This is a genomic window from Pseudomonas sp. B414 (assembly GCF_055408445.1).
Genome location: NZ_JBUZTQ010000006.1, coordinates 1 through 109,632 on the forward strand (window position 1 = coordinate 1; position 109,632 = coordinate 109,632).

117 protein-coding genes and 4 tRNA genes (1 of these 121 only partly in view) are annotated in these 109,632 nt (G+C 58.2%); 76 read left to right on the forward strand and 45 right to left on the reverse strand.

Translation table 11 applies throughout. The features are described from left to right. The first annotated feature begins 710 nt into the window (after window positions 1-710). From ACZRMH_RS07035 to ACZRMH_RS07115, 17 genes are all read left to right on the forward strand, one after another. The gene (locus tag ACZRMH_RS07035) at window positions 711-1,073 is read left to right on the forward strand and encodes a ribbon-helix-helix domain-containing protein (protein ID WP_464012799.1); all 363 of its coding nucleotides are present in this window, start codon (window positions 711-713) and stop codon (window positions 1,071-1,073) included. Window positions 1,074-1,254: 181 nt separating this feature from the next. Next, window positions 1,255-1,476: an FmdB family zinc ribbon protein gene (locus ACZRMH_RS07040; RefSeq protein WP_029611571.1), complete on the forward strand. Its 222-nt coding sequence runs from the start codon at window positions 1,255-1,257 to the stop codon at window positions 1,474-1,476. A gap of 109 nt (window positions 1,477-1,585) precedes the next feature. Further along, window positions 1,586-3,361: an aspartate--tRNA ligase gene (gene aspS / locus ACZRMH_RS07045; RefSeq protein WP_464012800.1), complete on the forward strand. Its 1,776-nt coding sequence runs from the start codon at window positions 1,586-1,588 to the stop codon at window positions 3,359-3,361. A 110-nt stretch (window positions 3,362-3,471) separates the two neighbouring features. Beyond that, window positions 3,472-4,218, forward strand: a complete 747-nt coding sequence (locus ACZRMH_RS07050; RefSeq protein ID WP_464012801.1) for a YebC/PmpR family DNA-binding transcriptional regulator — start codon at window positions 3,472-3,474, stop codon at window positions 4,216-4,218. A gap of 292 nt (window positions 4,219-4,510) precedes the next feature. After that, on the forward strand, window positions 4,511-5,035 hold the full coding sequence (ruvC, locus tag ACZRMH_RS07055) for a crossover junction endodeoxyribonuclease RuvC (protein WP_029611572.1): 525 nt from the start codon (window positions 4,511-4,513) through the stop codon (window positions 5,033-5,035). 111 nt (window positions 5,036-5,146) lie between these two features. Further along, window positions 5,147-5,755: a Holliday junction branch migration protein RuvA gene (gene ruvA / locus ACZRMH_RS07060; protein ID WP_019823258.1), complete on the forward strand. Its 609-nt coding sequence runs from the start codon at window positions 5,147-5,149 to the stop codon at window positions 5,753-5,755. Further along, on the forward strand, window positions 5,756-6,814 hold the full coding sequence (gene ruvB / locus ACZRMH_RS07065; protein ID WP_464012802.1) for a Holliday junction branch migration DNA helicase RuvB: 1,059 nt from the start codon (window positions 5,756-5,758) through the stop codon (window positions 6,812-6,814). A gap of 137 nt (window positions 6,815-6,951) precedes the next feature. Beyond that, complete coding sequence (gene ybgC / locus ACZRMH_RS07070) at window positions 6,952-7,419, forward strand: tol-pal system-associated acyl-CoA thioesterase (RefSeq protein ID WP_464012803.1); 468 nt, start codon at window positions 6,952-6,954, stop codon at window positions 7,417-7,419. Further along, window positions 7,409-8,104 (forward strand): protein TolQ, encoded by a 696-nt coding sequence (gene tolQ / locus ACZRMH_RS07075; RefSeq protein ID WP_016782231.1) that lies wholly within the window; start codon window positions 7,409-7,411, stop codon window positions 8,102-8,104. Before ybgC ends, tolQ begins: the two co-directional genes overlap by 11 nt. Before the next feature lie 23 nt (window positions 8,105-8,127). Next, window positions 8,128-8,580: a protein TolR gene (gene tolR, locus ACZRMH_RS07080; RefSeq protein WP_162200692.1), complete on the forward strand. Its 453-nt coding sequence runs from the start codon at window positions 8,128-8,130 to the stop codon at window positions 8,578-8,580. Further along, window positions 8,580-9,674 (forward strand): cell envelope integrity protein TolA, encoded by a 1,095-nt coding sequence (gene tolA, locus ACZRMH_RS07085; protein WP_464012804.1) that lies wholly within the window; start codon window positions 8,580-8,582, stop codon window positions 9,672-9,674. Before tolR ends, tolA begins: the two co-directional genes overlap by 1 nt. A gap of 47 nt (window positions 9,675-9,721) precedes the next feature. Next, entirely contained in the window at window positions 9,722-10,972 is a 1,251-nt protein-coding gene (tolB, locus tag ACZRMH_RS07090) for a Tol-Pal system beta propeller repeat protein TolB (RefSeq protein ID WP_464012973.1), read from the forward strand. A gap of 55 nt (window positions 10,973-11,027) precedes the next feature. After that, complete coding sequence (gene pal / locus ACZRMH_RS07095; protein ID WP_003441254.1) at window positions 11,028-11,528, forward strand: peptidoglycan-associated lipoprotein Pal; 501 nt, start codon at window positions 11,028-11,030, stop codon at window positions 11,526-11,528. A 6-nt stretch (window positions 11,529-11,534) separates the two neighbouring features. Then, on the forward strand, window positions 11,535-12,353 hold the full coding sequence (gene ybgF / locus ACZRMH_RS07100) for a tol-pal system protein YbgF (protein WP_464012805.1): 819 nt from the start codon (window positions 11,535-11,537) through the stop codon (window positions 12,351-12,353). 163 nt (window positions 12,354-12,516) lie between these two features. After that, complete coding sequence (gene queE / locus ACZRMH_RS07105; protein WP_235573143.1) at window positions 12,517-13,164, forward strand: 7-carboxy-7-deazaguanine synthase QueE; 648 nt, start codon at window positions 12,517-12,519, stop codon at window positions 13,162-13,164. A 1-nt stretch (window position 13,165) separates the two neighbouring features. After that, window positions 13,166-13,858 carry a 7-cyano-7-deazaguanine synthase QueC gene (queC, locus tag ACZRMH_RS07110; RefSeq protein WP_464012806.1) on the forward strand — a complete coding sequence of 231 codons (693 nt, stop codon included), beginning with the start codon at window positions 13,166-13,168 and terminating at the stop codon, window positions 13,856-13,858. Between the two features lie 74 nt (window positions 13,859-13,932). Next, a tRNA-Lys gene (locus tag ACZRMH_RS07115) sits at window positions 13,933-14,008 on the forward strand. A gap of 212 nt (window positions 14,009-14,220) precedes the next feature. On the opposite strand, the gene ACZRMH_RS07120 is transcribed toward ACZRMH_RS07115, so the two are convergent. Then, a complete protein-coding gene (locus ACZRMH_RS07120; RefSeq protein WP_464012807.1) occupies window positions 14,221-14,913 on the reverse strand; it encodes an RES family NAD+ phosphorylase in 693 nt (230 codons plus the stop codon). After that, on the reverse strand, window positions 14,907-15,311 hold the full coding sequence (locus ACZRMH_RS07125; RefSeq protein WP_464012808.1) for a hypothetical protein: 405 nt from the start codon (window positions 15,309-15,311) through the stop codon (window positions 14,907-14,909). Before ACZRMH_RS07125 ends, ACZRMH_RS07120 begins: the two co-directional genes overlap by 7 nt. 385 nt (window positions 15,312-15,696) lie before the next feature. Between ACZRMH_RS07125 and ACZRMH_RS07130 the strand changes: the two genes are divergently transcribed. Next, entirely contained in the window at window positions 15,697-15,882 is a 186-nt protein-coding gene (locus ACZRMH_RS07130) for a hypothetical protein (protein ID WP_464012809.1), read from the forward strand. A gap of 6 nt (window positions 15,883-15,888) precedes the next feature. Here ACZRMH_RS07130 and ACZRMH_RS07135 read toward each other — a convergent pair whose 3' ends face one another. After that, complete coding sequence (locus ACZRMH_RS07135) at window positions 15,889-16,410, reverse strand: hypothetical protein (protein ID WP_464012810.1); 522 nt, start codon at window positions 16,408-16,410, stop codon at window positions 15,889-15,891. 204 nt (window positions 16,411-16,614) lie between these two features. On the opposite strand from ACZRMH_RS07135, the gene ACZRMH_RS07140 reads away from it, so the two are divergent. Both ACZRMH_RS07140 and ACZRMH_RS07145 read left to right on the forward strand, forming a co-directional pair. Next, window positions 16,615-18,840: a TonB-dependent receptor gene (locus tag ACZRMH_RS07140; RefSeq protein WP_464012811.1), complete on the forward strand. Its 2,226-nt coding sequence runs from the start codon at window positions 16,615-16,617 to the stop codon at window positions 18,838-18,840. Window positions 18,841-18,905: 65 nt separating this feature from the next. Next, complete coding sequence (locus ACZRMH_RS07145; RefSeq protein WP_464012812.1) at window positions 18,906-19,589, forward strand: Fe2+-dependent dioxygenase; 684 nt, start codon at window positions 18,906-18,908, stop codon at window positions 19,587-19,589. Window positions 19,590-19,681: 92 nt separating this feature from the next. Here the strand turns inward: ACZRMH_RS07145 and ACZRMH_RS07150 are convergent, their stop codons facing one another. Beyond that, on the reverse strand, window positions 19,682-20,701 hold the full coding sequence (locus ACZRMH_RS07150) for an alpha/beta hydrolase (protein WP_464012813.1): 1,020 nt from the start codon (window positions 20,699-20,701) through the stop codon (window positions 19,682-19,684). Between the two features lie 357 nt (window positions 20,702-21,058). Between ACZRMH_RS07150 and ACZRMH_RS07155 the strand changes: the two genes are divergently transcribed. Then, window positions 21,059-21,508, forward strand: coding sequence for a hypothetical protein (locus ACZRMH_RS07155; protein ID WP_464012814.1), 450 nt, complete (start codon window positions 21,059-21,061; stop codon window positions 21,506-21,508). Between the two features lie 19 nt (window positions 21,509-21,527). Here the strand turns inward: ACZRMH_RS07155 and ACZRMH_RS07160 are convergent, their stop codons facing one another. After that, window positions 21,528-22,766: an acyl-CoA dehydrogenase family protein gene (locus ACZRMH_RS07160; protein ID WP_464012815.1), complete on the reverse strand. Its 1,239-nt coding sequence runs from the start codon at window positions 22,764-22,766 to the stop codon at window positions 21,528-21,530. A gap of 313 nt (window positions 22,767-23,079) precedes the next feature. Here ACZRMH_RS07160 and ACZRMH_RS07165 point away from each other — a divergent pair, with 313 nt between their 5' ends. Beyond that, on the forward strand, window positions 23,080-24,003 hold the full coding sequence (locus ACZRMH_RS07165; RefSeq protein ID WP_464012816.1) for an ABC transporter substrate-binding protein: 924 nt from the start codon (window positions 23,080-23,082) through the stop codon (window positions 24,001-24,003). 17 nt (window positions 24,004-24,020) lie between these two features. Next, window positions 24,021-25,340 carry an LLM class flavin-dependent oxidoreductase gene (locus ACZRMH_RS07170; RefSeq protein WP_464012817.1) on the forward strand — a complete coding sequence of 440 codons (1,320 nt, stop codon included), beginning with the start codon at window positions 24,021-24,023 and terminating at the stop codon, window positions 25,338-25,340. Window positions 25,341-25,449: 109 nt separating this feature from the next. Here ACZRMH_RS07170 and ACZRMH_RS07175 read toward each other — a convergent pair whose 3' ends face one another. The 20 genes from ACZRMH_RS07175 to baeS all read right to left on the reverse strand — a co-directional run bounded on the left by ACZRMH_RS07175 (window position 25,450) and on the right by baeS (window position 45,785). Further along, a complete protein-coding gene (locus ACZRMH_RS07175) occupies window positions 25,450-25,950 on the reverse strand; it encodes a C40 family peptidase (protein ID WP_464012818.1) in 501 nt (166 codons plus the stop codon). A 178-nt stretch (window positions 25,951-26,128) separates the two neighbouring features. Continuing rightward, window positions 26,129-27,346 carry a hypothetical protein gene (locus ACZRMH_RS07180; RefSeq protein WP_464012819.1) on the reverse strand — a complete coding sequence of 406 codons (1,218 nt, stop codon included), beginning with the start codon at window positions 27,344-27,346 and terminating at the stop codon, window positions 26,129-26,131. 475 nt (window positions 27,347-27,821) lie between these two features. Beyond that, window positions 27,822-28,775: a PDR/VanB family oxidoreductase gene (locus tag ACZRMH_RS07185; protein ID WP_464012820.1), complete on the reverse strand. Its 954-nt coding sequence runs from the start codon at window positions 28,773-28,775 to the stop codon at window positions 27,822-27,824. Further along, window positions 28,772-29,806, reverse strand: coding sequence for a Rieske 2Fe-2S domain-containing protein (locus ACZRMH_RS07190; protein ID WP_464012821.1), 1,035 nt, complete (start codon window positions 29,804-29,806; stop codon window positions 28,772-28,774). The genes ACZRMH_RS07185 and ACZRMH_RS07190 overlap by 4 nt, the downstream gene beginning before the upstream one ends. 21 nt (window positions 29,807-29,827) lie before the next feature. Continuing rightward, window positions 29,828-30,055: a recombinase-like helix-turn-helix domain-containing protein gene (locus ACZRMH_RS07195; protein ID WP_464012822.1), complete on the reverse strand. Its 228-nt coding sequence runs from the start codon at window positions 30,053-30,055 to the stop codon at window positions 29,828-29,830. Window positions 30,056-30,088: 33 nt separating this feature from the next. Continuing rightward, entirely contained in the window at window positions 30,089-31,231 is a 1,143-nt protein-coding gene (locus ACZRMH_RS07200; protein ID WP_464012823.1) for an FAD-dependent monooxygenase, read from the reverse strand. Between the two features lie 13 nt (window positions 31,232-31,244). Further along, window positions 31,245-32,210, reverse strand: coding sequence for a VOC family protein (locus tag ACZRMH_RS07205; RefSeq protein WP_464012824.1), 966 nt, complete (start codon window positions 32,208-32,210; stop codon window positions 31,245-31,247). Continuing rightward, entirely contained in the window at window positions 32,207-33,703 is a 1,497-nt protein-coding gene (locus ACZRMH_RS07210; protein ID WP_464012825.1) for an aldehyde dehydrogenase, read from the reverse strand. The genes ACZRMH_RS07205 and ACZRMH_RS07210 overlap by 4 nt, the downstream gene beginning before the upstream one ends. Before the next feature lie 67 nt (window positions 33,704-33,770). Next, window positions 33,771-34,574: an aspartate dehydrogenase gene (locus tag ACZRMH_RS07215; RefSeq protein WP_464012826.1), complete on the reverse strand. Its 804-nt coding sequence runs from the start codon at window positions 34,572-34,574 to the stop codon at window positions 33,771-33,773. A 10-nt stretch (window positions 34,575-34,584) separates the two neighbouring features. Next, the gene (locus ACZRMH_RS07220) at window positions 34,585-36,267 is read right to left on the reverse strand and encodes a thiamine pyrophosphate-binding protein (protein ID WP_464012827.1); all 1,683 of its coding nucleotides are present in this window, start codon (window positions 36,265-36,267) and stop codon (window positions 34,585-34,587) included. Next, window positions 36,260-37,057, reverse strand: a complete 798-nt coding sequence (locus tag ACZRMH_RS07225) for an SDR family oxidoreductase (protein ID WP_464012828.1) — start codon at window positions 37,055-37,057, stop codon at window positions 36,260-36,262. The genes ACZRMH_RS07220 and ACZRMH_RS07225 overlap by 8 nt, the downstream gene beginning before the upstream one ends. Before the next feature lies 1 nt (window position 37,058). After that, window positions 37,059-37,895 (reverse strand): IclR family transcriptional regulator, encoded by an 837-nt coding sequence (locus ACZRMH_RS07230; protein WP_464012829.1) that lies wholly within the window; start codon window positions 37,893-37,895, stop codon window positions 37,059-37,061. Continuing rightward, window positions 37,892-38,767 carry an alpha/beta fold hydrolase gene (locus ACZRMH_RS07235; protein ID WP_464012830.1) on the reverse strand — a complete coding sequence of 292 codons (876 nt, stop codon included), beginning with the start codon at window positions 38,765-38,767 and terminating at the stop codon, window positions 37,892-37,894. The genes ACZRMH_RS07230 and ACZRMH_RS07235 overlap by 4 nt, the downstream gene beginning before the upstream one ends. Before the next feature lie 4 nt (window positions 38,768-38,771). After that, a complete protein-coding gene (locus tag ACZRMH_RS07240) occupies window positions 38,772-39,311 on the reverse strand; it encodes a cupin domain-containing protein (protein ID WP_464012831.1) in 540 nt (179 codons plus the stop codon). Window positions 39,312-39,324: 13 nt separating this feature from the next. Beyond that, entirely contained in the window at window positions 39,325-40,089 is a 765-nt protein-coding gene (locus ACZRMH_RS07245; RefSeq protein ID WP_464012974.1) for an SDR family oxidoreductase, read from the reverse strand. Then, on the reverse strand, window positions 40,089-40,865 hold the full coding sequence (locus ACZRMH_RS07250; protein ID WP_464012832.1) for an ABC transporter permease: 777 nt from the start codon (window positions 40,863-40,865) through the stop codon (window positions 40,089-40,091). The genes ACZRMH_RS07245 and ACZRMH_RS07250 overlap by 1 nt, the downstream gene beginning before the upstream one ends. Window positions 40,866-40,883: 18 nt before the next feature. After that, window positions 40,884-41,894: an ABC transporter substrate-binding protein gene (locus tag ACZRMH_RS07255; protein WP_464012833.1), complete on the reverse strand. Its 1,011-nt coding sequence runs from the start codon at window positions 41,892-41,894 to the stop codon at window positions 40,884-40,886. Window positions 41,895-41,932: 38 nt separating this feature from the next. Next, a complete protein-coding gene (locus tag ACZRMH_RS07260) occupies window positions 41,933-42,769 on the reverse strand; it encodes an ABC transporter ATP-binding protein (RefSeq protein WP_464012975.1) in 837 nt (278 codons plus the stop codon). Window positions 42,770-43,730: 961 nt separating this feature from the next. Next, entirely contained in the window at window positions 43,731-44,396 is a 666-nt protein-coding gene (locus ACZRMH_RS07265) for a response regulator (RefSeq protein ID WP_464012834.1), read from the reverse strand. Window positions 44,397-44,399: 3 nt separating this feature from the next. Next, on the reverse strand, window positions 44,400-45,785 hold the full coding sequence (gene baeS / locus ACZRMH_RS07270) for a sensor histidine kinase efflux regulator BaeS (RefSeq protein ID WP_464012835.1): 1,386 nt from the start codon (window positions 45,783-45,785) through the stop codon (window positions 44,400-44,402). A 138-nt stretch (window positions 45,786-45,923) separates the two neighbouring features. Between baeS and ACZRMH_RS07275 the strand changes: the two genes are divergently transcribed. Genes ACZRMH_RS07275 through ACZRMH_RS07285 form a run of 3 tightly spaced genes read left to right on the forward strand, consistent with a single transcriptional unit; the run spans window position 45,924 to window position 51,639 of the window. After that, entirely contained in the window at window positions 45,924-47,120 is a 1,197-nt protein-coding gene (locus ACZRMH_RS07275) for an efflux RND transporter periplasmic adaptor subunit (protein WP_464012836.1), read from the forward strand. Between the two features lie 2 nt (window positions 47,121-47,122). After that, the gene (locus tag ACZRMH_RS07280) at window positions 47,123-50,269 is read left to right on the forward strand and encodes an efflux RND transporter permease subunit (protein WP_464012837.1); all 3,147 of its coding nucleotides are present in this window, start codon (window positions 47,123-47,125) and stop codon (window positions 50,267-50,269) included. Next, window positions 50,266-51,639, forward strand: a complete 1,374-nt coding sequence (locus tag ACZRMH_RS07285; RefSeq protein WP_464012838.1) for an efflux transporter outer membrane subunit — start codon at window positions 50,266-50,268, stop codon at window positions 51,637-51,639. Before ACZRMH_RS07280 ends, ACZRMH_RS07285 begins: the two co-directional genes overlap by 4 nt. Before the next feature lie 141 nt (window positions 51,640-51,780). On the opposite strand, the gene ACZRMH_RS07290 is transcribed toward ACZRMH_RS07285, so the two are convergent. Further along, window positions 51,781-52,644, reverse strand: coding sequence for a response regulator transcription factor (locus ACZRMH_RS07290; RefSeq protein WP_464012839.1), 864 nt, complete (start codon window positions 52,642-52,644; stop codon window positions 51,781-51,783). A gap of 242 nt (window positions 52,645-52,886) precedes the next feature. On the opposite strand from ACZRMH_RS07290, the gene ACZRMH_RS07295 reads away from it, so the two are divergent. The 12 genes from ACZRMH_RS07295 to ACZRMH_RS07350 all read left to right on the forward strand — a co-directional run bounded on the left by ACZRMH_RS07295 (window position 52,887) and on the right by ACZRMH_RS07350 (window position 63,368). Then, a complete protein-coding gene (locus tag ACZRMH_RS07295) occupies window positions 52,887-53,078 on the forward strand; it encodes a Flp family type IVb pilin (RefSeq protein ID WP_464012840.1) in 192 nt (63 codons plus the stop codon). Window positions 53,079-53,482: 404 nt separating this feature from the next. Continuing rightward, window positions 53,483-53,674, forward strand: a complete 192-nt coding sequence (locus ACZRMH_RS07300; RefSeq protein WP_464012841.1) for a Flp family type IVb pilin — start codon at window positions 53,483-53,485, stop codon at window positions 53,672-53,674. A 28-nt stretch (window positions 53,675-53,702) separates the two neighbouring features. Next, window positions 53,703-54,221, forward strand: a complete 519-nt coding sequence (locus ACZRMH_RS07305; RefSeq protein ID WP_464012842.1) for an A24 family peptidase — start codon at window positions 53,703-53,705, stop codon at window positions 54,219-54,221. Between the two features lie 14 nt (window positions 54,222-54,235). Next, the gene (locus tag ACZRMH_RS07310) at window positions 54,236-55,558 is read left to right on the forward strand and encodes an AAA family ATPase (RefSeq protein WP_464012843.1); all 1,323 of its coding nucleotides are present in this window, start codon (window positions 54,236-54,238) and stop codon (window positions 55,556-55,558) included. 12 nt (window positions 55,559-55,570) lie between these two features. Then, window positions 55,571-56,377: a Flp pilus assembly protein CpaB gene (gene cpaB, locus ACZRMH_RS07315; RefSeq protein ID WP_464012844.1), complete on the forward strand. Its 807-nt coding sequence runs from the start codon at window positions 55,571-55,573 to the stop codon at window positions 56,375-56,377. 41 nt (window positions 56,378-56,418) lie between these two features. After that, window positions 56,419-57,759, forward strand: a complete 1,341-nt coding sequence (locus ACZRMH_RS07320; protein WP_464012976.1) for a TadE/TadG family type IV pilus assembly protein — start codon at window positions 56,419-56,421, stop codon at window positions 57,757-57,759. A gap of 8 nt (window positions 57,760-57,767) precedes the next feature. Next, a complete protein-coding gene (locus ACZRMH_RS07325) occupies window positions 57,768-58,238 on the forward strand; it encodes a TadE/TadG family type IV pilus assembly protein (protein ID WP_464012845.1) in 471 nt (156 codons plus the stop codon). Beyond that, the gene (locus ACZRMH_RS07330; protein ID WP_464012846.1) at window positions 58,238-58,741 is read left to right on the forward strand and encodes a TadE/TadG family type IV pilus assembly protein; all 504 of its coding nucleotides are present in this window, start codon (window positions 58,238-58,240) and stop codon (window positions 58,739-58,741) included. Before ACZRMH_RS07325 ends, ACZRMH_RS07330 begins: the two co-directional genes overlap by 1 nt. Beyond that, entirely contained in the window at window positions 58,735-59,952 is a 1,218-nt protein-coding gene (locus tag ACZRMH_RS07335) for an AAA family ATPase (RefSeq protein ID WP_464012847.1), read from the forward strand. The genes ACZRMH_RS07330 and ACZRMH_RS07335 overlap by 7 nt, the downstream gene beginning before the upstream one ends. A gap of 3 nt (window positions 59,953-59,955) precedes the next feature. Continuing rightward, complete coding sequence (locus ACZRMH_RS07340) at window positions 59,956-61,395, forward strand: CpaF family protein (protein WP_464012848.1); 1,440 nt, start codon at window positions 59,956-59,958, stop codon at window positions 61,393-61,395. Continuing rightward, window positions 61,392-62,378 (forward strand): type II secretion system F family protein, encoded by a 987-nt coding sequence (locus ACZRMH_RS07345; protein ID WP_464012849.1) that lies wholly within the window; start codon window positions 61,392-61,394, stop codon window positions 62,376-62,378. The genes ACZRMH_RS07340 and ACZRMH_RS07345 overlap by 4 nt, the downstream gene beginning before the upstream one ends. 27 nt (window positions 62,379-62,405) lie before the next feature. Then, window positions 62,406-63,368 carry a type II secretion system F family protein gene (locus ACZRMH_RS07350; protein ID WP_464012850.1) on the forward strand — a complete coding sequence of 321 codons (963 nt, stop codon included), beginning with the start codon at window positions 62,406-62,408 and terminating at the stop codon, window positions 63,366-63,368. A 54-nt stretch (window positions 63,369-63,422) separates the two neighbouring features. Here ACZRMH_RS07350 and ACZRMH_RS07355 read toward each other — a convergent pair whose 3' ends face one another. Beyond that, window positions 63,423-64,679 carry a nucleoside deaminase gene (locus tag ACZRMH_RS07355; protein WP_464012851.1) on the reverse strand — a complete coding sequence of 419 codons (1,257 nt, stop codon included), beginning with the start codon at window positions 64,677-64,679 and terminating at the stop codon, window positions 63,423-63,425. Between the two features lie 291 nt (window positions 64,680-64,970). Between ACZRMH_RS07355 and nadA the strand changes: the two genes are divergently transcribed. Beyond that, window positions 64,971-66,029: a quinolinate synthase NadA gene (nadA, locus tag ACZRMH_RS07360; RefSeq protein ID WP_464012852.1), complete on the forward strand. Its 1,059-nt coding sequence runs from the start codon at window positions 64,971-64,973 to the stop codon at window positions 66,027-66,029. 124 nt (window positions 66,030-66,153) lie between these two features. On the opposite strand, the gene ACZRMH_RS07365 is transcribed toward nadA, so the two are convergent. Further along, a complete protein-coding gene (locus ACZRMH_RS07365) occupies window positions 66,154-67,584 on the reverse strand; it encodes a M48 family metalloprotease (protein WP_464012853.1) in 1,431 nt (476 codons plus the stop codon). Window positions 67,585-67,703: 119 nt separating this feature from the next. On the opposite strand from ACZRMH_RS07365, the gene ACZRMH_RS07370 reads away from it, so the two are divergent. Both ACZRMH_RS07370 and ACZRMH_RS07375 read left to right on the forward strand, forming a co-directional pair. Beyond that, window positions 67,704-67,943 (forward strand): sulfurtransferase TusA family protein, encoded by a 240-nt coding sequence (locus ACZRMH_RS07370; RefSeq protein WP_464012854.1) that lies wholly within the window; start codon window positions 67,704-67,706, stop codon window positions 67,941-67,943. Window positions 67,944-68,064: 121 nt separating this feature from the next. Continuing rightward, window positions 68,065-69,138, forward strand: coding sequence for an AI-2E family transporter (locus ACZRMH_RS07375; RefSeq protein ID WP_464012855.1), 1,074 nt, complete (start codon window positions 68,065-68,067; stop codon window positions 69,136-69,138). Window positions 69,139-69,207: 69 nt separating this feature from the next. On the opposite strand, the gene acnB is transcribed toward ACZRMH_RS07375, so the two are convergent. Continuing rightward, entirely contained in the window at window positions 69,208-71,808 is a 2,601-nt protein-coding gene (gene acnB, locus ACZRMH_RS07380; RefSeq protein WP_464012977.1) for a bifunctional aconitate hydratase 2/2-methylisocitrate dehydratase, read from the reverse strand. Between the two features lie 406 nt (window positions 71,809-72,214). Between acnB and ACZRMH_RS07385 the strand changes: the two genes are divergently transcribed. Next, a complete protein-coding gene (locus tag ACZRMH_RS07385; protein ID WP_464012856.1) occupies window positions 72,215-72,685 on the forward strand; it encodes a DUF1289 domain-containing protein in 471 nt (156 codons plus the stop codon). A gap of 5 nt (window positions 72,686-72,690) precedes the next feature. Here the strand turns inward: ACZRMH_RS07385 and ACZRMH_RS07390 are convergent, their stop codons facing one another. Beyond that, window positions 72,691-73,554, reverse strand: coding sequence for a universal stress protein (locus ACZRMH_RS07390; RefSeq protein WP_464012857.1), 864 nt, complete (start codon window positions 73,552-73,554; stop codon window positions 72,691-72,693). A gap of 220 nt (window positions 73,555-73,774) precedes the next feature. Between ACZRMH_RS07390 and ACZRMH_RS07395 the strand changes: the two genes are divergently transcribed. From ACZRMH_RS07395 to ACZRMH_RS07415, 5 genes are all read left to right on the forward strand, one after another. Further along, window positions 73,775-74,383, forward strand: coding sequence for a MiaE family protein (locus tag ACZRMH_RS07395; RefSeq protein WP_464012858.1), 609 nt, complete (start codon window positions 73,775-73,777; stop codon window positions 74,381-74,383). Window positions 74,384-74,606: 223 nt separating this feature from the next. Next, entirely contained in the window at window positions 74,607-75,080 is a 474-nt protein-coding gene (locus tag ACZRMH_RS07400; RefSeq protein ID WP_464012859.1) for a MarR family winged helix-turn-helix transcriptional regulator, read from the forward strand. Further along, window positions 75,077-76,552 (forward strand): efflux transporter outer membrane subunit, encoded by a 1,476-nt coding sequence (locus ACZRMH_RS07405; protein WP_464012860.1) that lies wholly within the window; start codon window positions 75,077-75,079, stop codon window positions 76,550-76,552. The genes ACZRMH_RS07400 and ACZRMH_RS07405 overlap by 4 nt, the downstream gene beginning before the upstream one ends. Before the next feature lie 9 nt (window positions 76,553-76,561). Then, on the forward strand, window positions 76,562-77,767 hold the full coding sequence (locus tag ACZRMH_RS07410) for an EmrA/EmrK family multidrug efflux transporter periplasmic adaptor subunit (protein WP_464012861.1): 1,206 nt from the start codon (window positions 76,562-76,564) through the stop codon (window positions 77,765-77,767). A gap of 63 nt (window positions 77,768-77,830) precedes the next feature. Continuing rightward, window positions 77,831-79,360, forward strand: a complete 1,530-nt coding sequence (locus ACZRMH_RS07415; RefSeq protein ID WP_464012862.1) for a DHA2 family efflux MFS transporter permease subunit — start codon at window positions 77,831-77,833, stop codon at window positions 79,358-79,360. Between the two features lie 123 nt (window positions 79,361-79,483). Here the strand turns inward: ACZRMH_RS07415 and lpxH are convergent, their stop codons facing one another. Further along, complete coding sequence (lpxH, locus tag ACZRMH_RS07420; RefSeq protein ID WP_464012863.1) at window positions 79,484-80,221, reverse strand: UDP-2,3-diacylglucosamine diphosphatase; 738 nt, start codon at window positions 80,219-80,221, stop codon at window positions 79,484-79,486. After that, the gene (locus ACZRMH_RS07425) at window positions 80,218-80,721 is read right to left on the reverse strand and encodes a peptidylprolyl isomerase (protein WP_464012864.1); all 504 of its coding nucleotides are present in this window, start codon (window positions 80,719-80,721) and stop codon (window positions 80,218-80,220) included. The genes lpxH and ACZRMH_RS07425 overlap by 4 nt, the downstream gene beginning before the upstream one ends. A 278-nt stretch (window positions 80,722-80,999) precedes the next feature. On the opposite strand from ACZRMH_RS07425, the gene ACZRMH_RS07430 reads away from it, so the two are divergent. Both ACZRMH_RS07430 and cysS read left to right on the forward strand, forming a co-directional pair. Continuing rightward, complete coding sequence (locus tag ACZRMH_RS07430) at window positions 81,000-82,697, forward strand: glutamine--tRNA ligase/YqeY domain fusion protein (RefSeq protein WP_464012865.1); 1,698 nt, start codon at window positions 81,000-81,002, stop codon at window positions 82,695-82,697. Between the two features lie 22 nt (window positions 82,698-82,719). Beyond that, entirely contained in the window at window positions 82,720-84,102 is a 1,383-nt protein-coding gene (gene cysS / locus ACZRMH_RS07435) for a cysteine--tRNA ligase (protein WP_464012866.1), read from the forward strand. A gap of 269 nt (window positions 84,103-84,371) precedes the next feature. Here the strand turns inward: cysS and folD are convergent, their stop codons facing one another. Continuing rightward, window positions 84,372-85,226, reverse strand: a complete 855-nt coding sequence (gene folD, locus ACZRMH_RS07440; RefSeq protein ID WP_464012867.1) for a bifunctional methylenetetrahydrofolate dehydrogenase/methenyltetrahydrofolate cyclohydrolase FolD — start codon at window positions 85,224-85,226, stop codon at window positions 84,372-84,374. Between the two features lie 280 nt (window positions 85,227-85,506). Here folD and ACZRMH_RS07445 point away from each other — a divergent pair. The 4 genes from ACZRMH_RS07445 to ACZRMH_RS07460 all read left to right on the forward strand — a co-directional run bounded on the left by ACZRMH_RS07445 (window position 85,507) and on the right by ACZRMH_RS07460 (window position 87,235). Next, window positions 85,507-85,583 (forward strand) — tRNA-Arg (locus ACZRMH_RS07445). A 41-nt stretch (window positions 85,584-85,624) separates the two neighbouring features. Beyond that, window positions 85,625-85,700: transfer RNA gene (locus ACZRMH_RS07450), tRNA-His, on the forward strand. Between the two features lie 56 nt (window positions 85,701-85,756). Next, window positions 85,757-85,841, forward strand: a tRNA-Leu gene (locus ACZRMH_RS07455). 164 nt (window positions 85,842-86,005) lie between these two features. Then, entirely contained in the window at window positions 86,006-87,235 is a 1,230-nt protein-coding gene (locus ACZRMH_RS07460) for a tyrosine-type recombinase/integrase (RefSeq protein WP_464012868.1), read from the forward strand. On the opposite strand, the gene ACZRMH_RS07465 is transcribed toward ACZRMH_RS07460, so the two are convergent. From ACZRMH_RS07465 to ACZRMH_RS07515, 11 genes are all read right to left on the reverse strand, one after another. Further along, on the reverse strand, window positions 87,232-87,444 hold the full coding sequence (locus tag ACZRMH_RS07465; RefSeq protein ID WP_047276666.1) for a helix-turn-helix transcriptional regulator: 213 nt from the start codon (window positions 87,442-87,444) through the stop codon (window positions 87,232-87,234). The two genes, ACZRMH_RS07460 and ACZRMH_RS07465, sit on opposite strands and share 4 nt — an antisense overlap. A 76-nt stretch (window positions 87,445-87,520) precedes the next feature. Then, the gene (locus tag ACZRMH_RS07470; RefSeq protein ID WP_203321026.1) at window positions 87,521-88,153 is read right to left on the reverse strand and encodes a hypothetical protein; all 633 of its coding nucleotides are present in this window, start codon (window positions 88,151-88,153) and stop codon (window positions 87,521-87,523) included. Window positions 88,154-88,355: 202 nt separating this feature from the next. Then, a complete protein-coding gene (locus tag ACZRMH_RS07475) occupies window positions 88,356-89,516 on the reverse strand; it encodes an RNA-directed DNA polymerase (RefSeq protein ID WP_193077179.1) in 1,161 nt (386 codons plus the stop codon). Window positions 89,517-89,728: 212 nt separating this feature from the next. Further along, window positions 89,729-90,085, reverse strand: a complete 357-nt coding sequence (locus ACZRMH_RS07480) for a four helix bundle protein (protein WP_169880703.1) — start codon at window positions 90,083-90,085, stop codon at window positions 89,729-89,731. A gap of 54 nt (window positions 90,086-90,139) precedes the next feature. Continuing rightward, window positions 90,140-90,757: an Lcl C-terminal domain-containing protein gene (locus ACZRMH_RS07485; RefSeq protein WP_464012869.1), complete on the reverse strand. Its 618-nt coding sequence runs from the start codon at window positions 90,755-90,757 to the stop codon at window positions 90,140-90,142. Window positions 90,758-90,834: 77 nt separating this feature from the next. Continuing rightward, window positions 90,835-91,431, reverse strand: coding sequence for an Lcl C-terminal domain-containing protein (locus tag ACZRMH_RS07490; RefSeq protein WP_464012870.1), 597 nt, complete (start codon window positions 91,429-91,431; stop codon window positions 90,835-90,837). Window positions 91,432-91,455: 24 nt separating this feature from the next. Continuing rightward, window positions 91,456-92,271: a DUF2303 family protein gene (locus ACZRMH_RS07495; RefSeq protein ID WP_464012871.1), complete on the reverse strand. Its 816-nt coding sequence runs from the start codon at window positions 92,269-92,271 to the stop codon at window positions 91,456-91,458. Between the two features lie 24 nt (window positions 92,272-92,295). Then, window positions 92,296-92,643 (reverse strand): hypothetical protein, encoded by a 348-nt coding sequence (locus tag ACZRMH_RS07500; protein WP_048366060.1) that lies wholly within the window; start codon window positions 92,641-92,643, stop codon window positions 92,296-92,298. A 91-nt stretch (window positions 92,644-92,734) separates the two neighbouring features. Beyond that, window positions 92,735-93,082, reverse strand: coding sequence for a hypothetical protein (locus ACZRMH_RS07505; RefSeq protein WP_083333366.1), 348 nt, complete (start codon window positions 93,080-93,082; stop codon window positions 92,735-92,737). Between the two features lie 394 nt (window positions 93,083-93,476). Further along, window positions 93,477-93,860 (reverse strand): LuxR C-terminal-related transcriptional regulator, encoded by a 384-nt coding sequence (locus ACZRMH_RS07510; protein WP_409355100.1) that lies wholly within the window; start codon window positions 93,858-93,860, stop codon window positions 93,477-93,479. A 579-nt stretch (window positions 93,861-94,439) separates the two neighbouring features. Beyond that, the gene (locus ACZRMH_RS07515; RefSeq protein ID WP_409354751.1) at window positions 94,440-95,102 is read right to left on the reverse strand and encodes a LexA family protein; all 663 of its coding nucleotides are present in this window, start codon (window positions 95,100-95,102) and stop codon (window positions 94,440-94,442) included. Between the two features lie 59 nt (window positions 95,103-95,161). On the opposite strand from ACZRMH_RS07515, the gene ACZRMH_RS07520 reads away from it, so the two are divergent. Next, window positions 95,162-95,392 (forward strand): hypothetical protein, encoded by a 231-nt coding sequence (locus ACZRMH_RS07520; RefSeq protein ID WP_240477740.1) that lies wholly within the window; start codon window positions 95,162-95,164, stop codon window positions 95,390-95,392. Between the two features lie 211 nt (window positions 95,393-95,603). On the opposite strand, the gene ACZRMH_RS07525 is transcribed toward ACZRMH_RS07520, so the two are convergent. Then, window positions 95,604-95,849, reverse strand: coding sequence for a hypothetical protein (locus ACZRMH_RS07525; protein WP_464012872.1), 246 nt, complete (start codon window positions 95,847-95,849; stop codon window positions 95,604-95,606). A gap of 247 nt (window positions 95,850-96,096) precedes the next feature. On the opposite strand from ACZRMH_RS07525, the gene ACZRMH_RS07530 reads away from it, so the two are divergent. From ACZRMH_RS07530 to ACZRMH_RS07635, 22 genes are all read left to right on the forward strand, one after another. Beyond that, window positions 96,097-97,062, forward strand: a complete 966-nt coding sequence (locus tag ACZRMH_RS07530) for a DnaT-like ssDNA-binding domain-containing protein (protein WP_047276653.1) — start codon at window positions 96,097-96,099, stop codon at window positions 97,060-97,062. After that, complete coding sequence (locus tag ACZRMH_RS07535) at window positions 97,059-97,754, forward strand: replication protein P (protein WP_464012873.1); 696 nt, start codon at window positions 97,059-97,061, stop codon at window positions 97,752-97,754. Before ACZRMH_RS07530 ends, ACZRMH_RS07535 begins: the two co-directional genes overlap by 4 nt. Continuing rightward, window positions 97,747-97,956 (forward strand): hypothetical protein, encoded by a 210-nt coding sequence (locus ACZRMH_RS07540; protein ID WP_415915088.1) that lies wholly within the window; start codon window positions 97,747-97,749, stop codon window positions 97,954-97,956. The genes ACZRMH_RS07535 and ACZRMH_RS07540 overlap by 8 nt, the downstream gene beginning before the upstream one ends. Continuing rightward, window positions 97,953-99,248 carry a tyrosine-type recombinase/integrase gene (locus ACZRMH_RS07545; RefSeq protein ID WP_464012874.1) on the forward strand — a complete coding sequence of 432 codons (1,296 nt, stop codon included), beginning with the start codon at window positions 97,953-97,955 and terminating at the stop codon, window positions 99,246-99,248. The genes ACZRMH_RS07540 and ACZRMH_RS07545 overlap by 4 nt, the downstream gene beginning before the upstream one ends. Before the next feature lie 2 nt (window positions 99,249-99,250). Beyond that, window positions 99,251-99,634 carry an antiterminator Q family protein gene (locus ACZRMH_RS07550; RefSeq protein WP_464012875.1) on the forward strand — a complete coding sequence of 128 codons (384 nt, stop codon included), beginning with the start codon at window positions 99,251-99,253 and terminating at the stop codon, window positions 99,632-99,634. Window positions 99,635-99,806: 172 nt separating this feature from the next. Next, window positions 99,807-100,724 (forward strand): hypothetical protein, encoded by a 918-nt coding sequence (locus ACZRMH_RS07555; protein ID WP_464012876.1) that lies wholly within the window; start codon window positions 99,807-99,809, stop codon window positions 100,722-100,724. Between the two features lie 157 nt (window positions 100,725-100,881). Beyond that, entirely contained in the window at window positions 100,882-101,220 is a 339-nt protein-coding gene (locus ACZRMH_RS07560; RefSeq protein ID WP_083333375.1) for a phage holin family protein, read from the forward strand. Then, on the forward strand, window positions 101,204-101,386 hold the full coding sequence (locus ACZRMH_RS07565) for a hypothetical protein (protein ID WP_083333376.1): 183 nt from the start codon (window positions 101,204-101,206) through the stop codon (window positions 101,384-101,386). The genes ACZRMH_RS07560 and ACZRMH_RS07565 overlap by 17 nt, the downstream gene beginning before the upstream one ends. A gap of 5 nt (window positions 101,387-101,391) precedes the next feature. Continuing rightward, window positions 101,392-101,727, forward strand: a complete 336-nt coding sequence (locus ACZRMH_RS07570) for an HNH endonuclease (protein ID WP_169880693.1) — start codon at window positions 101,392-101,394, stop codon at window positions 101,725-101,727. Window positions 101,728-101,869: 142 nt separating this feature from the next. After that, window positions 101,870-102,295: a hypothetical protein gene (locus ACZRMH_RS07575; RefSeq protein ID WP_083333378.1), complete on the forward strand. Its 426-nt coding sequence runs from the start codon at window positions 101,870-101,872 to the stop codon at window positions 102,293-102,295. Next, window positions 102,274-103,806: a terminase large subunit gene (locus ACZRMH_RS07580; protein ID WP_083333379.1), complete on the forward strand. Its 1,533-nt coding sequence runs from the start codon at window positions 102,274-102,276 to the stop codon at window positions 103,804-103,806. Before ACZRMH_RS07575 ends, ACZRMH_RS07580 begins: the two co-directional genes overlap by 22 nt. Next, window positions 103,806-105,074: a phage portal protein gene (locus ACZRMH_RS07585; protein ID WP_464012877.1), complete on the forward strand. Its 1,269-nt coding sequence runs from the start codon at window positions 103,806-103,808 to the stop codon at window positions 105,072-105,074. Before ACZRMH_RS07580 ends, ACZRMH_RS07585 begins: the two co-directional genes overlap by 1 nt. Window positions 105,075-105,092: 18 nt before the next feature. Further along, on the forward strand, window positions 105,093-105,761 hold the full coding sequence (locus tag ACZRMH_RS07590; RefSeq protein ID WP_083333381.1) for an HK97 family phage prohead protease: 669 nt from the start codon (window positions 105,093-105,095) through the stop codon (window positions 105,759-105,761). After that, window positions 105,758-106,921 (forward strand): phage major capsid protein, encoded by a 1,164-nt coding sequence (locus ACZRMH_RS07595; protein WP_169880691.1) that lies wholly within the window; start codon window positions 105,758-105,760, stop codon window positions 106,919-106,921. The genes ACZRMH_RS07590 and ACZRMH_RS07595 overlap by 4 nt, the downstream gene beginning before the upstream one ends. Window positions 106,922-106,959: 38 nt before the next feature. After that, window positions 106,960-107,136, forward strand: a complete 177-nt coding sequence (locus ACZRMH_RS07600; RefSeq protein ID WP_273416622.1) for a hypothetical protein — start codon at window positions 106,960-106,962, stop codon at window positions 107,134-107,136. Further along, a complete protein-coding gene (locus tag ACZRMH_RS07605; RefSeq protein ID WP_083333383.1) occupies window positions 107,137-107,433 on the forward strand; it encodes a head-tail connector protein in 297 nt (98 codons plus the stop codon). It abuts the gene before it with no gap. Further along, window positions 107,433-107,753 (forward strand): phage head closure protein, encoded by a 321-nt coding sequence (locus tag ACZRMH_RS07610; RefSeq protein ID WP_464012878.1) that lies wholly within the window; start codon window positions 107,433-107,435, stop codon window positions 107,751-107,753. Before ACZRMH_RS07605 ends, ACZRMH_RS07610 begins: the two co-directional genes overlap by 1 nt. Window positions 107,754-107,763: 10 nt before the next feature. Beyond that, window positions 107,764-107,949 carry a hypothetical protein gene (locus ACZRMH_RS07615; RefSeq protein ID WP_143007121.1) on the forward strand — a complete coding sequence of 62 codons (186 nt, stop codon included), beginning with the start codon at window positions 107,764-107,766 and terminating at the stop codon, window positions 107,947-107,949. Between the two features lie 2 nt (window positions 107,950-107,951). Further along, window positions 107,952-108,377 carry an HK97-gp10 family putative phage morphogenesis protein gene (locus ACZRMH_RS07620; protein ID WP_169880688.1) on the forward strand — a complete coding sequence of 142 codons (426 nt, stop codon included), beginning with the start codon at window positions 107,952-107,954 and terminating at the stop codon, window positions 108,375-108,377. After that, window positions 108,374-108,772: a DUF3168 domain-containing protein gene (locus ACZRMH_RS07625; RefSeq protein WP_169880687.1), complete on the forward strand. Its 399-nt coding sequence runs from the start codon at window positions 108,374-108,376 to the stop codon at window positions 108,770-108,772. Before ACZRMH_RS07620 ends, ACZRMH_RS07625 begins: the two co-directional genes overlap by 4 nt. A 56-nt stretch (window positions 108,773-108,828) precedes the next feature. After that, window positions 108,829-109,302 carry a phage tail tube protein gene (locus tag ACZRMH_RS07630; RefSeq protein WP_169880686.1) on the forward strand — a complete coding sequence of 158 codons (474 nt, stop codon included), beginning with the start codon at window positions 108,829-108,831 and terminating at the stop codon, window positions 109,300-109,302. A gap of 72 nt (window positions 109,303-109,374) precedes the next feature. After that, window positions 109,375-109,632: the 5' portion of a hypothetical protein gene (locus ACZRMH_RS07635; protein ID WP_060766231.1), read on the forward strand. 102 nt of this gene lie beyond the right edge of the window; only the first 258 of its 360 coding nucleotides appear in the window; the start codon lies at window positions 109,375-109,377; its stop codon lies off the right edge, out of view.

Consider the following 109,632-nt stretch of genomic DNA (forward strand, 5'->3'; position numbering starts at 1 on the left):
CGAAGTCATGGGAGAGGTGATGCAGGAAGCCTTGGCTATGCGGCATGATGCTCCGGCTTCAATTCAATAACCGTGTTGCACTCAGCTCCTGCAACCGCCTTGCTTATTCCGAGAGCCTTGTTTTAGACGTGTGTAGTCCTCCTGTCGGGGTGTTGAGGGAACGGTGCAATGAGCGTCGGGGCTTGGTTGGCTCGTTGTGGTGGGAGCCGTTCATCGTCAAAACCGTTATTTTTTGTTCAAGGGGGAATGAATGACCTGAGTGTTCCTGTTTTGAGGGGCAGTTTTGCATGGGTGGATATATTGTGCTGGGTCGTAAGAATGTTGTATTGCTCAGGAATTACTGAAGTTTAGTAGTGACCTGATTAATGGATGAGAGAGTGTATGTAATGGCTGATTATTTTTAATGTGTTTTCTGTGCCAGGCAGACGTACTGCATGGTGTTGGTATGCGGATTGTCCGTTGCTTTTTGAATTCTGCATGCTGGTCGGGATGTGTTGTTTGATTGTTCCTGCAGGCGCTTGTGCCGCTGCCTGTCAGGGCTTGTCGCGCAGCTTTCGAAGGTGTCCAGATTCTCCGCTCGTACCGAGAGCGCTCCTACAGATTTGCGGGTTTGATCCGCTGGATAAGAATTTTTACATGTCGTTTTATGAAGTGAGGGCTTTGAAAAAAGCCCCATCATATCCAGTGACGCGCAATGGAGTGCTTTAACAATGGGAAGATTGATTCAGCAGGAAAGTGGCGGGCGCAGATTGTTGCAGAGAGTCAGGATTGATCCGGTGGTTCTGGATTTTGGCATGACCCTGGCTCGGCCATTGTCGCGGTCAGTGCGGTTAAATGGCTTTGCGACTTGCTTGCGGCTTGAGGAAGTGTACTGGGAGGTATTGTCCGATATCTCACGTATCAACAATTGTTCAATAAATACGCTGCTGTCTTATATCGATCTGGAGGTGCACTTGCGCCATGGCGGGGTGAAAAACTTCAGTGGGCTCATTCGGGTGGTCTGTGTAATGCATTTGTTGAAAATGAGTCGCAACCCTGAGGAGGTGACGCAGCATCAGGTGTTTGCGGGGTGAGTGGGGGTGATCGGCTGGAGGAGGGTGTTCCACGGCTTGTAATCGTTGCATATTTATGATGCATTTAGGGGCTTCTGGCTGTTCATGCGGCTGCAATGGCTCGATTTACCAGATATAATCTCGCCCTTTGCTGTGTGGCCCTCTTCAAGGGTTGCCGCTAACGGATTGTCGAGACACGCCAATGCCCATGTACGATTACCAGTGTGCTTCCTGTGGTCATCAGCTGGAAGCCATTCAAAAGATCAGCGCTGCACCGCTGGTTGATTGTCCAGCCTGTCAGGCCCCGGAACTGAAGAAGATGCTGTCCATGCCGGGTTTCCGCCTTAGCGGTACAGGCTGGTATGAAACCGACTTCAAGACAGGCTCGAAAAAGAATCTGGCAGGCGGCGATAAATCCGACTGAGGTCGAGCGAAAGCAGTCAGAACACAAGCGGGCTCTTGCAGGGTTACCAGCACCGACGGTGCGCAAGACCTCCACCGAATTTCGAATTACGAGAAGTGAAACCACTACCATGATGCGCAGCCATTATTGCGGCCAACTGAACGAAAGCCTGGAAGGCCAGGAAATTACCCTTTGCGGATGGGTTCATCGTCGCCGTGACCACGGTGGGGTGATTTTCCTCGATATCCGTGATCGTGATGGTCTGGCCCAGGTGGTGTTTGACCCGGATCGCGCCGAGACTTTCGCTGCTGCCGACCGTGTGCGCAGTGAATATGTGGTCAAGATCACCGGCAAGGTGCGCTTGCGCCCGGCCGGTGCCGGCAACACCAACATGGCTTCGGGCATGATCGAAGTGCTGGGTTACGAACTGGAAGTGCTGAACGAAGCGGAAACCCCGCCGTTCCCGCTCAACGAGTTCTCCGACGTTGGTGAAGAAACCCGCCTGCGCTATCGCTTTATCGACCTGCGTCGTCCGGAAATGCTCGAGAAGCTGCGTCTGCGTTCGCGCATGACCACCAGTATTCGTCGCTACCTGGACGAGAACGGTTTCCTGGACGTTGAAACACCTATCCTGACCCGTGCCACGCCAGAAGGCGCACGTGACTATCTGGTGCCAAGCCGTACCCACGCCGGTTCGTTCTTTGCCCTGCCGCAATCGCCGCAACTGTTCAAGCAGTTGCTGATGGTTGCCGGTTTTGACCGTTACTACCAGATCGCCAAGTGCTTCCGCGACGAAGACCTGCGTGCCGACCGTCAGCCTGAGTTCACTCAGATCGACATCGAAACCAGCTTCCTCGATGAAAAAGACATCATGGGCCTGACCGAAGGCATGATCCGCAACCTGTTCAAGGAAGTGCTGGATCTGGAATTCGGCGAGTTCCCGCACATGACTTTCGAAGAAGCCATGCGCCGTTACGGTTCCGACAAGCCGGACCTGCGTAACCCGCTGGAACTGGTAGACGTTGCCGATCAGCTGAAAGATGTCGACTTCAAGGTGTTCAGCGGCCCGGCCAACGACCCTAAATGCCGTATTGCTGCCCTGCGTGTGCCGGGTGCTGCGAGCATGCCGCGCAAGCAGATCGACGATTACACCAAGTTTGTTGGCATCTACGGTGCCAAGGGCCTGGCGTACATCAAGGTCAACGAGCGCGCCAAGGGTGTTGAAGGTCTGCAGTCGCCGATCGTCAAGAACATCCCTGAGGCCAACCTGAACGTGATCCTGGATCGCGTTGGCGCCGTCGATGGTGACATCGTGTTCTTCGGTGCCGACAAGGCCAAGATCGTTAGCGAAGCCCTGGGCGCGCTGCGTATCAAGGTCGGCAACGACCTGAACCTGCTGACTTGCCAGTGGGCACCGATGTGGGTTGTCGATTTCCCGATGTTCGAAGAGAACGACGACGGCAGCTTCAGTGCCTTGCACCACCCGTTCACTGCGCCGAAGTGCTCGCCAGAAGAGCTGGAAGCCAACCCGGCAACCGCGATCTCCCGTGCCTACGACATGGTATTGAACGGCACCGAGCTGGGCGGCGGTTCGATCCGTATCCACCGCAAGGAAATGCAGCAAGCTGTATTCCGCCTGCTGGGTATCGAAGAAGCCGAACAGGAAGAGAAATTCGGCTTCCTGCTGGACGCCCTGAAATACGGCGCACCGCCTCACGGTGGTCTGGCCTTCGGCCTGGATCGTCTGGTCATGCTGATGACCGGCGCCCAGTCGATTCGTGAAGTGATTGCTTTCCCGAAAACCCAGAGCGCTGCCTGTGTGATGACACAAGCGCCTGGCGTTGTAGATGCCAAAGCGTTGCGTGAACTGCACATTCGTGTGCGCGAACAAGCCAAGGCCGAGTAAGTCTGACCTGCAAAGGCGCATCTTCGGGTGCGCCTTTGTTTTTTGGGTCGAGAATTTTTATTGTCAGGCCAAGGCCTGGCAAGGTTTTATCAAGGGATTCGGAGTGCGTTATGGCAGGTCATTCTAAGTGGGCGAACATCAAGCACCGCAAAGAGCGTCAGGATGCCAAAAAAGGCAAGATTTTCACCAAGTGGATTCGTGAGCTGACTGTTGCTGCCCGTCAGGGTGGCGGTGATCCGAGCTCCAACCCGCGCTTGCGTCTGGCGCTGGACAAGGCCCTTGGTGCGAACATGAGCCGCGATATCATCGATCGTGCGGTTGCCCGTGGTGCCGGTGCGGCTGATACCGACGATATGGTCGAGTTGAGCTACGAAGGCTACGGCCCCGGTGGCGTTGCTGTGATGGTCGAGTGCATGACCGATAACCGTAACCGTACAGCTGCGGCTGTACGTCATGCGTTCAGCAAGTGCGGCGGCAACCTGGGTACTGACGGTTCTGTGGCCTATCTGTTCGAGCGCAAGGGCCAGATCTCCTATGCGGCCGGCGTTGATGAAGATGCCCTGATGGAAGCTGCGATGGAGGCTGATGCCGACGACGTGGTGACCAATGAAGACGGCTCCATTGACGTGTTTACGTCGTTCTCGAGTTTCTATGCTGTTCGCAATGCGCTGGAAGCGGCCGGGTTTGTTCCTGCGGATGCTGAAATCGTCATGCTGCCCACCACCAGTGCTGAACTGGATCTGGAGGGCGCTGAAAAAGTGCTCAAGCTGATCGACATGCTCGAAGACCTGGATGACGTACAAAACGTATATTCCAACGCTGAAATCCCTGACGCTGTTCTGGAACAGCTTGCCTGATACCTTAGTGTCCTGCCTCGCAAATATTGATCCTTTTTGACGGCGTTTGTTGTTGCCATGCTGCGTTGCCGCTCCTCCCCATAGCCAGCTATGAGTCGTCGCGGCGCCTTGTCTGACAACAACAGCCACTCGTCAAAAAAGGATCATATTTGTGAGGCAGGACACTGGTTGCGTCAATCAAGAGGCCGGAGGTGCTCCGTCGCGACGATCGCGGCGCTGGGCACCTCCGGCTTCTGCCTTTAAGCTGTCCGGGTACTTGCCGGTGGGCGTCACTTCATAAGCTGCAGGCGTTATGACTCTTATTCTTGGTATCGATCCGGGGTCGCGAATCACCGGTTATGGCGTAGTGCGAGACACTGGGCGTGGCTGTGTGTACGTGGCTTCGGGGTGTATTCGTACAGGTAGTGGCGAACTGCATGAGCGGTTGCAGATCGTCTATCGCGGGGTGCGTGAGGTTATTCAGACGTACGGTCCTGTCACCATGGGCATCGAAAAGGTGTTTATGGCTCGCAATGCCGACTCGGCACTCAAGCTGGGGCAGGCCCGAGGCGCGGCCATTGTTGCGGGTGCCGAAGAAAACCTGGAAATCGCCGAGTATTCGGCAACCCAGGTCAAGCAGGCTGTGGCAGGCACAGGGGGGGCCAACAAGGAGCAGGTGATGATGATGGTCATGCACTTGCTCAAGTTGACCAGTAAACCGCAAATCGATGCATCGGATGCGCTGGCAATTGCTTTGTGCCATGCCCATACGCGTTCAAGCCTGCTGCCCCATGGTTTGGGCGCTGCGCGCAGCCGTGGCGGGCGTTTGCGTCTCTGAGACGCGATTTTTAACCTAATTAAGCTTGCTGGCAGGGTTTCATCTGTAATGATGCTGCTCTGTCGTTCTACTTGTCAGCCATTGATCTGGCCAGAGAAAAGGATCTGAAACGTGATTGGACGCTTGCGCGGCACTCTGGCTGAAAAACAGCCGCCGCACCTGATTCTCGATGTAAACGGCCTGGGCTATGAGCTGGAAGTGCCGATGACGACCCTCTATCGGTTGCCGTCTATCGGTGAGCCATTAACCCTGCATACCCATCTGGTCGTTCGCGAAGATGCCCAATTGCTCTATGGTTTCATAGGCAAACGTGAGCGCGATTTCTTTCGTGAACTGATCCGCCTCAATGGCGTCGGTCCCAAGTTGGCCCTGGCATTGATGTCCAGCCTTGAGGTCGATGAGCTGGTTCGTTGCGTCCAGGCCCAGGATACCTCGGCCTTGACCAAGGTGCCGGGGGTCGGCAAGAAAACAGCCGAGCGCCTGCTGGTTGAGTTGAAAGACCGCTTCAAGGCGTGGGAACAAGTACCGAGCATGTTTGCCCTGGTGCCCAATCAGCCGGATGCTCCGGTGCAAGTGGCCAGCGCTGAAAGTGACGCGGTCAGTGCCTTGATTTCCCTGGGCTACAAACCTCAGGAAGCCAGCAAGGCGGTTTCCGCGATCAAGGATAAAACGTTGAGCAGTGAAGACATGATTCGTCGCGCCCTCAAGGGGATGATTTAAGTGATTGAAGCCGATCGTTTGATAACTGCCTCCAGCGGGCGGGATCGAGAAGAAGTTCAGGATCGGGCGATTCGCCCTTTGAGCCTGGCCGACTATATTGGTCAGCCAACGGTGCGTGAGCAGATGGAACTGTTTATCCAGGCTGCGCGCGGGCGCTCGGAGTCACTGGATCACACGTTGATCTTTGGCCCTCCCGGGCTGGGTAAAACCACACTGGCCAATATCATCGCCCAGGAAATGGGGGTGTCGATAAAAAGCACCTCGGGCCCGGTGCTGGAGCGCCCGGGTGATCTGGCTGCGTTGCTGACCAATCTAGAACCCCATGATGTGCTGTTTATTGATGAAATCCATCGTCTGTCACCGATTGTCGAAGAAGTGCTGTACCCGGCAATGGAAGACTTTCAGCTCGATATCATGATCGGCGAGGGGCCTGCTGCGCGCTCGATCAAGCTCGACCTGCCGCCTTTCACCCTGGTAGGTGCCACGACCCGCGCCGGCATGCTGACCAACCCATTGCGCGATCGTTTCGGCATTGTTCAGCGACTGGAGTTCTATAGTACTGACGACCTGGCAACGATTGTCAGTCGCTCGGCCGGGATTTTCGGCCTGCCGCTTGATCCAGAGGGGGCATACGAAATTGCCCGCCGGGCTCGCGGCACGCCGCGGATCGCCAACCGTTTGTTGCGTCGGGTGCGGGATTTTGCCGAGGTTCGGGCCAAGGGCCATATCACCAAGCCGGTGGCTGATCTGGCATTGAACCTGCTGGATGTTGATGAGCATGGTTTTGATCATCAGGATCGGCGTTTGCTGCTGACCATGATCGAGAAATTCGATGGTGGCCCGGTGGGTGTCGACAGCCTGGCGGCTGCAATCAGCGAGGAGCGTCATACGATTGAAGATGTGCTGGAGCCGTATCTGATTCAGCAGGGTTACATCATGCGTACGCCCCGTGGTCGTGTTGTGACCCGGCATGCGTATCTGCACTTCGGTTTAAACATTCCGTCACGATTGGGTGAGATGCCTGTGGTAGACGAATTTTTGAACGCTTTGGATGATTAATAAGCGGTTGGCAGCCGATTTTTTCAAGGTTTTTGCTGTCTCAAGGACTGGCGCTGAAAATCTTCGCTGATAAAGCTCAAGAAGCGCAAAAAACAGTGGTTTGGCGGATTGGCAACCTGAGGAGTAAGCACTAGAGTATGCGCGCGCAAAACAGGCTTGAGCCGTTCGCACATCGCTGTCGCGTTTATTACGAGGACACCGATGCGGGTGGCGTCGTGTATTACGTAAATTATCTAAAGTTTATGGAGCGGGCTCGAACCGAAAGGCTGCGGGAGATGGGGTTTTCCCAATCCGCGCTGGCAGGCGAGAACCTGTTATTTGTCGTGCATTCCAGCGAGGCGCGTTATCACGCACCGGCGCGACTGGACGACGAACTGTTGGTAAGTGCGCAAGTGATGGAACTCAACCGTGCCAGCCTGCGTTTCAAACAGCAGGTCTGGCGGGCTGCAGATGCAACGCTGCTCTGTGAAGGGCAGTTTTTGGTGGCCTGTGTGCGCGCCGATAGTTTCAAACCCCGAGCCATTCCCGAAGCTTTACGTACGGCCTTTGCCGACGTGAGCGGCGCGGGTAAACATTTAGAGCAGGAGATAAAGCGTGGAAGCTAACGTCGTCGACCATTCCTCCATGTGGAGCTTGGTCAGCAATGCCAGCATTGTTGTGCAGTTGGTAATGTTGACCCTGCTGGCCGCATCGGTTACCTCGTGGGTCATGATTTTTCAGCGCAGCACCATGCTGCGCGCCGGTCGACGTGCCCTGGAAAGCTTTGAAGAGCGTTTCTGGTCGGGTATCGACCTGTCGAAGCTGTATCGTCAGGCCGGCAGTAACCCGGATCCGGACTCCGGCGTTGAACAAATTTTCCGTGCCGGTTTCAAAGAGTTCTCGCGTCTGCGTCAGCAGCCGGGTGTTGACCCTGAAGCAGTGATGGAAGGTGTCGCGCGTGCCATGCGCGTAGCCATCTCCCGTGAAGAGGAAAAGCTTGAGCAAAGCCTGCCGTTCCTTGCCACTGTAGGTTCTGTAAGCCCGTATATCGGTCTGTTCGGTACCGTGTGGGGCATCATGAACTCCTTCCGTGGTCTGGCAACTGCCCAGCAGGCAACGCTGGCCACCGTGGCACCAGGTATTGCCGAGGCACTGATTGCAACGGCCATTGGCTTGTTTGCGGCCATCCCGGCAGTTATTGCTTACAACCGTTTTGCTGCGCGTAGCGAAACCTTGATCAGCCGCTACTACACCTTCGCCGACGAATTCCAGGCGATCCTGCACCGTAAAGTGCACACCAGCGAAGAATAAGCAGGTAATTTCCAATGGCTTTAATCGCTCGAGCTCGCAAAAAGCGCAAGCCGGTCGCCGAGATGAACGTAGTGCCCTACATCGACGTGATGTTGGTACTGCTGGTCATCTTCATGGTGACCGCGCCGATGCTCAATCAGGGTGTGAAGGTTGATTTGCCGAAGGTCTCCAGCGAGGCCTTGCCGCAAGACAACAACACCCAGGTCCTGACCATTTCGATCAAGGCTGACAAGACCTATTTCTGGAACCTTGGCAGCGAAGTCGATACCGACAAGCAGATGGACAAGGCAATGACCTTGCCCCAGATGACTGACGCGGTGACCAAGATCATTCGCGCAGGCAACGAAGGCGGCAAACACACCCAGGTCTTTATTCGCGGTGACAAGACCGTGGATTACGGTGCGGTAATGGGTGCTATGGGTGGCCTGCAGAAGGCCGGGGTCGGTAACGTTGGCTTGATAACCGAGGCTCCCTGATGCGCGAACAGCGGGAGCCGTCCGCCTCTGAAAACTATTTTTGGCCTGCAGTCTGGGCGGTAGGGTTGCACGTCCTGATTTTTGGCATGTTGTTTGTCAGCTTTGCCATGACTCCGGAGCTGCCGCCTTCCAAACCGATTGTCCAGGCGACTTTGTATCAGCTGAAGTCCAAAAGTCAGGCGACCACCCAAACCAATCAAAAGATTGCGGGTGAGGCGAAGAAATCCGCCGCGCGTCAGACCGAAGTCGAGCAGATGGAACAGAAGAAGGTTGAGCAGGAAGCTGTAAAAGCTGCGGAACAAAAGAAAGAAGAGGCTGCCGAAAAAGCTGCAGAAGCCAAAAAGGCTGACGAAGCCAAGGCGAGTGAAGCGAAAAAGGCAGACGAGGCGAAAAAGGCTGATGAAGCCAAGAAGGCCGACGACGCCAAAAAGGCCACTGAAGCCAAAAAAGCCGAAGAGAAAAAGCTGGCTGACATAGCCAAGAAAAAATCCGAGGAAGAGGCCAAGAAGGCGGCAGAAGAAGAGGCCAAGAAAAAGGCCGCGGAAGACGCCAAGAAAAAAGCGGCTGAAGATGCGAAGAAGAAAGCCGCTGAAGACGCCAAGAAAAAGGCCGTAGCAGACGAGGCAAAGAAGAAGACTGCCGAAGATGCGAAGAAAAAGGCCGCTGCCGATGCCGCCAAGAAAAAGGCCGTAGAAGCAGCACGTAAATCGACCGAAGAGAAAAAGGCGCAAGCCTTGGCTGATTTGCTTTCCGATACGCCGCAACGCCAGCAGGCGCTGGCAGATGAGCAGGGTGATGAGGTCGCCGGCAGTTTCGATGACCTGATTCGTGCTCGGGCAGCAGAAGGGTGGGCTCGTCCGCCGTCGGCGCGCAAGAACATGACAGTGGTGCTGCAAATTGGCATGTTGCCAGATGGCACGGTGACGTCTGTGACGGTTGCCAAGTCCAGTGGTGACGGCCCGTTCGACAGTTCGGCTGTGGCGGCGGTCAAGAATATTGGCCGTTTAACGGAAATGCAGGGTATGAAGCCCAGCGATTTTAATCCTTATCGATCGTTCAAGATGACATTCACACCTGAGGATCTAGCCTTGTGATTAAACTTTTTCGAGGACTGCTGGTCGTCGTCTGCTGCCTGGCAGGGATGGCTGTAGCAGATGAAAAGAACATCCTGGTCACCAGTGGCAGCGACCGGGCGACACCTATTGCCGTAGTGCCTTTTGGCTGGCAGGGCGGCACTGTGCTGCCGGATGACATGGCTGAAATCATCGGCAATGACCTGCGCAACTCGGGTTATTACGCGCCGATTCCAAAGCAGAACATGATTGGCTTGCCGACTCAGGCCAGCGAAGTCATTTTCCGTGACTGGAAAGCCCTGGGCGCTCAATACGTAATGGTTGGTAATATCGTGCCGGCAGGCGGTCGCCTGCAGGTGCAATATGCCCTGTTCAACGTTGCCACCGAGCAGCCAGTGTTGACCGGCAGTGTGTCGGGTACTGCTGAGCAGCTGCGGGATATGGCGCACTACATCTCCGATCAGTCGTTTGAAAAACTGACCGGTATTAAAGGTGCATTCTCAACCCGTCTGCTTTACGTGACGGCTGAACGTGCCAGTGCAACCAACACCCGTTACACCCTGCAGCGTTCGGACTACGACGGTGCTCGTGCAGTGACCCTGCTGCAATCGCGCGAGCCGATCCTGTCGCCGCGTTTTGCACCGGATGGCAAGCGTATCGCCTATGTGTCGTTCGAGCAGAAACGTCCGCGTATCTTTATGCAGAATATCGATACTGGTCGCCGTGAGCAGATCACTAACTTCGAAGGTCTGAACGGTGCGCCTGCATGGTCGCCAGATGGCTCCAAGCTGGCGTTCGTATTGTCCAAAGACGGCAATGCCGAGATCTACGTGATGGATCTGGCTTCCCGCGGGCTGACTCGCGTCACCAACAACCCGGCAATTGATACCGAACCGTTCTGGGGTAAAGATGGTTCCACCATCTATTTCACCTCTGACCGTGGCGGCAAGCCGCAGATTTACAAAACCAATGTGGGTAGCGGTAATGCAGAGCGCGTGACCTTTATCGGGAACTACAACGCCAGTCCGAAGCTTTCGGCTGACGAAAAGACCCTGGTAATGATCCATCGTCAGGACGGTTTCACCAATTTCCGTGTTGCAGCGCAAGATTTGCAGCGTGGAAGCGTAAAAATCCTTACAGATACCAACCTTGATGAGTCTGCTACTGTTGCGCCCAACGGCACCATGGTAATCTACGCCACCCGCCAGCAGGGCCGGGGAGTCTTGATGCTCGTGTCCATCAACGGACGCGTAAGGCTCCCTCTTCCTACCGCTCAAGGCGAAGTCAGAGAACCTTCCTGGTCCCCTTACCTGAACTGACGTGGTGATAGCTTTACGTTGCACATAACACTTGGGGTTCATTAGGAGTTTTACGATGGAAATGCTGAAGTTTGGTAAATTTGCTGCGCTGGCACTGGCCATGGCTGTAGCTGTAGGTTGCTCGTCCAAAGGCGGCGACAATGCCGGTGAAGGCGCTGCTGTTGATCCAAACGCTGGTTACGGCGCAAACACTGGCGCTGTTGATGGTTCCCTGAGCGAAGAAGCTGCTCTGCGCGCTATCACTGTTTTCTACTTCGAATACGATTCTTCGGACCTGAAACCAGAAGCAATGCGCGCTCTGGACGTTCACGCTAAAGACCTGAAAGCTAACGGCGCTCGCGTTGTTCTGGAAGGTAACACTGACGCCCGTGGTACTCGTGAGTACAACATGGCACTGGGCGAGCGTCGTGCGAAAGCCGTTCAACGCTACCTGGTACTGCAAGGCGTTTCTCCAGCACAGCTGGAGCTGGTGTCCTACGGTAAAGAGCGTCCAATCGCTACTGGCAACGACGAACAGTCGTGGGCTCAAAACCGTCGCGTCGAACTGCGTAAGTAATTCGTCATGCGAACGTGCCGCCGTGCTGTAACTATTCTGACTCTCAGCCTCATGCCGCTCGCGGCATGGGCTGCGGTTCCTGTGGTCGATGACAACTCTGGCTATAACAATAGCGGGGGGAGTTATCCGTCACCGGGTTATGGTGCGAGCGGCGCCTATGCCGGGGGAGGGGTTTCGGCCCCTGTCTCGGCACAGGGCGAGCTGTTCAACCAGCTGCAACAAATGCAGGAGCAGATTGCCCGCCAACAGGGTGTGATCGAAGTTCTGCAAAATGATATCTCGCGCATGAAGCAAGAAAGCCTGGAGCGATACCAGGAACTTGATCGGCGTATTGGTGCTGGCATTGCTCCTGCTGCCGCTCCTGATAATTCTTCTGCTGGTGGTGCGAATGCCGCCGGTAATACAGCAGCGCCTGCACCTCAGGCAGCTGCCAGTTCGGAACCTGCTGATCCGGCGAAAGAGAAGCTCTATTACGATGCTGCTTTCGACCTGATCAAAGCCAAGGATTTCGACAAAGCCAGTCAGGCATTTACCGCCTTTCTGCGTAAATACCCAAACAGCCAGTATGCGGGCAACGCTCAATACTGGTTGGGCGAAGTGAACCTGGCCAAGGGCGATTTGCAAGCCGCAGGTCAAGCCTTTGCCAAGGTCAGCCAGTTGTATCCAAAGCACGCCAAAGTGCCGGATTCACTGTATAAGCTTGCTGATGTAGAGCGTCGCCTGGGTCATACCGACAAGGTCAAAGGCATTCTGCAACAGGTTGTAGCCCAGTATCCGGGTACTTCGGCTGCACAGTTGGCGCAACGCGATCTGCAACGCATGTAATACATACGATGCTTTTATCGAGAAACCCGCGCCTGTCGCGGGTTTTTTCGTTAGAATCCACGCCCTTTTATGAAATACGCTCTTTTGAGTCCTGCGTAAGCAGATTCCCTGGAGTGCCTGACGGAGGCGGACAGCCTGTTTAGCTGTTACGCCCGTGGCGGATATGCAAGACACATTGAGAATTACCGAAGTTTTTTACTCGTTACAGGGTGAAACGCGAACGGCTGGCCTGCCTACCGTTTTTGTACGCCTGACCGGCTGCCCTTTGCGCTGCGGTTACTGTGACAGCGCCTACGCCTTCAGCGGCGGGACAGTGCGCCCTCTGGATGACATCCTTGAGCAAGTTGCCGGCTTTCGTCCGCGCTACGTGTGCGTGACCGGTGGTGAGCCACTGGCCCAGCCCAATGCCATTCCTCTGCTCAAGCAGCTCTGCGATGCGGGCTACGAAGTCTCGATCGAGACCAGTGGTGCGCTGGATATTTCGGCAGTCGACCCACGCGTAAGCCGCGTACTCGATCTGAAAACTCCGGGCTCCAAAGAGTCCCATCGCAACCTCTACGAAAACATCGCCTTGTTGACACCCAACGATCAGGTCAAGTTCGTGATCTGTTCGCGGGAAGATTACGACTGGGCGGTGTCCAAGTTGATCGAGTATGGTTTGGAGCGACGCGCGGGCGAAGTACTGTTCTCGCCTAGCCACCATGACTTGCCAGCCCGTGATCTGGCTGACTGGATCGTGGCCGATAACTTGCCAGTACGCTTGCAGATGCAACTGCACAAATACCTATGGAACGACGAGCCGGGGCGCTGAAATGACTGAACAAAGTGTTGTCACCGAAAAAAGAGCAGTGATCCTGTTGTCTGGCGGCCTGGACTCGGCGACTGTCGTGGCCATGGCCCGCGCTGAAGGCTACAGCTGCTACACCATGAGCTTTGATTACGGCCAGCGCCATCGTGCCGAACTTGACGCCGCTGCCCGTGTTGCGCGTGATCTGGGGGCTGTAGAGCACAAGGTGATTGGCCTGAACCTGGATGGTATTGGCGGCTCGGCCCTGACCGACAGCTCCATTGACGTGCCAGAGGCACCGAGTGAAGGCATTCCGGTCACTTACGTGCCGGCACGCAACACTGTATTCCTGTCTTTGGCACTGGGCTGGGCTGAAGTGCTGCAGGCGCGGGACATCTTTATCGGCGTCAACGCTGTGGATTACTCGGGCTACCCGGATTGCCGCCCTGAGTTTGTAGAAGCCTTTGAAGTCATGGCCAACCTGGCGACCAAGGCCGGGGTAGAGGGGAATGGCTTCCGGATCCAGGCGCCGCTGCAAAACCTGAGCAAGGCACAAATCGTCCAGGCGGGCGTTAAACTGGGCGTGGACTACTCACTGACGGTTTCCTGCTACCAGGCAGACGTCCAGGGTCGAGCTTGCGGCAAATGCGATAGCTGCCGTCTGCGTGCAGAAGGCTTTGCAGCGGCCGGAATTGCTGACCCTACCCGTTATTTTTGAGTTATTTCAGCTTTATTTCTAACCAGGTGTTGAATTCTCGTTAGAAATCAGTATTATACGCACCACAACGAAGCGGGTCGTTAGCTCAGTTGGTAGAGCAGTTGGCTTTTAACCAATTGGTCGTAGGTTCGAATCCCACACGACCCACCATATCGCTACTCCAAAACAGCCGGTTTAATCCTCAGGGATGACCGGCTTTTTTGTGCCTGCGAATTGGCGAGGCGGGAGGGCTGAAAGGTGGTCAAAGCACAACACACACTTTGCGGACATGCAGCCGTCTGAGGCGAACAGTAAGGTTGAAGGAGTATTCTTGCAGTTCTGAACAGGGTTTCTGATGATCTTTTGCTTCGGCTGACAAACCGTCAGGCTTCGCTGATTTTGTTCACGCCGGTGATATGCCCATTCCAGATCATCTCGTAGTGAGCTGTTTGAACAATGGATGAGACTGACTTCGGGGACATAAGCGCCCAGCAGTAGCTGCCTTGCATGCGCACGGAGTTGTACCGAATCCCCCTATGTCCTGCATCTTTGACGATCTTGCCCAGAGAGCGAGAGTGCGTGTAATCATCAGGATCGTAGATGCAATCGCTCATGGGTAGCGATGTTGCGTCTTTCATTGAGTGATCAATGAAGGAGCAGGATAGCCCTCGAAACACAAAGCGCTCGTAGTTGAGGTTCTGCACGTTCGACCAGTACTTGTCCTGATGATGATGTACCTCCGCCAGCGCAGCCTCCATTGTGGCCGCCAGGTACAGCACCCCAAAACTGCCATCACTGAAACGCGAGCCCTCCGGGTTGACGTGCGTGAAGGGTGCGGTCGCATAGGTGCAGCCCGGGATGCCAAATGGAATCTCTGAGCGCGGTATCAATTCAATACGGCCGACTTCATTTTGTAGCCTGGGATTGGTCAATGCCTGGATCTGATAGAGGGCTTCAAATTCATCCGGATTGGCGACATCGTCAAACAAGGCAATCGGCGGAAATTTGGAATTGACCAGTCGATATGCCTGTAGCAGTTCGTTGTTCAGATCTGCCAATTGGCTTAAATTCACCATTGTGCTCCGCGCAATACATCGATCCGGCGAAAGGTTTCATACAGCGAGATCATGTCCCCCTGTGACATGACTTCCAGTGGCGTGCGGCCATTGAAGAAATCGTTGTCGTTCACCATCGTCGGGAAGCCATAAACGTTTTCGGGATTATCGAAAACCAGGCGAAGCGCTGCGTGAATGTTCAGGACGAAACTGATCCGTTGCATCTGATCCGAGTCCAGCCCCACGGACCATTCAACGTCACGCTGCTTGGCCCGGGTATACGTGCTTCGCGAGATACGCAAGATACGGCAGGCCTGATCACTCGATGCATGCCATTTTTCGAGGATGCCCACAGCCACTCGAAGACCGGTCACGCACTGATCTTTGGTAAAGGTCTGTGCTTGCGGGGCTACTCTCATTGTTCTCACTCAATAATTAGTCTGTGGACTCAAATATAGACAAAATGAATCTGTGGATCAACAGCGTTGAAGGCAATCCCCACCTCCGAGTTGCTCATTTGAGATTTCGTAATAGTGGGATTGTCTGTACAGCGGTTGGCGACTCGATTGCGTTTCTCATTGCCTGTCAGGCTAGCAGCCGTTTTACTGTCGAAGCATTATCAGCACTCGGCTGGAGCTGAGGTGGTGGCCTATATTGATCCGATGGGGTGGGGAATACGCAGGACAACATACTTCGTGTGCAGATCTGGTCGTTTTTGTTGATACCCCTGCAGCTCTCAGGCTGGAGCGGCTCAAGACCCGTGAATCACGGCTGTTTGGCGAGCGGATTCTTCCCGGCGGCGACATGCATGCCAAGCATATGGCGTTTCTTTCCTGGGCTGAAAGCTATGAGGACGGCACCTGCAATGGCCGCAGCCGGACCCGACATGAGCGTTGGCTCAAGCAACTGCCCTTGCCCTGGTTGCGTGTACGCGGCGATGGACCTGCTCAGGGGTTGATTGAGCAGGTCATGGCTGCAGTCGCGGATTAAGGTTTTTTAAATTTTCGGCGCTATGCACACTTTCGCAGCTACGGGATCATCCGGGACAAACGAATCCGGCGCGCCGGGTTTCAAGACTACATACCCACGGCGCCACGGCTGGTCGTCGACCATGTTCCAGCGATGTCCCGAGCCGGTATTGTCTTCGGCGACCAGTACTTCGCCCGGATGCAGGGTAAATTTCTCGCCGTTGCGGGTAGCAAATGCCAGGGTGCCGGACAGTGTCATCACATACTGGGGCTCCGGGTCGTTATGCCAGCTGTATGAAGCATGGGCCGGGCTTTGCTTGAAGTGGATGGCAGTTACATCGTTGCGCAGGGTCTGGTCGATGGTGCCTTCCAGTACATGGGAGGCGTTGTCCGCGCCGGTGCACAGTTTGTATGCCTTGATAGTATTAGCGCCGGTTGTGGCAGCCTGCGCGCCGTTCAGGGTTGCCAGGGTGATTGCCATAACTGCGGCGGTGCGCACGCTCAGTGTGAAGAGTGCGATATGCCGTGACGAGTGTTTTTTTTGACGCATAAAGCCGGTTTCCCTTGTGCAGAGTTGTCGTATTTAACGACCATGTTCTGCGGGAGACGGAGTGGGAACAATTAACAATTTTTTCATTGGTTATGGTTTGGAAGGGATCTCGCTAATTAATGGCAAATCGCCAATCTTGTAAGCTTTAATGTAATTACTGTTTCTGGCACTGATTCTCAAATAGGATTAATTCTCATATTAGCTATGGGAGTCAGTCCTGTGAAATCCATCATCCCCTCGGTTAAACCTCAGCGTCATCTTCTGGCCGTTGCCATCAGTCTTGCCATCGCCTCGACTTGCGGTTTTGTTGCTGCTGCCGAGAGCCAGCAACCCTTGCAGTTGGACCGTATCAAGGTCGAAGGTCAAAGTCCCAAGAACTCCAGAGTTGAACATTCGGCTTCGCCCAAGTATGTAACCCCGCTATTGGATACGCCGCAGACCATCACGGTGGTGCCGCCCAAACTGATTCAGGAGCAACAGGCCCTGAGCCTGCGTCAGGTGCTATCCAACGTGTCGGGTATCACCTTCAATGCCGGAGAAGGCGGTGGCGGCTCGGGAGACAGCATCAACATCCGCGGTTTTTCAGCCAATACCAATATCCAGATCGACGGCCTGCGCGACAGTGCGCAAACCAGCCGCACCGACACCTTCAATATCGAGCAAGTGGAGGTGATCAAGGGCCCGAACTCGGTGTTTGGCGGTGCCGGTACAACGGGTGGCACTATCAATATCATCAGCAAGCAGCCTAAGGATCAGGCTTTTACCCGCCTTGGCGGCAGCATTGGCACCGATGACTATTACCGCCTGACACTGGACACGAACCAGCCGCTTGCAGCTGTTGGCGACAACAGTGCCGTGCGCTTGAACCTTATGGGGCATCAGAACGATGTCCCCGGTCGCGACCAGATCGACCGGGAACGCTGGGGGATTGCGCCGTCGTTGCGCCTGGGTTTTAACGATGCCACCCGCTTGACCCTCAGTGCGTTTCACCAGGTCGATGACAACCTGCCGGATTATGGCGTACCAGCGCTCGACGGCAAGCGCTTGCCCGGGGTGGACCGCGACGCTTACTTCGGCTGGAAGAACCTCGACAAGGAGAGGGTCGAGCTGAGCAGTTTCACTGCCAACTTCGAGCATGACTTCAATGACAACCTTGGCCTGCAAAACCTTACGCGTTACAGCCGTACGGGTCGTGACACCATTGTTTCAGCCTCGCACGTCAACACCGCGGGTGTGCCCACGGGCAACTACCGGCCGGCCGGGCCACAAGCTTATGGGCGTGATGCAACCACCGAAATGTGGATTAACCAGACCAACCTGATCAGCAATTTCCAGGTAGCGGGGATGCACCACGAACTGGTGGCTGGGGTTGAAATTTCTCGCGAGACTCTGGATTTGAAAACCTACAGCCACGGTCTGGGTAATGCTTTGTACCCCACAGACGGTTACCCACTGGGCAATCCGCCCGGCTACTGGAGCGGCCCGGTCGATAAAAGCATCAGGGATTACCGCGATACCCAACTGACCGACCAAGCCTTGTATCTGTTCGACGCTATCGCGCTGCACAAGCAATGGGATCTCAACCTGGGGCTGCGTTACGAAAAGGTGCAAGGGCGGGCCAACGCTTACTCAAATACCCATATGAAAACCTCCAGCCTGTCGTCCATCGACGAGGAGCTGAGTGCCCGCGCCGGTTTGGTGTTCAAGCCGACCGAAAACGGTCGCTTCTATGTTGCCTGGGGCAACTCTTTCAACCCCTCGGCTGAAAACCTCGCGTCCAATGGTAGTGGCTTGACCCTTTCGACTGCTGCCCTGGCGCCAGAAAAGAACCAGAGCTGGGAGCTGGGCACTAAATGGGAGTTGCTGGACAAACGTCTGGAGCTGGATGCCGCGCTGTTCCGGGTCGAGAAAAGCAACGCCCGGGAAACCATGTCCGACGGTTCCACCCAATTAGCCGGTAAACAACGAGTGCAAGGCCTGGAACTGGGCATGACCGGCCACATCACCGAACAATGGGATGTGTTCGCCAATTACACCTACCTCGACAGTAAAACCCTTGATGCTGCGGATACGCCGGCAGGCAATGAGCGCAAAGGTCAGGCCCTTGGCAACACGCCACCGCACTCGTTCAACCTGTGGACGACCTATGAGCTGCCGGCTGGCTGGTCTGTTGGCTATGGCGCACGCTATGTCAGCAAGCGCAATGTGACTTCCAGTACCACTGCCAAGCTGGATGCTTACTGGTTGCACAACGCGATGGTCGGCTATCAGGTCAATGATGATCTGGAGCTGCAACTGAATGTTAATAATCTGTTCAACAAGGAGTATGTCGAGCGGGTCCGTCAGCGTAACGGCGATAGCGCACGCTCTTCGGCCGTTGAGTATGGGGATGCACGTTCCGCCATTGTTTCGGCTACCTACTCGTTCTGATCAGGCCCGACCATAACCTGAAGCCCCGCGTATGCGGGGTTTCGGTCTACAGCGAGTATTTGCTCATGATGCTACAGATACCCGGTGTGCTGAGCCCCGAGCAGCTGACTGAATGTCGCAAGCTGCTGCAGCAGGCCCGATGGGGGGACGGCAAAGCCACTGCGGGGTTCCAGTCAGCCCTGGCCAAGAACAATCTGCAATTGCCCCATGATTCCCCGCAAGGGCGGCAGATGGGCGAACTGATTCTTCAGGCTCTGGGCCGCAATCCGCTGTTTATGTCAGCGGCACTGCCGAAAAAAGTCTTCCCGCCCCTGTTCAACTGTTATCAGGAAGGCCAGTCATTTGGCCTGCATGTGGATAACGCGGTGCGCGAAGTGACACACACCGGCGAACGGTTTCGTACTGATCTGTCGGCGACTCTGTTTTTTACGCAACCGGACGAGTATGACGGTGGCGAGTTATTGATCGAAGATACGTACGGTGCCCACAGCGTCAAGCTGCCTGCCGGGGATCTGGTGCTTTACCCTTCGACCAGCCTGCACCGGGTAACGGCGGTCACCCGTGGCGTACGAGTCTGTGCTTTCTTCTGGTTGCAGAGCATGGTCCGTGACGATGGCCAGCGTAGCCTGCTGTTTGATCTGGATTCGAGCATCCAGCGCCTGCATCGAGAGTTGGGTGCAGGGCATGCCAGCAGCGTGCAACTGACCGGGGTGTATCACAACCTGTTGCGGCGTTGGGCGGATGTTTAGTTTGCTCTGACACTCCAGTCAGCCAGCTGTATTGGCCCATAACTGCAACTGGGGGAGCGAGACTGCTCGCTCCCCCAGTTAAGTGATCAGCGTTACTTCAAATGCTGCTTGAGTTCTTGCGAGGCTTGCAGCATGGCAGAGCGCACTGCTGGCACCTGGCCGACTACGTTCAAAAGCCCGAAGTCGTGAATCATGCCGTTATAGCGAACCGCAGTCACCGCCACACCTGCCTGATCCAGCTTGCGTGCGTAGGCTTCGCCTTCGTCACGCAGTACGTCGGCGCTGGCAGTCTGTACCAGTGCAGGCGGCAGGCCCTTTAGCTGATCCACTGATGCACGCAGCGGCGAAGCGTAGATCTCGGCACGTTGCTTGGGGTCGGTGGTGTAGTTGTCCCAGAACCACTTCATCATGTTGCGGGTGAGGAAGTAGCCTTCGGCAAACTGCTTGTAGGATCCGGTATCAAAGTTGGCATCGGTCACTGGCCATAGCAGCACCTGATACTTGATCTCCGGTGTGCCTTTGTCTTTGGCCATCAGGCTGACCACCGCCGCCATGTTGCCACCTACGCTATTGCCTGCGACGGCCAGGCGCTTGCCGTCGACATTGATTTCGCTGCCGTGCTCGGCCACCCATTGGGTAGCGGCGTAGGCCTGGTTGATCGCGGTCGGGTACTTCGCTTCAGGGGAGGGGGTGTAGTCGACATACACCGCCACCGCCCCGGAGCCCTCTACCAGGTCGCGTATCAGGCGCTCGTGGGTCGGGTAGTCGCCCAGCACCCAGCCGCCGCCGTGGAAGTACATGAAGACCGGCAGGATGCCTTTGACGCCTGCCGGGCGCACGATGGTCAGGTTGATGTCCTGGCCATCGACCGAAATGGTCTTTTGGCTGATATCGACCTTGGGCAGGCTCACGTTGGCCCCGGCCTGGGCACCGACCAATACTGCGCGCGCATCCTTGGGCGAGAGCTTCTCGATAGGCGTGCCGCCACTGGAGTTCAATGCATTGAGGAAGGCCTGGGTGTGGTGTTCGATACCGGTTTCAGTTGCTGCGAGCGCGTTGCTTATTGATACAGCGAGGAGTGAGCCAACAAGGGTTTTAATAAATAGGTTCATGTTTTTATCTTCTTGACAGTAAGTTCAATAGTTGCGAACAGGTCTAAATGGCTGCGAGCAGTTGCGAAGTAATGCAAGGTTTGGTTGTCAGCGTCAACTTGAAGACTGTTAGAGGATTTGTGCCTGGGTATGATCTTTCGAACATCTATTTTTTTATGGGAGGTATTTGGCTTGAGTGTTCGGAAGACTCGTAAGATATTTCTTATACATAAGAAGGAATGGTCTTTTATTTTAGTGTGTGTTGCGTATTTGTTTTGCAGGAAGCTTATTCAATGAGAGCTTGAAAGTTGTTCAGGATTGATCCTGGCAAGCACTCAATGACAGTAAAGCCAAACTGCACACATAGAGAGGGAAAGGATGAGCACTATCACATGCCCCAATTGCGGTAATGAAGCCAGCGCGTATGGCACAGTCATGAACTGCTGGTGCGACAAGATGTACTGTGACCACACCAGTGGCATGTATGCGAGTTTCAACTGTGCCTGTGGCGCCAGTGGTGAAACTCCGCAGGCCAGGCAGCATCGCGAGCACCAGCAGGCCAAGTTCCTGGCTGAAATGGACAGGGATGTTGCGGATCTGCTTTCTGACCTGGCGGCAAAGATCAGGCAAACCTTCCACACGCAAAGCGTGAGCGCCAGTTCCTCCGAGGTCCTGGTGACTTTCAGCAACGGTTGCACAGCGGGTGTCACCGTCACCGGCGTGTACTCGACGCCCAAGGACTTTCAGCTGTCGAGCGCAGGGCAGGTTATTGCCGTCAAGGGCGGCAGTAACCTGAAAGCGGCGTTGGCAAAAATAGCTAATGCATGAAGCCGCTGCCCCGCAATAATCAGCCCTTGGCCACTCCCACCCGCCACTGCGAAGGCGGCACCAGGCCGTTGACCAGGTAGTTGCCGACGATGCGCGACTTGTACACTCTGGGGTTGTGGTTGGCCAGGGTGCGGGCGTTGCGCCACAGCCGGTCCAGTGCCTTGTTGGTTGCCGTGGCGCTGGCGCCCAAAGCATCGAACAGCGCCGTGGTGGCTGCCAGGGTGGCGTCTACCACGGGGTTGACCGCCAGGCACACTTCCAGCTCGGCCTGGGCCACTTGCGGGTCTTCGTGGGTAAGCGGGTGTTCGCTGGCGATGGTGTGCTGTGCAGTGCTCTCCAGACGCTGCGCGGCCAGCCGGGTAATCGCCTGGGCGGCGTAGGCCTGGCTGGCCACTTCACCGATCACTTGTAGCAGTTGTACGTCGTGCGCGGCGCTGTCGGCATTGCCGGTGGAGAAGGTCCGGGAGCGACTGGCCAGTTCTTGCGCGCCACTCAAGGCGGCGCGGCGGGCGATGCCGGCCAGGGTGCTCAGGTGATAGATCTGAAAAAACGATTGCCCATAGGCAAACCGCTGATCCGTGGGGCGCGGTTCATCATCTACCCGCACATGGTCAAAGATGCAGGTGCCGCTGGCAGTCAGGCGCTGGCCAAAGCCGTTCCAGTCATCAATGATCTCAACGCCCGGGGCTTTAAGGTCGACGGCGACTGTGTACAGGGTGCCGTCTTCACCGGTGCCGATGGTGTTGATCAGGTCGCTGTAAAGGGCGCCAGTGGTGTAATACTTTTTACCGCTGATACGCAGCGAGCCGTCTTCCGCCCGATAGATGCGAGTACCGAACTCACCCCGGGTCTGGCTGCCCACCTCGGTACTGCCCGGTGAGAGCAGTACGCCCTGGCTGAGCTTGTCCAGCCATTTTGCCTGCCAGTCGCGGTCCTTGGAGACCAGCACTTCTTCGCAAAAACCGAAATGCCCGCGCAGGGCCTGGGTGATATTGGAGTCGGCGGCGGACAACTCGGTCAGCAGGGTCAGCAACTCGACCAGGGTGGCGTCGTGCCCGCCATAACGTGTTGGCAAGCGCCAGCGCGGCAAGCCCAGTGCATTTAATTGCTGGATTACGCTGGCCAGGCTACTGCGCGATGCGTCAGCCTCTGCGGCTTGCGCGCTGATATGCGCAAACAGCGGGCGAAAGGGTGCGGCCAGTTGTTCGTAACGGGCGGTCGGGGCGGTGCCCCAAATATTCAATTCTGCAGTAGGCATGCAATCTGACCTTGCCGGGCCTGCGCTCAAAGGCGCGCTGGCGCTGTAATGAGTGGAGTAAATGCGAGTAGGCCCAGTGGTCTGGTGACGCCACCCTAATACCAGATGAGGAAATTTCTTAATACCAAAAACAGCTAACCAAATACCCGGACAGGGTTCTATGGATATGACTTAAAAGTATTAACTGCTTATGTCTTTATTGCGCTAGCTTCTAAAAACGCCACGCTTGGCGACCCCCAAAGCCTCTTTTCTCAATGCCAGACTGCATGCCTACAGATGGTTGAGTTAGCTGTTAACTCTGTAGGAATCCTCAATGACAACTCGTCGAAAATTGCTAGCCCTGCTGGGTGTAGCCTCTCTGGCGCTGCATGGCGCACCGACCTTCGCCGCTGCGCCGCCGACCCTGGTAGTGGGTGATCAGTTCTTTTCCAATCGCATTGTTCTGGAACTCTCGGGTGAGCTTAAAGACCTGCCCTATACCATCGACTTCAAGCGCTTCAATACCGGCTCTCCGGTGGCTTCAGCGGTTGCCAGCGGTGCGCTGGATATAGGTGTGGTAGGCGACACCCCGGTGATCAGCCTGGCGGCCAACGGTGCCCCGGTTAAAGTGGTGGCCAGTACCCAGACCAGCCTGAACGGTGTAGGCATTGTTGCCCGCCCGGGAATTCATTCTGTGGCCGACCTCAAGGGCAAAACCGTCGCCATCTGGAATGGCTCATGGAGCCAGCAGATGATGTTCAAGGCTCTGGATGAAGCCGGTGTACCGCGCGACAGCGTGAACTACAAATTCCTGCTGCCCGCTGAAGCGAGCATGGCCCTGAGCCAGGGCGATATCGATGCGTTTGGCACCTGGGAACCCTACGTTTCCCTGCAGGAGAAAGAGGGCAGCACCCTGATCCGCAACGCCAAGGGTCTGATGAGCGCGCCGACTTATGTGGTCGCCTATGAACCTGTACTGGCGCAAAAGGGCGAGATCATCAAAGACTTTGTTGCGCGTCTGACCCGTGCCCGGGTGTGGAGCCAAAGTCATGTCGACGAATATGCGGTTGCCTGGTCCAAAGCCAACCAGTCTTCCCCGGAAATCGCCAAGGCCTGGTTCAAGCGCGATGCGATCACGGTCTTGCCGATCTCGCCGACCATCGTCAGCGAAGCCCAGGCCACCTCGGATTTCCTCTACGACGCCAAGCTGCTGAAAAAGCCGTATGACGTCACTCCCATGTTTGACCGCGCACTCTGATCAACAAGGAAATCCTTATGGCCAAGCAAATGGCATTGGCGGGCTTCATGCTTTCGGGCCCCGTGGTACATAGTCACGCGGTGTGGCGGCACCCGCAAACCCATAGCCACTTTCTCGACCCCGACTACTACATCGAAATTGCCAAGACCCTTGAGAATGGCTGCTTCGATCTGCTGTTTTTTGCCGATCGGTTGGCAGTTGGCGATCAGGCCGGGCAATCCCGTGCGCGCTCCTTTGAGCTGGGTGCGCAGGACGCGGCACGCCTCGACCCGCTGCCGATCCTCAGCCTGCTGGCCGGGCACACCCAGCATATCGGCCTGGGGCTGACACGCTCCACCACCTATTACCAGCCGCCCCATGTGGCACGGGCGATTGCTTCCCTTGACCATATTTCCAAAGGCCGCAGCGCCTGGAATATTGTCACCTCGATGAACGACAGTGAGGCGCGTCTGTTCGGTCATGCCCAACACCTGGCCCATGCCCAGCGTTACGCCCGGGCCGACGAGTTTGTCGAGCTGGTGCTCAAACTGTGGAACAGCTGGCAGCCCGATGCGCTGGTGCTGGACAAGGTCCGCGGGATCCTTGCAGACCCGGGCAAGATCGATGCATTCAAGCATCGCGGTACTTACTTTGACTGTGACGGGCCGCTCAATATCCCGCGCGTACCGCAAGGTCAGCCGGTGTTGATCCAGGCCGGTGCTTCGGGCCGTGGCCGGCAGTTTGGGGCGCGCTGGGCAGAGGTTATTTTCAGCATCAACAGCCGGGTGGAGCGCATGCTCGAATTCCGCCAGGACATCCACCAGCAAATGCGTGCCATTGGCCGCAACCCGGACGACTGCAAAATCCTCACCGCGGTCATGCCCTTTATTGGCGGCAGCGAAGCCGAGGCGATCAAAAAGCGCGATGAGCACAATGCCCTGGCCAACCCGGAGCTGGGGGTTATTACCCTGTCGACCCAGTCGAACTTCGACTTCACCCAGTTCCCGCTGGAGACCCGCCTGCTCGATATTGCCCGGCACTCGGCGACGCCGGACGTGATCGCGCAAAAGCTGCGCCTGGAGCGCGATATAACCTTGGGTGAATATGGCGCGATCATGGCCGCCAGCATCCGCGTGCCGCAACTGGCGGGCACTGCAGAGAGTGTGGCGCAGCAACTGATCGACTGGCTGGAATTGGGCGCGTGCGACGGTTATGTGGTTTCACCAGCGTATCTGCCGGGCACCTTTACCGAGTTCACCGAATCGGTGGTGCCGATCCTGCAACGTCGCGGCTATTTGCGTACGGCCTATGAACACCCGACATTGCGTGGGCATCTGGGTTTGCAGCAGTTCAGTTAATAACTATAAAGCGAGGGGCTTACCCCTAAACCCCTCGCTGATACCTCATGACGCCTTAGATCCATCAATCCGTCCGCTTCTGTGAGCGGTTATGTCCTTGTGCCCAGGCTTAGAAGCGGCGGGCGGTGGTGTAGTTTCTTTTCCAGTACGAATTGTTCATCGAGTCGATACGAATGTTTTTGCCCGTGCGCGGTGCATGGATAAAACGGTTATCGCCGATATACAGGCCGACGTGATTGCTGCGGGTGCCACCCTGGGTGCGGAAGAACACCGCATCGCCAGGTTGCAGTTCATGCTTGGCAACTTTTTGCAGTTTCGCGTTGAGCATTGCAGCAGTGGTTCTTGGCACGTGGATACCGGCTTCGTGCTTGAACAGGAACACCAGCATACCGCTGCAATCGAAGCCTTTTTCCAGGGACATGCCGCCCCACAGGTAAGGGATGCCCAGTAAGGTGTGGGCGCGGTTGATGACTTTTTTGACATGGCCAGGTGCAGAGGTTTGATGAGCCGTTTGAATGGTCCAAGGGTAAGGTTTGTGAACCTCGTTGGCTGAAACAAGGGTGGAACCGGCAAGAGTGAAAAGTAAGAACAAAGAGATGAATTTAGACACAAGCAACCTTCCGTTTGATGGGGGTGCGTGAAGTCTAAAAGTGCGGTTAAAGCGAGTATGTGGGGCGCTTCCTACATGAATTACGGTATTAATCTGAAGGCGACGAAAGGTAGTAGCTGTATTTAAAAATACATTTCAGGGTCATCCCTCTCCTGCAGAAGAGGGCGGGCCTGGTGTTTTAGAAGTAGTAGCCAATATTGACGTTGGTGCGGTAGTACCACTGGTTACTGCCGATTGAGCTGGTGTTGGTAAAGCCGCTGCCGTTTTCGGCACCGCCGTAGGGGTTGGCGTTTTTCGCCCAGGTCAGGTCGATCCAGGCCATGACTGGCAGGGCAAAGAACTGCGCGCCGACGGTGTACATCTGCGAGTCGTCCCAGCCACTTTTGTCTTTCATCAGGCGACTGTAGTCGTTGTACAGCTTGACCTTTTTCAGCGGGCCCAGGTTTGGCGTGAGGATGTCATAGCTTACGTTCAGCGCTGCAAGACTTGCCTTGGAAGCAATCAGATACGCAGGCGTCAGGCCGTTGCCGCCCATCAGCACTGAATCCTTGCTGACCCCGGCCGGGTTTTTCGGGTCGAACTCATAGCGGATGCCTTGCCCGGTCACTGTCCATTGCCCGGCATTGATAATGGCGTGAATGCCGCCCGCCCAGTAGTCGCCGTCATCTTTGGTAGTGGCGTTGTACAGTTGGGCGGTGGCGGCCGATGCGCCAACCTCTGCTTTCCAGCCATCATTGTTGAAGGTCCGTGCGACTCGGGCGTTGAGCTGGTTGCGCTTCTCGTTGTCCTGACGCGACTGGATGGCCGCGATTGCATTGTCTTTCAAGTCGGCATAGCGCCCGACTTCAGGAGCAAAGCGGATATCGGTCGGCAACATGCGCGGGAAAAACGCCAGTTGCACATTCCACTCCGGATTCTTGTAGCTGTATTTCAAACCTGAACCCGTGCTTGAGCCGTAACCCATAAAGAACGGCAGGTGATAGCTCCAGCCAAATTGCGGGTAGGGCTCCAGGCCGAAAGGCTTGAAGGTGGCACCCAGTTGCAGGTTGGATTTTTCGTTCAGGTGATAGCCGATATAACCACGGTCGACGGCGCGCTTGCCGTCATCCTGGAACCAGTAGCCGACATCGCTAAACATGTTCTTGTAGGTCGCTTGCACATCGAGGCGGAAGGTGTCGAAGAGAAAGCGGTTGCTGTTTTCGCTGGTGTCCCAGTGTTCGTCGCGAAAGTTGGTACGCAGGGCGCCGCCTATATCCAGGCTGCTCTGGCCGTCATCACTGCGCCAGGCGATATGCGGAAACGGCTTTTTGACCACGGTAGCGGTCGGGGCAGGTTCGGCGGCAAAACTGATGCCACTGCTCAGCATCAGCCCCAGGCATATAACGGACTTGTTCATAGTTGACTCCCCGTAAGGTCGCGTTTTTAAAAGTGACAGGCAACACTTTCCCGCTTGCCTTGAATGGGGCAGTTGGCGAAGTGGCTTTTAATAAGTCTGTGTAGTGTTTTATAGGTGGTACAGCGTCTACTCTGTAAACCTGATAGAGATAGAGCAGGAACTGTGCCAAGTGTTTTTATGATGCTTTAAATTGTAAAAAATACATATAAAACAATAGTTTATATATAAAACGCCTGGTTGCGTATTGCCTGTGAAACAGTGCGGGGAGGGAGTAACAAAACTGCACATTTTCTGTGCGTATATATGTCACGCGCACAAAAAAACCGACGTTGAAGTCGGCTTTTTAATAGCTTTATCTTGGCACTCCTAATGGTGGGGGCAGGGTGCTCGCGATGCAGGCAACTGGGTGTGTCTGAATCACCGGGGTGCTGCAATCGCGAGCAAGCCCGCTCCCACAGTTAGTTTTATATCGCTCTTACAAATCCAGCACCAATCGCTGGCTCTTGCAGCCCGATACACAGACCATCATCGATTTGTTGGCCGCACGCTCGGCTTTGGTCAGCACGCCGTCGCGATGGTCGATATCACCTTCCACCACCCGTGTTTCGCACGAACCACAGACCCCTTCGCGACAGCTGTATTCGATATCACAGCCCGCTTCGAGCAACACATCGAGCAAACTTAAACCCGGTTCGACGGAGAGTGTCTTGCCGGTTTTTTTCAGCTCTACGCTGTAACGGCTTTGCGCGTCGGTGGACGGCGGTAGTTCGGCCGCTGCGAAGCGCTCGATATGGGCATGGGGGTAGCCGAGGCTTTCGCAGGTGCTCTCGAACGCATCGAGCATCGGAGTAGGGCCACAGCAGTAGAAGTGCGTGTCAGCGGGCTGGTCTGCCAGGTAGGCCGCCAGGTTCGGCGGCACGCCTTTTTCATCGTTGAAGTGGTACACCACCTTGGCGCCCAGCCCGGCGAGTTCTTCCACCAGCGCCGCTTCCTGGCGCGAGCGGGCGCAGTAGATCAGCTCGGCAGATTTACCCAGCGCCAGCAGTTGGCGAAACATGCAGTAGATCGGTGTAATGCCGATCCCGCCTGCCACCAGCACGCTGTGTTTGGCGCTGGTATCGAGGGCAAAGTTATTGCGCGGCGACGAGATCGACAGCTGCATGCCGACGCGCAATTGCCCGTGCATATATTCCGAGCCGCCACGGCTGTTGCGATCGCGCAGGATGCCGATCACATAACGGCCCTGGTCGCTCGGAGAATTGAGCAACGAGTAGCTGCGCACTAAACCATTGGGCAGGTGCAGGTCAATATGGGAACCAGCGTCGAATGGCGCGAATACGGTGTCACCGTAAGGGCGCAGCTCGACACTGATAATACCTTCGGCCTCGTAGCGCAGGGTATGCACACGGGCAGTGATGGCGGCGTTCATGGCAATTGCTTCGCGTCGATCAGCTCCAGTTGAGCCTTGGCCGCGTTTTTCAGGTAACGGCGCAGGCGCACTACACCCAAGTCATGCTGGTAGAGGTTTTCGCGCTGGTTGGCGTTCGGCTCCATAAATTCGAGCAGCACCCGGTCCTGTTCCAGCACGGCCCAGTGGCGTGCTTCCAGGCGGTTTTTGTAGAGGAAGCGCCAGGTGTCGCGCTGCCAGCCGGTCAGCGGCCGGCAACGCCAGTGGAACACCGCCGACAGCGAACGGCTGCTGGGGGTGTAGCTGCCGATAATGGTGAAGTTGCCGCCCGGGCCGCCGGTTTTCGGGTACGGGATTTCCAGGCGCAGCCAGTGGCAGCTGTCGTCCATAAATTCGGTCCAGTCGAAGTTGACTCCGCGCTGACCTTCCTTCTCGAAGAAGAAACCCTTGTCGGTATCTCGGGTGACGAACTTGGCCGTGGCTTCGCCTTCGCTCATGGAGTGCGACATCTTGTGCAGATAGGTGCCGTGCATCGGGTCCATGACGTTGTCGATCACGTAGCGGTAATCGCCTTGCCACTCGGCGTAGCACACAAAGCTGCTCCACTCGGGCGAGGTCAGTTGCTCTGGCAGCACCAGTTCCGGCGGGGTGTCGACATGGGGTTCGGCGGCGTTGTAGAGGAAGATCGCGCCAGCGGCCTCGCGGGTATGGAACATGCGTGTCGGGCGGCTGCCTTCGAGCTTGCAACCGGGGCTGCCCGGCACCTTGGTCACGGTACCGTCGCTGCGCACTTCGACGCCGTGATACGGGCACTGCAGGCGGTCACCCAGCACCGGCCCCTGGGACAACGGCGCGCCGCGATGGGGGCAGTGGTCTTCCAGGGCGTGGACGCTGCCATCGTTGTCGCGCCACAGGGCGATCTTGTAGCCCAGGCGGCGGATTGAGACGGGTTTTTCACCCAACTGGTCGCTGGGCAATACCGGGAACCAGAGGTTTTTCAAGCCATTGGCCAGGAGATTTTCAACAGGGTCGACGGTTATGTTCATGCTCATTTTTCTTCTACCTTCAGCGACTTATTCGCCCAGCCGGGCCATCAGGTTTTGATAAGCGTCAGGTGTCCACTCGCCCGTGGTCAGGGGGCAGGGCGGGCCCGCCCGGTTGAGGTGGGCGAGCAGGTCGGGCAGCTCGGTAACACCATTGCCGAAGGCGCGTTCGATGGAGTCGCCAAGCAGCTCTTCGAACGGCGTGTTGGGGCGTTTACGAGCTTGATGCGGCTCGATATAGGGTTGTGCAGTACTCATGTCATTAACTTCCTTGAAGACCTGTAGGCGGGTTCAGGCTGCGCTTGGCGTTGGCACGGTCCAGGCGTCATAGGCATACACCCAGTCGGCATTGCCGCCGTCCTTGAGCCATTGATTGCCCCGCGAACCGATCTGGATCTGGCTGGTGCGTTGCAGGCGGGCGTTTTGATAGGCGAGCAGGGCATCGGCAATTTGTGCCGTACCCGGCAGGTCTTGCAGATGGCGGGCGAGCACCACCGCATCCTCGATGGCCTGGCCAGCACCCTGGGCCATAAACGGCATCATCGGATGGCAGGCGTCGCCCAGCAGGGTCATAGCGCCCTGGGACCAGAACGGCAGCGGATCGCGCTCGTACAGCGCGGTCTTGAGCACCTCGCTGCAGGCATCGAGCAGGGCGCGGGCATCGGGGTGGAAGTCCTGATAGTGGCTGCGCAACTCGTCGGCATCGCCAGCGCTGGTCCAGGACTCTTCATGCCAGCTGTCTTGTGCGGTGGTGGCGAAGATAAAAATGTCGCGACCCTGATTCAGCGGGAAGGTTACGATCTGGCTTTGCGGGTTGGGGCCCCACCATTTGGTGAAGGCTTGAATATTCGGCACATGGGCCACGCTTTCGACGGGTACCACGGCGCGATAAGCGACCACGCCGGTAAAGCGCGGCTGCTCATCACCGAACAATGCCTTGCGCACCACTGAGTGGATACCATCGGCGCCGATCAGCAGGTCGGTGACATGAGTGCTGCCATCCTTGAAATGCAGTTCGATACCTTGCCCGGTCTGCACCACTTGCTCGGCACGTTTGCCGAACTGCACGTTTTCAGTGGGGAACACATCGGCCAGTGCCGCCAGCAAATCGGCGCGGTGGATGGTCAATTGCGGCGCGCCGTATTTCTGTTCGGCGGTATCGGCCATTTCCAGGCGCGAGGTTTCTTCGCCGCTGTCCCACATACGGCTGATACGGTGGGTGGGGCGGGCAGCAGGGATGCGCACTGCCGCGCCGACACCGAGGCCGTCGAGGGCACGCACGGCATTGGGGGTCAGGTTGATATCGGCACCGACGCGCAAAAAGGCTTTGGACTGCTCGAATACGGTGACGTTGTGACCGGCGCGCTGCAAGGCAATGGCGGCGGTCAGGCCGCCGATCCCGGCACCGGCAATGGCGATATTCAATGAAGACATGGGCGACTCCTGTTCAGGGTTTCGGTTTGTCGGTGAGGAACTTGCCTTGCGGCGCTTCTACATGTTGCTGGCGGCGGGTATGGCCATCGATGCCCCCCGCGATGGCCCATTCGGCAAACATTGTGGGCCCGGGCTCGAAGGCTCGTGGCTGCCACTCGCCTGTGAGCTGGTCTTCGTCGGCGTAGTACTCCACCAGCGCACCCGCCGGGTTTTTGAAGTACCAGAAGAACGCCGAAGACACCGGGTGGCGACCCGGGCCAATTTCGGTGGCCCAGCCGCTGCGTGAGATATGCATGCCGCCGCCGAACACTTCGTGCACGTCACGTACGGTGAACGCAACGTGGTTCAAACCGGCGCGCGGCGCGGGCAGTTGCAGCATAAACAGGTCGTGGTGACCGCCTTCTTCAGCGGTGCGCAAAAACGCCCCGCGATCCGGGTAGCGGTCCGAGGCCTGGAAGCCAAAGCGATCGTGGTAGAAGGCTTCGCAGGCATTGACGTCCTTGACGAAAAACACCACATGGCCGACTTCAATCGGCGTGGCGCGCTCGTAGATCGGTGCAGCCTTGTTGATCCGGCCCTTGGTCTGCCAGGTGTTGTGGCCGCTGCACTCGATCTCCAGTTCGCGCTTGCGGGTCACTTGCAGGCGGATGGCCAGGCCATTGGGGTCGGTGCAGCCGATGCGGCCATTGCTTTCGACAAAACCGGGGTCGTTGGCGATGCGCTGGCTGTACAGCGCCAGGTCTGCAGCGCTGGCCACGCCCCATACCACTTCGCGCACGGTCGAGCCGGCTTCGATGGCAGGCGGCAGGCCAGCCTTGTTGATATCGGCCAGCACCACACGGCAGCCGTTGAGGGTTTCAAAGATCACCTCATCGGCCTGTTCGCTGACTTTGCTCAGGCCCCAGTCGCTGAAAAAACGTGCACAGGTGTCCAGATCCTCGACACCGTAGGTGACTTCATCAATGCCTAAAACGCTCATAACCCACCTTCATTTGCCGTACCGGCCCAGGCCAGCGGTTGTTCATTCATGCCCCAGTAGAGGCTTTTCTGTTCCATGTACTGCAGGATGCCGAGGCGGCCTTTTTCCCGGCCCAGGCCGCTGTCACGCCAGCCGCCGAACGGGGTGGAAATCGAGAACTGCTTGTAGGTGTTGATCCACACCGTACCGGCCTGGATTTTTCGTCCCAGCGCCCAGGCGCGCTTGTAGTCGCGGGTCCAGATACCGGCAGCGAGGGCGTACAGGCTGTCGTTGGCCTGCTCCAGCAATTGCGCTTCGTCATCGAACGGGATGGCCACCAGCACCGGGCCGAAAATCTCTTCCTGACAGACTTGCTGGTGGTTGCCCAGGCCTTCGAGAATGGTCGGCGGGTAGAAGTAACCCTGGTCATAAACGCCGCCTTGCAAGCGCTTGCCCCCCAGCAGCAGGCGGCCCCCTTCGGCCAGCCCGAGGGCGACGTAGCGCTCAACCGATTCGCGGTGCGCGGCGCTGATCAGCGGTCCCATTTGCGTGCGCTCATCGGCAGGATCACCGACCCGCAATTGGGCGGCGGCTGCCACCAGCCGCGCCATAAACGGCTGGTACAGGGCACGGGCAACAAACAGGCGTGACCCGGCAATACAGGCTTCGCCCGAAGAGCTGAAAATACCGTACAGCACCCCGGCCACAGCGTGATCGAGGTCGGCGTCATCGAGCACGATGGTCGGCGACTTGCCACCCAGCTCCAGCGACACCGGCATCATCTTGTCAGCGGCGATATGGGCAATATGTTTGCCGGTTTTGGTCCCGCCGGTAAACGACACGCGCTTGACCAGCGGGTGGCGGGTGAGCGCATCACCCAGCAGCGAACCCTTGCCCGGCAGCACGCTGAGCAGGCCTTTGGGCAGGCCCGCTTCTTCGCAGATGCGGGCCAGTTGCAGGGCCATCAGCGGGGTGATTTCCGCCGGCTTGATCACCACCGCATTACCGGCGGCCAGGGCTGGCGCGACCTTTTGCGCTTCGCTGGCAATCGGCGAGTTCCATGGCGTGATTGCGGCGATTACACCCATGGGCTCGTAGACGCTCATGGTGACGAAATCACCGCGCGACGGGGTGATGGTTTCTTCGAGGGTTTCGCAGGCTGAGGCAAAAAACTGGAAGGTACCGGCTGCGCTGGCGACCAGTGCGCGGGTTTCGCTGATCGGTTTGCCGTTGTCCTGGCGCTGCAACTGTGCCAGTTCTTCGCTGCGTTCGCGGATCAGCTGGGCAATGCGATACAGCACAGTGGCCCGCTCGTGGGGTTTGCGCTGCGCCCAGCCGCTGTGCAGGAATGCCTGGTGGGCGCCTTGCACGGCGTCTTCCACGTCTTCGACGCTGGCTGCATTGAGCCAGGCAACTGCTGCGCCAGTGGCCGGGTAGCAGGTGGCGTAGCGCTCACCGCGGCCGCTGCGCCATTGGCCGGCAATGCAGATGGGTAGAGTTTGTTCGAGCGTCATAAATGCCTCAGCTGTAAGTCGTTAGCGGCAAGCCCGCTCCCACAGGTGTTCTGGTGCCCATAAAGGCTCATATCGAAATCACATGCGCGTGGTTGCCCAGGGCGCGCACTACGCTGTAAACGGTCAGCGCCGAGGTTTTCGGGTTGGCCAGCAGCGGTTTGCCGCGCAGGCTCATTTCAAAACCGCCAAAGGCTCCACGGGCTTCGAAGTGATGCACGTTCTCTTCGCTGCACGGGTCGGCAATCAGGGTCACCAGGGTGCGGTCAAGCCCCAGCCCGGCCAGGGACAGGGTGGCGGCGACGTTGGCGTTTTTTGGATAAAGCCGCGCGGCCTCGCGGGCACTGCCCTGAAAAATCACCGTAGCTTCGCTGATACTGTCCAGGTCGCAGACCTGCTCGGCCGGGGTGTTTTTCCAGGCTTGCGCCGGTTTGCGCCCGGTGTAGCTGACCGCATCCAGCCCGCCGACCTTGGCTGCCGACAGGGCGTCAATGCCGCCGATGGCGCCAGGCAGCAACTGGATATAGGTCTGGCCACGCTCGGCCGCCGCTTCCAGGCGCTCCACCAGGCCGACTTCGGACAACGCCCCCACCGAGACAATCAGGCACGGGATGCCACGCTCCAGCGCTGGCAGCACATGCTCTTCGATGGCGCGGTGGCCGGCGCACTCGACCAGCAGGTCGGGGCGCGCATCGGCCGGCAATGCGTTCAGCACCCGGGGTGGTTGCTTGAACCCCGCCAGACGCTGGCGCACCAGATCTTCGGAACCGCTTGAGGCGATCACGCAGTCAACCCGCATCTGTGCATCGTTCTGCAGCAGTTCGAGTACGCCGACGCCAATCGCGCCGCAGCCAACCATGGTGATATGCAACATGAGTCAATCCTCAGGCCGTGGCTTTTTGCGCTTTGGTTTCGCTGTTGGGCGGACCGGCGAACTGGGTGGCAAAGCTGCCGACGCTGAGCATGTCGACTTCCAGCAGGAACGGCCCGGGCTGCGCCAGGGCAGCCTCGACCACGCCGCCGAAATCCTTCAGATCGGTGACCAGCCCGTGGCGCAGGTTCAGCGACTCGGCGAGCATGGAGTAGTCCGGGGTATGCAGGTCAACGTAGCAGTGGCGGCTGCCATACACCGCGTCCTGGATATTGCGGATCACGCCATAACGCTGGTCATTCATCAGCAGGATCACCACATTGGCCTTTTCCTGCACCAGGGTCGCCAGCTCACCCAGGTTAAGGATGAAGCCGCCGTCACCGGCCAGGGCGAAGACCTTGCGCGAAGGGTCGGTTTCGGCCGCCGCAACCGCCGCGCCAATGGCCATCGGCATGCCCTGGCCAATACCACCACCCAGTGCATGCACCCCCGAACGCGGGTGGAACAGGGTCAGCAGGCGGTTGCCCCAGATGCTGTTGGACAGGGTCACGTCGCGGACCCAGGAAAAGTTGCGCCCGGTCATGCCCTGCAACTGCTCGACCATCGCCGAGTACGGTCCCAGATCAGCGATCAACTGAGTGCGCGACTGTTCGCGCACGGCCTTGAGGTCGGCGAGGAAGGTCGGGTCTATCTGCAGGCGGCCTTGCAAGCGATCGGCCAGACCATCGAGGGCCAGCGCCGCATCACCGCAGATAAACAGTTCGCTGTTGTAGCTGCGCCCTTCGATGGCCGGGTTGGCATCGATACGCAGGGTGTTGCGTGGCAGCTTCAGCGCGTATTTGAACGTTTCGTTGCTGCGCAAACGGGAACCGGCAATCAGCAGCGCGTCGCAGCTTTGCAGAAACTGCTCGACCCGTTTGTTTTGCGAAAAGGCACCCAGGCAGCGTTCGTCGTTTTCGTTGACCACACCACGGCCCTGGGTCGACGTGATCACCCCCACGCCCATCTCCAGCAGGCGTTTGACTTGCGCCCCGGCATGTCGCGCCCCGCCGCCGAGCCACAGCAGCGGACGGGTGGCGCTGGCCAGTCGCTCGGCCACCAGGTCCAGCGCTTCGGGCGACGGCACGGCCACCGCAATCGGCAATGGCGACAGGTCGGTGGGCATGGGGATAAAGGTCGACTGGATATCGATCGGAATCTCGACGCTGACCGGCCCGGTAGGGGCAGTGAGGGCGGTTTGCACGGCCAGTTTCAGGGTGCTGATCGCGGTCTCGACGCTGCGCACGCGGAACGCAGCCTTGGACACGGCCTTGAGCATGGTCAACTGGTCGCGGGCTTCGTGGATATAGGCGAAGTCCTGGTCCAGATACGGCGTTTCGATCTGCCCGGTGATATGCAGCAGCGGCGTGCCCGCAGTCAGCGCTTCGACCATGGCCCCTGCGGCATTGCCCGCTGCGGTGCCGGTGGAGGTCAGGCACACACCCAGGCCGCCGGTAGTGCGGGCATAGGCATCGGCCATATTGGTGGCCCCGGCTTCACCCCGGGCCATGACAAAGCGGATATTGCCCCGTGCGGCGAAGGCATCGAGGATCGGCATGTTGTGGATGGAGATCACGCCGAACGCGGCCTTGACCTCGCACTGCTCCAGAAACGCGGTGATGGCGGCGCCAACGGTGACGGTATTTTCATTACGCATGGCGGGACAGACCTCCAGAAACATCGATATGGCTGCCTGTGGTGTACGAGGACAGAGGCGAGGCCAAAAACAGGATCGCGCGGGCCGCTTCAAGCGGCAGGCCCAGGCGCCCCAAGGGAATGTGTTTGTGTTGCGCCAGCCGGGCAGTCCACTGTGACCAGTCCAGCTCGCGCTCTTCGCGGGCTTCGAAGCGGCGCCGCCATTGCCCGGACTCGACCAGGCCAATCAGGATGCCGTTGACCCGAATGCCCTTGGGGGCAAACTCGGTGGCCATTGAACGCACCAGGTTCATCACCCCGGCGCGTGCCGCCGAGGTGGCGACCATATGCGGCTCCGGCTGGCTGGCCAGCAGCGAGTTGACGCAGACGATGGCGGCGTCGGGCTGGCTTTGCAGTTGGCTCATAAAGGCGTGGACCGGGTTGATCACCGAGAAAAACTTCAGGTTCAACTCTTCGGTCCAGGCGCTGTCGGTGGTGTCGGCAAAGGTCGACACCCGGCCCTGACCGGCGTTGTTGATCAGGCTGGTGGCCGGGCCAAGCGCTGCCAGGCTTGCGGCGGCAAAGGCCTTTACCGATTCGGTATCCAGCACATTGCACACATGGGCCAGCAGGCGTGCATCGGGGAAGCGTTGGCGCAAGGCGCTTTCAGCGTTACGCAGGCGCTCTTCGTTACGTCCGCACAAGGCCACGGCGGCACCGGCTTCAAGCAGCAGTTCGACACAGGCCAGGCCAATGCCCGAAGAACCGCCCGTGACAATCGCGGTGCTACCTTGCAGTTGATAAAGGCTCATCTCAATCCCTCATCAAGGCGGTGACACGGTTGTGGCCGTCGTTGGCCGCACCGCTGTTGTAGTTGAGCAACCGCGACAGCTCGTCGGCGCTGCGACGCACTTGCAGGAGCAACTCGTTGAAGTTGACGTGGGCAATCTGCGCGGTGGGCACGGTCACCCCCAGGGCGGCGACAATCTTGCTCGACCCGTCGCGCACCGGAGCGGCCACGGTGGAGATCGACGATTCGAAAAAGCCTTCGCCGCTGACAAAGCCGCGCTGGCGGTCGGCCTGCACCATGTCGAACAGCTCCAGGGCGTTTTTCGGCGTGCAGGGCGAGTGCTGCTCAAGGTGATCTTCGGGGAACAGCTCGCGCAGTTCGCTCAGCGACAGGTCTTCGAGCAGGATGCGCCCCAGCACGGTGGCGTGGGCGGGCAGGCGGGTGCCGACGTTGACGGCGCTGGAGAACACCGACGGTGGCGAGACCTTGGCCACATACACGATCGAGCGACCATCGCGTACCACCAGATTGCTCGGGTAGTTGACCCGGTCGCACAAGCGCGCCAGCAGCGGTTGGCCCAGCTCGGTCAGCTCCAGCGAGGCCAGGTACTCGAAGCCCAGGCGCAGCACTGACATGCCGAGGCGGTATTCATTACCGCTGCGGGTGACGAAACCCATGGTTTCGAGGGTGGTCAGCAGGCGGAAAATCGTCGAGCGCGGCAGGGCCAGACGGCGAGCCAGCTCCGGCGCGGTCAGGGTGCGGTTGCTGCGCGTGAACTCGCACAGCAACAGCAGGCCACGCTCCAGGCCCGGCACGATGTATTTGTCCTGAGCGTCCTTGGGCAGTTCTGTATCTGTCATAGCGATGCACCTGTCAGGGGTTGTTTGATGGCAATGCCCAGTCGGCCTGCCACCGCATAAGGTTGTTCGATAGGGCTGGCATGGCCGGCGCCGTCAATCAGGCTGAAGCTGGCGCCTAACGTCCGGGCCAGCATCCGGCAGCTGTCGGGCGGGGTGATGCCGTCGGCGTCGCCGCAATGCACCTCGCAGGGCATCGACAGCGGCGGGTGGCGCAGCAGGTCATCACCGCACAGCAGCTCGATTGCCTGGCGATAACCCTCGGGGTCAAGCCGCGCCATGTTCCAGCGCACCCAGGCGTGATCCCTTGGGCTGGCGCCGGGTGAAAGCATGTAGGCACTGCGTTGTTCGGCCATGGCCTGAATGCCGGGATGCTCAATGTCGGCCAGGCGTTTTTTGCGCACGGCCTGGCCTTGAATCTGCCGGGATGGATGGCCATAGCCTTGCGCCGGGCTGATCAACACCAGGCGGCTGACGCGCTGTTGCTGTGCGCCGCTGGCGAAGGCCGTGGCGGTGATTGCACCTAGCGAGTGGCCCACCAGCACACAGCGGCGCACCTGCAGTGCATCGAGCATCTGGCACAGGCGCTCGGCGTAGTCCGAGGCATCCGGGGCCAATGAGCGCAGTGGTGTGGACTCTCCATAGCCGGGGGCATCCCAGGCAATCACCCGCACGCGCTGGCCGAGCAACTGCGCCACCGCCAGCCACGACGCAGAGCCCGAGCCAATGCCGTGCAACAGCACAATGGCCGGTCCGCTGCCGCATTCACGCAGGGCCTGACGCCCGCCTGCGACGTCCAGCGTGCGCAGGGGGAAGTTTTTCGCCAGGCGTGCCTCAAGGTCAGTGACGAGTGGGTCGGTGGTGGCGAGCAGCATGGCGTTATCCGCGCTTGATCGAGGCCAGAGGGTGCTCTGGCGGGTAAGTCGGGGTCAGCGGCTTTTTCGCGCCGAGCATCACGCACATCAGCGCATCTTCATCGCCGATATTGATCTCTTCGCGGTACACGCCCGGCGGCACGGAAATCACGTCGCGGTCGGTGAGGATGGTTTCGAAGCGCTCGCCGTCCTTTTCGATTACCACCTTGAGGGTGCCGCGCAGTACGAAAAACACCTCTTCAACGTCGGTGTGCAGATGCGGCGGGCCTTCGTGACCGGCGGGAATCACCATGGTCGAAAAGGTGAAGTTCTCCGACGGGATGGTGTTCATGTCGGTGCTGATGCCGGTGCCGCCAGTGCCGATATAGCGCATTTGTGCCCGGCGGAACTTGGGGTCGTAGTCAGCCTGGAACTTCAGCGCGTTCCAGTCGTACTGGCGCGTTTCGTAGCGGGCAATACGGGTTTTCATCCAACTGGCGAGGTCGCTGCCGGCAGGTTGTTCCCAGCTTTTTGGCGTGTCTTGTTGTGCAGATAGATCGGTCATGGCTGTCTCCGGTTCAAGGCATGACGAACCCGCCGTTGACCGGCAGGGTTTGTCCAGTGATAAAGCGGGCAAGGTCGGACAGCGCGAACAGCACGGCGCCGCTGACGTCCTCGGGCAATTGCGGGCGCTGGATGGCCCGACGGTCGTTGTACAAACGGTGGCGTGCTTCGGGTACATAGGCCGTGGCTTCGACCAGCACCAGGCCGGGGGCGATGGCGTTGACCGTGATGTTGTCGGTGCCCAGTTCGCGAGCCAGGCTGCGGGTCATGGCGATGATTGCGCCCTTGCTGGCGACATAGGCCAGCAGGTTTGGCGCGCCCCACAGCGGGGTGTCCGAGGCCAGGTTGACCACCGCGCCCTGGCCGCTGTTGCGCAGGGCGGGCAGGCAGGCTTTGGTCATCAGCCAGGTGCCGCGCACGTTGACCTGCATGACCTGATCCCAGGTATCGATATGCAGCTCTTCGCACGTCTTGCCGCCGGAATTGGTGATCGAAGCGTTGTTCACCAGCCCGTCCAGGCCTCCCAGCAAACGCACGGTTTCAGCTACGCAGGCATCGATCGAAGCGGGCTGCGCCAGATCTACCGTCACGCCATAAACGCTGAGGCCTTCGGCGCTTAGTTCAGCCGCCGATTGCTGCACGCGCTCAGCGAGAATATCGGCGATCACCACCCGAGCCCCGGCCTGGCCGATGGCCCGGGCAAAGGCCAGGCCCAGCCCACGGGCACCGCCGGTGACCAGCACCCGGCGCCCTTCAAGTAACGACTTGTGCGCGTTCATCATTGGGTACTCAGCATGGCTTTAGGCATGTAATGCAGCACCCGTTTCTCGGCCCAGACCACGGCGCCGTAAGCCAGCACGCCGATCACGGTGAGCATGACGATGGCGACGAAAACCCCCGCGGTATTGCCCTGGCCCTCGGCGTCCACCAGCAGGAAACCCAGGCCCTGGTTACCACCCACCAGTTCACCGACGGTGACGCCGATCACGGCCAGGGTCGAAGCAATGCGCAGGCCGGAGAACAGTGCGGCCATGGCCGACGGAAATTCCACCAGGCGGAAGATCTGCCAGCGGCTGGCGCTCATGGTGCGCACCAGGTTGATCATGTCCGGGTCAACGGTGCGGATGGCCGACAGCACGTTGATCATCACCGGGAAAAACACGATCAGGATCGCGATCAGAATCTTTGGGTAAATGGTGTAGCCCAGCCACATCACGAACAGCGGGGCGAAGGCCACTTTCGGGGCGATTTGCAGCGCCAGGATGTACGGCGAGAGCATGGCTTCGGCGCTGGGCGACAACCCCAGCGACACTCCGATGGCCACGCCGAGCAGTGCGCCCAGAGCGAAGCCGACGACGATCTCGAAAGCAGTGATCAGGGTGTGCTGCAGCAGGCCGCCGGTCTGCCACATCAGCACGCCTTCCTGGGCTACGCGGCTGAGCTTGGGCATAACGAATTCGGGCATGCCCAGCAGGCCCGGGCCCCATTGCCAGAGCAGCAGAAACAGGAGCAGCAGGGCGACGCTGCCGAACACGGAGTGGTTAAGGTTTTTCATCGTATCGGTACCTTGTTGTCACTGGCCGTCATTGCGCGGCGGTTGGCTGTCGATGAACTGGTTGGTGTACAGCTCGTCGAGCGCGGGTTCGCGGGTGACGATGCCTTCGCTGACATAGAACTGGCGCACCGTTTCCAGTCGCGCCGGGTCGATGCGGCCCAGGACGGGCTGGTTGGCATACACGTGCTCGACATACAGCTTGAAGATTTTCTCCAGCTCGTCTTGCTTGCCTGCGTAGGCCGGAACGGCTTTGGCGAAGGTCACGGCCGCGCCGCGCGGGTCCTGGATAATGTCGCGCATGCCTTGCAGGGTGGCCTGCACCGTGCCACGCACAATCTGCGGGTGGTTTTTGATGGCGTCATCGGATGCGATGATCGACTGGGCCATGCTTTCGAAGATCTGTTCTTGCGGGATCAGCTTGACCTTCAAACCAGCCTCTTGGGCCTGCACCACCCAGTCCGGCACACCGGCCATGGCCTGGGCCTTGTTGGCGGTGAACAACTGCCAGACCCCGGCCGGGCCTGCGGCCTGAATATTGACATCGGTCTTGCTCAGGCCGGCTTTGCGCAGTGTGGCGAGCAGGGCGTAGTAGGTGGTGTCCGAGTAGGACATCACGGTCATGGTCTTGCCCTTGAGGTCGGCCACCGAATTGATGTTGTCCGCGGCATTGGTTGCGATCATTGTCACCCCGCCTGCGCCCAGCACGGCCACGGCGCGCACGGGGATACCGTTGGCCCGCACCACGATCGGGGTATCGCCGATGGCGCCGCCGAGCATGGCGTTACCGGCGCCAATCTGCTTGGCCACATCCACACCGCCTTTGGCAGCGATGAACTTCATGTTCAGATTCTGGGCGGCGTAGTAGCCCTTTTCCTTGGCGATGATCCAGGGTGCGAACGCTGGCAGGTTCGGCGGCGCGGGCAACAGATAGGTCACGTCGGTGGGCTGCGCCTGGGCGGCGAAGGCCAGGCCAAGGCCCAGGGCAAGTGCGCTGGCCTGGCTAAAACGATGGAACACAGACTTGAACATGCGGACTCCTCAAGCAGGTGGGGGACGGCAGGGCGTGATCAATGCAGTTCGGTGTCGGCGCCGACCTGCAGCAACTCCATCAGGCGGCCTACCAGCGGGCCGATTTGCGGCAGTTTGCGGCGCTCCAGCGGGTTGTCGCGAAACGGCAGGTCGATGCTGATTTCTTCGATAATGGTGCCGGGGCGGGCGCTCATGACCAGCAGGCGATCGGACATGGCGATGGCTTCGATCAGGTCATGGGTGATGAACAGGGCGGTTTTCTTTTCATCGAACAACATGCGCGCCATGTCCTGTTGCAGGATCATCTTGGTTTGCGCATCCAGCGCCGAAAACGGCTCATCGAGAAACAGCACCTGCGGGTCGACGGCCAGGGTGCGGGCCAGGGCTGCACGTTGGCGCATGCCACCCGACAGCTGGAAGGGGTAGTGGTCGGCAAAGCCGTGCAAATGGCAGCGATCGAGCAGATCCTTGGCCACCGCCTGGCGTTTGGCCGCCGCTACACCCTGGATTTCCAGGCCCAGCTCGACATTGCGGCGGATACTGCGCCACGGCATCAACAGGTCTTTTTGCAGCATAAAGGCCACCTGACGCACCGGGCCGGTGACTGCCTCACCGCCGACGAAGACTTCGCCTTCGGTGGGGCGATAGAGGCCGGAGCCCATATTCAGGATGGTGCTTTTACCGCAGCCGGAGGGGCCGATGATCGACACCACTTCGCCACGGCGAATCTTGAAATTGACCTCGCGGATTGCGAAGGGGGCCTCGGTCTTTCCCTTGGCCGGGAAGCACTTTCCGACATTGCGGAATTCAATTTCGGTGGGCTCCAAATCTTCCTTGGGAGCGGAGTTATTCCATTGCGGCGTCACGGCGTACATCTCTTTCACAGCCATTGGGAAGGGTCTCTGGTCTGTTTTATAGGTGATACGGCGTTTAGTGCATGAACAATGCCAAAGTGTTACGGAATGGATTTTGTGTTTTAAAATGTTTATTAATCAGAGAGTTGTATATTTGCTGAGTTTTTAGGCGTGTTTTATATGTGAAACAACGTTTCCGGTCTGGCACAAAATTGCCCATTTTCAGAGCCGTGAAGAGGAATTTGTCAGAAAGTGGTGCTTCGGGAAGTAACGGAAAAACGCCCAAATTCGGCGATTTGTTTTAAGAGTGAAACAAGGCTTTTTTAAATCTCAGTACTGTTCGCCTAAGTGAGCGCTAGCTCTTGTGTTTCTGTGGGCGCGGGCAGATCAAAAGCACTGCGCCCCGAGGTGGCCCACCTGGGGGCTATTTGGTAATCATGCAGTTGCGAAAACGGTAGTCGTTGACTCGCTCCGCGAGGCTGCGATCGGCTGCGCAGCAGTCGTAAAGCCATTTAATCCGGTCATTCAGGTACAACCCCGATCTCTGGAAGGTCGCGCTTACCGGGTTTGCGACCGCTCCGCGCTCGATCGCAGCCTCGTTCCACTCGTCAACGACTACAACCGGTGCATGTAAAGTTCGGTAAACCTTCGCTTCACTCCCGCCAGACGCTGCTATAAGGGCGGCGTTTTTTCCCCTTGAAGTTGAGCGTCCGGTCATGAAGTTGAAGTCTGTTGTCAAAGCAGTTGTCGTAGCAGTCGTAGTGTCGGCCTTGTCCGGTTGCTGGATGTTTATGCCTCCTGGCGGCGGGGGTGGTGGTTACGGCGGTGGAGGTGGGCATGGCGGTGGCCAGCACGGCGGTCCGCGCTGATCGGATAAGTCGCTTTATTGTGGGAGCGGGCTTGCCCGCGATGGCATCGACGCGGTTTAACTCAAACACTGCATCGCTTGTATCGCAGGCAAGCCGGCTCCCACAGGATGGCATTACAGCTCCAGCTTGTACCCCACGCCATACAGCGACTGGATCGGGTCTTGTCCGGGGCTGGCCTGGGCCAGTTTGCGACGCAGGTTGCGGATATGGCTGTCGACCGTGCGGTCGGTGACCACGCGGTGGTCGGAGTAGAGTTTGTCCAGCAACTGGTCACGGGAAAATACTCGCCCCGGGGCGCGGGCGAAGGTGTTGAGCAGGCGCAGCTCTACGGGCGTCAGGTCCAGCGCCACGCCGTCGAATGAGGCGCGATACTGCGCTTCGTCGATCTGCAGGCGGGCCTGGGCCACCTGCTCGAACTGCGTGCTGCGGCGCAGGATGGCCTTGACCCGGGCCACCACTTCACGCGGGCTGAACGGCTTGCAGATATAGTCGTCAGCACCCAGGTCCAGCCCTAGCAGGCGGTCCACTTCTTCAACCCGGGCGGTGATCATGATCACCGGCACCGCGCTGAAACTGCGCAGTTCCCTGCAGATGTCCAGGCCGTCGCGCCCCGGCAGCATCAGGTCCAGCAGGATCAACCTCGGCGCATGGCTGCGCACCCACGGCACCACGTCCAGGCCGTTGTCCAGGCAATGCACGGCGTACCCGGCGAGGCTCAGGTAGTCGTGCATCAACGCGGCCAGTTTGGGTTCATCTTCAACGATCAGAATGGTGTCCATGGTTTACACCTTGCGCGGCAGGCGCAGGCTGAGCCACAGGCCGCCCATGGGTGAGTGGTCGGCCGTCAGGTTGCCGCCGTGGGCCAGTACGATGCTGTGACAGATCGCCAGTCCCAGGCCGGCTCCACCACTGGCGCGATTGCGCGAGGCCTCACCGCGATAGAAGCGCTCGAACAGACGGGGCAATTGCTGGGGATCGACGCCAGGGCTGGAGTCCATAAAGTTGACCCGTATGTGTTCATCTTCAAGGGCGGCGCTGATCAGCAGCATGCCGCCGGCATCGGTGTAGCGCACGGCGTTTTCCAGCAGGTTGCCAAACAGCTGTTGCAGGCGCTTGGCATCGGCCTCCAGCAGCAGCGGTGAGGATGGCAGGCGCAGTTCAACCCGCAAGCCGGCCGCATTGCAGCGTTCCTGGTACATGGCCACCGAGGTCTGCAGCAGGTCGTTGAGGTCGCATTGGCTTTTGCGGTAGGTCAGGGCACCCACATCGGCCAGTGACAGCTCATACAGGTCGTCCACCAGTTTGCTGAGCATGCCGACTTCGCCTTGCAGTGACTTCATCGAGCTGTGATCAAGGGTGCGCACGCCGTCCTCGATGGCTTCCAGTTCACCGCGCAGAATCGACAGCGGCGTGCGCAGTTCGTGGGAGACATCGGCCATGAATTCACGGCGCATTTTTTCGTTGCGCTCAAGGGTGTAGGCCAGCTGATTGAAGTCGCGGGCCAGCTGGCCGACTTCGTCATTGGACGATACGGCTACCCGGTTGCTGTATTCCCCGGTGGCCAGTTTGTGGGTGGCGGCAGCCACGCGCTTGACCGGGTCGAGCAGGGTGCGGGCAATCCACCAGGCAATCAGCATGGCCAGCAGCAGCGAGAGAACCCCCATGCCTAGGCTGGTTTGCAATTGATATTGCTGGAACCGCTCGCCACCGGCCTCGGTCACGCTCTGGAACGGGGTCACGGCCAGCCAGCCGACGGTTTTGCCATTGACGTCAATCGGCCGCAGCAGGGCGTCATCGCCAATCGAGGGATAGCCGGTAACGCGTTTTTTGTCCTGGTCGAGCAGGGCGATGCGAAATAGCGCGCCGGTCAGGTCCGATGGCAGCGGGTTTTTAAGATCGCCGCGTTTGGGTTCGTCCCCTGCGTCTGGCCGCATCAGCTGAAACCAGCGCTCCGGGTTGTGGCGCAAGAATTCCCAACTGCCTTCGCGCTGCCAGGCACTGACCATGCGCGGTTGCACAGACTCCATGCGCTCCAGCGCCTGTTCATTGAGATAGCCGAGAAACCCCCTGGTGAAGCTCCAACTGGTGGCCAGGCCCATGCTCAGGATCACGAACAGCACGCTGGCCAGAACGGCGATAAACAGTTTGGTGGAGATACTCAGTTTCATCGGCTCGGCTTACTGGCGAAATGGCCCGTTCATTTAGGCCCTGCGCCGGGGAAGATTCAAGGCTTGCGGGCAATCTTCAATTTTCCTGCACATTTGCCTCGCACCATGACATCAGCCAACTGTCTTGTAGAGGCCGCCATGTCGATCAAACTGTTTACCAAATCCCTGGTAACCGCCGCTGTTGTTGTGTCCTTGCTGGTTCTTTTTGTGCTGAGCGGCTGCTCGGCAGGGGACTCCGCTCCTGTCGCCGAAAAACCCAAGGTGTCAGTGCTGACGGTGCAACCGCAGCGTCAGGCTTTGACCACCGAGCTGGCCGGTCGCACCCAGGCCTTTATGGTTGCCCAGATCCGCCCGCAGGTGGGGGGCATCGTGCAGCAGCGTCTGTTTGTCGAAGGTGCTGAGGTCAAGGCCGGGCAGGCGCTGTATCAAATTGACGCGGCGCCGTACAAGGCTGCCCTGGCGCAGATGCAGGCCACCGCCGCCAAGGCCCGCGCTACCCTCAAGTCCGCGCAGTCCACCGCCCGGCGCGATGCGCAGCTGGCGAAGATTGATGCCATCAGCCAGCAAGACAACGAAGACGCCCAGGTTGCGCTGCAAACGGCCCAGGCCGATGTGCAAGTGGCGTTGGCCGATGTCGAGACGGCACGCATCAATCTGGCTTATACGCGGATCAGTTCGCCGCTCAGTGGCCGCATTGAAACGTCGACGGTGACCCCCGGCGCGCTGGTGGTCGCCAGCCAGGACACCGCGCTGACCACCGTGCAGCAACTGGACCCGATCTATGTCGACGTGACGCAATCGACCACCGAGCTGCTGCGTCTCAAGCGCGACCTGGCCAGCGGAGCCCTGCAGGGCAGCAGCGCGATTGAGGCGCCGGTGCTGCTCAAACTGGATGATGGCAGCACCTATAACCACGCCGGCAGCCTCAAGGTCAGTGGCGTAACGGTCACTGAAGGGACCGGCACCGTCACCTTGCGTGCCGTGTTCCCCAACCCCGATCACCTGTTGTTGCCGGGCATGTACGTGCGTGCCGTGCTGGACCAGGCCACCGATGACAAGGCCATCCTGATCCCGCAAAAAGCCGTGACCCGCAGCGCCAGTGGCGTGACCTCGGTGCTGGTGGTGGTCGATGGCAAGGTCGAGCAGCGTGTGGTGAGCATTGACCGTGCCGTGGGCAATCAGTGGTGGGTGACCGCCGGCCTGAATGCCGGTGACCAGGTGATTGTCGAAGGCGGGCAAAAAGTGCGAGTGGGCAACGAAGTACTGGCGCAGAACAGTCAAACCCGGCCGTTGCCGACCCGTGCCGCACCCACTGCCATTGCGCAGGAGGGTTGAGCATGGCGCGTTTCTTTATTGATCGACCGATTTTCGCGTGGGTGATCGCCATCGTGATCATGCTGGCCGGGGCCATGTCGATTACCCAATTGCCCCTTGAGCAGTACCCGGATATCGCGCCGCCCACGGTGAAAATCGCCGCCACCTACACCGGCGCATCGGCCAAGACGGTGGAGGACTCGGTGACCCAGGTGATCGAGCAGCAGATGACCGGCATCGACAAACTGACCTATATGTCGGCCTCCAGCAGCTCGGCAGGCAGCGCCAGTATCAACCTCACCTTTGAGGCTGGCACTGATCCCGACGTGGCGCAGATGCAGGTGCAGAACAAACTCCAGCAGGTGGAGTCGCGCCTGCCGGCATCGGTGCAAAGTGAAGGCCTGACCGTGACCAAGGGCGGCTCGGACTTCTTGATGATTGCGGCCCTGGCGTCGGATAACCCGAGCGTTACCGGCACCCAGATCGGTGACTATATCTCCAGCACCTTGCTCGACTCGATCAGCCGTATCGACGGCGTGGGCGAGGTCAAGACGCTCGGCTCGGGTTATGCCATGCGCATTTGGCTGGACCCGGCGCTGCTGCAAAAATATTCGCTGATGCCATCGGATGTGACCACCGCCCTGGAGGCGCAAAACACCGAAGTGTCGGCCGGGCAGTTGGGTGCCTTGCCCGCCGTGGCCAGCCAGCAACTCAATGCCACCATCAGTGCGCGCAGCAAACTGCAGACCGCCGAAGAGTTTCGCAATGTGGTGGTCAAGTCCACCAGCACCGGCGCCGTCGTGTTGCTCGGTGATGTGGCCACGGTCGAGCTGGGCAGTGACAGTTATGACGTCAACTCGGCCCTCAACGGCAAGCCGGCAGCGGCCATGGGCGTACAACTGGCCACGGGCGCCAATGCGCTGCAGGTCGGTGAAGCGGTCAAGGCCAAGCTTGCCGAACTGGAGCCTTACTACCCCAGTGAAATGCAGCTCAAGAACGTGATCGCCTACGACACCACGCCCTTTGTCAGCCTGTCCATCGAAGAGGTGGTCAAGTCACTGGGCGAGGCCATCGTGCTGGTGGTGCTGATCATGTTTTTGTTCCTGCAGAATTTTCGCGCCACGCTGATCCCCGCGATTACCGTGCCGGTGGTGTTGCTGGGCACCTTCGGGGTGCTGGCCATATTCGGCTATTCGATCAACACCCTGACCATGTTTGCGATGGTCCTGGCCATCGGTCTGTTGGTGGATGACGCCATTGTGGTGGTGGAAAACGTCGAGCGGGTGATGAGCGAGAAGGGCTTGTCGCCGCTGGAAGCCACGCGCCAATCAATGGATGAGATCACCAGCGCCCTGATCGGCATCGCCCTGGTGCTGAGCGCAGTGTTTATTCCCATGGCGTTTTTCAGCGGTTCAACGGGGATTATCTACCGGCAGTTTTCCGTGACCATTGTCTCGGCCATGGTGCTGTCGGTGCTGGTGGCCATGACCCTGACTCCGGCCTTGTGCGCAACGTTGCTCAAACCGGTTGACGGTAAGGGCCATGGCCCGCAGAGCGGTTTTTTTGGCTGGTTCAACCGTAGTTTCGAGCGCAGTGCCGCGGCTTATGAAAAGCGGGTGGGCGGCATTTTGCGCCGGGGCGGGCGCAGCCTGGTGATCTATGCGCTGGTGGTTGCGGCCATGGCGGTGGGCTACGCCAAGTTGCCCACCTCGTTTTTGCCCGATGAAGATCAGGGCATTCTTATGGCGCAGGTGCAATTGCCGGTAGGCGCCACTGACGATCGCACCCAGGCGGTGCTCAAGCAGTTCGAGAGCTACATGCTTGAGCAACCAGAGGTTGAGGCGATGATCAGTATTTCCGGGCTGGGCATGGGCGGTAACAGCCAGAACTCGGCGCGGGCCTTTATCCGCCTCAAGGACTGGAGCGAACGCAGCGGTGCCGGGCAGGATTCGGCCGCAATCGCCCAGCGTGCCACCCGTGCGCTGTCGAGCATCGGCGATGCCAATGTGTTTGTCATGCAACCGCCTGCCGTGCGCGGACTGGGGCAGAGTTCGGGGTTTGACCTGCAACTCAAGGATCTCGCCGGGCTAGGGCACGAAGCCCTGGTGGCTGCCCGCGAACAGTTTATCCAGTTGGCCAGCCAGGACCCGCGCCTGCAGGGCGTTCGCAGCAACGGCCTGGACGACACGCCGCAACTCAAGGTCAGCATCGATGACCGCAAGGCCGGGGCACTGAGCCTGACCACCAGCGATATCAACGCCACCTTGTCCACGGCCCTGGGCGGTACTTACGTCAATGACTTCCTCAATCAGGGCCGGGTGAAAAAGGTCTATGTGCAGGGCGAGGCGTCGGCGCGCATGCAGGCGGCCGATCTGGATCACTGGTTTGTGCGCAACAGCAACGATGAAATGGTGCCGTTCTCGTCGTTCGCCAGCAGTTCGTGGAGCTACGGCTCGCCGCTGCTGGAACGCTACAACGGTAGTTCCTCACTGGAGGTGGTGGGCGATCCGGCACCGGGGGTGAGTTCCGGGGTGGCGATGGACGCCGTAGAGTCGATCATCAAGCAATTGCCCGAGGGCATCAGCTACGAGTGGACCGGGCAATCGTATCAACTGCGTCTGTCGGGCTCGCAGGCGCCGCTGCTGTACGGGATTTCGGTGCTGTTTGTGTTCCTGTGCCTGGCGGCGCTCTACGAGAGCTGGTCGGTGCCGTTCTCGGTGATGCTGGTGGTACCGCTGGGCGTGGTGGGCGCGGTGCTGGCCACCCGTTTCACCGGCTTGAGCAATGACGTGTACTTCCAGGTGGGGCTGTTGACCACCGTGGGGCTGGCGGCGAAAAACGCAATTCTGATCGTCGAATTCGCCAAGCACCTGCAAGAGCAGGGCAACAGCCTGGTTGACGCCACCCTGATCGCCGTGCGCCAGCGGTTGCGGCCGATTTTGATGACATCCCTGGCCTTCATGTTCGGTGTGCTGCCCCTGGCCCTGAGCACGGGTGCGGGGTCTGCCGGGCGACAGGCCATCGGTACCGGGGTGCTGGGCGGCATGTTCAGCGCCACCGTGCTGGGGATCTTCTTTGTTCCGCTGTTTTTCGTGATGATCCGCCGCCGTTTCAGTCGTGTACCGCAGGCGCATGCATCTACCACCACTGACCGTACAGGTGAAGCATGATGGGTTTTCGTTGGCCATTGCTGGCCGCTTTCGTGCTGCTGGGCGGCTGTATCAATCTGGCGCCTGAATACCAGCGCCCGCAAGCACCGGTGGCCGCACAATGGCTGCCGGGCACCGCTACGCCCAAAGGGCAGGTGGCGGCTGATATTCAGTGGCAGCAGTTTTTCACCGACTCGCGCCTGGCGCAGTTGCAAACCCTGGCACTGGCCAACAACCGCGATCTGCGGGTGGCCAGCCTGAATATCGAAAAGGCCCAGGCGCAATACCGTATCCAGCGGGCGGCGTCGTTTCCGGGAATCGACGCCAGTGTCAGCGGCAGTTCCAGCCGGACCAACAGCAGCACCAGTCACAGCTACAGCGCCGAACTGGGACTGAGTAGCTACGAAGTGGATGTGTTCGGGCGGGTCAAAAACCTTCAGGACGAAGCACTGCAATCGTATCTGGCGCTGACCGAAACCCGGCGCAGTACGCAGATCAGCCTGGTCGCCGAAGTGGGCACCGCGTGGCTGACGTTGGCGGCGGACAACGAACGCCTCAAGCTGGCGCAGGAAACCCTGGCCAGCCAGCAGTCCACCTACGAACTGACCCAGCGCAGCCATGGTTTGGGCGGTTCATCGGGGCTGGCGGTGTCTGAAGCGCAAACCACCGTAGAGTCGGCACGGGTCGATGTGGCCGAGTACGCCAGCCAGGTGCTGCAAGATCAGAATGCCCTGACCCTGCTGGTGGGCAGCGAGATCCCGGACAACCTGCTGCCGGGTGAAAGCCTGGAATCGGCGGCGATGCTGGTGCAAGTGCCCGCCGAGTTGCCGTCAACGTTGTTGCAGCGCCGCCCGGACGTACTCGCCGCCGAGCACACGCTGCAGTCGGCCAATATCGATATCGGCGCGGCGCGAGCGGCGTTTTTCCCCAGCATTACCCTGACTGCCGGTGCCGGTTCGGCCAGCACCAGCCTGTCGAGCCTGTTCAAGGCCGGCAGTGGCGCGTGGAGCTTTGCCCCGAGCATCAGCCTGCCAATCTTCGACGCCGGCAGTAATCGGGCTACGCTGGACTCAGCCAAAAGGGAGCGCGAGATCCAAGTGCAGACTTACCAACTGACCTTGCAGACCGCGTTCAAGGAAGTGGCCGATGCACTGGCGGTACGCAGCACCCTGGACCAGCGCCTGACGGCGCAGCAGGCATTGACCGATGCCAGCCGCAAGAGCTACGAGCTGTCGGATGCGCTGTACCGGGGCGGCTCGCAGAGCTTCCTCGAAGCCCTGGTGTCGCAGCGTTCGCTGTACAGCGCCGAGCAGGACCTGATTACCCTGCGCCTGGCCGAGCAGAGCAACCGGGTGACCTTGTACAAGGTGTTGGGTGGTGGCTGGAACTGAGCGCAGGAATGCAAAAACCTGTAGATACTCTGTTGCAGGTCAAGCCCTATCGTGGGGGCGAGCCTGCTCGCGAACGACCTTCACGAGCAGGCTCGTTCCCACGGCTACAGGTTTTTCACACCCTATGTAACGCTGAGGGCTTTAGCCTTCGGCGCTGCGCGCCAGGCTATCGATAACCTGGGTGAGCACGTCATCGGCGACGGGCACTTCATTGCGACGTATCTGGCGATACTCGCTAGGGGTGCAGCCTGCGTACTGCTTGAACGCGCGGGCGAAGTAGGAGGGGTCTTTGAACCCGACCTCGTAGCCGATGCTGGTAATGGGCATCTGGCTGTTGTCGAGCAGGTCCTTGGCGCTGTCCATGCGCTTGCCCAGTACGTAGTCCATAAAACCCAGCCCGTAGACTTCCTTGAACAGGCGGCTGAAGCGGAAGGTGGTCATGCCGCAGCGCTTGGCCAGGTCTTTCTGGTCGATGCTTTCGCAGTAATGCTGGTCGATGTACTGCAGTACATTGTGCAGCGCGTTGTGTTTCTGGTGGTCGGTGGTCAGGCGGATGCTGTCGGGCAGGGCTGGGCCATGCTCGATCGGCAACGTCTTGTTGCTGTTCCCGGCGGCGTTTCGCAGTTCGCACAACTGCTCCAGGGCGTTCAGGTAACGGTTGATTTCGGTCGCGCTCAGGGGCAGCACCACGTATTCCCATACCCGCGAACGCATGGCCCAGACCGCGAGTTCTTCGGAGTGCTGCACGGTAAACATGGTGATCGGGATGGAGGGTGATTTGAATTTGATCTCCTGCAACAGATTGAGCCCCGACAGGTCGGGGCAGTCAAAATGCATGCAGATCATGTCTGGCACCGGTTCGCGGTGTTTGCTGGCCCAGCCCCGGGGGGTATCCAGCTGGCAGTGGCAGGCCGAGCGGAAGGGCAGTATCAGCTCTTCAGTCGATTGGTTGCGCGTAAGGTCGAACCATAAAAGATGGGGTTTTTTGACAGCTTCGGATTTCATTCACTTAATCCTTTCTTGTGTAATGTGCTGTCTGGTTAAAAGATAGAATCATTATCGTTGCGTGGTTGTAAGTGTGCGGTTAATTGGATCCGATACTGATGTTTTTTTTATTTGGTTAGTGCAAAAAAATCCTGCTGTTCGACAATAATCTCCTAACGGCTCTGGCCGCCTCTGGCTAGCCTTCAAATAGGCGGTGCATTAAGTAATCGCTTTGGGTAAGCCACTCGAATGAGGTGAACAAAATGAACTTGCAAACCATTAAAACTTCCGTCCTGGCTTTCATTAATGATGAAGATGGCCTGACCATTGTCGAGTACGCCGTGGCCGGTGGCCTGGTAACCCTGGGGGCGGTAGCAGCATTTGTCACCCTGGGCGGCAACGTCAAGGACGCCATCACCAGTCTGGGCTGTGCAATCAAGGGTACTACCTGCTGACGCAAGGCTAATGATCACTGGGCCTGGCTCCTGTTAGCTGTGGTGGCTGCCTGGGCGCAGCACCCATGATACGAACCTGTACACAAGTATTGACGTTGCTTTACGGCTGTGAAGATTAAATCCTGCTAAGAAACCCCCGGCTTAGTCTGTTGCGCTATACGTCCCCTCTAGCGCGGCACCCTTAAGCCGGTTTTTTTGCGTGTAAGTTAGTTGTAGTACGGCTTGCATATAATGACAGTTGTCTGCGCCGGTCCTGTTGTTTTTAACTATCTACAGCCCCGGCAATAAAGTCCTAACAGTCAGCAAAAATCTCCTAACCCTCAAATAATGCACTGGCTAAGATTCAATCAAGCAGCGCAAACAGCCCTGCTTCTTGATATCAAACATTGAGTGAGGTGGACGAAATGAGCCTGCAATCAATCAAGACTTCCGTAGTGAAGTTTATCAACGACGAAGACGGCCTGACCATTGTGGAATATGCAGTGGCAGGCGGGCTGATAACCCTGGGCGCTGTCGCCGCATTTATCACCCTGGGCGGCAATGTGAAAACAGCGATCACCAGTCTGGGATGCGCTGTCAAGGGTACAACCTGCTAACACCATGTCTCCTGTTGAGGGTGCAGCCATGAGCGAGGTACAGATTGTTGCTGTTGCGTTGCTATCAGGGCTGCTGGGAGTTGCGGTGGTGAGCGATCTTCGCAATCACCGCATTCCCAACCTTCTGGTTTTGCTGGGGCTGGTGCTGGGAGTGGTTGGCCAGACCTGGGCCGCAGGCTTTATCGGGTTGGGTCATTCACTGCTGGGCATGCTGATCGGTTTCGGGATTTTCCTGCCCATGTACGCGGTAGGCGGCATGGCGGCCGGGGACGTCAAGTTAATGGCCATGGTCGGCGCTTTTCTCACACCCCACGACGCCCTTTGGGCTGCGTTTTTCAGCCTGATCGCCGGCGGTGCATGCGGATTGTTGATTGTGCTGGTGCGTGGCCAAGTCCAGCAAACCCTGGGTCGCTACTGGTTGATGCTCAGAGCCCGGGCCTATTTTTCACCCGCGGCGGATGAAGTGGCCGGCAAACCTTTCCCTTATTCGGTCGCAGTTTTGCTCGGCACCTTGGCCAGTGTCTTTTGGCTGCCCTTGGGCCACTAGTTCAGGAGAACACCATGTACGCCATCAGCAGCAACCGTGTTTCTCTCGACGAACGCGAAGCAGTACAGAAACTGGCTCCACAGCCACGCACAATCCTGGAAACCGGATTGGCAGACAATTTTCTCGGTGATCTGGTGTGCAAGCATTTATATGATGCGGGCGTGCTGGACATGGTGCAGCTGGTAGCGCGACTGGCGCTTACCGGTGCGGTAATGGAAGAAATCCTCACTTTTCTGCGCAAGGACCGCCGCGTCGAAGTCCTTGGCCAGGCAGGGGGTCAGGCCATGCGCTATGGTCTGACCGAGCGCGGCCGCAACAGTGCCCGCGATGCCCTGGCCCGCAGTGGCTATATCGGTGCAGCGCCTTATCCGGTGAGTGCTTACCGCTCGCTGCTCAAGCTACAGACCATTCACCACGGCCGTATCAGCGCCCATGACATGCACCATTGCTTTGGGTCGATGGTGCTGGCGCAAAGCATGCTCGATCAGTTGGGTGTGGCCCTGAACTCCGGCCGCGCCATCATGATTTACGGGCCTGCGGGTACCGGCAAGACCTACGTCAGCAGTCGCTTGATCCGGTTATTTGCCGAGGCAATCTGGGTGCCCCATGCGATTGCGATCAACGAATCAGTCATCGAGATTTTTGACCCTCAAGTGCACCGGCGTCTGGGCGATGACGAGCATCAGAACGTCCTTATGCTCAACGAAGGCATAGACCGTCGCCTGCTGTGTTGCGAACGCCCCATCGTGATCACTGGCGGTGAACTGACAATGGAGCAGCTGGACGTCCGTTATGACCCGTACACCCGTCAGTACCAGGCGCCTTTGCAACTCAAGGCCAGTAACGGCCTGCTGATCATCGACGACCTGGGCCGCCAGCGCATGACCCCGGGCGAATTGTTGAACCGCTGGATTGTGCCCATGGAAGAGAGACGCGACTTCCTCAACCTGGGCGGTGGCCGCCATTGCGAGCTGCCGTTCGACCTGATCCTGGTGTTCTCCACCAACCTCAATCCGCTGGAACTGGCCGACGAAGCGTTTTTGCGACGCATTGGCTACAAGCTGCAATTCGGCTACCTCAAGCCCGGCGAATACGAACGAATCTGGATTCAAGAGACGCAGCGACTGGGCATCCCCTATGACCCGATGTTGCTCAGTTTTGTGCTGCGAGACCTGTATGGCGCCGAAAACATGCCCCTGGTGCCATGTCATCCCCGGGATCTTTTGAATATGGCGTGCGATCGCCAGCGTTATCTGGAGGGGGCGGGGCCACTGACTACTCAGGAACTTGAGTGGGCATGGCGCAACTATTTCGTCCAACTCGATTTTCTTGGGTAAGGAGTGACTGTCATGAACTCGCGCACGCTGACTTTGATTGTCCTGTCCGTGATTCTCGGGCTGGGCGCCACATGGATGGCCAACAACTGGCTCACGGCACGGCTCAACACCAGCCCTGACGATAATCAGCAAAACGTGGTGATCGCCACGGTGGAAATCGCTTTCGGGCAGATGATCGAGCCTCAGCAGGTGACCGTGGTGCGCATGCCCAAGGACGCAGCCCCCGAAGACGCCTTCGATGCCACTGAAAAAGTGGTCGGCAAGATCGCCACCTTCTCCATGCTGCGCGGCGACATCCTGCGCGGTGCAAGGGTTGCCGAGCACATGGGCGGCAGCACCCTGGCCTCGCTGATCGAACCGAGCAAACGCGCCATCTCGGTGCGGGTGGATGATGTGGTCGGCGTCGGCGGCTTCCTGCTGCCGGGCAATCGGGTCGACGTGCTGGCCACCCGGCAGGTCGGCAGCGAGGGTAACGCCGAGTCCAAAACCATCCTTGAAGATCTGCGCGTACTGGCAGTCGATCAGACCGCCAGCACTGACAAGACCCAACCGGTGGTGGTGCGTGCCGTCACCCTGGAGATGACCCCGTCTCAAGCCGAAGTGCTGGTCAAGGGCATGACCGCCGGCAAGGTGCAACTGGCCTTGCGCAACCCGCTGGATAACACCAAGACCCCGGTGGTGGCCGAACCCGTGGCAATGGCGGCGCCAGTACTGCCGCCGGTGATGGCCAAACCGATAGTACGTCGCCGCGCACCTGCCAACGACGGTGGCGTGATTGTGATTCGCGGTGTCGCGGCCACAGTAGAAAAAGCGATGTAGAGGGCCGGGTAGCGGCATCGCAACACTTATGAAGGTGGAACATCATGAACGCGCGCATCCAACAGCCCCACACCGCGTTTCCCCAGCAACAGCGCGGCGCCATGCTCGTCCTGGTGGTGATTGCCATGGCCTCGCTCCTGCTGATGGGCGCCCTGGCGCTGGACGGCAGCCATATGCTGCTGAACAAGACTCGCCTGCAAAATGCAGTGGATGCGGCGGCACTGAGCGGGGCCAAGACCCTGAGCATGGTGGTGGGCGCGACCGGCTCTGCCAGCCTGACGCAAACCGCTGCCCTCAATACCCTGAGCCTGAATGCCAATGCCACAGGTAACGAGGAGCTGGGCAAGGCCATCACCGCCAACCCCTCAGGCTTTGCCTCGGTGGAACTGGCAACCAGTGTCTATGGGCCGTTTTCTTTCCCGGGGCCTGCCAATGCGACCTTTGTTCGGGTAACGGTAAACAACTATCCCCTGAGCAGTTTTTTCTGGGGGGTATTCCAGGCCCTGGACAATGGCAACGCCACAAGCAAAGCCGTGGCGGCAGTGGCCACTGCCGGGCCGAGCCCGAGCAGCGGCCCTTGCGACCTGACCCCGCTGCTGGTGTGCGGCGACCCTGCGCAAAACAACCCGGCCGCCGGGATGTTCTGGGGCTTCAAGTTCGGTGATCTGCAGGTATTGAAAACTGCCGCCAACAACGGTTCTGCCATTGGCCCGGGGAATTTCCAGCTGCTGGACTTCGGCGCGGGTGGCAAGACGGTCAGGGAAGGGCTGGCAGGCGGTATTGATCAGTGCAATATCGTCGGTGCCACCGCCCAGACCAAACCGGGCAATACCGTGGGCCCGGCCTCCCAGGGCCTCAATACGCGCTTTAACGAATACAAGGGTGGCCTCAGCGCTTCGGACTATCCGCCGGATCTGGTGGTTACAGTTAACCCCAAGTCGTTTACCTACGCCGGGTCGCCCGCGCCGATTCTGTATGACGGCAATACGGTCACTTCCAGCAGCGGCAACCTGTCCACCACCGGCGGTGCCCTATACGACTACAACAACTGGAAGCAGGATGAGGCTGCCTGTGTGGGTGGCGGCGCCGGTTGCCAGGGCAATGGCGTTTTTGAACGGCGCATCCTGAAGATCGTGATCGGCGATTGCTCAGGCAAAAACGACGGTGCCTCGGCGATTCCGGTACTGGGCTTCGGTTGCTATTTCGTGATGCAGCCAGCCGCCCAGCAGGGTAACGAGGCGCAGATTTTCGGCCAGTTTGTCAGTGTGTGCGAAGGCGACAATGTGCCGGGCCCGGATCCCGCAGCTAACGTCGGGCCACAAATCATCCAGCTGTACAAAACCTATATCGACAACAACCAGACGCCGAGCACCGACTCCTAGGAGGTCTCATGAGACGCTGTGGATTCAAGTCGGCCCGCGCCCAGCGGGGCCTGGCAATGGTCGAGCTGGCCCTGACCCTGCCGTTGCTGGTGTTGCTGATGCTGGCCTTCGCCGAGTTCGGCCGCATGCTGTTCCAGTACAACAGCCTGCAACAGGCCAGTCGTGACGCCGGGCGTTATGTGGCCAGCCAGGCATGGAATGCGACCCTGGGCACGGTGGATTTGAACGCGGCGCTTGTGTCGCAAACCAAGAACGTGGCCGTTTATGGTCTGCCGGCCAACCCCAACGGCTACCCGGCGGCGGCCCCGGGCCTGACTACCGGCAATGTCACGGTGAGTGCGGTGGGCACCAACCATGTGCGGGTCAGCATTGCCTATACCTTTGTTCCGGCGCTCGGCAGCGCCATCCCGGCGTTGTATGGCAGCAGCGTGCCGCTGGGCCTGCTGCTGACTTCAACGGTCGTAATGAGGGCCTTGTGATGAATCGCAAACATATGGGCGGCGTGTATATCGTCGAGTTCGCCATCACGGCTCTGGTGCTGTTCACCTTGCTGTTTGGCGCACTGGAAATGGGCCGGCTGTATTTCACGGTCAATGTGCTGAGCGAGTCGGTGCGTCGTGGCGCGCGGCTGGCAGCGGTGTGCAATATCCAGGACCCGATCATCCTGCGCCGCGCCATGTTCAACACGGCGGGCAATGCCGGCCCGAGCAGCCTGATTGCCAGCCTGACCAGCGCCAATCTGAATCTGATCTATCTGGACGCCAATGGCGCGGTGGTCGCCAGCCCCAATGATCTGGTGGGGGCCACTGGTTTTGCCGCCATTCGTTATGTGCAACTGCAGGTGACCAACTTCAGTTTCAACCTGTTGATCCCGGGATTCAGAGGGGTCTTCATTCTGCCCACGTTCAGGTCGACCGTGCCTCGTGAAAGCCTTGGCCGCCAGCCTGACCCGACGGTTACACCGGGGATTACGCCATGTTAAGTGTCCGAGAAGTGACGGCGGCTGCGTCATCAGACCGCCAGGGAATGCGCCTGCTGATCAGTGGCCGTGACGCCGCGGCCTTGAACCATCTCAAAACCTTGAGCTTGGGCGTACCCCATTTGCAGGTGAGTACGCGGCTGGTGAGCAATGGCCATACCGACCCGCTCTATGGCCTGGAACAGATGCCTGATTTTCTCCTGTTGCGCGTCAGCCATTTATGGCGCGAGGAGCTGGCGGCGCTGTTACAGCACTCGCTCAAGGAGCGTCCGCCGCTGCTGGTGTGCGGGCCGCTGGATGAGCGTGAAGGCATGCGCCTGGCCATGCAGGCCGGGGCCCGCGACTTTTTGCCGGAGCCGGTGTCGGCCGAGGACTTGCAGGCCGCCCTGGACCGCATGCAGATGGAGTTGCATACCGATAATGGGGCCAGAGGCAAGCTGGTGGCGGTAATGAATGCCAAGGGCGGCTCGGGGGCCTCGATGCTGGCCTGCAATCTGGCCCATCAGTTGAGTGTGCAGGGTGGCAGAACCCTGCTGCTGGATCTGGACCTGCAATTCGGCAGTCTGGCCCACAGCCTGGATGTGTTGCCCACCCACAGCCATACCGATGTGCTGCAACAGATAGACACCCTGGACAGTGTGGCGCTGCGCGGTTTTTGCAGCCATTTCAGTCCCAGCCTGCATTTGCTCGGCGGGCGCACCGACGAGCTGTGCCTGTCCCAGGAAATCCGCCTGGAGCAACTGGACAGTTTGCTCAAGCTGGCGCGCAGCACCTATGACTGGGTGGTGGTGGATTTGCCGCGGCATATTGATCACCTCACCGGCATCACCCTGGAACAGTCGGACCGGGTCTATATCGTGCTGCAACAGAGCCTCAGCCATCTGCAGGACGCCAACCGCCTGGTGCGCATTTTGCGTGACGACCTCGGTGTGCAGAGCAATCGCCTGCACGTGGTGGTCAATCGCTATGACAAGGCGTCACCGTTCAAACCCAAAGACATCAGCGATGCGCTGCGTTGCGCAGACCTGCAAAAACTGCCCAACGACTATGCCGTGGTCAGCGAAAGCCAGAACACCGGGGTACCCCTGGAGCTGCATGCTCCCCGTGCCGGTATCACCTTGAGCCTGCGCGAGTTGAGCCAGAGCCTGATCGGCATCGAGGCCACTGAAGCGGGTTTGCTCAAACGTACATTCAACCGTCTGTTTGGAGGATAAGCCATGCTCAGCGACTTTCGTAATCGTCTGCGTCAGCAAGCCGGCAAGCTGGCCTCGGCAGATGTGGTGGCCTTGCCCGTCGAGGGCGCTGACTGCGCCACGGTACTAATGGCCTGGGAAGCCAGTGTGCCGGATGTGGTGTATGAAACCCGCACCAAGCTCAGCACCATGGAGGCCGAATGGCGGGAGAAGATCTACCAGCAATTGCTCAAGGTCATGGACCTGTCCTTGCTCGACACCCTGGAGCTGGCCGACGCCGGGCGCCAGATCCGCGAGATCAGCCTGCGCCTGCTTGACGAGTACTCGGCACCGGTGAGTACCAGCAGCCGCCAGTTGATCATCAAGCAAATTACCGACGAAGTGCTGGGTCTCGGCCCGCTGGAGCCATTGCTGGGTGACAGCAGCGTGTCGGATATTCTGGTCAATGGTTATGACTCGGTGTATGTCGAGCGTTTTGGCAAGTTGCAGAGAACCGATGTGCACTTTCGCGACAATCACCATCTGCTCAATATTATCGACCGCATCGTCTCCAGCCTGGGGCGGCGTATTGATGAGTCCTCACCGCTGGTGGATGCGCGGCTCAAGGATGGTTCGCGGGTCAACGCGATCATCCCGCCGCTGGCCATCGACGGGCCAAGCATGTCGATCCGCCGCTTTGCCGTGGATTTGCTCAATACCCAGAGCCTGGTGCAGATGGGCACCCTGACCCCGGCCATTGCCCTGATGCTCAAGGCCATCGTGCGCGGGCGGCTCAATGTGCTGATCTCCGGTGGTACCGGCAGCGGCAAGACCACCATGCTCAATGTGCTGTCCAGTTTTATTCCGCATAACGAGCGCATCGTCACCATCGAAGACTCCGCCGAACTGCAATTGCAGCAACCCCACGTGGTGCGTCTGGAAACCCGGCCCTCGAATATCGAGGGGCGTGGCGAGGTGGGCCAGCGTGAACTGGTGCGCAACAGCCTGCGGATGCGCCCTGACCGCATTGTGATCGGCGAAGTGCGGGGTGCCGAAGCGCTGGATATGTTGACGGCCATGAACACCGGCCACGACGGTTCACTGACCACTATCCACGCCAACACCGCCCGCGATGCCCTGGGGCGGATCGAGAATATGGTGTCGATGAGCGGCGCCACCTTTCCGATCAAGGCCATGCGTCAGCAAATCGCTTCGGCCATCGGCGTGGTTATCCAGCTGGAGCGTCAGGAGGATGGCACCCGGCGTTTGGTCAGCGTGCAGGAAATCAACGGCATGGAAGGCGACATAATCACCATGACCGAGATATTCGCCTTTGTGCGCAGCGGTATGGGCGAAAAAGGGGAAGTGCTGGGCGAGTTTCGCGCAACCGGCATGGTGCCGGCATTTCGTGATGTGCTGGCCAAACGGGGCATAGAGCTGCCGCTCAGCCTGTTCCGGCCGGAATGGATGGAGGGGCAGTCATGAATCAGGTTCCTGGCGAGTTTATCCTGGCGTTCCTGGGCATGGTGTTCACTGCCATGTTCCTGCTTAGCCAGGGCTTGACGATTCCGGTGTTCGGCGAGGCCAATCAGGTACGCAAGCGTATTCGCGGGCGCCTTAACCTGCTGGAGCGGGCAAGCAATCTGCCCAATATGCAGTCGATTCTGCGCCAGAAATACCTGCGCCGCCTGCCGCCACTCGAGGCCCGCCTTGAGCAATTGCCGATGATGGAAACCCTGGCCCAGATGATCGAGCAGGCCGGGCATGAGTATCGAGCCTATCGCGTGCTGTTGCTGGGGCTGGTGCTGGCCACGGCGGTGGGGTTGGTGCTGTGGTCATTCTTGCAACTGTGGTGGGTGGCGCTGCCGGCTGCGTTTGTGTGTTTCTGGATACCCGTGTGGAAGATTTCCCACGACCGTATCAAGCGTTTCGCCCAGTTCGAAGAGGGCTTGCCCGATGCGCTGGATGCCATGTGCCGGGCCTTGCGCGCAGGGCATCCCTTCAACGAAACCCTGCAACTGGTTGCCGAGGAGCATCACGGACCGGTGGCTTACGAGTTTGGTCTGGCCTTTGCCGATATCAACTATGGTAACGATGTGCGCCGGGCCATGCTTGGCCTGCTGGAGCGGGTGCCGAGCATGACGGTGATGATGCTGGTGACCACGGTGTTGATCCACCGTGAAACCGGCGGCAATCTGACGGAAGTGTTGACCCGTCTGAGCAGCCTGATTCGTGGTCGCTTCCGCTTCCATCGCAAGGTCAAGACCCTCTCGGCCGAAGGGCGGATGTCAGGCTGGATCCTGGTGTCGATGCCCTTTGTCCTGGCCTTGGCCATCTTGATTTCGAGCCCGACCTATATGCCCTTGCTGTTCAAGGAACCCATGGGGCAGAAGCTGATCATGGGGGCTTTTGTGGCCATGATCATCGGGATTTTCTGGATCCGCAAAATCATCCGGATTCAGGTTTGAACGCGGCTCGTCCTGGAGGATATGGACATGAACTATGTACTGGGTCTTATTAATCGGATGGTGGGTGACGAGCAACTGACCCGCATGCTCTTTGCCGCGCTTATCGGCTTGAGTGTGGTGCTGGTGGTGGTAACCATGGCGGTGCTGGTCAAGGGCCTGCAAAGCCCGGTGCAGCGTCGTTTGATGCTGATCAAGCGCGGTCATGGGGCAGACCACAGGGCGCCGCCGAGCAACCTGCAAATGATGCTGGAGCAGGTCGGTCAGCGTTTCAGCTCCGGCGAGACGGGGCAGGCCTCGGCGACCCGGACCCTGCTGATCCATGCCGGTTATCGCTCGCCGTCGGCGGTGCAGGTGTACTGGGCCGTGCGCCTCTTGCTGCCACTGCTGCTGATGGGCATTACCCTGCTGGCATTACCGTTTATTCCCAATATGTCGTTGCTGCTGGGGGGCGGGATATTGGCCGTAGCGCTGGGTGTGGGCTGGCTGCTACCGGCGGTGTATGTCAGCTCTCGCAAGGAGTCGCGCATGTCGCGGCTGCTGATCGCCTTCCCCGATGCCCTGGACCTGATGGTGGTGTGCGTGGAATCTGGTCTTGCCTTGCCCCAGGCCATTGAGCGGGTGGCCGAGGAAATGGCCGTCAGCCAGCCTGATCTGGCGATGGAGCTGGCGCTGGTCAACGCCGAGGTGCGTGCCGGGGTACCCAGCACCGAAGCGCTCAAACACCTGGCCGAGCGTACCGGCCTGGAAGATATCCGCGGGCTGGTGAGCTTGCTGGCGCAAAGCATCCGTTTTGGTACCAGCGTGGGTACCACCCTGCGAATTTATGCCGAAGAGTTTCGCGACCGGCGTACGCAAATGGCTGAAGAAAAGGCCGCCAAGGTGGGCACCAAGCTGGTGTTTCCGTTGATCTTTTGCCTGTGGCCAAGCTTTTTCCTGGTGGCTATCGGGCCTGCGATCATCAGTGTGTTCAAAGTCTTCGGGAAAATATAAGAAAGAGGTGAGGGGGGCGCGCAAGGTGCCTCACCCCCCAAGCCTCGCCAAAGGCTACAAGAGTAGCTGTTTGGCGTTATCGATCAGGCGTTGGTTCAACACCTGCGCTGGCCCCACTTGCACACTTTGGGTGTAAAACGGCGGCAGCTTCTGTGCCAGCTCAGACACTGCCTGGGCACTGGTCGCACCGGGCAGCAGCACGTATTGCAGGTTTGACGGGTAGCTTTGCGGCACCGGGCCTTCCATCGTCGAACCATAGGCACCGAAGGTCATTACCGCCTGCGATGTGGTGGGGTCCGGGATGTAAAGGAACACAAAAGTGCCGTATTTTGGGTGCGTAAGGTACTGCTCGGCTTGAGCGCGAACGGCGGCGTCCTCGTCGTTCATCAGCTTCCAGCGCAGTTCTGCATAACCACGGGTGGTTTTCATAAAGGCAGTGCTGATCGGCGACAGCTGTTCGTCACCGCCCAGGCACACTAGCAGGTTGCCAAACGGATCGAGCAGCGCGACGGCATTCAAGGCGCCGCCGTTTGCCTGAGCCTTGCGCGCCACGCCAACCAATGGTTTGCACAGTTCATCACCGGGGCTGCGGGGGTTGGGCGATACCGTCGTCAGTGCTTCATCACTGAGATTTTTTAACGCCTTGTACACGGGGCTGGTGATCGGCAGGGTGGCGGGGTTTTTCAGGTGTGCCGGTTCGATGCCGCTGTTGTTACTCGAATCACGCACCGTATTGACGCTGGCTTCAAAGATCGTTGACGTCAGGTAGTAGGTCTGCGAGTCGACACTCTGCTCGGCAAACACCGGCGCAGTAGAGCCCACGTAGGCGCGATTGACGGGGTTTCCCACGGCGTAGTAAGCCCAACTCTGTTGCGCTTGCAGGCGAACTTTCGGCGGCAGCGAGGGGAAGTCGAATGCGCTGTTGTAGTTGACGCCAGCATAGGTGTCGATAGCGCTGACAGCCACATTGAAGCCAGCGGTGAGCAAGGCGCCCGCGCACATGGCACAAGGGTCGAGGGTGGTGACGACAGTCAGTTGGCTGGGGGGCGGCAATTTCAGTTCGGCGGCATTTTTGTAGTACCAGTCAACCAGTTGTCGCTCGCCGTGGGCGGTCGGGTCGTGGGGCAGGAAGTAGGTTTTGTTGGTAAACGGATAAGGCATCAGCACATTGTTGTGCATGGCGACGATGAGTTCTTGAGTGGCGTTGTTGATAATCGCGCCGCCTACGGCGAAGGTCTTTTGCTGTGCAGCGGCGATGGACTCCTGTGCGACGATGCTGACAGCTTCTTGTGCACTTTTGACGATGGTCATGCGTTCAACTCCTGTTGATGGAACAGCTATCCGTGCTCCGGGTTTGGATCTGTGTTTCAGAGCATGAACTTCAGTCTAGTCATCGTTGCGGCTGCGGGCTGCGCCCTTCGTCTGCTTGCATACCGTCGCAAGAACAACATTAAACTTTTGAATCCCAAGCATATTCTGTAGCCTTGGCGCCCGGAATAGCTTGTCCGTGCCTGATACATACATTCTCCCAGCGGGACTTGACGGTCCAGAGCTGGTGGTACACTCGACTTTCGCGCAGCAGCGCTTGCAGGTCTTGCGAACATGACGCAAATTTCTGAACGACTTCTGGTTCAAGCCCACCTTGATGCCAAGCAGCCCAAGCCGTTGACTGAGGCCCAAGCCCTCAGCCTGCGTGCGCAGATCGCGGCTGAACTGAAAGCCCGCGACGCGGTGCTGGTGGCACACTTTTACTGTGATCCGGTGATTCAGGCGTTGGCCGAAGAAACCGGGGGCTGTGTGTCCGACTCCCTGGAAATGGCCCGCTTTGGTGCGGCCCATCCGGCCAAGACCATTCTGGTGGCCGGTGTGCGCTTTATGGGTGAGACTGCAAAAATCCTTACCCCGGAAAAGCGCGTGCTGATGCCTACGCTGGAGGCCACCTGTTCCCTGGACCTGGGGTGTCCGGTGGAAGAGTTCTCGGCGTTTTGCGACAAACACCCCGAGCGCACGGTGGTGGTGTATGCCAACACCTCGGCGGCGGTCAAGGCCCGGGCTGACTGGGTGGTGACGTCAAGTTGCGCGCTGGAAATCGTCGAAAGCCTGATGGATAACGGCGAAACCATTATCTGGGGGCCGGACAAGCATCTGGGCCGCTATATTCAGCGCCAGACCGGTGCCGACATGCTGCTGTGGGACGGTGCCTGCATCGTTCACGAAGAATTCAAGTCCAAGCAGCTTGAAGACATGAAGGCGCTGTACCCGGATGCGGCAATCCTGGTTCACCCGGAGTCGCCGGAGGCGGTGATCGATCTGGCGGACGCCGTGGGTTCTACCAGCCAACTGATTGCAGCGGCGCAAAACCTGCCGAACAAGACCTTTATCGTGGCCACCGATCGCGGCATTTTTTACAAGATGCAGCAGCTATGCCCGGACAAGGTGTTTATTGAGGCACCGACGGCGGGTAACGGCGCGTCGTGCCGCAGTTGCGCGCATTGCCCGTGGATGGCCATGAACACCCTGGAACGCACGCTGGAGTGCCTGCAGCAAGGTACTAACGAAATCTTTGTTGATCCTGCGCTGGTGCCACAGGCCATTCGCCCGCTCAAGCGCATGCTGGATTTCACCCAGGCGGCGCGTTTGAAACTGGCGGGGAATGCCTGATTAGCCAGCACTGTTCTTTGTGGGAGCGGGCTTGCTCGCGATGGGGTCAATCAGGTCAAACTGACATACCGAGTTGCCTGAATCGCGAGCAAGCCCGCTCCCATAGGTACTGAGCCAGTCAGGCTCAGTTCATCATATCCTTGAGCGCCCGCTCCTGATCCATCAACTCGCGCTTGCGCGCATCCAGGCGCGATGACAGCTGGAAGTTGTTGGTCAGCTTCTGGGCAAAATCCAGCTGCTGGATGGCCTGACGGTAATCACCCACCAACGCAAAGTATTCGGCACGGGCCTGATGCAGGCCGATGATATTGCCCGACAAGCCTCGTGTTTCAGCTACCGAGTACCAGACATCCGGGTCATCAGGCCGGCTTTTGAGCAGGGCCTCCAGCGCTGTGTCGGCTTCCTTCGGTTTATTCTGCTTGAGCAGCAAATCAACCCGGGCCTGATTAAGCGGGTAATTACCCGGATACAGCGTGCGCATTCTGTCGATACGCTGCTGGGCTTCGGCCAGGCGGTTGCTGTCCATATCCAGCTCGATTTGCGCCAGGTTGTAGGTAATATCGTTCGGCGCCTTGTCCAGCAACGGCTTGAGGGTATCGCGGGCTTCGTTGAACTGGCTGCCCTTGATATAGGCAATTGCCAGGCCATAACGGGCTACGTCATTTTTCGGGTTTTCATCCAGTTGCTGGCGAAAACGCTTGGCAGCCAAACCCGGAGTTTCTTCGTAATTGAGCTGCACCCGCGCGCGGATCAGTTGATAGCGCAGGCTGTCTTCGGTACCGCCCACTCGGGCCTGTTCGGCGCGGTTGCGGGTGTCGGCGATACGCGATTCGGTGACCGGGTGAGTCAGCAGGAACTCCGGTGGCCTGCCGTCAAAACGGTACTGGCGCATCAGTCGCTCGAACATGGTGGGCATGGAGCGCGGGTCATAACCGGCTTTTTCCAGATTGAGGATGCCGATGCGGTCCGCTTCCTGCTCATTCTGGCGTGAGAAGCGCCGCTGCTCTTGCAGCGCCGCCGCCTGTGTACCGGCAATCGCGGCAATGCCGGCGTCGCCCGCACCAGAGGCCGCAACAATGATCCCGGCGAGCAGGGCGGCCATCATCGGCAACTGCATGCGTTGCTGGGCTTCTACACCGCGGGCGAAGTGGCGTTGCGACAGGTGGGCCAGTTCGTGGGCCATGACCGAGGCGTATTCACCTTCGGTCTGGGCATTGAGGAACAGGCCGCCGTTGACCCCGATAATTCCGCCGGGAGCAGCAAAGGCGTTGAGCTGCGGGCTGTTGATCAGGATAAATTCCAGGCGCCGGTCCTGTACCTGGCTGGTTTCGACCAGTTTGTAGACGCTGGTTTCGACGTAATCCTTAAGCTGCGGGTCATTGAGTTGTGACACCTGGCCTCGCAGCATGCCCAGCCAGGCACGGCCCAGCTGATACTCTTGTTGCGGCGAGACTATGGACGAACTGGCATCACCCAGAGACGGTAAATCGTCGGCGAAGCTCGGTGATGCGAGCAGGCAAGCGAGCGTCAACAGGGTAGGGCGCAGAAAAGTCATGCACAAGGCTCTGGTCGGTAAAGCGCTTACTGTAGCTCGGCACTCGGCTGGCGACCAGTGGCGGGTCTGCTTGAGGTATTCTAAGCGGCATAAAAATGACCTCTGCGGAGAAGTACACAATGACTGAAGTGCTGGCCCATGATGCCGAACTGGACGCTGCGGGCCTCAATTGCCCGTTGCCGTTGCTCAAGGCAAAAATGGCGCTGAACAAGATGAGCAGCGGCCAGACCCTCAAGGTGATCGCCACCGATGCGGGCTCACAACGGGACATTCGTACCTTCGCCCGCCTGGCAGGTCATGAGCTGCTGCGCGAAGAAGTGGATGCCGGCACCTATCGCTACTGGTTACGCAAGGCCTGAATCCTGCAAAACCTCAAGTGTGGGAACGAGCCTGCTCGCGAAGGGCCCCTGCATCTATTGCGAGCTTTCGCGAGCAGGCTCGCTCCCACAGAAGCGCCGCTCTTTTCTCTAAGGAATATCGATGTTCAAAGTGTTACGTGGTTGGGTCCAGCGCTATTTCTCCGATGAAGAGGCCGTGGTGCTGGCAGTGTTACTGGTGCTGGCGTTTACTGCCGTACTGACGTTGGGCGGCATGTTGGCTCCGGTACTGGCGGGCATGGTGCTGGCGTATCTGATGCAAGGCCTGGTGGTGACCCTGGAACGGATGCGGGTACCGGCCGCGGCGGCAGTCGGGCTGGTATTTGCGCTGTTTATGGGGCTGTTGCTGGTGTTTCTCGTGGTAGTGGTGCCTTTGCTGTGGCATCAGTTGATCACGTTGTTCAACGAACTGCCGGGCATGCTCGCCAAGTGGCAATCGCTGTTGCTGCTATTGCCCGAGCGTTATCCGCATCTGGTGTCAGATGAGCAGGTGCTGCAAGCCATCGAAGTGGCCCGCAGTGAGATCGGCAAGTTCGGGCAACTGGCCCTGACCTTTTCGTTGTCCAGCTTGCCACTGCTGGTCAATATCATGATCTATCTGGTGCTGGTGCCGATTCTGGTGTTTTTCTTTCTCAAGGACCGGGCGCTGATCGGTCGTTGGGTGCGTGGCTACCTGCCCCGCGAGCGGGCGCTGATTACCCGGGTGGCCGAGGAAATGAACCGCCAGATCGCCAACTACATTCGTGGCAAGGTCATCGAGATCATCATTTGTGGCGGCGTGACCTATATCGCTTTCGTCACCATGGGCCTTAACTACGCGGCCCTGCTGGCGCTGCTGGTAGGGGTTTCGGTGGTGGTGCCCTATGTAGGGGCCGTGGTGGTGACGGTGCCGGTGCTGTTGATTGCCCTGTTCCAGTGGGGCTGGAGCGATCAGTTTATCTATTTGATGGCGGTCTACGGGATCATCCAGACCCTGGATGGCAACGTGCTGGTGCCGTTGTTGTTCTCCGAGGCGGTGAGTCTGCACCCGGTGGCGATCATTTGCGCAGTGCTGTTGTTTGGCGGCTTGTGGGGCTTCTGGGGGATATTCTTTGCCATCCCGCTGGCGACCCTGTTCAAGGCCGTGCTCGACGCCTGGCCCCGTGAGCAGCAGCAAGGAGTGGCCCCGCTGTTGTAAATCACGCAACGCCAGACATGAAAAAGCCCCGGCTCTCACGAGTCGGGGCTTTTTCGTTACTGCATCAGCTTACGCTTGAATTACCGGGATATTGGCATTGGCAGCCGCTTCACGGAATTCGGCGATCTGATCAAAGCTCAGGTAGCGGTACACGTCCGCTGCCATGGTGTTGATCTCTGCCGCGTAGGCCATGTATTCCTCAACGGAAGGCAGGCGACCCAGGATCGAGGCAACCGACGCCAACTCGGCCGAGGCCAGGTAAACGTTCGCGCCGTCACCCAGACGGTTCGGGAAGTTACGGGTCGAAGTCGACACAACAGTCGAGTTCGGCTCTACACGTGCCTGGTTACCCATGCACAGCGAGCAGCCCGGCATTTCCATGCGCGCGCCAGCTTTGCCGTAGATGCCGTAGTAGCCTTCTTCGGTCAACTGGTGAGCGTCCATCTTGGTCGGCGGCGACAGCCACAGACGGGTTGGCAACTGGCCTTTGACCTTGTCCAGCAACTTGCCCGCAGCGCGGAAGTGGCCGATGTTGGTCATGCACGAACCGATAAACACTTCGTCGATTTTCTCACCGGCAACGGTGGACAGCAGACGGGCGTCATCCGGGTCGTTTGGCGCGCAGAGCACAGGCTCATTGATGTCGGCCAGATCGATTTCGATGATGTGCGCGTATTCGGCGTCAGCATCGGCTTCCATCAGCTCAGGGTTGGCTACCCAGGCTTCCATCGCTTGAGCACGACGCTCAAGGGTACGTGCATCGCCGTAACCTTCACCGATCATCCAGCGCAGCAGGGTGATGTTGGAGTTCAGGTATTCGGTGATCGATTGTTTCGACAGCTTGATGGTGCAGCCAGCCGCCGAACGCTCTGCCGAGGCGTCGGACAGTTCGAAGGCCTGCTCGATGCTCAGGTTGTCCAGACCTTCGATTTCCAGGATGCGACCCGAGAATTCGTTGATCTTGCCTTTCTTCTCTACCGTCAGCAGGCCTTTCTGGATGGCGACGTAAGGAATGGCGTGAACCAGGTCACGCAGGGTGATGCCCGGCTGCATTTCACCTTTGAAGCGAACCAGAACCGATTCCGGCATGTCCAGTGGCATTACGCCAGTGGCTGCGGCGAACGCGACCAGACCAGAACCGGCCGGGAACGAAATGCCCATCGGGAAACGGGTGTGGGAGTCGCCGCCGGTGCCGACGGTATCCGGCAGCAGCATACGGTTCAGCCAGCTGTGGATGATGCCGTCGCCCGGACGCAGGGACACGCCGCCACGGGTCATGATGAAGTCAGGCAGGGTGTGGTGGGTGGTCACGTCGATCGGCTTTGGGTAAGCCGCGGTATGGCAGAACGACTGCATTACCAGATCAGCGGAGAAGCCCAGGCACGCCAGGTCTTTCAGTTCGTCACGGGTCATGGGACCTGTGGTGTCCTGAGAGCCTACGGTGGTCATCTTCGGTTCGCAGTAAGTGCCCGGGCGAACGCCGGTTACGCCGCAAGCCTTGCCGACCATTTTCTGCGCCAGGGTGAAACCCTTGGTGCTTTCGATGGGTGCTTCAGGCTTCTTGAACAGGTCGGTAGGGCCCAGACCCAGTTCAGCACGAGCCTTCTCGGTCAGGCCACGGCCGATGATCAGAGGGATACGGCCGCCAGCGCGAACTTCGTCCAACAGCACCGGGGTCTTCATTTCGAAGGTGGTGATGACTTCGTCGGTACCGTGCTTGCAGACTTTGCCAGCGTGCGGGTACAGGTCGATCACGTCGCCCATGTTGATGTTGGAAACATCGAATTCGATTGGCAGTGCGCCAGCATCTTCCATGGTGTTGTAGAAGATCGGAGCGATTTTGCTGCCGAAGCAGAAACCACCGGCACGCTTGTTCGGTACATAAGGAACGTCGTCGCCGAAGAACCACAGTACGGAGTTGGTCGCCGATTTACGCGACGAACCGGTACCGACCACGTCACCGACGTAGGCAATCGGGAAGCCGGCGTTGCGCATTTCTTCGATCTGCTTCATCGGGCCGATGGAGCCTTGAACGTCCGGCACGATACCTTCACGAGCCATTTTCAGCATGGCCAGGGCGTGCAGCGGGATGTCAGGGCGCGACCAGGCGTCCGGAGCAGGTGACAGGTCGTCGGTGTTGGTTTCGCCGGTGACCTTGAACACGCGCAGGCTGATTTTGTCAGCCAGGACAGGGCGGTTCTTGAACCACTCGCCGTCAGCCCAGGATTGCACCACGGCTTTGGCGTGGACATTACCGTTTTTGGCTTTTTCAGCGACGTCGTGGAAGGCGTCGAACATCAGCAGGGTGTGCTTGAGTTGCTCGGCGGCAACCGGTGCCAGCTCTGCGTCGTCCAGCAGGTCAACCAGAGTCACGATGTTGTAGCCGCCTTGCATGGTGCCAAGCAGTTCAACAGCGCGTTTTTTGCTGATCAGGGGGGAAGTGGCGTCGCCCTTGGCGATAGCGGCCAGGAAGCCGGCTTTTACATAGGCTGCTTCATCAACACCCGGCGGAATGCGGTTGGTGATCAGGTCGACGAGGAATTCTTCTTCGCCGGCAGGCGGGTTTTTCAGCAGCTCAACCAGGCCTGCAGTTTGTTCGGCGTTAAGCGGCTGGGGAACGATACCCAGTGCTGCGCGCTCTTCGATATGTTTGCGGTAGGCTTCAAGCACAGTTATTACCCTCATCATTGGTCCCAAATGGGTGTCCGGGACGCTCATCCAGGAATGCCAGGCACTCATGCGCTGCGGGGCTTTTTGAGCCGCTTAGCCAGAATTGCAAGGATTCCCAACAGAAGCTGTTTTCAAAGTTTTACGCCTTCCGAACGGGGGGCATGATGAATGTTGGTGCGGGTATCTGCAGTGCAAACACTCCTCACCAACACCGTTCTTCGGGATCAACTGTGCTCGTGACGCTTTGAAAACAGCTTCTAACGGACATTGGCGCCTTAAAAGGCAGACCGATTCTACGGTAAAAACTTGTTAAAGGTAAGTTAGCCCCCGAAGGTTGAGGGGTGATATGCGTTAGACAAAGGGCTAACATGGCCACCTGTTTCGTTCGCCAGTGCTCTATTTCGCCATGTCCAATCACACCATCAAGACCCCCTGCATAGGCCTTTGCTCAACGGTTTACGGCGACCTCGTGTGCCGTGGTTGCAAGCGTTTCCATCATGAAGTGATCAACTGGAACGGTTACAACGAGGAAGAAAAGCGCGCTGTATGGCGCAGGCTGGAGCAGTTGTTGGTGCAGGTGATGGCGGGCAAGGTGGAAGTGTTTGATCGCGCCACCCTGCGTGACCAACTGGTGGCGCGCAAAATCCGCTTTGTGCCCGCCCAGTCCGAGTATTGCTGGGCCTACCAGCTGATTGCCCGCGGTGCGCGGGTGATCAATCAGCTGGAGCTATACGGCATGGTGCTATTGCCGGAGTTTCGCGGCTGGGCGTTGACTGAGTTGCGTGATGCCATTGATCGGGAATTTTTCCTGCTGTCGGAAGCGCACTATCAACGCTATATCGCTCCGGGCTTTCTGCAGGAAGCCTTTGGCGAATAGGCCGATCAGCCTTTACTCGCCAGTTCTTCCAGGTGCTCGGCCATATCATCGGGCTTGAGCACCAGGATGTCGCTTTCCAGCTTGTCGATCACCACTTCTGCGGTATTGCCGATCAGTGCCCCTGAAAGGCCGGTGCGCGCCACTGTCCCCATCACGGTCACGACAGCCCCCAGGGCTTTGGCGACCCGCGGGATGATCACGTCAGCGGGGCCTTCCTCGATATGCAGGCGACTGTCATCGATTTCGCACTGCTGCTGGAACACTTTGCACTCGGCCCGGTAGGTTTCCTGCAATTGGGTGTCCAGCGGGTAGGCGGCGTCAACCGCTGCGAGCATCGGTGCCGGGTGCGCACTGACCACATGAAATTGCGCCCGGGCCATGCTGGCAATGCGAAAACCGTGGTCAACGATGCTTGAGTGCAGGGCCATATGCTCGGGGTCGTTGTTACCCACATCCACGGCGGCCAGAATCACCCCGTTCTCCCAGGTTTCAGCGGTTTTAACCAGCAGCACAGGGCTTGGGCAGTAGCGCAGCAGCTTCCAGTCTTCGGGGGTGAGCAGCACTTTTTTCAGCGGGTTGTCGGGTACGTGCTGTTTGATTACCAGCCCGCAATTGTGATCCTGCTGCACCTTGATGATGGTGGTGTGCTGGCTTTCATGCCAAGCCTGCTCGCTGGTCACGTTGTAGGCCTCACTTTTCAAGCTGCTTTCAAGCACACTGAGCAGGGCCGAATGGTCATGCTTTTTATCGCAGATCAACAGGTGCAAATGCGCCTTGGTGTGGCTGGCGATGTGTTTGGCACGCTTGAGGGCGAGGCTTTCCATCAGATGGGGCTCGATAACGACCAACAGGCTGTTGATGCTGTGCATGACCGGTAACTCCACAAGTAATAAAAGCGGCGTGTAATCACTATAGATGCTCGGCAGTTGCTCCTGTGTTGATGCATATCAAGTTACGCCGTTGGTGCTGCGCTCCGTGGCCCGTATAATCCCCGGCTCGCCTCAATTCAGCCTTTGTGAGCCCCATGTCAGCAATTGTTCAAATCACTGCCGGTCTGCCGTGCAATTCCCGATGCTCGGGAGCGTGCGCATGAATCTTCCTGAAATTCATGAGTTCCTCGGTTGCCGCACGCCTGACGGCTGGATCGCAGCGGCACTGGCTGATCAGGAAACCCTGCTGATCGATCACAAAAACTGTGAGTTCAAGGCCGCCAGCACGGCGTTGAGCCTGATCGCCAAGTACCATTCCCATGTTGACCTGATCAACATGATGTCGCGTCTGGCCCGTGAAGAGCTGGTGCACCACGAGCAGGTCATGCGCCTGATGAAAAAGCGCAAGATCGAGCTGCGCCAATTGTCGGCCGGGCGCTATGCCTCGGCGCTGCGCAAGGTGGTGCGTAACCACGAACCGGTCAAGCTGGTCGACACCCTGGTGGTGGGTGCCTTTATTGAAGCCCGCAGTTGCGAGCGTTTCGAAGCGCTGGTGCCGCATCTGGATGAAGAACTTGGCAAGTTCTACTTTGGCCTGCTCAAAAGCGAGGCGCGGCATTTTCAGGGCTACCTGAAACTGGCCTATCAATATGGCGACGCCAAGGATATTGCCCAGGTGATCGAGCGGGTCAGGGCGGCGGAGCAAGAGCTGATTGAGTCGCCGGATGTCGAATTCCGCTTTCATAGCGGTGTGCCAGCACTTTCTTGAAACCTCTTTAAATTCCCCGTGGGAGCGGGCTTGCTCGCGATGGTATCGCCTCGGTTTGTCTGGCAGACCGCAGTGCCTGCATCGCGAGCAAGCCCGCTCCCGCAGTCGTTTCTTATTCCATCAAATAGCCATATAGATAGCCTGCTAATAATCGGCTTGACATTAGCTGCCTAGGCAGTAATATTTCGTAACATTACTGCCTAGGCAGCTTCCTGGTGCCCTGATGAAACACTTCCACCCTGATAACTTTCAAAACTGCACCCTGGGTTTGCTCCTGGGGCGTACGGCCATGCTCAAGGACAAGATCATCGACCGCCATATGGAGCCTTACGGCATCACGGCGGCGCAGTTCAAGGTACTGATCATCATGGCCCAGTTCGATGTCGACACCCCGGCTGAACTCTGCCGCCACTTGTGTCTGGACAGCGGCTCGATGACCCGCATGCTCGATCGTCTTGAGCAAAAAAACCTGCTGGTGCGCCAGCGCTCCGAGGCCGATCGGCGGCAAATCCGCCTGGTGCTGACTGATGACGGCCAGGCACTGGCCAGCCAGTTGCCCAAGATTGGTGCCGATGCCATGAATCAGCTGGCTGGCGCCATCAGCCCGCAAGAGCTGCAAAGCCTGGAACAGATCCTGAAGAAAATACTGTTGGCAGCGGGTGATCCCATCACTGTCATGCGCTTAGGTGAAAAATGAGCCACAAGACACTGCGTACAGGCCTGAGCCTGGTTTTTACGTCAATGGTACTGGCCGGTTGTGCCAGTTACAGCGGGCTGAACACCGTGGGCGTGAGTCAGGACGGGAAAAACCTTGAAGCGGCCCAAACGCTGGCAGGCATCACCGTCAGCCCGGCGGCCTGGCCTGAGAAGGACTGGTGGAAACGCCTGGGCGACGCTCAGTTGGACGGCTTGATCGAGCAAGCACTGCGCGACAGCCCGGATATGCAGATAGCCAGTGCCCGCGCCCATCAGGCCGCTGCTGCGGCCGGTGCCGCGGATGCTGCGCGCATGCCGACCCTGAATGCCGAAGCCGATGTTTCCCGTTCGCGCCTGTCGCGCTCCCAGGACCCGACCGGGCAGGGTGGCCGCTATGACACGCTGCGCGACGCCAGCCTGACCTTCAATTACACCTTCGATCTGTGGGGCGGCCAGCGTGCGGCCTGGGAAGCGGCATTGGGCCAGGCGCGTGCCGCCGAAGTCGACAGCCAGGCCGCGAGCCTGACCCTGGCCGCCGATGTGGCGCGGGGCTACAGCCGTCTGGGGCATGCCTTTATTGTGCGGGATCTGGCCAAGGATGATCTTGAGCGCACCGGCAAACTGCTCGATCTGAGCAAGCGCCGTCTGCAAGCCGGGATCGACAGCCACTATCAGTTCCAGCAAACCGAAAGTCTTGAGGCCAGTTCTCAGGAACAGCTGATCAATGCTGAAAAACAACTCAAAAGCGCACGCATCGCGCTGGCGGTGTTGTTGGGCAAAGGGCCGGATCGTGGAATCGACATCGCCCGACCGAAGATTCTGGCTCCGGGTGCAGTCGCTTTGCCGAGCACTTTGCCAGCCGAACTCCTTGGCCGTCGCCCCGATCTGGTCGCCGCGCGCTGGCGGGTTGAGGCAGCGAGCAAGAACATTGCCGCAGCCAAGACGCGCTTTTATCCCAACCTCAATTTGAGCGCGGCGGCGGGAACTCAGTCGTTGCTGGGTGATGCCCTGTTTGGCTCTGTCAGTCGCTTTATGAATATTGCCCCGGCGATTTCGCTGCCCATCTTCGACGGCGGGCGCCTGCGTGCAGGGCTGGATGCCGAGGACGCCAATTACGACCTGGCGGTGGCGCAGTACAACAAAATTCTGGTGGGCGCCCTGGGCGACGTCAGTGACACCCTGGCGCAGTTAAGTGCCGTGGGGCAGCAGATCACGACCCAGCAGCGGGCCACCGATATCGCCCAGGAGTCGTTCAGCACCGTACTGCAACGCTACGGTTCGGGCGTTGGCAACTATCTGGATGTGCTCAGCATTGAGCAGCAATTGCTTCAGGCTCAGCGCCAACTGGCGGACCTGAATGCCGAGCAGATCGATCTTTCGATTCAACTGATGCAAGCCCTGGGCGGTGGATTTCAGCCCGGCAACCCGGCTGCGGCCGTTCCCACTGAAGTCCTCGCTGGCAGAATTATTTAGGTACCCGTTATGGCCACTGTGCAAACACCGAATGAAACGCAACAACCCCAGGACGCAAGCAACCAGCGCAAACGCAAGCTCTGGCTGAGCGGCCTGGCGATTCTGGTCATCCTCCTCGGGCTGGGCGTCTGGGCCTGGGAAGAACTCTATGGTCGCTGGAATGAAAGCACCGACGATGCCTATGTAAATGGCAACGTGGTTGAGATCACACCGCTGGTCACCGGTACGGTGGTGAGTATCGGTGCCGATGATGGCGATCTGGTGCATGAAGGTCAGGTGCTGCTTAATTTCGACCCGAGCGACGCGCAGGTGGGGCTGCAAAGCGCCGAGGCCAATCTGGCCCGTACCGTGCGTCAGGTTCGCGGCCTGTTCAGTGATGTGAAGGGCATGAAGGCCCAGGTTGCTGCGCAGAAAGTCGAAGTGCAGAAAAACCAGGACAACTACAACCGCCGTAAAAGTCTGGCGGCGGGTGGGGCTATTTCCCAGGAAGAGCTGTCCCATGCCCGGGATGATCTGTCGTCGGCGCAAAGTGCCCTGCGCACTGCCGAGCAAAAACTCGATACCACCAGCGCGCTGGTCGATAACACCTCGGTGGCCAACCACCCGGATGTGAAAGCCGCGGCCGCGCAACTGCGTCAGGCGTATCTGGCCAATGCCCGCTCCACCTTGATCGCGCCGGTAACCGGTTATGTGGCCAAGCGTACGGTGCAATTGGGTCAGCGCGTTCAGCCAGGCACTGCGTTGATGGCGGTCATTCCCCTGAACCAGCTGTGGATCGATGCCAACTTCAAGGAAACCCAACTGCACAAGATGCGCATTGGTCAGCCGGTGGACATTGAATCGGATATCTATGGCAGCGGCGTGAAATACAGCGGCACCATCGACAGTATCGGCGCCGGTACCGGCAGCGCGTTTGCCTTGCTGCCTGCGCAGAATGCCACAGGCAACTGGATCAAGATCGTACAGCGGGTGCCGGTGCGTATTCATATCAACGCTGATCAGTTGGCCGAGCATCCGCTGCGGGTCGGTTTGTCGACCACTGTGGATGTGAATCTGCGTGACCAAAGTGGCCCGGTACTGGCCCAGCAACCGCCACAAAAAGCCTCGTTCACCACCACTGTGTATGCACAGCAATTGGCCGATGCCGAAGCCCTGATTGCGCGTTTGATTGACAGCAACAGTGCGGGTAATAGCGATATGTCTGCCCAACGCTGATTCGCCAATCCATAAGCCCCGCCGCAAAGGCGGGGCTGCATTCCCGGTTTTAAAGGATTTGCGATGAGTACAAACGCGTCTTTTACCCCTCCCAGCCTGGTACTGGCCACCATTGGCCTGTCACTGGCGACCTTTATGCAGGTGCTCGACACCACCATCGCCAACGTTGCCTTGCCCACCATCTCCGGCAACCTTGGGGTGAGTTCGGAGCAGGGTACGTGGGTGATTACTTCATTTGCGGTAAGTAACGCGATTGCATTGCCCCTGACCGGCTGGTTGAGCCGGCGTTTTGGCGAAGTGAAGCTGTTTTTGTGGGCCACCATCCTGTTTGTACTGGCCTCATTCTTGTGTGGTATTTCCACCTCGATGCCTGAGCTGGTCGGCTTTCGCGTGCTGCAAGGGCTGGTGGCCGGGCCGCTGTATCCCATGACCCAAACCTTGCTGATTGCGGTGTACCCCCCGGCGAAACGGGGGATGGCATTGGCATTGCTGGCGATGGTCACGGTGGTCGCGCCGATTGCCGGGCCCATTCTGGGCGGCTGGATCACGGACAGTTACAGCTGGCCGTGGATCTTCTTCATTAATATTCCGATCGGCATTTTTGCGGTGATGGTGGTTCGCCAGCAACTTAAGGCGCGCCCGGTGGTGATCAGCCGCCAGCCAATGGATTATGTGGGGTTGATAACCCTGATTATCGGGGTGGGTGCGCTGCAGATTGTGCTCGACAAGGGCAATGATCTGGACTGGTTCGAGTCCAACTTTATCCTGCTGGGTACGGCATTGTCGGTGGTGGCGCTGGCGGCCTTTATCATCTGGGAAATGACCGACAAGCATCCGATCGTCAATCTGCGCCTGTTTGCCCATCGCAACTTTCGCATCGGCACCATTGTGCTGGTACTGGGTTATGCCGGGTTCTTCGGCATCAACCTGATCCTGCCGCAGTGGCTGCAGACGCAAATGGGCTATACCGCCACCTGGGCCGGGCTGGCAGTGGCGCCAATCGGGATCTTGCCGGTATTGATGTCGCCCTTTGTGGGCAAGTACGCGAATAAATTCGACTTGCGCCTGCTGGCCGGGCTGGCGTTTTTGGCCATTGGCCTGAGCTGCTTTATGCGTGCCGAGTTCACCAACGAGGTGGATTTCCAGCATATCGCCATGGTGCAGCTATTTATGGGGATTGGTGTGGCACTGTTCTTTATGCCGACCCTGACCATATTGATGTCTGATTTGCCGCCGCATCAGATCGCTGATGGCGCGGGGCTAGCGACCTTCCTGCGCACTCTGGGGGGCAGCTTTGCGGCGTCCCTGACCACCTGGATCTGGATTCGCCGGGCGGATCAGCATCATGCCTATATGAGTGAAAGCATCAGTGCCTATGACCCGGTCACCCGGCATGCCCTGGAAAATCTGGGGGGTGCCAGTACACCGGCCTACGCCCAGCTGGATCAGGTTCTGACCAGTCAGGCGTATATGTTCTCCACGGTGGATTACTTCACCATGATGGGCTGGCTGTTTATGGGCTTGATCTTGCTGGTATGGCTGGCCAAACCGCCGTTTGCAGCAAAGGCGGGGCCGGCGACTAGCGGGCATTAAAAAAACGGTGGGGCTGGAGCCCTGAAAATCCCTTGTGGGAGCGAGCCCGCTCGCGAAAGTTGCCATGGGTTTTATCTGTGATACTGCGCAGAAACCTTCGCGAGCAGGCTCGCTCCCACGGGTTTATTGTGAGGGAGTCGGCGCGAAATCAAACGGCGCCAGTTGCATGCCTTGCTCATCCACTTGCAGCACCCAGCCCTGACGGTCCCAGTCTCCCAGCACAATGCGTTTTGCGGCCTGTTCACCGATCTGCAGCTTGTGGATCGCCGGACGATGGGTGTGGCCGTGAATCAGGGTATGCACACCAAAGTGGGCCATGATCCGCGGCACTTCCTCGGGGGTCACGTCAACAATGTCATTGGCTTTCATGCGGGTCTGGGCGCGGCTTTCGCTGCGCAGCTTGCGCGCCAGCTTGTGTCGAGTGCTCAGTGGCAGGTGGCGCAAAACCCATAAAGTGACGGGGTTGCGCAGGTAGCGTCGCAGGCGCATATAGGCTTCGTCGCGGGTGCACAGGCTGTCGCCGTGCATCAGCAAAACCGGCTCGCCATAAAAGTCGACAACGCTGGGGTCTTTGATCAGGGTGCAGCCAGCCGCTTTACAAAAGGTCTGGCCAAGCAAAAAGTCGCGGTTGCCGTGCATCAGAAAAATCTGCGTGCCGGTATCGCTCAGGGTGCGCAGCGCTTCACAGATTGAGCGCTGGTAGGGGGTCATCGCATCGTCGCCAATCCAGGCTTCGAAAAAGTCGCCCAAAATGTAGAGCGCCTGAGCCGAGCGCGCGCGCCCGGTCAGGAAATCCAGAAACGCCCGGGTTATGTCCGGGCGCTCCTCTTCCAGATGCAAATCTGAAATCAGCAGTATCACTCAATGATCTCTGCTTTCTCGACGATCACGTCTTCTTTTGGCACGTCCTGGTGGCCGGCTTTGGAAGTGGTGGCAACGCCTTTGATCTTGTCTACAACGTCCTGGCCTTCAACCACTTTACCGAATACGGCATAGCCCCAGCCCTGAGCGGTTTTGCCGCTGTGGTTGAGGAAGCTGTTGTCAGCCACGTTGATGAAGAACTGGGCGGAAGCCGAATGCGGCTCCATGGTGCGAGCCATGGCCACGGTGTACTTCTCGTTTGGCAGACCGTTGTCAGCTTCGTTCTGGATGCTTGGACGCTTGTCTTTCTTTTCTTTCATGCCAGGCTCGAAACCGCCGCCCTGGACCATGAAGTTGCCGATTACACGGTGGAAAACAGTGTTTTCGTAGTGGCCGGCTTTAACGTATTCGATGAAGTTGGCAACGGTGATCGGTGCTTTTTCAGCGTTCAGCTCGATCACGATGTCGCCGTGGTTGGTGCTCAGTTTTACTTGGGTCATGGTCGTTATCGCTCTATCAGGGAATTCGTCGGGCCAGGGGGCGGGGTGAACACACCTTAATCCCCCTGGCTGGCTGGGTAGATACAGCCGCGGGCGGAGTTTAGCGTGCTCGCACGGCATTTCGATGCTGTTTTTCCCATATGGGGACTAAAAGCCGGCATTTCAATCGCTTTGATTGAGCACCTGCTCTGTCAGGGACTTGACGGCATCGGCTATGATAGGCGCTTTGATTTAGTCGGCCGACCCAGGCCGCGCACCCTGTTACGTTCAAGGATCCTATGAGCAAGCCCACTGTCGACCCCACTCTGAATCCAAAGGCTGGCCCTGCTGTCCCGGCTAACTTCCTGCGTCCAATCGTTCAGGCGGACCTAGACTCGGGTAAATACACGCAGATCGTGACCCGCTTCCCGCCGGAGCCCAATGGCTACCTGCACATCGGTCACGCCAAATCCATTTGTGTGAACTTCGGGCTGGCTCAGGAATTCGGCGGCGTAACGCATTTGCGTTTTGACGACACCAACCCGGCCAAAGAAGACCAGGAATATATCGACGCGATCGAAAGCGACGTGAAATGGCTGGGCTTCGAATGGTCTGGCGAAGTGCGCTATGCCTCGCAATATTTCGACCAGTTGCACGAGTGGGCGATTTACCTGATTAAAGAAGGCAAGGCCTACGTCTGCGACCTGACCCCCGAGCAAGCCAAGGAATACCGCGGCAGCTTGACCGAGCCTGGCAAGAACAGCCCGTTCCGCGACCGCAGCGTCGAAGAGAACCTGGACCTGTTCGCCCGCATGACGGCCGGTGAGTTCGAAGACGGCAAGTGTGTGCTGCGCGCCAAGATCGACATGGCATCGCCGAACATGAACCTGCGCGATCCGATCATGTATCGCATCCGCCATGCCCATCACCACCAGACCGGTGACAAGTGGTGCATCTACCCGAACTATGACTTCACCCATGGTCAGTCGGATGCGATCGAAGGTATCACCCATTCGATCTGCACCCTGGAGTTCGAAAGCCATCGTCCACTGTACGAATGGTTCCTTGACAGCCTGCCAGTACCGGCGCGCCCGCGTCAGTACGAATTCAGCCGTCTGAACCTGAACTACACCATCACCAGCAAGCGCAAGCTCAAGCAACTGGTTGATGAAAAGCACGTCAATGGCTGGGATGACCCGCGCATGTCCACGTTGTCGGGTTTCCGTCGCCGTGGCTACACGCCAAAATCGATCCGCAACTTCTGCGACATGGTCGGCACCAACCGTTCCGACGGCGTGGTTGACTTCGGCATGCTGGAATTCAGCATCCGTGACGATCTGGACCACAGCGCGCCGCGTGCCATGTGCGTACTGCGTCCGTTGAAAGTGATCATCACCAACTATCCAGAAGACAAGGTCGAAAACCTTGAGCTGCCTTGCCACCCGAAAGAAGACATGGGTGTACGGGTTCTGCCATTCGCCCGTGAGATCTATATCGATCGTGACGATTTCATGGAAGAGCCGCCAAAAGGCTACAAGCGTCTTGAGCCTGCGGGCGAAGTGCGTTTGCGTGGCAGCTATGTGATCCGTGCCGACGAAGCAATCAAGGACGCCGATGGCAATATCGTCGAACTGCATTGCTCGTACGACCCTGAAACCCTGGGTAAAAACCCTGAAGGTCGCAAGGTCAAGGGTGTAGTGCACTGGGTGCCGGCGGCTGCCAGCGTCGAGTGCGAAGTGCGTTTGTATGATCGACTGTTCCGTTCGCCGAACCCGGAAAAGGCCGAAGACGGCGCGGGCTTCCTGGAAAACATCAACCCTGACTCGCTGCAGGTACTGACCGGTTGTCGTGCTGAACCCTCGCTGGGCAATGCACAGCCGGAAGACCGTTTCCAGTTCGAGCGCGAAGGCTACTTCTGCGCGGATATCAAGGACTCGAAACCCGGTCACCCGGTCTTCAACCGTACCGTGACCCTGCGCGATTCGTGGGGCCAGTGATCAAGTTTTGAAGGAACAAGCCGTGCTTACGATCTACAACACGCTCACCAAGAGCAAAGAAGTTTTCAAGCCGCTGGACGGCAACAATGTGCGCATGTACGTGTGCGGCATGACCGTGTACGACTACTGCCACATTGGCCATGGCCGCAGCATGATCGCCTTCGATCTGGTGACCCGCTGGTTGCGTTTCAGCGGTTATAACCTGACCTATGTGCGCAACATCACGGATATTGAAGACAAGATCATCAATCGTGCCCGTGAAAACGGCGAGCCTTTCGAAGCGCTGACCGAGCGCATGATCGCGGCGATGCATGAAGATGAAGCGCGGCTCAATATCCTCAAGCCGGATATGGAGCCGCGTGCCACGGATCATATCCTTGGCATGCACGCGATGATCCAGACCTTGATCGACAAGGGCTACGCCTACGCCCCGGGCAATGGTGACGTGTATTACCGCGTCGCCAAGTTCATGGGCTACGGCAAGCTGTCGCGTAAAAAGATCGAAGATCTGCGCATCGGTGCGCGTATCGAGGTTGACGAGGCCAAGGACGATCCGCTGGACTTCGTGCTGTGGAAAGGCGTCAAGCCGGGCGAGCCGAGCTGGGAATCGCCGTGGGGCCCGGGTCGTCCGGGCTGGCATATCGAGTGCTCGGTGATGTCCACCTGCTGCCTGGGTGAGACCTTCGATATTCACGGTGGCGGCAGCGATCTCGAGTTCCCGCACCATGAGAACGAAATCGCCCAAAGCGAGGCGGCCACGGGTAAAACCTACGCCAATGCCTGGATGCACTGCGGGATGATTCGCATCAATGGCGAGAAGATGTCCAAGTCCTTGAACAACTTCTTCACCATTCGCGACGTTCTGGCGAAATATCACCCGGAAGTGGTGCGTTATCTGCTGGTGTCGAGCCACTACCGTAGCTCGATCAACTACTCGGAAGACAACCTCAAGGACGCGAAAGCCGCCCTTGATCGTTTCTACAACGCACTTAAAGGCTTGCCGAAGGTTGCTGCGGCCGGTGGCGAGGCGTTTGTCGAGCGCTTTACCCAAGTAATGAACGACGACTTCGGTACACCGGAAGCCTGTGCCGTACTGTTCGAGATGGTTCGCGAGATCAACCGTTTGCGCGAAACTGATCTGCAGGCCGCTGCTGGCCTGGCCGCGCGTCTCAAGCAACTGGCTGATGTGCTGGGTGTGTTGCAGCTTGAGGCCGACGACTTCCTGCAGGCCGGTGCTGAAGGCAAGGTCGATGCTGCTCAGGTGCAAGCCTTGATCGATGCGCGTCTGGCTGCCCGTGCCGGCAAGGACTGGGCTGAGTCGGATCGTATTCGCGATCAGCTCACGGCAATGGGTGTTGTGCTGGAAGACAGTAAGGGCGGGACAACCTGGCGTCTGGCTGACTAGGTTGCTCGTTGCAAGAGCAAAAGCCCGTGCCGGGGTAGTCTAGTCAGTTAAGGGGGAGCTGTGGGAGCGGGCTTGCTCGCGATGCAGGCGACGCGGTTGATAGTTAAACCGCGTCGCCTGCATCGCGAGCAAGCCCGCTCCCACAAGGGTTGAGCATCCTCACTTAACTGGCGGACCTTACCCCGGCGCGGGCTTTTGTTTGCCTGCCTTTTGTCGGCACCAATAAAAACGGCACCCGAAGGTGCCGTTATTTGCAGCGCTTTGCACAATCAGCCGTGCAAGGTTTCAGCTGCGTACAAGGTGTTTTCCAGCAGGCAGGCGCGAGTCATCGGGCCTACGCCGCCCGGCACCGGGGTGATCCAGCCGGCGCGGGGCAGGGCGGTCTCGTAAACCACGTCGCCCACCAGCTTGCCGTCAGCCTGGCGGTTGATACCTACGTCGATCACGATGGCGCCTTCCTTGATCCACTCGCCCTTGACCAGGCCCGGCTTGCCGGCAGCGACCACCACCAGATCAGCACGGCCAACGTGGCCGGCCAGATCCTTGGTGAAGCGGTGGGTCACGGTCACGGTGCAGCCAGCTAGTAGCAATTCCATGGCCATCGGGCGGCCAACAATGTTGGAAGCGCCGACAATCACTGCGTCCATCCCGTACAGGTCCTGGCCGGTGCTTTCCAGCAGGGCCATGATGCCTTTAGGGGTGCATGGACGCAGCAGCGGGATACGCTGGGCCAGGCGGCCGACGTTATAAGGGTGGAAACCGTCGACGTCTTTGTCCGGGCGAATGCGTTCCAGCAGTTTGGAGGCGTCCAGATGGGCGGGTAATGGCAGTTGCAGCAGGATGCCGTCGATGTTCGCGTCGTCGTTAAGACGGTCGATCAGGTCGGTCAGGTCCTGTTGGGTAGTGTCAGAAGACAGGTCATAGGCTTGGGAAATAAAGCCTACCTCTTCGCAGTCTTTACGCTTGTGCGAAACATAAACCTGGGAAGCAGGATCGCTGCCGACCAGAATCACGGCCAGACCAGGGGTGCGCAGGCCTTGCTCGTGACGCTCGGCGACACGTTTGGCAATCTGCTTGCGCAGGCTGGCGGCGATCGCTTTACCGTCGATTAGTTGTGCAGTCATTACGCGTGATTAACCATCGTAAAGGGTGGAAAAAGGACGTGCATTCTCGCATGTCGTGACGCGAGGGCAAAGGCGCCTGGTCTGTTTATTGCCCTAACTCCTTTATATTTCTAAACTTTTTTTAAAAAACAGTTGACGACTTCCGGGCTCACCTATAACATTCGTCGCACTTGTCGGGCACAGCCTAGCACTGGTTAAGAAGGTAGAGCGAAGTTGTTGTCCAGCTTGGTGATACTGAAAGCACTTGGTTTGTAGTCGTCAAAGAATACAGGCTAACAATGCGCCCGTAGCTCAGCTGGATAGAGCATCCGCCTTCTAAGCGGATGGTCGCAGGTTCGAGTCCTGCCGGGTGCGCCATTAGGCAGCTTTGGCACAAGTAAAGCAGTACAGGCAATATGGTGGGCGTAGCTCAGTTGGTAGAGCACGGGATTGTGACTCCCGTTGTCGAGGGTTCGATCCCCTTCGTCCACCCCATATTTAGAAAGCCGCCAGATTAAACATCTGGCGTCTTTGCTTCAAAAGTTTGAAATGCGGATGTGGTGGAATTGGTAGACACACTGGATTTAGGTTCCAGCGCCGAAAGGTGTGAGAGTTCGAGTCTCTCCGTCCGCACCAAACATGGTTTCGCACAGTCTCGCTGACTTTCGCGAAACCCTTGAAATAGCCCGCCTTGAGCGGGTTTTTTCTTTTGTGGCGTTTCGCTTTCTTTCGCCACCTTCCCAATATTTTTAGTACATTAGCCAGTCCATCGGTAATTCGAGCACTATGGTGATGTACTAATGCCCCTCACTGACACCGCTGTCAGGCAAGCCAAGCCCCGTGACAAAGACTTTACGCTGAGTGATCTCGACGGCCTTTCGCTGTTCGTGGCTGCCAACGGCAAGAAGTCCTGGCACTTCCGATTTAGCTGGCATGGCAAACAACCGCGCATCTCCCTTGGCACATATCCCGAAATTACCCTCCGTGAAGCCCGCGAACTGCGGGATCAGGCGCGTGCGCTCGTTGCAAAAGGCATTGATCCGCGGCTAGAGCGCAAGCAGGCCCGGCACGCTGCTGGTGCCGAGGTCGAGAACACCTTCGAAGTTGTGGCCAACAAATGGTACGACTTCAAGTCTCCACGCCTGGTGGCTGCTGTGAAGGGTGGAGCGGCGCAATCGCGTAGGTATTTGGACAAAGACCTGATACCGATGCTGGGCAAAATCCCCATCAGCCAAATCAAGCGTGCCGATGTACTAGCGGCAGTACATCGCGTTGAAAAGCGTGGCGCGCTGAATGTGGCTGAGAAGTGCCGCACCTGGCTGAATCAGATTTTTCGCTACGCCATAGCGCAGGGCCTGATCGAGACCAACCCTGCGGCAGATATCGATATTGTTGCCGCCGTGCAGCCGCCAGCGAAACACAACCCTTTCCTGAAACGCTCGGAACTCAAACCGTTCCTACTGGACCTGCGCAATTTCAAAGGTTCGGTATTCACTATGCATGCGATCCGGCTGTTGCTGCTGACAGGCGTTCGGACGGGTGAGCTGAGAGCGGCAACGCCAGATCAGTTCGATCTGGACGCCGCGCTGTGGACAGTGCCGGCTGACAACGTTAAGCAGTTGCGCAGCCGGGTTAGAACAGAGGGGGATGTTATACCGCCGTATCTGGTGCCACTGTCGCGGCAGGCGGTAGAGGTGGTGCGTGCATTGAAAGGCATGACCGGTGAGCACTGTCGGTTGTTGTTGCCCGGGAGGAATCACCCGAACACACCGATGAGCGAGAACACGGTAAATAGCGCTATCAAAAAAATTGGATATGAAGGCCGACTGACCGGGCACGGAATACGCGCCACGCTTTCAACGGCCTTAAATGAGATGGGATACAAAGAGGACTGGATCGAGGCTCAGCTGTCCCACGCGGGAGATAACAAAGTGCGCAAGACGTACAACCATGCGGAGTACGTGGAACAGCGGAGAGTGATGATGCAGGAGTGGGCTGACTTTCTCGATGCGACCGAGGCCGCCGATTAAGCGCGGTGCTCACGTGCCGCCATTTGGTCATTGGCCCACTGCAACACCTCGGCTTTAACCCAGCGCACTGAGCGTGTGCCGAGGTGCACCTTTTTCGGGAAGGCGCCTTTATTCACCATGTCGTAGATCTTCGTGGTCTTGAAGCCGGTAATCTTGATCACCTCGGGCAGCGCGATCAGTTCGGTTGGTTGGGTGTTTTGAGTGTTCATAGAGTTACCTCGCCGTGCCGGTTACGGCTGGTGCGTTTGAAATTAGGGGGGGGATACTGCGGGGTCTTGAAGCTGGTTACAGCGGTTTGTTAATTTTGGCTAGACCAGCTACGGCCTGGCTATAAATGTCCTTGATCTGATCCCACGGTATGATGTGCCGCTGCTCATACTCGCCTTCGCCGTCGCAGAACTCACAGCCTTCCAAAGGATCTTCCAGATCGCGGCACTCAGGGCACTCGGTCGTGACCTCAAGCTGGAACTCACCAAGCAGCAGCGCCTTGGCGCCATTCTCCGCAGTCAGCCTTCTAGGCATTATGCAGTACCCCTCCGGCACCTCCGCTACCTGCGCGGGCTGCTCGGCAGGCCTGTTTCGCATGCACGCAGCACGCCAGCCAGCGTGATACCCGCGCAACTCAATGGTGCTCATATGGCTGAATTCTTCACTACCAGGCATAACCGGCTCGCCCTGGTGCTGTGCGGCTGGCTTATCGAATGCTCCCGACTGCATCAGCTCCAGCAAGCGATCAGCGCCGATTTCATCGGTGTCACCCCAGCAATGATCGTCGCCAACTGGCTGAAGGCATTGAGCGTCGTCTTCTGTTAGCTCGCCCGAACTGCCAATCCAGCCGCACTTGATGCACTCGGAGACGTAGTACATGCCCACAAGCGGCTCAGTGCCCAGCTTGCGGTGCTTGATTTGATTGTTCATATTTTCTCCCGTGCGCGCCGCTCAACCGCTTCGGCTTGGCGCAACTTGCTGCATTTAGTGTGGTTGCCGTGGGCGCGTGACTTGTCGCATTTGTCGCATATGGTTTGCAGATCCAGCCTCTGGATCGGGATGCCGCGCTTTTGGACGGTTCGGCGGAGGGCGGTCATAAGTGATCCTTTATCGGGTCATGCCCGGCGGGCAGTTAGCGTTTTAGGTAAGTTTTGGTCAGCTTGCCGTTGACGGCATGACCACGCTTGAGCACGACACGCCCCAGTGTGGCCCGGTCTTTTTCGCTATGGCTGGCTTGGCTCAGCAGGCCGAAGTAACTGTTGGCGGTCTCGCGCAGATCCTCGGCAGGCGCATTAGCTGTCCGCTTGAGTGCCTGAGCCACTGCCCGCTTGCGAGTGGTGCGCCGCCACGGCTTGATCACATGCCCGACAAAATCGACGCCGCGATCAACCGGCTGCAGGATGGTTTTCGTTGGATTGAGTCGAGCCCCTAGCGTTAATAGGAACTTCTCGACTTCTGCGTGCCAGACATTGAGCTGCTGCGGTGACTCGTGCAGAAACACAAAGTCATCAACGTAGCGGATGTAATGCCTTGCCCTCAGGCGATGCTTGGCGAATTGATCCAAAGCGTCCAGGTACACATTGGCGAAGAACTGAGAGGACAGGTTGCCAATGGGCAGCCCGAGGTGCGCAGGCTGCGCGGTCAGGCGCTTGTGTTGCGGCACCCTGCCAAACAGGTGGCTTGGGCTTCTTGTTTCAAAGTTCTCTCGCGGGTCGTGCATTAAAATCTGCTCAGCCAAGGCAAGCCACCAAGGCTCATTTATCTTTTCGGCCAGTTGTCGGCGCAGCACCTGCTTGTCGATGGCCACAAAGAAGTTGGCCAAGTCGCACTTTAGGTAGAAAAGCGGTTTTGACCAGTTCTCACTGGCGCCCCTGATCTTTGATTCAAGACGCTTTGCAGCGTAAAGCGTGCCGCGTCCCGGAATGCACGCGCAACTATCAGCGATGAAGCTGGCATAGAAGCGGGGAGCAACATGGTTGTACAGCAGGTGATGTACGACTCGATCCCGAAAGGCTGCTGCCCATACTTCGCGGGCTTTCGGGCGGGTGACTACAAAACATATCGAGCGGCCAGGCTGGTATGTGCCAGCGATCAGGTCGTCGTGTAGCTGGATCAGGTTTTGTTCCAGGTTCACTTCGAAAGCCAAAGCGCTGTCGCTGTTGCGCTTTGATCGTCGGCAGTCGTAATAAGCCTGCACCAGATCCTCGAACTGGTAGGGACCAACAGTCGAATCTGCGGACGGGGCGGACACGGAGCTCGTTGTTCTTGTCGTTGTTGTTCTGATTGCCATCATCGAAGTTCATGTTGAATGCGTTGTTGGCGGAGCGCTGCGACCTATCGTGCTATCTAAGTCGCCAAGCCGAAGGCAATGCCGATCAGCGAGGAAACAGCGCGAGACCAGCCCGGACGCTTTAGACCGGCGGTATCTCCGATGCGCATGGCGGTGACCCAGAGGTCAGCGGCACGACCAGATTCAAAATCGCACAGACCTGAAAGCCGTAACTCTCAGATGGCGGGCGCGGTTGGGGTAGAGCGTTTCCAAGCATTGGCTTGTTTGCCAATGGAGGAGGTGAGCAGGATAGTTTTTGATTGCTGCTCTGGGCTGATGAACCGGCTTTCGGTGCATAGCCTCATGACCAGATCTACCTGGTGCACTTTCTCCAGAAGTAGCTCCAGATGAGGCCGCTTATCTCTATTTGAGTTTGCCCTGCCAATCAGCGTCAGGATCTCCATGCAATCATCCATAACGCGTTTGCTGATCACTTGCTTTAGGTCTCTTGGGATATTCCGAGTGAGGCCCGTTGCAAGTTTGAACAGGTCCATCGACACTTTGTAGATCTGCAAGTCCGTGTGCATCGCCATGGGCAGAAGCTCCTAACAGCAACCGGCCGCAAGCGGCCGGATTAAATAAGCGAATTAATCAATCAGCAACTCTCTGCGGACGGGGCGGACACGGAGCTCGTAGCTCTTGCCGAAGGTGTCCTGAATGCCATCATCGAAGTACATGAAGAATGCGAGGTTGGCGGAGCGCTGCGAGCTCGACCGGTACCAGGAGCCCATGAAGGCTTCTTCGCCATCGTCCCGGAATGCCGGGATCGCCGTCTGTGCCGGAAACTCTGCGGTGTACAGCAGGCCTACCGGCAAGCTGTTGGGGTTGTCGCCATCGCGGTTCCAGCAGTAGTTTTCCTCGCTGGTTGGCTTGAGGTGGCGATATTGCAGTTCCTGCACGTCGCGGGCCGGGATAGCCCAGTCGGTGTACCCGCTAATCTCAAGCGCCAAAACCTTCTGTGCCAGCTCACTACCGGCGCCGGCCATTGATTCGGTATTGCTGCGGCTGTCGGTAAAACTGCCGGCGCCCTCGATGATCACGCCACGAGCACCCCAGGTGCCTTTCAGTTCGTGAGCCGCACCGGCGGTGATGTTCAGATAGCGCTGGCCGTTCTCAACGGTCACACCTGAGAAGAACCCACCGCCGAAGGCTTGTCCGATGGCAGGGAGAGCAATTACAGGCAATGCTTGAGCTATTGCTGACATGGTGTTTCCTCTTTTTTCAGGCAACAAAAAAGGCGCTTATGCGCCCGGTAGCCGGTCAAGAACGAATGATCAAAGGATTAAATAAACAATCTGCGGACGGGGCGGACACGGAGCTCGCTGAACTTGACGGTGATGACCTGATAGCCATCATCGAAGCCCATGCCGAATGCGATGTTGGCGCAGCGCTGCGAGCTTGACCAGTACCAAGTGTCTTTGGCGAACAGGTCTGGCACGTTCAGCCAGCAGTGGTATAGCTCGGCAGCGGCTGGCAGGTAGAAGTTGTCGTGCCCGTCTGCGGTGTAGGCTGTGGCTGTCTTGGCGGCGGGGTGGTCGTCTTCCATCAGGATCATGGTATTGGCAAAGCCATCACGCTTGCTGTTGGCTTGAGACTCACGCCTACGGCCGCCCCATTCATGGCTGCCAGCATCTTTTGCCGCGACAATCAGGTAGTGCGCGGGCACATCACCGTGAGCGGCTACCAGTCCGCCGTTGAAACCACCCTGGCCGGGCCAGATGGCGCCAAGTTCAGGAACTGTGTGCGGGTAGATCGGCTGAACATTCGCAGCCGGTGGCAGCACCTGGGCAAAGCTGGCTAAGGCAAGCTTTGCCAGTGATGCAGCGGGCATCTTGATCGTGGTGTCGCCGTGCTTGAGGGTGATCATTTCGGGTTTCATTTTTGAATACCTGTATGAGGTCGTTTATTTCGGATCGAAAACGCCAAGCGTCAACGTGGCTGCTTCGCCAATCTGCGCATCAAGCACCGATTTGAATTCCTGTGCGATCTCCTCCCGCTGTACTTCTTCACCTACCCAGCGCAGTTTCAGCATGGGTTGAGCGCCGCTGGTGATGACCGACACGCGCAAGACGATATGGCGCGGGCTCAGCCCTTCGTAGGGCACCACTGAGAAGATCAATGTAGACGGCAAGGTCTCTTTGCTGGTGGCTTCGATCTGGTCCATCGCGCTGCGGCTGGTGCGGGTTTCGCTGATGGCGTGGTCGCTTTCCGATGATGCTTTGATAGTGATGGTGCGCACTGCGGCGATGGCTTTGACGATGCTCATCTGCTGGCCAGCATCATCAGCAGCATTGAGCGAGGCGTTCCAGTCTTCGATCCAGTCGCTAAGCTCTTTCTGCGACATGGATCGCCCTGGTACTGCTTGAACTGCTTTGTAGCCTGCTGAGGCTTTCAGGCAAAGCACTGCGCGATCATCTGCGTGACCAGGTGCAACGTCAGTGCCCAAGTTGAAGATCAGCGTACAGGCCATTTCATCCTGATCGATGAAGCCGCGAGCGCCTTCTGCGGCGCGCTCCTTAACGTAGGCGCTGAAATCAACCAGCGAGTTGGTGGCGAGTACGCCACGGAAACGGCTGCGGCCAATCTGGTATTTTTCCAGATCAACGACTTTTGCCCCTTCGGGCAGGATCGCCGTTGGTGAGTACGTGTTCAGCGACTTTCCGGCCGCCATGAGGGCGGTGTCGGTGACCAGTTGGATGGCTTCTTTGCTAAGGGACATAGTTCAGATCTCTGTAGGACTGGATTAAGTGCGCGGTGTGACTGGGGCCTGATCACGAGTGAACAACTGGTCGTGCTTTTCGGCGAAGAGGGTGATGTTGCCGCCTGTGCCAACGTGCATCGGCGTGTCGAGGCTGGTGTTTTCGCTGCGGGTACCGCGTTTGGTCGGCACTTTGTAGTCGAGCTTGTGCTTGATCTTTACCTGGCTGGATTCGCCGATTTGGCTGAAGTCGAGGGTGATGACAACCTTTCCGGCTTTGCCGTAATCGACCACACCGGCGGCGACTTCGGAGAGGGCGTGGCCGATCTGACTGGCGAACGCGCCGCCGTTCAGCTCTTCAAGGAACGCTGCGGTATCTGTTGCAACTGACATGGTTTTTTCTCCGGGGTGGCGTGGAGTCCGCTGGGCGGCAGGTGGTGTTGAATTTGGCGAAGGCGGCGGTGCGCTGAGGTGGTGGTGCGTTTCAAACGTGGCTGCCGAAGAAGGCGAAAATGGTCAGCATCACGCTGATGCGCAGCGCCCAATCGCGCAGGAAACGGCCGAACTGTTTCACATCGAACTGATCTTTCTTGGCTTCCAACTCGCGAGCATGAGCGGTCGCATTGTTGTGGCCGAAGCGCTCCGTGATGATCTTTCCCGTGGCGCGCTCGATCACTTCAAAGGTGTTGCTGCCCGTCGGCTTGACGATGAAACGCGGAGCCAACGGCGGGGCGATCACGTTTGGCTTCTGGTAGAAGTCGGCAGTGGCTTGGCGTGTGCGTTCGCGCAACCCTTCGAGAATGGCGCGGCGCTGGGAGAAGGTTGGGTGCATGGTCGATCCTCGACAGGGTTACGGGTATTCGTCAGCACTCGGGGCCTGGGATATATGCCGCTGGGCGCGCAGGGGAGTGCTGACGAATAACCGCAGGATTGAAAAGCCCGGTCGAAACCGGGCTGTGAGCTGCTCTACAAACGCCGCCGTATGTAAGAGCGAAGCGTGTAAATCGTGTTAATTGCCCATGGCTGCAAATCCTCCGTTCAGGTGTGCACTGCGGGCGGTAGCGCGGCAGTGGTGTGATGCAGGTGTCCAGCGTCTGCTGGGTTGGCTTCCGCATCGGTCTGTATTCAGGTTGTAAAGTCGGAGTACAGACCGATGCGGCCTGGTGATGGGGGACCAGGCGATCGGGCAGTTTTCGACAGGCTGTCGTGGCGCTGGTTGATACGGTTTAGCCGATCAGCTCGACAGCCTCTGCGCGGCGTATCAGACGCATTTCTGCGAATCGCCGCTCAGTCGGACGGCGGTCGCGGCGGGCCAATTGGTCATCTGTGGCGGTGTGAATGGCGATCAGGCCCGCCAGCAGCAGACACAGCGGTGTGATGATCTGGCGGCGCATGGCTTCGGCGACCAGCGCGCCTTGGCGGTGAACGCCAAGCTTGAACATGGCGTTGGCCAGTCGCTTAACCACGGTGCCCGGCGCAATGCCGAATACCCGGGCGATCTCTTTGGCGGTGAGCCCTTGTGCGACCGACAGAACAAATTGCAGCTCACGCGGCGCAAGGCCACGGCCGAGGTGGCCTTTCCATGCACCATCTACGATTGTCGATTCCATGATGTGTTCTCGGTTGTTTTCCCGTTGCACCCGTTTGCCCAGGTGCAGCGGTGAAAGTGTCCGTGACCCCCCAAGCTCGCTACTGGCGACGGCTTGGGGTTACTGCATCAAGTTGTCCTGGTGCGCTGGGGTAGACCTACCTTTCGGTTGATGCGCGGTCACATCCTCGGTCTCACTGTCCGCTGCCTGTAAGGATGTAGGGCGCAGCCTTCAGGCTTGCCACGCCACGCAGGTGAATCGCTTAAATGTGCATTGGTGCAAATCCTCCATTTCCAAAGGTGGGTTGCTGCACGCCGACTTACCGAGGTCGATACGGCAGCACTCAGGGAGGCTCCAGCCTATGAGTGCGCTAACGACCTTTCCCGTTCGGCGCTGTGTATCGATTAGTTGTTAAAGAGCGTTTGGGTTTCCCTTGGCATCTCTGCCTTTCTGCCGGCATGAACCGGCGATGAGCGAACTATACGAATCCTCATAATTCCAGTCAATACGCTTTCGCATAATTATTTCCAAACGCATAGAAAAGCCCGCTCAATGGCGGGCTAAAGTTTTTTCAAATTGGCTGGTTCAGATGGGGTGTAGCTATCTGAATATTGACTTCGGCATTTTCCCGTCAACGACTGTCCCGACCACAACCCAGGCATCATCCATCGGGATTGTGGGGAAAGATGGATTGAGAGGTTTTAGGTAGTAAGTGCCTGAATCCCTTATGAATTGCTTGAAGGTGGCTTCGTTTGAATCTATCAGTTTGGCAACAACGAACTGACCAGATCGCGGCTCAAACTCCGGCGCAACGAGTATTAAAAAACCTTCGGGAAAAGACGGCCCAACAGGGCTAGTCATTGAGGGCCCCATGACTTTGAGCCAGAACCCGTGCTCGCCAGCCCACACGTCTGACGTGTGGCTTGCACATGCGGAAACATTACACAATTCCATTGCTTCAGACGCAGTCCCGGCCTGTACCCAGCTAATTTCCGGGTAACTAAATGATCTTGAAGGCTGCAAAGCCATTTCTATATTGGCATCGAAGCTTTTGGATTCATCTGCTCCGCCGAACATCAGCCAGTTCGGGGAAACCTTCAGAACTCGGGCTATTTTCTCGATGGTCGGACGCCTTGGGCTGGCACTCTCGCCGGAGAGAATCCGGTTGATCGTAGGCTGTGGGACGTCAGCGCGACGTCCCAGCTCACTCTCGTTCAGTCCCAGCTCAAGCATCTTGGAGCGAAGGCGCTCAGCAATATTCATAAATCACCATACGTTCACGCATTAGTTGAATTGTATTGCGTGGAGCTATCCGTTTTCGTATGATTTATTATGAAAATAATCATAGAGATAGCGCTGTGACCGTTAAATCAATGCTTGCAAGCCTGTTTCAGCTTGGTCTGTCGCAGGCAGAGATCGCCGAAATTTGTGATTCAACTCAGCCAACTATCAGCCGAGCAGCCAATGGAGCAATGGTTCGTTATGAATTAGGAAAAGCGATCGAAGAAATTTACCTGAAAGAAACCAAGGCGCGAGAAGCGAAGCAGGGATAGGTCATTCGCTGTTGAGTTGATTATCTATCCGTTAATGGCAGTTCAGTAGCACCTCGGATTAGCTGGTAATTCATCCAGTGACTAAATCGCAGGCAAAAAAAAGCCGGTGGCTAGACCGGCCTCCCAAGCAACGGACAAAAGGCTGACCAGATGATCCTTTCAATTGAATTTAGAAAATTTGCTCAGCCTGAAGTCTCGGGTGTTTTCTCGGTTAATGCCGCTGCCCAGGTGGTGATGCCGGGGCTTCGTTTTCCACTTTCGCCACGCCTCTTTTCAATACCTCGATCAGCTCTTTCGCTTGCTCAACCGTCACCGCCAGAAGAGGAGTCCCTTGCGCCTCATCTGGTCGTTGGAAAGGTGTCGAAATGAATTTGAATTTGAGCAGCAGCGAGCTCATTGCCGGAACCGTTTGTACTTCCCATTCGGTTATCGGGTTTACCGCTAAATCTTCTGACATGTCCGGCCTCCAAGGCCTTTTCGAGTGGAATCAAAAAGCTACCACAGATGCGCCGGACACCTATAACGCCTGAATCGCAGGCAAAAAAAAGCCGCCGTAGACGGGCGGACTTTTTCACAGCTTTACAACAATTAGCGAGTGTCATTATGAGCATCATTGAGCCATCAGGCAATACCACCCACTTGATGTCACGAACGGCATCAGCGCCACGCGTTATTACATCGACCACCGCACAGGAGGCCTTGTAATGGCCCGCGCACGAAATATCAAACCTGGACTGTTCACCAACGAAGTTCTTGTCGACCTTCCTGCATTTGATCGCCTGCTGTTCATTGGACTGTGGTGTCTGGCGGATCGTGAAGGGCGTCTTGAGGATCGGGTTAAACGAATCAAAATGGAGTTATTTCCCTGTGATAACTACGACATTGACGCAGGGCTAAACAATCTCGCGGCCGCTGGCTTCATTTCGCGTTACTCCTATGAGGGCCATTTGATTATTGAGGTCGTCAACTTCACCAAGCATCAGAGCCCACACGCCACCGAAAAAGACAGCGACCTACCAGACATTAACGGTTATCTAACCGTTTACGAACGGAACGGCAAACTCGCTGTTAAGGGCTCAGACCGCAAGATTCACGTTAAGGAACGGAGCAATACCGTTACCGCACCGTTAGAGCCTGTTACGGCACCGTTAGGTAACGCCCTGATTCCTGATTCCGGATTTACTGATTCACTGATTCCTGAAGAAGATCAACACCACCCTCTCAGCGCGAACGAAGAAACTAAGCCAGCGGGGCCAGAGCAAAAACCAACCCCCGAGAAATCCTCGGCTGTTGGGGAAAATCCAACTGAGGCAAAAATTGCCTTGGTTCAGCCCAGTCCTGAATCAACCCCACAACCTGTCGACCCAAAAGCTCCAGTGGAAATGACCCTGGACTGGGAGCCTGACGCCAATCTCCTGAAAACCTACTGCGTTCACTTTGGCGTATCCGCTGACTTGCTTACCAAGGACTCCATCGCTGCGTTCACGGCCCACCACGAAACCGAGGGCAGCCTGAATACTCAAGCCAAGTGGGTATCTCTGATGGTCAGGTGGGCAAGGGACGACAAGACCCGAGCGAGCAACGTCCGGCAATTCCCCAGCAGGCCTCGTAGCGAAGAGGCCTATGACGACGATGACACCGATTGGATCAATCAGGAGTTTGCGCAATGAATCAAGTTTCAGTGATCGCCACTGGCCTGTGGGCCAAGGTACAAACCGGGCAATTCATTGCTGCCGGTGAAAGCGAAAACGTCCGGCCCGCAGCGGGAGTGTCCGAAGCGACGGCCAAGGTCATCAACGGTCTTTTCCGCGAACTGCGCTCGATCTTTCCCGCCTGGAAGCAAGCGTGGCCGGACATGGCGACCTACAAAGCCGCCAAGCAGCAGTGGATGCAGGGGTTCCTCGAAGCGGGTATTTGCAGCACTGAGCAGCTGCGGTTTGGACTGATGCGAGCGCGTCAGGCTGCCAAGGACTTTGTGCCCAACGTGGGAGTATTTATCGATTGGTGCACGCCAACGGCGGAAATGCTGGGACTGCCGAAGCTGGTCGCTGCTCACCGCGAGGCTTGCCGCAACGCGCACCCGTCGATGGCAGGACAAGCACAATGGTCCCATGACGCGGTGTGGCATACGGCCAAAGAGTGCGGGTTTGAAAATCTCAACCGTCTTGCTCATGACCTGAGCATCAAACTGTTTGAGCGCAATTACACGATCACGGTGCGCCGTGTGCTGGCAGGTCTGCCGTTGCAGAAAATGCCGCTGGCCTTGCCGCCGCGCAGTATCGAGCGCAGCGCCCCTGAGGTTGGCAACAATGCGTTGGCGGCATTGCGCGCCATGCGCTCGGGAGGTGCTGTACATGCCTAACCCCAACCTGGCCCCGGTGGAGCCGAGTGCTTACCGATGGGCCGTTCACTGCTGCGCTCACAAGTTGGATTTGAGTGATATCCCTGACCGCGCCGTAGCCTTGTTTGAGCATGAAAGCGTGGCCCACACCTTTGGCCGCCTGATGTGGCCAACCACTTACGAGGTTGTCGACCGGCAGCCTCAACCGAAAGGTGCCCTGTGAACACCAAAATAAAAACCCTGACCGTGAAACTGTCCGATGCGGAGATTGGGCGCAATGCCAAGCTTGAGCACGTGCGGGATTTGCGTGATGCCGGCCATCCTGCGTTGCATTTTCGGTATGGCAAGAACCGCACCCGAGGCTCCTGGTACTTGGTCAATAAACGCCGTTGGCACCGTATCGGCGCGTTCCCGGACTTGAGCGCCAAGCAGGTGCTGGCTGCGTTGCCCTCTGTGCGCCTGCGGGTTTCGGCTGATGCTGGCTCGGCTATTTCGCAGTGGGCGACCACGGGTGAACTGCTCACCTGGTATGCCGATCGCATGGCCCGTGACCGCAATCTTTCGGCCAAGCGCAAGAATACCGGCGCCTCGGCCATGAAGTGCCATCTGCTGCCGCGCCTGGGCGATCTGCCGTTGGTTGAGGTCAACAAGGCGGCGCTCGACAAGCTGCTGATGTGGCCACTGCAAGAAACCCTCTCAATCGATTACGTGCGTCTGGCGTTCCAGTTGCTGGCCTTGGCATTCCGACAGGCCTTGGCGCTGGCCCTGATCACGTCCAACCCGATGGCGGGCATCAAGTTCAAGGACTTCTCCAAAGCCAAGGTGAGCATCAAGCCGTCTCGTTTGCGCGGTGTGCAGTTGCAGGACTTGCTCGGTGAGTTGGGGCAGGTGATGGATAGCGAACCGGCTGACGCCATGCTGGCCCTGATGATGCTGTGCCACGGCACGCGCATTGGTGAGACCCGGCAAGCGCGCTGGTCTCATATCAATCTGGCAGAGGGTGAGTGGTTCATTCCGGCTGAGCACACCAAGACCGGTGTTGAGCATCACCTGCCGCTGACTGAGCAAGTCCGCGCCTTGTTGATTCAGTACCGCAACACCCAGACCGCCCGCGGCTATGACGGCCAGTACCTGTTCCCGGCGCGCAGTGGCAAGCCGTTAAGTGAAGGGCAGGCCAGTGCCGTGTTTACCCGGCTGGGGAAGGGCGAGTGGACCAGCCACGACCTGCGCAAGGTGGCTCGCACAGCTTGGGCGGACCTCGGCATCGACCACTTGATTGGTGAGCTGCTGATCAACCATGCCATGGGCCACAACGTGCAGGTGTACATCCAGTCGGACGTGATGGGGCGCAAACGTGATGCGTTGGAGAAGTGGCACGCGCATCTAGATCAGAAGGGTTTGAGCCTGATCCACGCACAGACAGGCGTTAGATTCAAAGAATCCGGTAATACGCTGGAGGCCGCTAACGGCGTGGCATGCAGCACCATTCAGAAATCAACCATAGGCGAGGATTAAAAATGATGATTCGTAAGACGTTGCACCGGCCTTTGGGCGATACCGAACACATGCTTGAACAGTGGGGCTGGTGGCGAATGGATGGGATGGGGATTCCCAGTTATGCCTCGCCAATGCTGGCCTTGATGCGTGACGCTCTGCCTTCAACCACGAAGTCGTACACGATCACTGATGAGCTGGCCTGTGCTGTTGATGGAGCGTTGGCCAGGCTGTGCAAGCGTGACCAACAGATGGGCGACATGGTGTGGCTTTACTACGGTTCCAAATGGCCGGCAGTGCGTGTGGGTCGCCACTACAAGGTGAGCGAAATGAAGGCGCGAGAGCTTATTAAGGCTGGTGTGGCATGGGTTGACTGCGTTCTGGAGACGCTGCGCGAAGCTGCGTAAAAAAGGTTGTCCATATGGAATAGGTTTGTTTTCATGGCACCGTGTTTAGCTGTTACAGCGGGACACCACAAACAAAGCCCGGCCAGTGAGTCGGGTTTTTTATTGTTGCAATGATAGCTATAAGCCATTTCCATGCTGTAAATTCGTCCGGAATATTTAACGGAGTTCCCCGGTGACGGACCAGCTAACCCTCGACCTTCCAATCTCTTTCTACTTTGAATCAAAAGAACCGATTCCTATTGATGAGATAGTCGCCTCGCTTCTTGGGCTACAGAAGCTAGCCTCAAAAGTGCCTATGCTTGTGGGCAATCTCTGTCATGCGGAACACGGGATTGATCTCGATAGTCTGAAGGTCTCGAAGATCGAGTCGGGCAGCTTGCTTGAAGTCTTGGTGTTGACGCTGCTGTTCAGTTCTGCGGTCGATAAAGAAAGATGTATCCGGTGGCTCAACGAGACGACAATGGGAAAATATGCGAAGTATGGCCTAGGAGGCCTTTTACTCTTGTTGCTTGCCAGTGAGTCAATCACCCTCTACGACTCATTCAAGGGTAAGGATGGCACAGGGGAGACCCCTAGCATCCAAGCGAACAACAATATCCTTATCAACATTGGTAGCGAGGCTACGGGTGCTAGTACTGATGAGCTGCGAGCCGCCATTGATGGTGCTTTGACTGGCGATCGTAAAAAAATGGTAAGGGCAGCATTAGATTTTGTCCGGCCTGCATCCGGTGAAGGCCGTGGTGGCTTGCACGTTGGGGAAGAGGCAACGGGAGTTGCATTCTCCCACCAAGCGGCCACTGATGCTCCAGCAACACCTGATTTTCGGGTTAAAGATACAGAGGTTGCTTACCCCAGTACCAAACTTGAGATTAGAGCTCTAGATCGTGACAAAGTAGATAGTGGGTGGCGTGGTGCACTCCCTCAGCTAACTGGCGAAAAAAGACTTCCCCTCTACTTTGCAGATGGTGTGGATATCACTAAGGCGGTGACTCAGGAGTCCGTTCAGGCCGACGTCCAGATATTGATGTCTACGGATTTCAACCGTGGAGTTCTTGTGCCAAAAAGTATTACAGTCACGAAAATTTACTGATTTAAATTTCCCTTTTTTAGCCCGCCTAGTGCGGGCTTTTTCGTTTTCGGCTCCCGTGCCTGCCTCCTTGCTCCGAGCGGATGACAGTGCATTGGGCGCCGGTCTTATTACTCAGTCCCGCCAGGGAACAAGGGCGCAGCCCAGACAAGGACCACTGATGAATACAGAACACCAAACGCTTGCAGATGTGCCCTTCTGGCTGTTGGTGCTGCTGAGCATGGCCGGACTCTCTGGCGAGATGCTGAGGGCATCGGGTAGCGACCTGAGTCTTCGGCAGATCCTGCAGAGAGTAGCCCTGCGCTTCTTGGCATCGGGTCTGCTGGGCATGGCCACGCTGCTACTCGCGCTGGCCCTGTGGAGCAACCTCTACCTGGCTGCTGGTCTGGGCATCGTCATCGCGGTGATTGGTGCCGACGTGGCTGGCGGGTTGTACACACAGATCCTGGCGAAGAAGGCCGGCATCACGACAGGAGGTCGCAATGACCCGATCCAATGACAAGGCCGAGTATTACCAGATGAAGGGCATGGTCAGCGAGCTGACGCCGGAAGAGCAGTCCGAGGTCATGAAGGCTGAGGCCGATGTGATCGCGATTGCCAAGCAGTCCGACAAGGCGTTGATCGGTGCGCTCATGGCGATGATCAAGATCGCAGCTGAGGCGTAGTCGCCATGGGTGTCGACACTAGATCGTTCACGTTCAAATCCCGCCATTACGACACCACCAAGCGCATCACTGGTAGAGCGCTGCAGAAGCGTCGCCTGAGCGTCTGGACCAAAGACCCATGCTGCGCAGTGTGTCGCAGGCTTACCGCCTTCCCGCGAGGCTTCGAGCTCGATCACGTCGTGCCGCTGTTCAAGGATGGTGAAGACACTGAGGCCAACTGTCAGATCCTATGTGTTAGCCGGGATGGAAAGTCACCAGGCTGTCATGAGCGCAAGACAGCTGATGACCTTGGGTTCCGCTTGAAGATCCAGATCGGGCCTGATGGTTACCCTCTCGAATGATGAAAATGCCCCGTTCTGGTGCGAATATAGATGCGAATCGATCGCAAAGGGGGGGGGAGGGGAAAACTTCAGGCGACGTGTTGCCGGAAATCGGCCCTCGCCCTTTCCTTTCATTAATCCGTAGTTTTTTTGGTAAATCGCGATGGCCGAAAGAGGCAAAAAATCCGTTGCCTCGTTGTACGTGGCCAAGCCCGAGGGCATCGATTCAAGAATGGCCCCGCCAGCGGGTTTGACGCCCGCTCAGAAGGCGACATGGGTCACCGTGGTAAATGCCCGGCCTGCCGATTGGTTTGGCCCTGAGAACGCAGCTCTGCTCGTCCAATACTGCCGACACAAAGTGCAGTCCGACATCCTGGCTCAACAGCTCGAATCGTTCGATCCGGACTGGTTGCTGGAGGACGAAGGACTGAAGCGATACGACAAGTTGAGCGGCATGGTCGAGCGCGAAACCAGAACCATGAATGCGCTGCTCAGATCGATGCGCCTCACACAGCAAAGCTTGGTCCGCGCGGACAAGGCGGTGCCATCCGCGAAAGGACGTAAACCATGGCAGGGCGAAAACGACTGACCAGGGGCGAGCGGAACATTAAGTGGATCGAGGATTTTTGCTGCATTCCTGAAGGGAAGATGGTCGGCAAGAAGGTCAAGCTGACCACCAAACAGAAGCATTGGCTGATACGGATCTACGATTCGCCGACCCGGACATTCATTTTGTCCATGGCTCGCAAGAACGCTAAGACCGCCTTGAGTGCATTCATCGTGTTGTTGCACCTGTGTGGCCCCGAGGCGAGGGCGAACTCGCAGATTTACAGCGCTGCCCAGTCCCGCGATCAGGCCGCGATCCTGTTCGAGCTGGCAGCCAAGGTCGTTCGGATGAGTGCCGACCTGTCGACCTACGTGAACATTCGCGACACCGCCAAGGAATTGCTCTGTGGTGAGCTGGGCACGCTGTACAAAGCGCTGAGCGCTGACGCCGCGACCAAGTTCGGCTTGAGCCCGGCATTGATGATCCACGATGAGCTGGGCCAGGTTGTCGGCCCGCGATCCCAGCTGTATGAAGCGCTTGAGACGGCCAGCGCCGCGCAAGAGCAGCCGCTGTCGATCATCATCAGCACCCAGGCGCCAACGGATGCCGATTTGCTCAGCTTGCTTATCGATGATGCCCTGTCCGGCGCTGATCCACGCAACAAGGTCGAGATTTGCACCGCACCGATGGACATGGACCCCTTCAGTGAAGAGGCCATCCGGGCGGCCAACCCGCATTTCGACGACTTCATGAACAAGGAAGAGGTGTTTCGCCAGGCCTCGGACGCCAAGCGTCTGCCGAGCCGGGAGCCTGCTTACCGAAATTTGATCTTAAACCAGCGTGTCGAGGCTCGCAGCCCGTTTGTAAACAGAACGATCTGGGCTGAAAACGGCGCTAAACCATCTTCGATTGACGGCCGGCGGGTTTATGGCGGTCTCGATCTGTCCGCAGTCAGCGACTTGACCTCTTTGGAGTTGGTGAGTGAAGACGGCGACGTTGAGTCTACGTTCTGGCTGCCCGAAGAGGGTTTGACGGAGAAGTCTCGAAACGATCGGGTCCCTTATGACCAGTGGGCGCGGGATGGATTTTTAGAAACCTGTCCAGGCCGCGCGATTGAGTACGACTTTGTCGCCGAGCACCTTCGAACAGTCTTTGACCGGTGTGACGTCCAGGTCATCAACTTTGACCGATACAACATGCGTTTTCTCAAGCCCTGCCTGATCAGGGCGGGCTTTTCGGAAGAGGAACTGAGCCGGTTCAAAGAGTTTGGGCAAGGCTTTCAAAGCATGTCGCCTGCGCTTCGCGAGTTTGAATCGATGCTGCTGGCTAAGAAGCTCCGTCATGGCATGCATCCCGTATTGACGATGTGCTCGGCCAACGCAGTGACGGTGACCGATCCTGCTGGCGGGCGAAAATTTACCAAGGCCAAGGCAACCGGCCGCATCGACGGCATGGTCGCGCTGGCAATGGCGGTCTCAGCCGCAAGCAGTGGTGAAACAGAAGAAGCGCCCGCCGACCTTGATGCATTCCTCTTCAGACCAATGAGTTTCTAATGGCCGATACCGACTACAGCATCGATCTGCGCACCCGCAGCCCTTTCTGGGCGCGCATGGCGAGCTTCTTCACGGGAGGTCGCCTCGTTACGCCTGAAAAAGGGTCTCAGGCCGGGCCTATGTCCGCGACTGGCGCGGTGGGCGACTCAGTCGTATCAGATGAACGCTCGTTGCAGATCGCTACCGTGTTCGCGTGCGTCCGGCTGATTTCAACCGTTACCGCTGGCCTGCCGCTGGACGTATTCGAGACACGCAGCGGCAACCGCGACAAGGTCGGCCTGGACAATCCGCTGGCGCGCCTGCTGCGGTACATGCCGAATCAGTACATGACGGCGGTGGAGTTTCGCGAAGCGATGACCATGCAGCTGTGTTTCTACGGAAATGCCTATGCACTTATCGAGCGCAACAGCGTTGGCGACGTGATTAGCCTGATGCCTCTGATGACCGTTCAAATGGACGTCAGGATGGAGGGTAAGCGGGTCGTCTACCGGTACAAGCGCGATACCGAGTACGTCGATTTCAAGCAAAGCGACATTTTCCACCTGAAGGGCTTCGGCTTTAACGGCCTGGTTGGGCTTTCCCCGATCGCGTTTGGTGCGAAGACCACGGGTGTCGCGGTGGCCATGGAAGACCAGCAGCGTGACTTCTACGCGAACGGAGCCAAGTCGCCGCAGATCCTCTCAACCGGGGACAAGACGCTGACCGAGGCGCAGCGCGACCAGCTCGACGTCAACTTCAAGGAGATTTCTGGTGGTCCGGTGAAGAAACGCCTATGGATTCTTGAGGCGGGATTCACGACCCAGGCCATCGGCGTGACGCCTCAGGATGCCGAGACAATGGCGGCCCGGAAGTTTCAGGTTAGCGAAGTGGCGCGCTTCTTCGGCGTACCACCGCATCTGGTGGGCGATGTTGAAAAATCCACCAGCTGGGGCTCGGGCATCGAGCAGCAGAATCTCGGGTTCCTGCAATACACGCTTTCGCCATTTATCAACCGTTGGGAGTACGCCATCGAGCGATGGCTCCTAAAGCCTGGCGATGTCGGCCGCTTCCATGCTGAGCACAACCTCGAAGGCCTGTTGCGCGGCGACTCTACCGCTCGGGCTAACTACCTCAAGTCTCAAATTGATTCCGGGTTGCTCACCGTCAACGAGGGGCGCCGCCTGGACAACCGGCCGGCGCTGCCCGGGGGCGACGTGGCCACAAGGCAATCACAGAACGTGCCGCTCGATCAGCTTGGCAAAACGAACCCCGCCCCTAGCGGGGTTTAGTTTTTCTGGAGTTACCAAATGTCCAATATTCAAAAGACGATCGCCTTCGAACAGGCCGAAATCAAGTTCGCAGGAAACGGCACGCAGGGAGTGTTTGAGGGCTATGCCAGTGTCTTCAACAAGGTTGATGCTGATGGCGACATTATCCTGCCCGGTGCGTTTGCCAAGGCGTTGACCAGCCAGAGTCGGGCGGTGGCGATGTTCTTCAACCACCGGCGCAACGAGATCCCGGTAGGTAAGTGGCTACACCTCGAAGAGGACAGCAAGGGCTTACTTGCTCGCGGCGAACTCACTCCCGGTAACCCCCAGTCTGAAGCGCTCAAAGCTGCCATGCAGCACGGCACGGTCGGCGGCCTTTCCGTTGGCTTTCTGGCGGCTGCTGGCGACTTCGACCGAATTCAGAGCGGCATGGCATTCAAGTCCATGCAGCGCCTGCGTGAAATCAGTATCTGCACCGAACCGTCCAATGAAGACGCGGCCATCTCGTCGCTGAAAAGCATGGAAACAATCGAATCAATTCGTGATGCAGAGCACTGGCTGAGAGATTCAGCCGGTCTCTCCAAGTCCGAAGCGTTGGCGTTCATCGCCCGCATCAAGTCCGCAGTTCGGAGCGATTCCGAAGGTGGCGAAATTTCAGCGCTGTTGCAGCGCATCAACTCCTTCACCCCCTCAGGAATCAAACCATGACCGAATTGGCCAAGATCGAAAAAGCCATCGAAGAACAACAGGCCCGCATCCAGGGTCTGTTCGATGAGCAGAAGAAAGAGATTTCCAGCACCGGCGAGATCAGCAAAAAGCTGCAGGATGACTTCATCAAGCTGCAGGAAGAGCTGAAAACCTCCGGTACGCGCTTGTTTGACCTGGAATCTAAGCTTGCCGCTGGCAATCTGGATAATCCAGAGCACAAGAAATCATTTGCCGAGCGCGCCGCTGAAGACCTGAAAAAGGGCTGGAACGGCTCCACGTCGGGCAAAATCGACGTGAAGAGCTTCAGCAAAGCGCTGGGCTCTGGCGCTGGCTCGGCTGCCGCACTCGTCCAGGCTCAACAAAATCCCGGCATTCTGATGCCTGGGCTGCGCCGCCTTACTATCCGTGATCTGTTGGCCCAGGGTCGCACCACTTCGAACGCTATTGAATACGTTCGCGAAAACGTGTTCACCAACAGCGCCGCACCGGTGGCTGAAGGCGCGCTGAAGCCAGAGTCGCAGCTGACCTTCACCAAGGAAACCGCGAACGTCAAAACCATTGCTCACTGGATCCAGGCTTCGCGCCAGATCATGGACGATGCGCCGATGCTCGAATCCTACGTGAACGGTCGCCTCCTGTTTGGCCTGGATCTGGCCGAAGAAGGCCAGTTGCTCAACGGCGACGGCACCGGTGACAACCTGATCGGCCTGAACGTAGTGGCCACTGCCTACGCGACCAGCCTCAACGCAACCGGTGACACCCGCGCGGATCAGTTGGCCCACGCCATTTTCCAGACCAGCGAGTCGGAATTCGAAGCGTCCGGCCTGATCCTGAACCCGCGCGACTGGCACGCCATTTCGCTGCTGAAAGACGCCGACGGTCGTTACATCTTCGGCGGCCCCGCAGCATTCGCGGCCAAAGTCATGTGGGGCTTGCCGGTTGTGGCCACCAAGGCCCAGGCGCAGGGCACCTTCACCGTGGGCGGCTTCGACCTGGCGTCGCAAATCTGGGACCGCATGGACGCGACCATCGAGATCAGCAACCAGGATCGCGACAACTTCGTGAAGAACATGCTGACCATCCTGTGTGAAGAGCGCCTGGCGGTGACTCACTACCGTCCGACCGCGATCATCAAGGGTACATTCACCCCGGCTGCGTAACCATCGAGGACGGGGCGGGTAACTGCCCCGTTTGCCACATGAAAAAGATTCGAGCGCTACGCCAGTTTTCACACTTCCACGCCGGCAACTTCAACCAGTTTGAAGAACGTGAGGTGGATGACGCCATCGCCGAAGCCTTGATCGGCATGGATCTCGCCGAAGAGGTCGATGCCGAGCCGGAAGACAAGAAGCCGGCGAAAAAAGTGGTGAAGTAAATGATTGATCTCGACCTGGTCAAAGCTCACTTGCGGGTCGACGGTGCCGAGGAAGATGCCCTGATCGGTGCCTACCTCAATGGTGCGGTCGAGTATGTGCAGCAGCATTGCGACCGCCGAATCGTTGAAGCCCCTGAATCCCCTGACCAGATGGCCCTTACCGATGACGTCAAGCAGGCCATTTTGCTGCTGATCGGCCATTGGTACGCCAACCGCGAGGAAGTCGCGATTGGTGCTGCCGCCAATCAAGTCCCGATGGGGGTAAATGCCCTGCTTTGGACAAGGAAGCGTTTCTGATGAGAGCCGGACCAATGCGCCACCACTGCTCAGTGCAGTCCATTCAAGAGGTTCCGGACGGCTACGGTGGTTATTCAGAAGACTGGGTTGAGCTTCGGAAGGTCTGGGCTGAGATCACTACTCCCACCGGGCGCGTCAAGGTCGTAGCCGATCAAGTAGTGAATTTGGTCACTGCCGAGATCCGCGTCCGCTATGCGCCTGACCTGGTGGCTCAGATGAGGATTATTCATTCCGGAACCACTTACCTGATCGAGGCAGCACTGCCTGACAACGAGCGCTCCATGCTTCGGCTGTTGTGCTCCAACGTTCCAAACCCCTGAGGTGTAAATCATGAAAGTTCGAGCATTGTCCCGAATCTCGGGGCCGATGGGCATCAAGGTGCCAGGCGAAGAGTTTGTTGTTGATGCGGCCACGGGTGCCGATCTGATTGATCGCCGGGCCGTCGTCGAGGTTGTCGCCGATACAGTCCCGGTCGAAGTTGAGCCAAAGGCCAAAACAGCCAGACGGAAAGCCTGATCATGGCCCGCCGCTCTAGCGTGCAGGGTGATTTCAAGCTGCGCGGCCTGCTGCGTCGGATCGGCAACGAGATGGAAAACGACCTGCGTCCGGCGATGGTCCAGGCCGCCAATCTGGTGCTGGCCACTCAGCAAGAGATGATCCCTAAGGACGAAGGTGATGCTGAAAATGCACTGACAGCTTTTGTCTCGAAGTCCGGCCTTGATGCTCAGATCGGCATTCGCGGCAAGAAGAAAAATCAGAAGATTTTCTATGCGAAATTCATTGAGCACGGAACCAAGCAGTACACGCGTGGAGATGGCGTTGTCGCGGCTCGTCCTGCACACCCATGGCTGCGCCCGTCCTACGACATGAACCGGGACGAGATCCAATCAATCATCAGCAGGGCGATTGCCAGCACGCTGAAGAAGGCTGCGGAGGCTAGATGAGTGACCCAGGCTTAGCGCTGCAAAAGGCGCTGCTCCACAGGCTGACGGAGCCAGGCGTTATTTCCTGCAAGGTATTCGATTGCGTTCCTGAAAAGACGCGGCTTCCGTATGTCGTGATGGATACTGAGATTTCCAGCAACGCCACACCAATCTCCGGAAAGAAGCGCGAAAACAGGCTGTTTTATCTGTCGGTTTGGAGCAATTACAAAGGCCAGGCCGAGGTGAAGCGCATCAATGCCGAGATCGCGGCCGCTCTGGATCGGATCGCGCTCTCCTTGCCCGCCGACCAAGGTCGAGCCGTGTCGGTACGCGTTCTGCGCACTGAAACAAATCGCGAGCCGGACGGCAAAACCTACATGGGCTCCGTCGTTCTCAGCATCCTCACCCAACACTAAACCGCTGAACCAACGCCGCGCTGCGGCTACATCACCTGTCCTCAGGAGGACTACCCATGCCTATTAATACCGGCGCGAATACGCGGATCTCAATTGGTCCGCGTCTCTCGGCCAAATTGCCGGCTACCGCTGCGGCTGCCGTCACGCTGCTTGCAGGTCTGGCTTATGTCGAGATCGGCGAACTGGAAAGCATCGGCGACTACGGCGACACCATCAACGACGTGACCTTCTCCGCACTGGCCTCCGGTCGAGCGACTCACCTCAAAGGTCTGGCAGATGCCGGTACGGTCGAGCTGTCGATTGGCTTCGATGCTGGGGACGCCGGCCAGCTCGCACTGGTGACGGCGTTTCTGGATCGCTCGCAGTTCGACTACCCAATCAAGGTCGAGTACGTCGACGGTCTGGTGGACTACTTCGCGGCCAAGGTCATGAGCAACAAGAAGACCGGCGTGAGCGTTGAAAGCGTGGTTAAGCGCACCGTGACCCTCGGCATCAACTCCGAAATCTACGAAGTGCCTGACGCTCCGTAATTCGACCCGCCTCCACCGGTGCCGCAATTCTGCGACGCCGGCATAACCCCTATTCGATAAAGAGAGATACCCATGTCCAAGACTGACCACGGCACTACCGATGTTGTTGTAGGTTCCGAGATTTACACCCTGAACTTCAACCTGAAGGCTGTTCGCAGCATCGAGCGCTTTTTTGGTGGTATCAGCCCTGCCTTGGCGGAATTGCAGAAGTTCAGCCTGGCCGCTGCCTCCAGGGTGATCATCGCCGGCGCAAACCTGACCTTGAAGCCCAAAGAGGTAGAGGCGCTTGAGGAAGAAATCTACGAGCAGGGCGTCGGCGAAGTGACTGTG

Excerpts from the sequence above, each read along its gene's own strand:
- ACZRMH_RS07035 (WP_464012799.1), top strand. The coding sequence starts at position 711 with ATGGGAAGATTGATTCAGCAGGAAAGTGGCGGGCGCAGATTGTTGCAG.
- ACZRMH_RS07040 (WP_029611571.1), top strand. The coding sequence starts at position 1,255 with ATGCCCATGTACGATTACCAGTGTGCTTCCTGTGGTCATCAGCTGGAA.
- aspS (WP_464012800.1), top strand. The coding sequence starts at position 1,586 with ATGATGCGCAGCCATTATTGCGGCCAACTGAACGAAAGCCTGGAAGGC.
- ACZRMH_RS07050 (WP_464012801.1), top strand. The coding sequence starts at position 3,472 with ATGGCAGGTCATTCTAAGTGGGCGAACATCAAGCACCGCAAAGAGCGT.
- ruvC (WP_029611572.1), top strand. The coding sequence starts at position 4,511 with ATGACTCTTATTCTTGGTATCGATCCGGGGTCGCGAATCACCGGTTAT.
- ybgC (WP_464012803.1), top strand. The coding sequence starts at position 6,952 with ATGCGCGCGCAAAACAGGCTTGAGCCGTTCGCACATCGCTGTCGCGTT.
- tolA (WP_464012804.1), top strand. The coding sequence starts at position 8,580 with ATGCGCGAACAGCGGGAGCCGTCCGCCTCTGAAAACTATTTTTGGCCT.
- tolB (WP_464012973.1), top strand. The coding sequence starts at position 9,722 with ATGGCTGTAGCAGATGAAAAGAACATCCTGGTCACCAGTGGCAGCGAC.
- pal (WP_003441254.1), top strand. The coding sequence starts at position 11,028 with ATGGAAATGCTGAAGTTTGGTAAATTTGCTGCGCTGGCACTGGCCATG.
- ybgF (WP_464012805.1), top strand. The coding sequence starts at position 11,535 with ATGCGAACGTGCCGCCGTGCTGTAACTATTCTGACTCTCAGCCTCATG.
- queE (WP_235573143.1), top strand. The coding sequence starts at position 12,517 with ATGCAAGACACATTGAGAATTACCGAAGTTTTTTACTCGTTACAGGGT.
- queC (WP_464012806.1), top strand. The coding sequence starts at position 13,166 with ATGACTGAACAAAGTGTTGTCACCGAAAAAAGAGCAGTGATCCTGTTG.
- ACZRMH_RS07120 (WP_464012807.1), bottom strand. The coding sequence starts at position 14,913 with ATGGTGAATTTAAGCCAATTGGCAGATCTGAACAACGAACTGCTACAG.
- ACZRMH_RS07125 (WP_464012808.1), bottom strand. The coding sequence starts at position 15,311 with ATGAGAGTAGCCCCGCAAGCACAGACCTTTACCAAAGATCAGTGCGTG.
- ACZRMH_RS07130 (WP_464012809.1), top strand. The coding sequence starts at position 15,697 with ATGCATGCCAAGCATATGGCGTTTCTTTCCTGGGCTGAAAGCTATGAG.
- ACZRMH_RS07135 (WP_464012810.1), bottom strand. The coding sequence starts at position 16,410 with ATGCGTCAAAAAAAACACTCGTCACGGCATATCGCACTCTTCACACTG.
- ACZRMH_RS07140 (WP_464012811.1), top strand. The coding sequence starts at position 16,615 with ATGGGAGTCAGTCCTGTGAAATCCATCATCCCCTCGGTTAAACCTCAG.
- ACZRMH_RS07145 (WP_464012812.1), top strand. The coding sequence starts at position 18,906 with ATGATGCTACAGATACCCGGTGTGCTGAGCCCCGAGCAGCTGACTGAA.
- ACZRMH_RS07150 (WP_464012813.1), bottom strand. The coding sequence starts at position 20,701 with ATGAACCTATTTATTAAAACCCTTGTTGGCTCACTCCTCGCTGTATCA.
- ACZRMH_RS07155 (WP_464012814.1), top strand. The coding sequence starts at position 21,059 with ATGAGCACTATCACATGCCCCAATTGCGGTAATGAAGCCAGCGCGTAT.
- ACZRMH_RS07160 (WP_464012815.1), bottom strand. The coding sequence starts at position 22,766 with ATGCCTACTGCAGAATTGAATATTTGGGGCACCGCCCCGACCGCCCGT.
- ACZRMH_RS07165 (WP_464012816.1), top strand. The coding sequence starts at position 23,080 with ATGACAACTCGTCGAAAATTGCTAGCCCTGCTGGGTGTAGCCTCTCTG.
- ACZRMH_RS07170 (WP_464012817.1), top strand. The coding sequence starts at position 24,021 with ATGGCCAAGCAAATGGCATTGGCGGGCTTCATGCTTTCGGGCCCCGTG.
- ACZRMH_RS07180 (WP_464012819.1), bottom strand. The coding sequence starts at position 27,346 with ATGAACAAGTCCGTTATATGCCTGGGGCTGATGCTGAGCAGTGGCATC.
- ACZRMH_RS07185 (WP_464012820.1), bottom strand. The coding sequence starts at position 28,775 with ATGAACGCCGCCATCACTGCCCGTGTGCATACCCTGCGCTACGAGGCC.
- ACZRMH_RS07190 (WP_464012821.1), bottom strand. The coding sequence starts at position 29,806 with ATGAGCATGAACATAACCGTCGACCCTGTTGAAAATCTCCTGGCCAAT.
- ACZRMH_RS07195 (WP_464012822.1), bottom strand. The coding sequence starts at position 30,055 with ATGAGTACTGCACAACCCTATATCGAGCCGCATCAAGCTCGTAAACGC.
- ACZRMH_RS07200 (WP_464012823.1), bottom strand. The coding sequence starts at position 31,231 with ATGTCTTCATTGAATATCGCCATTGCCGGTGCCGGGATCGGCGGCCTG.
- ACZRMH_RS07205 (WP_464012824.1), bottom strand. The coding sequence starts at position 32,210 with ATGAGCGTTTTAGGCATTGATGAAGTCACCTACGGTGTCGAGGATCTG.
- ACZRMH_RS07210 (WP_464012825.1), bottom strand. The coding sequence starts at position 33,703 with ATGACGCTCGAACAAACTCTACCCATCTGCATTGCCGGCCAATGGCGC.
- ACZRMH_RS07215 (WP_464012826.1), bottom strand. The coding sequence starts at position 34,574 with ATGTTGCATATCACCATGGTTGGCTGCGGCGCGATTGGCGTCGGCGTA.
- ACZRMH_RS07220 (WP_464012827.1), bottom strand. The coding sequence starts at position 36,267 with ATGCGTAATGAAAATACCGTCACCGTTGGCGCCGCCATCACCGCGTTT.
- ACZRMH_RS07225 (WP_464012828.1), bottom strand. The coding sequence starts at position 37,057 with ATGAGCCTTTATCAACTGCAAGGTAGCACCGCGATTGTCACGGGCGGT.
- ACZRMH_RS07230 (WP_464012829.1), bottom strand. The coding sequence starts at position 37,895 with ATGACAGATACAGAACTGCCCAAGGACGCTCAGGACAAATACATCGTG.
- ACZRMH_RS07235 (WP_464012830.1), bottom strand. The coding sequence starts at position 38,767 with ATGCTGCTCGCCACCACCGACCCACTCGTCACTGACCTTGAGGCACGC.
- ACZRMH_RS07240 (WP_464012831.1), bottom strand. The coding sequence starts at position 39,311 with ATGACCGATCTATCTGCACAACAAGACACGCCAAAAAGCTGGGAACAA.
- ACZRMH_RS07245 (WP_464012974.1), bottom strand. The coding sequence starts at position 40,089 with ATGAACGCGCACAAGTCGTTACTTGAAGGGCGCCGGGTGCTGGTCACC.
- ACZRMH_RS07250 (WP_464012832.1), bottom strand. The coding sequence starts at position 40,865 with ATGAAAAACCTTAACCACTCCGTGTTCGGCAGCGTCGCCCTGCTGCTC.
- ACZRMH_RS07255 (WP_464012833.1), bottom strand. The coding sequence starts at position 41,894 with ATGTTCAAGTCTGTGTTCCATCGTTTTAGCCAGGCCAGCGCACTTGCC.
- ACZRMH_RS07260 (WP_464012975.1), bottom strand. The coding sequence starts at position 42,769 with ATGTACGCCGTGACGCCGCAATGGAATAACTCCGCTCCCAAGGAAGAT.
- ACZRMH_RS07265 (WP_464012834.1), bottom strand. The coding sequence starts at position 44,396 with ATGGACACCATTCTGATCGTTGAAGATGAACCCAAACTGGCCGCGTTG.
- baeS (WP_464012835.1), bottom strand. The coding sequence starts at position 45,785 with ATGAAACTGAGTATCTCCACCAAACTGTTTATCGCCGTTCTGGCCAGC.
- ACZRMH_RS07275 (WP_464012836.1), top strand. The coding sequence starts at position 45,924 with ATGTCGATCAAACTGTTTACCAAATCCCTGGTAACCGCCGCTGTTGTT.
- ACZRMH_RS07280 (WP_464012837.1), top strand. The coding sequence starts at position 47,123 with ATGGCGCGTTTCTTTATTGATCGACCGATTTTCGCGTGGGTGATCGCC.
- ACZRMH_RS07285 (WP_464012838.1), top strand. The coding sequence starts at position 50,266 with ATGATGGGTTTTCGTTGGCCATTGCTGGCCGCTTTCGTGCTGCTGGGC.
- ACZRMH_RS07290 (WP_464012839.1), bottom strand. The coding sequence starts at position 52,644 with ATGAAATCCGAAGCTGTCAAAAAACCCCATCTTTTATGGTTCGACCTT.
- ACZRMH_RS07295 (WP_464012840.1), top strand. The coding sequence starts at position 52,887 with ATGAACTTGCAAACCATTAAAACTTCCGTCCTGGCTTTCATTAATGAT.
- ACZRMH_RS07300 (WP_464012841.1), top strand. The coding sequence starts at position 53,483 with ATGAGCCTGCAATCAATCAAGACTTCCGTAGTGAAGTTTATCAACGAC.
- ACZRMH_RS07305 (WP_464012842.1), top strand. The coding sequence starts at position 53,703 with ATGAGCGAGGTACAGATTGTTGCTGTTGCGTTGCTATCAGGGCTGCTG.
- ACZRMH_RS07310 (WP_464012843.1), top strand. The coding sequence starts at position 54,236 with ATGTACGCCATCAGCAGCAACCGTGTTTCTCTCGACGAACGCGAAGCA.
- cpaB (WP_464012844.1), top strand. The coding sequence starts at position 55,571 with ATGAACTCGCGCACGCTGACTTTGATTGTCCTGTCCGTGATTCTCGGG.
- ACZRMH_RS07325 (WP_464012845.1), top strand. The coding sequence starts at position 57,768 with ATGAGACGCTGTGGATTCAAGTCGGCCCGCGCCCAGCGGGGCCTGGCA.
- ACZRMH_RS07330 (WP_464012846.1), top strand. The coding sequence starts at position 58,238 with ATGAATCGCAAACATATGGGCGGCGTGTATATCGTCGAGTTCGCCATC.
- ACZRMH_RS07335 (WP_464012847.1), top strand. The coding sequence starts at position 58,735 with ATGTTAAGTGTCCGAGAAGTGACGGCGGCTGCGTCATCAGACCGCCAG.
- ACZRMH_RS07340 (WP_464012848.1), top strand. The coding sequence starts at position 59,956 with ATGCTCAGCGACTTTCGTAATCGTCTGCGTCAGCAAGCCGGCAAGCTG.
- ACZRMH_RS07345 (WP_464012849.1), top strand. The coding sequence starts at position 61,392 with ATGAATCAGGTTCCTGGCGAGTTTATCCTGGCGTTCCTGGGCATGGTG.
- ACZRMH_RS07350 (WP_464012850.1), top strand. The coding sequence starts at position 62,406 with ATGAACTATGTACTGGGTCTTATTAATCGGATGGTGGGTGACGAGCAA.
- ACZRMH_RS07355 (WP_464012851.1), bottom strand. The coding sequence starts at position 64,679 with ATGACCATCGTCAAAAGTGCACAAGAAGCTGTCAGCATCGTCGCACAG.
- nadA (WP_464012852.1), top strand. The coding sequence starts at position 64,971 with ATGACGCAAATTTCTGAACGACTTCTGGTTCAAGCCCACCTTGATGCC.
- ACZRMH_RS07365 (WP_464012853.1), bottom strand. The coding sequence starts at position 67,584 with ATGACTTTTCTGCGCCCTACCCTGTTGACGCTCGCTTGCCTGCTCGCA.
- ACZRMH_RS07370 (WP_464012854.1), top strand. The coding sequence starts at position 67,704 with ATGACTGAAGTGCTGGCCCATGATGCCGAACTGGACGCTGCGGGCCTC.
- ACZRMH_RS07375 (WP_464012855.1), top strand. The coding sequence starts at position 68,065 with ATGTTCAAAGTGTTACGTGGTTGGGTCCAGCGCTATTTCTCCGATGAA.
- ACZRMH_RS07385 (WP_464012856.1), top strand. The coding sequence starts at position 72,215 with ATGTCCAATCACACCATCAAGACCCCCTGCATAGGCCTTTGCTCAACG.
- ACZRMH_RS07390 (WP_464012857.1), bottom strand. The coding sequence starts at position 73,554 with ATGCACAGCATCAACAGCCTGTTGGTCGTTATCGAGCCCCATCTGATG.
- ACZRMH_RS07395 (WP_464012858.1), top strand. The coding sequence starts at position 73,775 with ATGAATCTTCCTGAAATTCATGAGTTCCTCGGTTGCCGCACGCCTGAC.
- ACZRMH_RS07400 (WP_464012859.1), top strand. The coding sequence starts at position 74,607 with ATGAAACACTTCCACCCTGATAACTTTCAAAACTGCACCCTGGGTTTG.
- ACZRMH_RS07405 (WP_464012860.1), top strand. The coding sequence starts at position 75,077 with ATGAGCCACAAGACACTGCGTACAGGCCTGAGCCTGGTTTTTACGTCA.
- ACZRMH_RS07410 (WP_464012861.1), top strand. The coding sequence starts at position 76,562 with ATGGCCACTGTGCAAACACCGAATGAAACGCAACAACCCCAGGACGCA.
- ACZRMH_RS07415 (WP_464012862.1), top strand. The coding sequence starts at position 77,831 with ATGAGTACAAACGCGTCTTTTACCCCTCCCAGCCTGGTACTGGCCACC.
- ACZRMH_RS07425 (WP_464012864.1), bottom strand. The coding sequence starts at position 80,721 with ATGACCCAAGTAAAACTGAGCACCAACCACGGCGACATCGTGATCGAG.
- ACZRMH_RS07430 (WP_464012865.1), top strand. The coding sequence starts at position 81,000 with ATGAGCAAGCCCACTGTCGACCCCACTCTGAATCCAAAGGCTGGCCCT.
- folD (WP_464012867.1), bottom strand. The coding sequence starts at position 85,226 with ATGACTGCACAACTAATCGACGGTAAAGCGATCGCCGCCAGCCTGCGC.
- ACZRMH_RS07460 (WP_464012868.1), top strand. The coding sequence starts at position 86,006 with ATGCCCCTCACTGACACCGCTGTCAGGCAAGCCAAGCCCCGTGACAAA.
- ACZRMH_RS07465 (WP_047276666.1), bottom strand. The coding sequence starts at position 87,444 with ATGAACACTCAAAACACCCAACCAACCGAACTGATCGCGCTGCCCGAG.
- ACZRMH_RS07470 (WP_203321026.1), bottom strand. The coding sequence starts at position 88,153 with ATGAACAATCAAATCAAGCACCGCAAGCTGGGCACTGAGCCGCTTGTG.
- ACZRMH_RS07475 (WP_193077179.1), bottom strand. The coding sequence starts at position 89,516 with ATGATGGCAATCAGAACAACAACGACAAGAACAACGAGCTCCGTGTCC.
- ACZRMH_RS07480 (WP_169880703.1), bottom strand. The coding sequence starts at position 90,085 with ATGGCGATGCACACGGACTTGCAGATCTACAAAGTGTCGATGGACCTG.
- ACZRMH_RS07485 (WP_464012869.1), bottom strand. The coding sequence starts at position 90,757 with ATGTCAGCAATAGCTCAAGCATTGCCTGTAATTGCTCTCCCTGCCATC.
- ACZRMH_RS07490 (WP_464012870.1), bottom strand. The coding sequence starts at position 91,431 with ATGAAACCCGAAATGATCACCCTCAAGCACGGCGACACCACGATCAAG.
- ACZRMH_RS07495 (WP_464012871.1), bottom strand. The coding sequence starts at position 92,271 with ATGTCCCTTAGCAAAGAAGCCATCCAACTGGTCACCGACACCGCCCTC.
- ACZRMH_RS07500 (WP_048366060.1), bottom strand. The coding sequence starts at position 92,643 with ATGTCAGTTGCAACAGATACCGCAGCGTTCCTTGAAGAGCTGAACGGC.
- ACZRMH_RS07505 (WP_083333366.1), bottom strand. The coding sequence starts at position 93,082 with ATGCACCCAACCTTCTCCCAGCGCCGCGCCATTCTCGAAGGGTTGCGC.
- ACZRMH_RS07510 (WP_409355100.1), bottom strand. The coding sequence starts at position 93,860 with ATGGAATCGACAATCGTAGATGGTGCATGGAAAGGCCACCTCGGCCGT.
- ACZRMH_RS07515 (WP_409354751.1), bottom strand. The coding sequence starts at position 95,102 with ATGAATATTGCTGAGCGCCTTCGCTCCAAGATGCTTGAGCTGGGACTG.
- ACZRMH_RS07520 (WP_240477740.1), top strand. The coding sequence starts at position 95,162 with ATGATTTATTATGAAAATAATCATAGAGATAGCGCTGTGACCGTTAAA.
- ACZRMH_RS07525 (WP_464012872.1), bottom strand. The coding sequence starts at position 95,849 with ATGTCAGAAGATTTAGCGGTAAACCCGATAACCGAATGGGAAGTACAA.
- ACZRMH_RS07530 (WP_047276653.1), top strand. The coding sequence starts at position 96,097 with ATGGCCCGCGCACGAAATATCAAACCTGGACTGTTCACCAACGAAGTT.
- ACZRMH_RS07535 (WP_464012873.1), top strand. The coding sequence starts at position 97,059 with ATGAATCAAGTTTCAGTGATCGCCACTGGCCTGTGGGCCAAGGTACAA.
- ACZRMH_RS07540 (WP_415915088.1), top strand. The coding sequence starts at position 97,747 with ATGCCTAACCCCAACCTGGCCCCGGTGGAGCCGAGTGCTTACCGATGG.
- ACZRMH_RS07550 (WP_464012875.1), top strand. The coding sequence starts at position 99,251 with ATGATGATTCGTAAGACGTTGCACCGGCCTTTGGGCGATACCGAACAC.
- ACZRMH_RS07560 (WP_083333375.1), top strand. The coding sequence starts at position 100,882 with ATGAATACAGAACACCAAACGCTTGCAGATGTGCCCTTCTGGCTGTTG.
- ACZRMH_RS07565 (WP_083333376.1), top strand. The coding sequence starts at position 101,204 with ATGACCCGATCCAATGACAAGGCCGAGTATTACCAGATGAAGGGCATG.
- ACZRMH_RS07570 (WP_169880693.1), top strand. The coding sequence starts at position 101,392 with ATGGGTGTCGACACTAGATCGTTCACGTTCAAATCCCGCCATTACGAC.
- ACZRMH_RS07575 (WP_083333378.1), top strand. The coding sequence starts at position 101,870 with ATGGCCGAAAGAGGCAAAAAATCCGTTGCCTCGTTGTACGTGGCCAAG.
- ACZRMH_RS07580 (WP_083333379.1), top strand. The coding sequence starts at position 102,274 with ATGGCAGGGCGAAAACGACTGACCAGGGGCGAGCGGAACATTAAGTGG.
- ACZRMH_RS07585 (WP_464012877.1), top strand. The coding sequence starts at position 103,806 with ATGGCCGATACCGACTACAGCATCGATCTGCGCACCCGCAGCCCTTTC.
- ACZRMH_RS07590 (WP_083333381.1), top strand. The coding sequence starts at position 105,093 with ATGTCCAATATTCAAAAGACGATCGCCTTCGAACAGGCCGAAATCAAG.
- ACZRMH_RS07595 (WP_169880691.1), top strand. The coding sequence starts at position 105,758 with ATGACCGAATTGGCCAAGATCGAAAAAGCCATCGAAGAACAACAGGCC.
- ACZRMH_RS07600 (WP_273416622.1), top strand. The coding sequence starts at position 106,960 with ATGAAAAAGATTCGAGCGCTACGCCAGTTTTCACACTTCCACGCCGGC.
- ACZRMH_RS07605 (WP_083333383.1), top strand. The coding sequence starts at position 107,137 with ATGATTGATCTCGACCTGGTCAAAGCTCACTTGCGGGTCGACGGTGCC.
- ACZRMH_RS07610 (WP_464012878.1), top strand. The coding sequence starts at position 107,433 with ATGAGAGCCGGACCAATGCGCCACCACTGCTCAGTGCAGTCCATTCAA.
- ACZRMH_RS07615 (WP_143007121.1), top strand. The coding sequence starts at position 107,764 with ATGAAAGTTCGAGCATTGTCCCGAATCTCGGGGCCGATGGGCATCAAG.
- ACZRMH_RS07620 (WP_169880688.1), top strand. The coding sequence starts at position 107,952 with ATGGCCCGCCGCTCTAGCGTGCAGGGTGATTTCAAGCTGCGCGGCCTG.
- ACZRMH_RS07625 (WP_169880687.1), top strand. The coding sequence starts at position 108,374 with ATGAGTGACCCAGGCTTAGCGCTGCAAAAGGCGCTGCTCCACAGGCTG.
- ACZRMH_RS07630 (WP_169880686.1), top strand. The coding sequence starts at position 108,829 with ATGCCTATTAATACCGGCGCGAATACGCGGATCTCAATTGGTCCGCGT.